The sequence below is a fragment of the Brevundimonas sp. M1A4_2e genome, assembly GCF_053345555.1.
On the sequence record NZ_JBKFAI010000002.1, the window covers coordinates 217,379 to 329,871 of the forward strand.

A 112,493-nucleotide genomic window follows, 5' to 3' on the forward strand; every position below is an offset into this window, starting at 1 on the left:
CGGGCGAATGGCGGCGTCGTCCAGTCGCGCCGCTCGACCTGACGCCGGGCGTCGCCGCCGTCTGGGACGGGCGCTTTGAGATCACGACCGACCGGCCCGGTCTGCGCGCGGAGGCGGCGGCGGGGCGGTTGGCGCAACTGCCGGATCAGGAGCGGGCGGCCTTGTCTGGTCTGCCGCCCGCCGCCCGGGCGGCCGCACCGGTGCTGATCGACGGCGCGGGGCGGGCGCGGCTGGCCTGGCGCGCGGCGCAGGTCAGGGCGCTGGGCCTGCGCCGATTGGCCTTGGCTCTGCCTCCCGCCGAGGGCGAAACGACGCAGGAAGCCGGACTCTTTCAAACCCTTCATGGCGAAACGCCGCCGTCTGACCTATTTTCAGGCGAAGACTGCTGATCGACGAGCCCAGCGCGGCCCTGTCGAGGAACCGAGGACCGAATGAACCTGCGCAATTTCGCCATCTGGGCCGTGATCCTGTTGGGACTGGTGAGCGTCTACGCCGCGATCAGCCAGAACGGCGGCCCGGCCATGCCCGGCGCCAAGGAAGGCGCCGCCGGACGCCCTGAGACCCTGACCTATTCGGAGCTGATGACCGCCGTAGAGGCGCAGCAGATCAAGTCCGTGGTCGTGCGCGGCGACGCCATGACCGGCGAGAAGAAGGACGGCGTCAAGTTTAACGCCGTGACGCCGGTGCCGAACGTCGACCTGCTGAACCAGATCCGCACCAGCGGCGGCGACGTCGAGGTCAAGAGCACCCGCCAGCCGTGGTGGTCGGGCCTGCTGGGCCTGCTGCTGCCGGTGGCGCTGATTGTCGCCTTCTGGCTGTTCATTATGAACCGCATGCAGGGCGGGGCGAAGGGCGCGATGGGCTTCGGCAAGTCCAAGGCCAAGCTGCTGACCGAGCACAAGGGCCGCAAGACCTTCGACGACGTCGCGGGCGTGGACGAGGCCAAGGACGAACTGCAGGAGGTCGTCGATTTCCTGAAGGACCCGGCCAAGTTCCAGCGTCTGGGCGGCAAGATCCCCAAGGGCGCCCTGCTGGTGGGCCCTCCGGGCACCGGCAAGACCCTGCTGGCGCGCGCGGTGGCGGGCGAGGCGGGCGTGCCCTTCTTCTCGATTTCGGGTTCGGACTTCGTCGAAATGTTCGTCGGCGTCGGCGCCAGCCGCGTGCGCGACATGTTCGAGCAGGCCAAGAAGAACGCGCCGTGCATCATCTTCATCGATGAAATCGACGCCGTGGGTCGCCACCGGGGCGCGGGCCTGGGCGGCGGCAACGACGAGCGCGAGCAGACGCTGAACCAGCTGCTGGTCGAGATGGACGGCTTCGAAGCGTCTGAGAACATCATTCTGATCGCCGCGACCAACCGTCCCGACGTGCTGGACCCGGCCCTGCTGCGTCCGGGCCGCTTCGACCGTCAGGTCGTGGTGCCCAATCCCGACGTCTCGGGCCGCGAGCGCATCCTGCGCGTCCACATGAAGGACGTGCCCCTGGCCGCCGACGTCAACGTCAAGACGCTGGCGCGCGGCACGCCAGGCTTCTCGGGCGCCGACCTGGCCAATCTGGTCAACGAAGCGGCCCTGATGGCGGCCCGCAAGGACCGTCGCATGGTCACGCACCGCGACTTCGAGGACGCCAAGGACAAGGTCATGATGGGCTCCGAGCGGAAGTCCATGGCCATGAACGAGGAAGAGCGCCGCCTGACCGCCTATCACGAGGCCGGCCACGCCATCGTCGCCATCAACGTCAAGATGGCCGACCCGGTGCACAAGGCGACCATCGTCCCGCGCGGCCGGGCGCTCGGCATGGTGATGCAGTTGCCGGAAGGCGACCGCTACTCCATGAAGTTCCAGCAGATGATCGACCGCATCGCCATCATGGCCGGCGGCCGCGTCGCCGAAGAGTTGATCTTCGGGCCGGAGAGCATCACCTCGGGCGCCAGCTCGGACATCGAGCAGGCCACCAAGCTGGCGCGCGCCATGGTCACGCGCTGGGGCTTCTCGGAGCGTCTGGGCACGGTGGCCTATGGTGAGAACCAGGAGGAGGTTTTCCTGGGCCACTCGGTCTCGCGCAGCCAGAACGTCTCTGAAGAGACGGCCCGCATCATCGACGAAGAGGTCCGCCGCATCGTCACCGAAGGCTGGGAAGAGGCGCGCCGCATCCTGACCGACAAGGCGAGCGACCACGAGAAGCTGTCGCAGGCCCTGTTGGAGTACGAGACTCTGTCGGGCGACGAGATCCGGGACCTGCTGGAAAAGGGCCAGCCGCCCAAGCGGGAGGAAAACGACACGGTCGCCGGCCCGTCGCTGTCCGTCCCAGCCACGCCGGAGGACGAGCCTGCGGCGCCGGCTGAACCGGCTCCCGCGGTCTGAACGGCGATATAGCAGCCACGAAAAAGGGGCGCGTCCGATGGGCGCGCCCCTTCTTTAATTCAGGCCTCGACTTAGTTCGCTGGCTCGGGGTCTTCCAGCTTGACCAGGGTCAGCTTGCGCGCAGCGCCGGACGGATCAGGCCACGTGATGGACTGGCCTTCCTTCAGGCCGATCAGGCCCGCGCCGACGTAGGACAGGATGGAGACGCGCCCGGCGTCGATGTCGGCTTCCTTGGGCAGGACCAACTGGACACGCCGCACTTCGGGGCTGTGGTCGTCCGAATAGTGCAGCCAGCGGTTCAGGGTCACGACGTTCTTGGGCATGGCCTTGGGTTCGCACACCTTGGCGCGGTCCAACTCCTGTTGCAGCAAGCCGGCGGGGCCTGAGCCGGGCAGGTCGCCGACCAGGCGGTCCAGGGCGTCGAAGTCGTCGCTGCGAAGCGTGATGGCGGGCAGGGCGCCCTTGCGAGGGGTGGTCATGGAACGTCTCGTTCTCGAAAAAAGCGATAGGGCCGACGCGCTCAGGCGGCTGAGGGGCCGTCGTCGTCGGGTTGATGGTCGTCAGGATCCGGCGCGAGCGGCGGCCCGCTGTCGGGCGCGCTAGGGCGCCGGAAAGGAATAATCTCGGCCCCGCCGGCGTCGGGCTGAGGTGCAGCCGGCAGGCTGTGGTTATGAATTTCGGTGGTCATGGCGCAAAGTCTCTTGGTCCGGTCGCCGACCGGCCTGTTTCTGCGATGATAAAAAAAGGGAACCGAAAGCGTGCAACGGGGTCCCGTAGCGGGCGCCCGGCGCGGGCGCGCGCGTGGCAGACCGCTACGGGTTAAGAGCCTTCGACGCGGCGTCCCGCGTGGGTGAGGCGTCGAGCCTGGCTGACGAAGCGTTTCATTGCCGTTAGAGGCTGAACCCCAGCGCAGCGAAAGTCAAACCGGCGCTCGCGGAGTCATCGTCGCATGAGCCTTCAATCCCCCGTGAAGCGACCCCTGGTCATGGGCATCGTCAACGTCACGCCCGACAGTTTTTCCGACGGGGGGCGGCTGACGACGCCGGAGGCCGCGCTTGAGCACGCCCTGCGATTGATCGCGCAGGGCGCTGACGTGCTCGACATCGGCGGCGAAAGCACCCGGCCGGGCTCAGATCCGGTCGGCGAGGACGAAGAGGCGGCCCGCACCCTGCCCTTGATCGCCGCCCTGCGCGCGCGCTGGGCCGGGCCGATCAGCATCGACACCATGAAGCCGGCCGTGGCCCGCGCCGCCGTCGCCGCTGGGGCGACGATGTGGAACGACGTCTCGGCGCTCGGCTATGCGCCCGACAGTCTGTCCGTCGCCGCCGAACTGGGCTGCGAGGTGGTGCTGATGCATATGAAGGGCGCGCCCAAGACCATGCAGGACGACCCTCGCTATGACGATGTGGTCGCCGAGGTCACGGCCCATCTGGCCGCTCGCGCCGCAGCGGCGGTGGCGGCGGGCGTGGCGCGCGACAGGATCTGGCTGGACCCCGGCCTCGGCTTCGCCAAGACGACGGCGCATAATCTGACGCTGACGGCGCGATTGGAGGCTTTGGTCGCGCTGGGCTTTCCGATCCTTTACGCGGCCAGCCGCAAACGGATGATCCAGGGAGTGGACGCGACGGCGCTGGATGCGGCGGATCGGCTGGGCGGTTCGCTGGCGCTGGCGCTGGAGGCGGCGCGGCGCGGCGCACGGATGGTGCGCGTCCACGACGTGCGCGAGACGGTTCAGGCCTTGCAGCTTCAGGCGGCGGTCGAGGGCGCGGCTGGAAACTAGGGCTTAGAGTTTAGGCTTCCAGCTCGGCAGGACCTGATCAGGGAACCGGTCCAGGATGAAGGTCGGCTCGATGGCGCGCTCCAGCCAGATCTTGGCGCCCGCCAGCGCCAGGGTGAAGCCTTCCATCGCTTCGAGCGCGGCCTTTACGCCTGCGTCGGAGGCGGGAAAGCCGCGGTTTGAAACCTCGACCCAGGTCGCCGGGCCGCGCTCTTCGAACGTCCATTCCACTTCGGTCGGATCGTCGTCCAGATTCCAGTCGATCAGGATGCGGCGATTGGGCTCGAGCGCCTTCACCACAACGCGCGTGGCGACGCCGTACATGCCCCAGGTCCAGGTCAAGTGGGCGCCGGGCGACATCCGTCGATCTGCGTGGGTGAACCAGAACCACGAAGTCACGCCCGGCTCGGTAAAGGCCTGGTAGACTTCGTCGGCGGGCCGACGGATCAACATCCCAGTCTTCACCACAGGAGCTTCCATAAAGCCCTCTCTATCATAATTCCGGCATGGCAACGCTTATACGGCTGCAGTTGTTGCGGAAATTTTACCAGATTTTGCCAAAAACCCCACAGAACGTTGCAATAACTTTGTGCGCCCACTTGCTTTCTGGGTAGCATCGTTCATTTTCACGTTGTTTTAGCACAACCTTTCCATCCTGGCCGCCTGAGCTGAAAGTGCGGCGCCTTTCGATGCGTGATCCCTTGTCTGACGCTTCGCCATCAGCCATGCAGCCGTCATGTCCTGGTTGCTGTCCCTGAATCCCTGGTTGGTCCTCGTCGTGGCGGGGCTTTTCGAGGTGGGGTGGGCGTCCGGCGTCAAATACGTCGGCCTTCAGCGACCGTTGGTTTCGCTGGGCGTGGCGCTCGCCCTGGCGGCGAGCATGATCGGCCTGTGGGCGGCGACCCAGAAGCTGCCGGTAGGCACGGCCTATGCGGTCTGGACCGGCATCGGCGCGGTCGGGGCGGCGGCGGTGGGGATCGCCGTCTATGGCGAGCCGGCGACGGCGGTGCGGGCCGTCTGCATCCTGCTGATCGTGGCGGGCATTGTCGGGTTGAAGCTGTTTTCGGGGGCCCACTGATGACCTCTCTCGTCGAAGCGGCGACGAAGCCGCTGGGCCGGGTGCTGATCCTGGCGGGATCGGACTCCGGCGGCGGCGCGGGCATACAGGCGGATATCAAAGCCGTAACCATGCTGGGCGGGTTCGCCGCCACGGCGATCACCGCCATCACCGTTCAGAACACCCTGGGCGTTCACGGCGTGCATCCTGTGCCGCTGGACGTGATCGAGGCGCAGGCCCGGGCGGTCCTGGACGATATCGGCGCGGACGCCCTGAAGACCGGCATGCTGGGCTCGGTTGAGGTGGTCGAAACGGTCGCCGGTCTGATCGACTATGCGGGCGGCGTGCCAGCCGTGGTCGATCCGGTGATGATCGCCAAGGGCGGCTCGCCTCTGCTGGCCGAGGCGGCGGTCGAGGCGGTGCGGCGCCTGATGGTGCCGCGCGCGGCCCTGCTGACCCCCAATGCACCCGAGGCCGAGGCTCTGACCGGGATCGCGGTCCTCGATCTGGACGGTCAGCGCCGCGCGGGCGAAGCCTTGCTGGCGATGGGCGCTCGCGCGGTGTTGATGAAGGGCGGCCATGTGTCCGGCGAGACGGTGACCGACCTGCTGCTGACCGCCGACGGCGAGACGGTGCTGGAAAGCGAGCGGGTGCAGACCCGCCATACCCACGGCACCGGCTGCACCCTGGCCAGCGCCTGCGCAGCGGGCATCGCCAAGGGCCTGCCCCTGACGACGGCGGTGGCTGAAGCCTGGGCCTATGTCGCCGAAGCCATCCGCCGCGCGCCGGGGCTGGGTCAGGGTCACGGGCCGCTGGATCACGGATGGCCCCTGCGATGAGCGTGGAAGGGGTGACGACGGCTGCGGAGCTTGAGACCCGCCTGACCGAGATCGTCCGCGCCAATGCGGACCTGATGCATGTGCTGGGCGTGATGCGCGATCTGGACCTGCCGAACTGGCGGCTGTTTTCGGGGGCGGTCTACCAGTCGGTGTGGAACGAGCGGACCGGCCGGGCGCCGGGCTATGGCGTCAAGGATTACGACATCGGCTATTTCGACCGCGACACCTCCTGGGACGCCGAGGACGTGATCATCAAGCGGGTCGCAGCGGCGTTCGCGCCGGAGTTTCGCGACATCGTCGAGGTCCGCAACCAGGCGCGAGTCCATCTGTGGTTCGAAGGCAAGTTCGGCGAAACCTATGAGCCGCTGACCTGCACCGACGACGCCCCGGCCCGCTTTGTCGCCCCGGCCTTCGCCCTGGGGGTGCGGCTGGAGAAGGACGATGCGATCAGCGTCGTCGCCCCCTTCGGCCTGCAGGACGTGTTCGATATGGCGATCCGGCCCAATCCCACGCGAGGCCTGGCCAAGGGCTGGGACCGGGTGATCGCCAATGCGCGCGGGCGCTGGCCCGAAATCACGGTGATCGAACCGGCATAGAATAAGGGCGCGACCCTTTCGGATCGCGCCCTCGGCAGAGCCCCTGACAGGGAGGGATGAGGCCCTGATGCTGAACCGTCTCAGTAGCGACGGTTGTTGTGGTCGCGGCGCTCCAGCCGGATCTTGGCCGACAGGCGGTCATAACGACGATCCAGGTCCTGGCGCTCCCAGCGGGTCAGGCCGCCACGGGTATAGTTGCGCTCAAGACGGACCAGGCCGTCCAACTCATCCTTGAGGCGCGAGGCTTCGCGTGAGCTCAGCTGGCGGGTGCGGACGCCCTGGTCGATGCGGCGGTCCAGGTTGTATTTGCGCTGGCTGACCGACTGCCAGCCGCCATAGTTCTGCTCATAGGCGGGACCGCGCGAGGGGCCGTGACGATCATAGGATTGCGCCGCGGCGGGCAGGGCGGTCGCGGCGACCGTGGCGGCCAGGACGGGGATCAGCAGGGTCTTCATGATCGAACTCCTTCGGGTCTTCGCAACCGATGGGGCTGCGTTGACCTCACAAGACCACCCTGAGCCTGATCCCCGCCTGAACGGCGCGTTTCAGTCGGCGTTCATCAGCATGAGAACTTTGTCACCTTCTCGGGCGGGAGCGCTTCTGATCAGGCGCGAGGGCGACAGCGACGGAGAATCCTCGGGCGCGCGTTCCTTGTTCAGAGGAACAGCGATAGACTGCACGTTCAGCCGCCGTTCAGAGGCCCCTGTCTAGAAGACGAGCATGATGCGTATTCGAGCCCTCCTTCTGGCCGGTCTGATCGCCATCGTCCCCCTGACGGACGCGGCGGCCCAGTCGCGCGGCCGTGATCGGGACCGCGACGAAAGCCGTTCTCAGGATCGTCGCGAGGCGCCCCGCAACTATCCGGGTCAGGGGCTGCGTGATGAGCCCCGGTCGAGCCCGCGCGCCAACCCGGGCGACGTCGCCCGTCGCGTCCAGTCGGGCCGCCCCGGCCGCATGTTGGGCGTGCAGGAGCGCGGCGGCGACTATGTGGTGCGCTGGGAGTATCCCGGCGGCCGCGTGTCGGACATACAGGTTGACGGCCGATCCGGCCGGGTTCGCGGAGACGACTGAATGCGGGTGCTGCTTGTCGAGGACGACGTCGATCTGTCGCGCCAGTTGAAGACCGCCCTGACCGACGCCGGCTACGCCGTCGACCACGCGCCGGACGGCGAGGAAGCCTGGTTCCTGGGCGACACCGAACCCTATGACGTGGTGGTGCTGGACCTAGGCCTGCCCAAGATCGACGGCGTGTCCGTGCTGGAGCGCTGGCGCCGCGAAGGCAAGGCGAAGCCGGTGCTGATCCTGACCGCGCGCGGCGCCTGGTCGGACAAGGTGGCGGGCTTCGACGCCGGGGCGGACGACTATCTGACCAAGCCGTTCCACACCGAGGAGCTTCTGGCCCGCCTGCGCGCCTTGCTGCGCCGCTCGGCCGGTCATGCGGCGGCGACCCTGACCTGCGGCGGGCTGAGGCTGGACCCGCGCGCAGCGCGCGCCACGGTCAACGGGGAACCGCTGCGGTTGACCTCGCTGGAATACCGCCTGCTGCACTATCTGATGATGCATCAGGGCCGGGTCATCAGCCGCACCGAACTGGTCGAACACCTGTACGATCAGGACTTCGACCGCGACTCCAACACCATTGAGGTCTTCGTCGGCCGCCTGAGAAAGAAGATCGGCGCGGACCGCATCGAGACCGTGCGCGGGCTGGGCTATCGCCTGTCGCCGCTGGCGGGCGAGAGCGACGCGGCCTGATCGCTCGCTGATGACCGAGCCGATCACCGAGGCCGAGATCGAGTCTGGGGCCGATGGCGCCGAGCGTTCGTCGGCCCGGCGCGAATGGGGTCGGTGGTTCGGGCGGCCCGGCCGTTCGCTGACGCGGCGTCTGATCTGGCTGGCCGCCGCATGGATCCTGGTCGGCTTGGCGGCGGCGGCGGTGGTGCTGACGGCCGTGTTCCAGGAATCGGCCCTGCGCCGCCTCGGCAACACCCTGAGCGACACCATCGACGAGACCGTCGTCGCCTCCGTCATCACGCCCGAGCGCGAGGTGTTCGTGGGCGAAATACGGGACGCCCGCACCCAGCGCCTGCTGTCGGGAAAATACTGGATGGTCGCCGAGCCGGGGCCTCAAGGCGCGCTGCATGTGCTGGCGCGCTCGGCGTCCCTGGCCAACGCCGACCTGGAGTACGCCCCCGACCTGTCTGGCCGCCTGCGCAACGCTTTCGGTCAGACTATCAGCTACAACGCTGAAGACGGCCCCAAGGGCGAGCCGCTGCGCATCGCCGCCAGCATGAAACAACTGCCCGGCCGCCAGCAGCCGGTCGTCTTCTTCGCCGGGATCGACCGTTCGGATGTCGACGCCGACACGCGCCAGTTCGCCACCGTGACCTGGATCGCCATGCTGCTCTTGGGCGCCGGGCTGGTCGCGGCGGTGTTCATTCAGGTGCGGGTGGGCCTGCGCCCCCTGTTCGATCTGGGCGACGAGATTTCCAATGTGCGCCAGGGCCGCTCGCACCGGGTCGAGGGCGGTTATCCGCTGGAAATCCAGCCCCTGGCCGAACAGGTCAACCGCCTGCTGGCGCACAACCAGGAGACGGTTGAACGCCAGCGCACCCACGTCGGCAACCTGGCCCATGCGTTGAAGACCCCGCTGGCCGTCATGCTGGCCGAGGCCGGGACCCAGGAGGGCGTGCTGCCCGACATGGTGCGCAAGCAGACCAAGGTGATGCAGGATCAGGTCGATCACCACCTGCGCCGCGCCCGCGCCGCCGCCCGCGCCGCCCACGGCCTGGGCGAACGCACCGACGTCAGCGAGGTGCTGGACGAGATGGCGGTCATGCTGGAGCGGGTGTTCGAACAGAAGGGCGTCGAGATCGACTGGCGCGCTCCCGACGACCTGGCCTTCCTGGGCGAGCGTCAGGACCTGCAGGAAATCTTCGGCAACCTGCTGGAGAACGCCGCCAAATGGTGCCGCCGCCGGGTGCGGGTCTCGGCCGGTCCGTCCATGCCAGGCCAACTGATCGCCGTGGTCGAGGACGACGGCCCCGGCCTGCCCGCCGACCAGCGCGACACCGCCCTGAAACGCGGCACCCGCATGGACGAGGACACCCCCGGCACGGGGCTGGGCCTGTCGATCGTCGACGAACTGACCCGCGCCTACGGCGGCCGCGTCACCTTGGGCGACAGCAGCCTGGGCGGGCTGAAGGTGGTGCTGGAGCTGCCGGCCGCCGAGGGGTGAGGGACAAGCGGCTGTTGCGCAGGTCTGCGTCGGGGGTTTCCAGACAGGCCGCTTGGGTATTCTAAAGTCCAGAATGATCGTCGGGCGGCCGTGCTTGCCGCCCGACTCACTCTTATCCGATTAGGCGAAGACGAGCATTTTCAAAAGCATGGCCATCATCATCACAAGCACGGCGTGACAACTCCTGAAAGCCGATGCTGGCGTAGAAATTCATGGCCTGCTGATTGTCGGTGTAAACCTCAAGCTCGAGCTCACCAGCAAGGTTCAGAGCGTGGGTTATGAGCTGACGGCCTATACCGCGCCCTTGCTGGGCGGGAGAAACGAAGATTCCCCCGATAAAAGTATCCATCAGGCTTATAAAGCCGCTAGGCTCATCATCAACGCACGCTACCCAAGTCTCGGCATTAGGCAGATACTCGTTTTCGATCAGAGTTTGTTGATCACGCAAGCGCTGTTCGCCGATAAAAGGATGAGCCAATAGGGAAGCATCAAGCCAAATGCGCGACAGCTTTTTAAGATAGTCTTCTGGCACATATGGCCGGATCACGACGTCATCGTTCTTCATGAGAACTCCGAAGGATAGATATGCAAAGAGGCACGGCGACCGTCCTATGGCGCCGACGCGAGACCGCTATTTGCGGTCAGGATTGTAAGCCCCTGCGCATAAGTCTCCTTCTGATATCTGTTGGGTTCTAAGGTTGCTGCGCGCACTTGGTCAATGGCCGCAATGGGTCGATTACAGTTCCCGACTTAGGCGCCGAGGGCCGATTTCGGCTCTCAGATCGGACGCGTTCGACATTCCTCCTCAAAAGCCCTTGTTAACCCGCGTCGGGCCACCCTCGGGGTCTTGGCCGGTATCTGAGTGGGGCCGGAGGATGCGTGGATGGCGGACCTGTCGGTCGCCCAGCGGGCCGCTCTGGCTCATTTGATCGAACGGTGTCCGGACCGGGCCCTGCCGCAGTTGCTGGGGCTGGCGGGCACGATGGCGGGGGATCGGGCGGCCGCCCTGCGCGATCTGGTCGAGGTCGAGCAGTTGGATCGCCGCCGCCGCCAGGTCGCCTTCGGTCCGCTGGCGCCGCTGTTCCGGGCGCGCGCCGACGCGCTGGAGGGGCTGAGTTTTCCTGCCGGCCTGCCCGCACGGCTGTGGCGCGTGGCGACGCGAGGCGAGCCCGAGCTGTTGCCGCAACTGGACCGTGACGACGACCTGTCGCGCATGGTCGCCGACCGCCTGTGCCACAGCGCCGCCGTGGTGCTGCGCGATGCGCCCGAGGCCGTGTGGCCCGGCGCCGCGCCCGACCGCATCGAGGCGTTGGCCGCGTGTCTGGACCTGGCGCCGGTGGCGCGGCGGGCGTTGCCGCATCTGTCGGCCTGGACCGGGCGGCCCAGCGGCGCCGAACTGGCGGAGCTGAAGCTGGCCCTGCGGCAGGCCTCGTCGGCCGGGCCGGGCGGGGTCGAGCGGCTGCTGGAGATCCTTTTCGCCCATATGGCCGAAGCGCGGATGATGCTGCGGGTGTTGGCCCTGATCGGAGCCTCGGGGCGCGAGGCGACGCCGGGCCGCGACGAGGCTGATCTGCTGATCGACCGCATCATATCGGCGCTGGCCCATCGCGCGGCCGACATCGCCGCCCAGAGCCTTGAGGACGACGCCCAGGGCAGGCGGCTGACGGCGGCCCTGACCTGGTGCGCCGAAATCCTGACGGAAATCGACGCCGTCCTGCCGCTGCGGCCTGACAGCGCCTGGGCCAAGGCCGTGCGTCAGGCGCGCCTGAGGATTGCGCTTCGTCTGTCTGAGCATTTCGATGCGGCCGAGAAGGCGCTGGATGCGGTCCTGCCGGTCCAGCGGACGCCTCTGGTTGGACGGATGACGCGGCCGACGCCTCTGTTGAGCCAGCTGCCGGATGCGGCGGCGGCGGCGCGGGCGCGGGTCCTGCTGACGGCGACGGGTCAGGTGCGGCCCATGGCGGCCGTCTTCGGCTGCGAGGCCGAGCGCCGTCAGACCGCCGAGGCCCTGACGGGACGGCTGGCGACCTGGGCCGATGAGGCGATCGAGCAACTGAACGACGGCCAGACGCACGACGAAGGCGTGGCCCGCAAACGGATCGGCCTGACCGCCGAACTGCTGGGCCTGCTGGGCGCTAAAGACGCGTCGCGCACCGTGCGGAGGCGGCTGGCTATCGCCAGATCAAACACGGGTGCGTCGTCGCGCGCCTCGCCTCCGGCCGCCTGATCCGCTACAGCGGCGGCCATGACGATCTTCTGGATCATGACGGCGCTTGTGACCGCCTTGGCGGGGCTGGCCGTGCTGTCCGCCGCCCGGCGCGGGGCGCAGGCTGAGAGCGTGGCCGACCGCAATGCGGGCGCGCTGGAGCTGGCCGAGCTGGACCGGCTGAAGGCGCGCGGCCTGCTGGACGAGGCGGGCTGGACCGCTGCGCGGGCCGAGGCGGGGCGCCGCCTGCTGGCCGCCCGCCGCGCGGATCGCCGCCCGGTCGCCGGGCCGCGCGATCGATATTGGGTGCTGGGCGGGATCGGAGCGACGGCGGCGGCGACGCTGTGGCTCTACGCCGTCTTCGGCGCGCCGGGCATGAAGGATCAGGCCTACGAAACGCGCGTGCGCGAGTGGGCCTCGGCGCCTGAGGCGCTGGAGCCCGCTCAGGTCGCGGCCGTGCTCGGGCAGGTCGTCAAGGACCGGCCCGACGACCGTCTGGCCCTGACCATGCTGGGCGCCGCCCGGTTCGAGGCGGGCGACCCCATCGGCGCGGCCTCGGCCTTCCGCCGCGCGCTGGCCATCCAACCCGACGACGCCCAGAGCTGGGCGCGGCTGGGGGAAAGTCTGGTGCGGGCCAACGGGGGAACGGTCGACGGCGACGCCGAGGCGGCCTTCCGTCAGGCGGTCAAGCTGGACCCGGATCAGTTGGGCGCGCGCTTCTATCTGGGCGACGCGGCCCTGGCGCGCGGCGACCGGGCCGAGGCCGAGGCCATGTGGAGCCCGCTGATCGCCGTGCTGGCTCCGTCCGACCCGCGCCGGAGCGAGCTGCAGACCCGTCTGGCCGAGGCCGCGCGATGACGCTTTGGCCCATCCTGAACCTAGGCCCTATATGCGACGGCGTTTTCGCCGTCCCCGGATCGTTGACATGAGCTGGTTGCCCAAATCCCCCAAGGCGCGCCGTCGCCTGTGGGTCGTCATCGCCGCGGCGCCCGTGCTGGCGCTGGCCGTCGGCCTGTCGCTGTGGGCGATGAAGGACAATGTGACCTTCTTCTACTCTCCTTCGGAAGTGACGCCGCAGAAGGTGCCCGCCGGGCAGATGATCCGTCTGGGCGGTCTGGTCGAGGCGGGCAGCGTGATCAAGGCCGCAGACGGCTCGGTCGTCTTCGTCGTCACCGACAACGGGGCGACGGCGCAGGTGATCTATCACGGCGACCTGCCCGACCTGTTCCGCGAGGGGCAGGGAATCGTAGCGCAAGGCGCCTTCCGCCCCGACCGCGTGTTCGAGGCCAGCCAGGTGCTGGCCAAACACGACGAGACCTATATGCCGCGCGAAGTCGCCGACCGGCTGAAGGAAAAGGGCGAGTGGCGGCCCGACGACGCGGCGGCGCCCGCCGTCGGCGCGCAGCAGGGGACTTAAGCCTTGATCGTCGAACTGGGCGCCTTCGCCCTGATCCTGGCGCTCGCGCTGTCGGTCCTCAGCCTGGCGCTGACCACGGCGGGGCGGCTGCGGCTCAGCCCCGTGCTGGCGGGCGCCGGCGGCGGCGCCATGCTGGCCTCGGCCGGGGCGATCCTTCTGGCCTTCGGCGCCCTGATCTACGCCTTTGTCGTCTCGGACTTCTCGGTGTCGAACGTGGCCATGAACAGCCACACCGACAAGCCGGTCTTCTACAAGGTCGCCGCCGCATGGGGCAGCCATGAGGGCTCCCTGCTGCTGTGGTGTCTGGTGATGACGGTCTTCGGCGGGGCGCTAGCGCTGGCGCGCGGCCTGCCGTTCGGGCTGAAGACCTCGGCCGTGGCCGTGCAGGCGGGCCTGTCGAGCCTGTTTCTGGCCTTCGCCGCCTTCACCTCCAACCCCTTCTTCCGGCTGGACCCTGCCCCGGTGCAGGGCGCGTCGCTGAACCCGCTGCTGCAGGATCCGGCGCTGGCGGTGCACCCGCCGCTGCTTTACGGCGGCTATGTCGGCTTTTCCGTCTGTTTTTCGCTGGCGGTCGCCGCCCTGATCGAGAAGCGCGTCGATCCGGCCTGGGGCCGCTGGGTGCGTCCCTGGGCGCTGGCGTCCTGGGCCTTGCTGACGGTCGGCATCGCGCTCGGCTCCTTCTGGGCCTATTACGAGCTGGGCTGGGGCGGCTGGTGGTTCTGGGACCCGGTCGAGAACGCCAGCTTCATGCCGTGGCTGGCGGGGGCGGCCCTGCTGCACTCGGCCATCGTCACCGAGCGGCGCGGGGCGCTGGCGGGGTGGACGGTGTTCCTGGCGATCCTGGCCTTCACCTTCTCCATGCTGGGCGCGTTTCTGGTGCGCTCGGGCGTGCTGACCTCCGTCCACGCCTTCGCCGTCGATCCTCAGCGGGGGATGATGCTGCTGGCCATTCTGGGCGTGGCGGCGGGCGCGGCCTTCATCCTGTTCGCCCTTCGCGCCCCGGCGATCCGGTCGGGCGCGGCCTTTGCGCCGATCAGCCGCGAAGGCGCGCTGGTGCTGAACAACCTGTTCCTGACGGCGGCGGCGGCGACGGTGCTGCTGGGCACCCTTTATCCCCTGATCCTGGAGGCCGCGACCGGCGCGACCATCTCTGTCGGCCCGCCCTATTTCAACGCTGTCTTCAACCCGCTGATGATCGTCGCCTGCCTGATCCTGCCCGCCGGGCCGTTGCTGGCGTGGAAGCGGGGCGACCTGAAGGGCGCCCTGCAGCGCCTGTGGTGGGCCGCTGGCTTGGCCTTGGCCGCCGCCGTCGCCGCCTTCTTCCTGTTCGAGCCCAAGAAGGCGCTGGCCGCCGCAGGGCTGGGCGTCGGAGCGTGGCTGATCCTCGGCGCGCTGGCCGAACTGGGCGTGCGGACCAAGGCCCTGCGCGCACCCTTGGCCGAGACCCTGCGCCGGGCCAAGGGCCTGCCGCTGGGCGCCTGGGGCATGGCGTTGGCCCACGCCGGTCTGGGCGTTTTCATCCTGGGCGCCGTCGTCGAGACCAGCTTCAAGGCCGAGGCCGCCGCCGCCCTGCCGCTGGGCGGGGAAGTCGCCGCCGGGCCGTGGAAGGCGCGGCTGGACGCGGTGCAGGTCATCGAGGGGCCGAACTATCTGGCTGAGCAAGGCCGCCTGACCATCATGTCCGTCGACGGCCGCGCGCCCGAGCGCGTCATCACCGCCGAGCGTCGCTTCTTCCCGGCGGGCGGCCAGACGACGACCGAGGTCGGCCTCGACTTCCGCGGTCTGGACGACGTCTACGCGGTCATGGGCGACCGGGCGGCAACCGACGACGGCGAGCGCGCCTGGATCGTGCGCATCTATTACAACCCGTGGGCGCGGCTGATCTTCCTGGGGCCGGCGCTGATGGCGCTGGGCGGTCTGATCTCGCTGCTGGACCGTCGCCTGCGCGTCGGGGCGGGTTCGCGCGCGAAGAAGGCCGCCAAGCCGGTCGAGCCCGTCGAGGCTCAGGCATGAGGCGCGCCGCCGCCCTGTTCGCCGCCGTCCTGCTGGCCAGTGCAACTGGGCCGGCTCTGGCCGAACCGCCGCCCGCGCCTGACCGGCCGCTGACGGACCCGGCGCAGGAGGCCCGCGCCCGGGCCCTGTTCGGCGATATCCGCTGCGTCGTCTGTCAGCATGAATCGATCGCAGACAGCCCCGCAGGCATCGCCGCCGACCTGCGCGGACTGGTGCGCGAACAGATCGCGGCGGGAAAGACCGACGCCCAGATCAAGGACGACCTGATCCGGCGCTATGGCGATTACGTGCTGTTCCAGCCGCCGGTGCGCATCGGCACCTGGCTGTTGTGGTTCGGCCCGTTCGCCCTGGCGGCGGGGGCGGGGGTCGTGCTGGTCCTGCGCGCACGCCGTCGCGGGCCGGGCGACGCCGCCCCTCTCACGGCGGAAGAAGAACGCGCCCTGGCCGAGTTTACGGCTGACGACGAAAACGCCTGAAGCTTTCCATTCGGCAAGCCTTTCGCCGCCTTCCTGACGCAGACGCGCCATACGCCGAACGATGATCGGGAACAATCATCGCGACGGCGCGCATTGGCTTGAGCCAAAACGCCCTATATCCATGTGCGAACGGAGCTTTCCGTATCCGCCAGTAAAGACTGCAAGGACGACGATGCTGAAACGCAAGGAGTTCATTCTGGGGGCCGCTGTCGGCCTGACCTTCGCCGCCGCCGCGACGGCGGGCGGGGTCATCACCTGGCCGGGCGCCGAAGCCGCGCCTGCCGCCAAGGTCGGGCAGCTGGTTCCCTCCGCGGGGGCCGGAGCCTTGGCGTTCGCCCCCCCGCAGGGCGCGCCGCTCAGCTTCGCCGACATCTTCCAGCAGGTCGCCCCCGCCGTGGTGCAGATCGACGTCAAGACCCGCGTCCAGCGCCCGCGCGGCGTGTTCCAGATCCCCGGCTTCGGCGCCGTGCCGATCCCCGGCGCGCCGGGCGGCTCGGGTGAAGGCGAGGAAGACAACACTCAGCTAGCCGCCGGCGCGGGTTCGGGCTTCTTCATCTCGGCCGACGGCTTCATCGTCACCAACAATCACGTGGTGGAGAACGCCGAGGAGATCTCGGTCAAGCTCAGCGACGGCCGCGAACTCAAGGCCAAGCTGATCGGCCGCGACGAAGGCACCGATCTGGCCGTCATCAAGGTCGAAGGTTCGGCCTTCCCCTTCGTCAGCTTTGAAGAAGCCGCCGAGCCGCGCGTCGGCGACTGGGTCATCGCCGTGGGCAACCCCTTCGGCCTGGGCGGCACGGCGACGGCCGGCATCGTCTCGGCCAAGTCGCGCGACATCGATCCGATCGGCTACAACGAATATCTGCAGATCGACGCGGCCATCAACCGCGGCAACTCCGGCGGTCCGACCTTCGACATCTACGGTCGGGTGATCGGCGTGAACACGGCGATCTTCTCGCCGTCGGGCGGCTCGGTCGGCATCGGCTTCGCCATTCCCGCGACCACGGCCAAGGCCGTCACCGACAAGCTGATGCGCGGCGAGACGGTCCAGCGCGGCTATCTGGGCGTGCAGATCCAGACCCTGTCCAAGGAGGCGGCCGCCGCCCTGGGCCTGAACGAAGACGTCAAGGGCGCCTATGTCGCCGAGGTCACGGCCGGCGCGCCGGGCGAGCGCGGCGGGATGCAGATCGGCGACGTGGTCGTCAGCGTCAACGGCGAGGCGGTCGATAGCTCGACCGAGCTGACCCGTCGCGTCGCCCGCGCCAAGCCTGGCGATACGCTGCGGCTTGAAGTCCTGCGGGACGGCAAACGCCAGACTCTCAACATCCGCGCAGGCACCCGTCCCTCGGAAGCCGAGCTGAACGGCGATCAGGGTTCAAGCGCCCAGCAACCCGGCGAAGACGGCGCGGCTGTCGGCCAGTCGATCGAAGGCATGACCGTAGCGCCGATCACCTCGGCGCTGCGTCAGCGCTACTCCATCCCCGACGACATGCAGGGCGTGGTGGTCACCGCCGTCGCTCCGCGTTCGGAAGCGGGCAAGATGCGGATGCCGGTCGGCACGGTCATCCAGCGCGCCAACAACCGCGTGGTCCGTTCCGAGGCGGACTTCAAGGCGGCTGTGGACGAGGCGCGCTCGGCGGGACGGCCGGGAGTCTTCCTGCTCATCCGGGTGCAGGGAACCAACTCCTCGGTGGTACTGCCCTTCGCCAAGTCTGAATAAGGCGTAACTCACGGGATCGGCGGCGATGCGCTAACATCGCCGCCGAATCTTTTTTGGGAGGCTGCATGCGTATTCTGGTGGTTGAGGACGATGCTGAAGCCGCGACCGCCATGGTGCGCGGCCTGAGCGAGGCCGGGCACGAGGTCACCCACGCTGTGGACGGCGCCTTCGGCCTGCTGGAATCGCAGAAGGGCGGCTACGACGTCTACGTCGTGGACCGCATGATGCCGCGCCTGGACGGCGTCGGCATGGTCGAAACCATCCGCAAGGGCGGCGACCAGACGCCCGTGCTGTTCCTGTCCGCCCTGGGCGAGGTCGAGGACCGCGTGACGGGCCTGAAGGCGGGCGGCGACGACTATCTGGTCAAACCCTACGCCCTGGCCGAACTGGTCGCCCGGGTCGAGGCCCTGTCGCGCCGCCGCGAGACCGGCGGGGTCCAGACCGTGCTCAAGGTCGGCGACCTGGAGATGAACCTGATCGCCCGCACCGTCCACCGCGACGGCCAGGAGATCGACCTGCAGCCGCGCGAGTTCCAGCTGCTGGAGTTCCTGATGCGCCACGCGGGCCAGTCGGTGACGCGCACCATGCTGCTGGAGAAGGTCTGGGAATACCACTTCGACCCTCAGACCAACGTCATCGACGTGCACATCAGCCGCCTGCGCTCCAAGATCGACAAGGGTTTCGACAGGGCCATGCTGCAGACCGTGCGCGGCGCGGGGTACCGGCTGGAGGCGTAAGGCGCGCAATCTTTCTCCCTCCCCTTTATGGGGAGGGTGGCCGGCGCAGCCGGTCGGGTGGGGAGGGCTTGCAAATCATGGCGATCATCGCTCGAGCCCGCGCCATGCGAAAGGCGCTGACGCCGCCCGAGGCGCGTCTGTGGGTGCAGTTGAAGTTGTTGCGCGCCCAAGGGTTTCATTTTCGGCGGCAGGCGCCGTTTCGCGGTTATTATCTCGACTTCTTCTGTTTCGACCGGCGCTTGGTCATAGAGGTGGACGGCGTCACCCATACGGTCGAGGCGCGGGCGAACAGGGACAAGATGAGGGACGCCGTGCTGGCTGGCGAAGGGTTCACGACGCTGAGGTTCGACAACGCCGCCGTTCGCGATGATCTGGACGGCGTGATGGGGGGCATAATGGGCGCGCTTGAGGCCCTCCCCACCCGGTCGCTGCGCGACCACCCTCCCCATGAAGGGGAGGGAGATAGGTCAAAGTGAAACTCCCCTCCCTCTTCCGCCGCACGCCCTTTCGGCTGACGCTGCTGTTTCTGGCGCTGTTCGTGGCGACGGCGAGCGCGGTGCTGGCCTATGTCTATTTCGCCTCGGCGTCAGAGGCGCGGATGCGGGCGGAGGCCAGCGTCCAGGGCGAGATCGACAGTCTGACCGCCATCTATCGCACGCGCGGCCGAGACGCCCTCAATCAGGCGCTGGTCGAACGGGCGATCCGCAACGGGCCGTATCTCTATGTCTTCAAGGACGCCGAGGGCCGCATCATCACCGCCAACATCACCGACGTGCCCGACGGGGTGAAGCCGGGGCAGTGGGACAGTTTCCGCCTGACCGACACGGATGAAGACGGTCGCGTCCGGCGCCGCCAATCGATCGGCATCGACACCCCGCTGTCGGGCGGCGAACACCTGTTCGTGGGCGAGGACATCGGCGACATCGAGGCCTATCTGGCGCGGCTGACCCAAGCCCTGTGGGGAGCGATGGTCATGGTGCTGGTGCTGGGCGTGGGCGGCGGGCTGTGGATCAGCCGCAGGGTCGAGCGGGTCATGGCCGGGCTGAACCGCGTGGTCACGGCGGTGCAGGAGGGCGACCTGAAGGCGCGCGTGCCCATCCGGCATTCCGGCGACGAACTGGACGAACTGGCCGAGGGGCTGAACGGGATGCTGGACCGGCTGGAAGGCTCGATGGCCTCGATCCGCCATGCCGGCGACGCCATCGCCCACGACCTGCGCACGCCGTTGAACCGGATGAAGGCCAAGATGGAGGTGGCCCTGATCGACGCCGAGGCGGGGCGGACCTCGGGCGTCGACGCTCTGAGCGTGGCGCTGGATGAGGCCGACGCCCTGCTCAAGACCTTCAACACCGTCCTGGCCATCGCCCGCCTTCAATCGGGCGGTTCGCCGGAGCCGAGGGTGTTCGACGCCGCGGACCTGGCCGCCGACATGGCCGAGCTTTACGAACCGGCGGGCGAGGACAAGGGGCTGGAGTTCGCCGCCGAGATCGAGAAGGGGCTGTTCATCGAGGGCAACCAGCCCTTCCTGGCCCAGGCCCTGGCCAATCTGATCGACAACGCCATCAAATATACGCCCGAGGGCGGGGCGGTGATGTTCCGCGCGCGGCGGCGCTCGTCCGGCGATGTGGAGTTTTCCGTCACCGACAATGGACCCGGAGTGCCGGACGAGGATCGCGAACGGGTGCTGCAGCGCTTCGTGCGGCTGGATAACAGCCGCACCGAGCCGGGCTCGGGCCTGGGCCTGTCGCTGGTCACGGCGGTGGCCGAGGCGCACGGCGGCCGCATCCAGCTGGACGAAGGGCCGGGCGTCTATGACGGGCGCGGGCCAGGCCTGCGCGTGGCCCTGATCCTGCCCCCCGCGACGCGCCCGCCCGAGGCCGAGGCGTGAGCCAAGGTCTGGCGACGCGGTTGCAGCCCTGCGGCCCCGTCCGCGACGTCGAGGCGGCGGCGCGCCTGCATGAACGACTGGCTGAAGCGGCGGAGGCCGAGGGCTGGGGCGCGACGCTGGATGCGGCGTGGGGGGCCTTGCTGCCGGTCTTCGCCGCCTCGCCCTATCTAGCCGGGCTGGCGCGGCGCTGGCCGGATCGGTTGCGGCGGACGCTGGACAGCGACCCCGAGGCGCGGCTGGCGGAGATTCTGGCCGCGACCGACGCCCTGAGCGGCGCGCCGGACGAGGCCAAGGCGCCGCTGCGTCATCTGAAGGCGGAACTGCATCTGCTGACGGCCCTGTGCGACCTGGGCGGCGTCTGGGATCTGGATCAGGTGACGGGCGCCCTGTCGCGGTTCGCCGATGCGGCGGCGCGCGCGGCGCTCAGAATACTGGCCGACGACTGGCGCAGGCGCGGGCGGCTGATCTCGGCGCCCGACGATCCGCGCGGGCCGGTTCCCGGCCTGTTCGTCCTGGCGATGGGCAAGGGCGGGGCGTTCGAGCTGAACTATTCCTCCGACATCGACCTGTCGCTCTTCTACGAGCCGGAGGTATTGGAGGCCGCCCTGTCCGAGGGCGTCGAAATGCAGGGCTTCGTCAACCGTCTGGCGCAGGGGCTGACCGCCCTTCTGAGTGAGCGGACGGCGGACGGTTACGTCTTCAGGGTCGATTTGCGGCTGCGGCCCGACCCGTCGTCGACCCCGCCGGCGGTCGCGGCGCCGATGGCCCTGGCCTACTATGAATCCGTCGGCCAGAACTGGGAGCGTGCGGCCTTCATCAAGGCCCGCGTCTGCGCCGGCGACGCGGCCGAGGGCGCCGGTTTCCTGAAGGCGCTGGTCCCCTACATCTGGCGCCGCAGTCTGGACTATCAGGCGGTGCTCGACATCCAGTCGATCAAGAAGCAGATCCACGTCCACAAGACCGGCGAGGGGCTGGAGGCGGCGGGCGCCAACCTGAAGCTGGGTCGCGGCGGCATCCGAGAGATCGAGTTCTACGTCCAGACTCAGCAGCTGATCCTGGGAGGCCGCAACCGGGCCTTGCGCTCGCCGCGCACGCTGGAGGCGCTGGACGCCCTGACCAAGGCGGGGCACGTCAGCCCTGAGGCGCGCGATGAACTGCGCGCCGCCTATGTGACCTTGCGCGCGCTGGAGCATCGGGCCCAGATGCTGGCGGACGAACAGACGCATATCCTGCCCGTCGATCCCGACCGCCGCGCCGATGTGGCGGCTCTGACCGGACAGGGCGATCTGGCGGCCTTCGACGCCGGGATCGAGCGCCTGCTGATGCGCGTCAACGCCCGCTATGGCGAACTGTTCGAAGGCGGTGAAGACCTGTCCTCGCCCTATGGCAGCCTCGTCTTCACCGGGGTGGAGAACGACCCCGGCACGCTGGAGACGTTGGCCCGCATGGGCTTTTCCGAGCCCGCCAGCGTGTCCGACACGATCCGCAGCTGGCACCACGGCCGCATTCAGGCGACCCGGACGGCGCGCGGACGCGAGCTGTTCACCCGGCTGGCGCCGCAACTGCTGACGGCGGTGGCCAAGACGGGGGCGCCGGACGCGGCCTTCCGCCGGTTCGCCGTCTTCTTCGCAGGGCTGAGTGCGGGTGTGCAGGTGCAGGCCCTGTTCCTGAACCAGCCCAAGCTGTTCGAACTGGTGGTCGAGGTGATGGCCTTTGCGCCACGGCTGGCCCGGATGCTGGGGCGGCGTCCGCAGGCGCTGGACGGCGTGCTGGACGCGCGCTTCCTGACGGATCTGGACACCGACTCGGGCGTCGTCGCCCAGCTTCTGGCCGAGGCCGCCGCCGCAAGCGATTTCGAGGAGGCGATGAACGTCGTGCGTCGCCAGCATCGCGAGCAGGTCTTCCGCATCGGCATGCACACCATCACCGGCCGCGCGGGGCCCGAGGAGGCCGGCCGCGCCAACACCGATCTGGCCGACGCCTGTATGCGGGCGCTGGCCCCGGCGGCCCTGAAGGAGGCCGAACGCCTCGGCGGGGCGCTGGCGGGCGCAGCAGCCGTCGTCGCCCTGGGCAAGGCGGGCTCGCGCGAGATGTCGGCGGGCTCGGACCTGGACCTGATGACCGTCTATGCGGCGCCGCCTGAGGCCGCATCCGCCGGGCGCGGCTGGAGCGCCGAGACCTTTTACGGCCGCTTCACCCAGCGGTTCATCGCCGCCCTGTCCGCCCACACCGCCGAGGGCGGCCTGTATGAGGTCGACATGCGCCTGCGCCCTACGGGCTCTAAGGGGCCGGTGTCGGTGCGGCTGGAGACCCTGCGCGCCTATTACGCCGAAGAGGCCGACACCTGGGAGTTCATGGCCCTGACCCGCGCGCGCGTGGTCTGGGCCAGCGATGAGGCATTCGGCGCCGAGGTCACGGCGGCGCTGGAGGAGGCCTTGCGGCGGCCCAGGGACGCGGTGCAAACCGCGCGCGAAGTGCGGGCCATGCGCGATCTGATGGAGCGCGAACGGGCGGCTAAGGGGTTCTGGGATCTGAAGCTGTCGGCGGGGGCTCAGGTGGACGCCGAGTTCGTCGGCCAGTACCGCCAGCTGATGGCGGGGGCGGCGGGCCGGCCCCTGACCGTCTCGACGCTGGAGGCGCTGAAGGACGACCCTGTGCTGGCCGACAGCTGGCGCATGCATCAGCAGCTGTCGCAACTGACCGCCTGCGCCTTTGAGGATAAGAACGACCCCGATGAGGAGCCGCCAAGCTTTCAGCAGCGTCTGGCCGCAGCGGTCGGGGCTCCGGATTTCGACACGCTGAAGGCGCAGCTGATCGATCTGCGGCTACGCGCGCGGCGGGCCTTTGATTCGGTTCTGCCGCCGATCAGCGACGGAAACTGATCCGGTCGCCGTTCTATCTCTCGACAGGGATGCTTTCGGGGCGGCTTCGCCCCAGGAGACCATCGAGATGAAGACCATATTCGCCGCCGCCGCCGTATCCGCCCTCATGCTGACGCTGGGCGGCGCCGCTGCGGCGCAGACCACGCCGGAAACGGGACGCCAGGCGCGCATGGCCCAGTCTGCCGGTCAGCCGATCAGCCAGGCTGACTTCGTTCAGAGACGCGTCGAGCGGTTGCGCGCCGCCGACGCCAACGGAGACGGTCAGGTGACGGCCGAAGAAATGCGCGGCCATGCTCAGGCCCGCCGCGCCGAACGTCGCGCCGCCCAGTTCGATCGCCTGGACGCCGATAAGGACGGCTCCATCAGCCGCGCCGAGTTCGAGGCGCCGCGCCAGCAGGCGCGCGGAGAAGGCCGGATGGCCGCCGGCCGCTGGGGCCATGCACGAGGCGGCATGAAGCAGGGGCGCATGGGGGGCCACGCCGCGCGCGGCGGCGCGGACCGCTTTCCCATCGTCATCGCCGAAGCGGAGCGCAAGGCGACGGAAAGCTTCGCCCGCATGGATGCGAACCGCGACGGGATGCTGAGCGTCGACGAACGCCGCGCCGCCATGCAGGCGGGCCGCGCCGAGATGCGTCAGAAGCGCGAGATGCGCCGGATGGAGCGTCCGTCGGCCGAGCGCCCGCAGGGGACGGCGTCGCCTTCGGCGCCCGTTTCGGAGTAAGGTGATGTCGGGGACGGCGGCTGGACCGCTCGCCCTTGTTGCAGCCAAGCAAAGAGGCGTGATTGGCGAAGGTCGCCGACCCCGACGAGGACCTGGTGAAGCGCGTGGGCGCGGGCGATCCTGCCGCCGTTCAGGCCATGGTCGCGCGCAAGCTGCCGCGCATGTTGTCGCTCGCTCAGCGGATGCTGGGCGACGCGGCGGAGGCTGAGGACGTGGCCCAGGAGGCGATGCTTAGAGCCTGGAAACAGGCGCCGCGCTGGACGCCCGGTCAGGCGCGCTTCGACACCTGGCTGCATCGCGTGGCCCTCAACCTCTGTTACGACCGGCTGCGCCGCCGCCGCGAGATCGCGACGGACGTCATGCCTGACCATGTCGACGACGGCCCGGCGCCGGACCGGGGCCTGCTGGCCGCCGAGACGGGCGCCCAGGTCGAGGCGGCCCTGTCGCGCCTGCCGCCGCGCCAGCGCGAGGCCATCGTCCTGTGCCACTATCAGGAGCTGGGCAATATCGAGGCCGCTGCCCTGATGGAGATCAGCGTGGAGGCGCTGGAAAGCCTGTTGTCACGCGGGCGGCGGGCGTTGCGGACGGCGCTGGCGGACATCGCGCCGCAGGGCGTCGTGAAGGCGGCGGGGAGATAAGGGCTGAAGATGACGACGATGGACCTGGAACGTTTTGAGCATCTGGCCGACGCCTATGGCGCGGACCTGCGCCGCTGGCCCGAAGCGGAGCGCGAGGCCGCGCGCCGGTTGTTGGCCGCCGATCCGCGCGCAGGGCGGGTTCTGGGCGAGGCGGACTTGCTGGACGCCTTTCTGGATGCCGCGCCGCGTCCGGCGCCGTCGCACGCCCTGCGCGAACGGGTCATCGCCGATGCGGCGGGCGCCCATCTTGGGCGGCGCCGAGGGTTGCTGGGGCCGTTCGCGTGGATGTCGGGCGCAGGCTGGGCCGCCGCCGCCTGTGCGGGCGTGGCCTTCGGCATGGTGCTGACCAGTCAGATGACGGCGGAAATCCGGGCCGACACCGTCTTGTATCAGGCCAGTCTGACGGCGCCGGACGACGCTGAGATCCTGGCCGCTGGCCTGGGGGGATAGGTATGAACAAGGGTCTGAAGATCGCCCTGGCGGCCTCGGTCGCGCTCAACATCTTCGCCGTTGTCGGCGGGGGCACCGCCTGGGTGCTGTCGCGCAAGGCGCAGGAGCAGGCGGCGGAAGGGCGCCGGCCGGGCCGCAGCGAGCCCGTCTGGGCCGTGGTCGAGGCCTTGCCGCCCGCCGTGCGCGATCAGGTCAAGGGCGAGCTGCGCGCCAGCGCCCTTGAGGCGCGGCCAGACTTCGAAGACGCCCGCGCCGCGCGGCGCGAGGCCATCGCCATGACGGCGTCAGACGGCTTTGACGCAGTGGCGGTCGCCGCCCTGCTGGAACGCTCGCGCGCCTCGGAGATGCGCGGGCGGGCGCGGCTGGAAGCCGGGGCCGTCGAGACTCTGGGGCGGCTGTCGGCGGCCGACAGAAAGGCCCTGGCGCCGATCCTGTCGCGTCATAAGTCGAAAGCGCGCGACAAGGGCGCGGCGTCCGACACGCAGCATCCGGCGCACAAGGCGGGCGATCCGGCGGGTGATCAGGCCGCGCGCTGAACCCGCTGAACCGGGCCGTCCACAGGCTTCATGGCGCCTTGCGGGGCTTTGACGGGCAGGTCGAACCAGACGGTGGTGCCGCGTCCCGGCTCGCTGTCGATCGTCATCCGGCCGCGATGCAGCTCGATCAGCGACTTGGTCAGGGCCAGGCCGAGACCCGTGCCCTGCGTCGATTTGGAATGCTGGCCTTCGACCTGTTCGAACGGCTGGGCCAGGCGCGCCAGGTCGTCCGCCGAGATGCCGATGCCGGTGTCGGCCACGGCGATGCGCACCGTCTCATCGTCTCTGGGAACCACGCTGACCCGCACCGCCCCGCCCTCGGGCGTGAACTTCACGGCGTTTGAGATCAGGTTCAGCAGGACCTGTTTCAGGCCGCGCTGATCGGCCTCGACGCGCAGGCCCTCCGGACAGGACAGGGCCAGCCGCAACTGGGACTCCAGGGCCTTGCCGCGCATCAGCCGCACCGCCTCGCCGCACAGCACGTCCAGCGCCACCGCCTCATAGTGCAGGGTCAGCTTGCCCGCCTCGATCTTGGCCATGTCGAGGATGTCGTTGATCAGGCTGAGCAGGTGCTGGCCCGAGGCGTGGATGTCGGCGGCGTAACCCTTGTAGCGGGGGTCGCCCAGCGGCCCGAACATCTCGCCCGCCATGATCTCCGAGAAGCCGTTGATGGCGTTCAGCGGCGTGCGCAGTTCATGGCTCATATTGGCCAGGAACTCGGACTTGGCGCGGTTGGCGTCTTCGGCGCGGGTCATGGCGACCTCATATTTGCGCGCGAGCAGGGACAGCTTGTCCTGGCTGGCCTCCAGCTCTTCGACCATGGCGCGCAGTTCATCGGCGGCGCGGCGGCGCTCGGCCTCCTGGCGGCGGACGACGGTGATGTCGGCGCAGATCACCACCGTGCCGCCGTCGCCAGTGAAGCGCTCAGCCATCTGCAGCCAGCGGCCATCCTTCAGCTCGACCTCGCGCACCCCGGCGCGCCCTTCGACGGAGGGACGCTCGGACTTGATGGCGTCGGCGGCGATGCGGTTCAGCTCGTCCTTCAGCGCGCCGCGACGAACGACGCCGGGCGGAAAGGCGAAAGCGTCCTGAAAGCCCTGATTCCACAGGATCAGACGGCCGCGTCGGTCGAACAGGACGAAGGCGTCCGACACGCTCTCGATCGCGTCGCGCAGCCGACCCTCGGCGGCCTGGGCCTGGGCCTTGGTGCGGCGCGCGTCGGTCACGTCCAGCGCCACGCCCATCAGGCTGACGAAGGCGCCGTCGCGGCGCGGCTGGCGCGACTGGCCGCGCGCGTCGATCCAGCGGACGCCGCCCGATTTCAGCGGAATGGGGAAGGCGGCCTCGAACGCGCCGCTGACGGCGGCTTCGTCCAGGGCCTGATGCAGCACGTCGCGATAGGAGGGGTGGACGCGCTCGATCAGAGCCTGGGTCGTCAGCCGCGTGCCCTCCTCGACCTCCAGAAGGGCGGCCATATAGTCGGACAGGACCATTTCGCCGCGACTGATGTCCCACTCCCATATGCCGCAACGAGCGGCCTCGACCGCCACGCGGAAGCGCCGCTCGGTCTCGGCCCAGCGACGGCCTGCCCGCATCTGGCGGCTGTTCTGAACGGCGATGACGGCCAGCATCAGCACCACGAGCAGCAAGGGCCCGGCCAGCATCCAGGCGTCTTCCAGCCAGGCGGCCAGGCCGTGGGCCCGGGGCAGGGCGGCCACCACGGCCAGTCCGGTGTCGCCAATGGGCGCGACGGCGGCCGAGCGCGCCTGTCCGTCCGGTCCCTTGACCGCGCGGCCCGGCTCGGCCGGGGCCTGGCCCGCCGGCATGACCGACAGGGTCACGTCCTTCAGGCTGGGCTTGAGTTCGGGCAGGGGCGTGCGGGCCAGCAGGATCGCGCCGCCGCCCGCCGTGACGCTCTGGGTCATGCCGTCCTCGCCCAGTTGGACGGCGGAGATAGCGGCGGCGGGGGCGGACAGGCGCGCGCCGCTGGCGGCCAGAATCCGGCCCTGCGGGTCTACGATCATGAAGGCGGCTTCGGGCGCCAGGCCGCGCGCATGATCAAGGGCGGCGGCGGGCTGAGCGGGCGTCTGGTTCAGGGCCCGCGCGCCCGCGCGTAGGGCCAGGGCGGCGCGGTTGGCCTGGGCCTCGACCTGCGAGGCGGCCAGGCGGGCTTCCAGGCTGAGGGCTTCGATGCGGGCGGCCTCGGCCTCGCGGCGGGGCCGGTCGGCTTCGCGCAGGACCAGCAGGGCGTAAGCCACAAGCGCAATGGCGACGGCGAGCGCAAGGATGCGCGCCCAGGGAGCGGATCGCGCGCCCTGTCGGTCCGTGGCCCTGCGGCCCGGCCCATAGCTGCGCCGCTCTATGCCCTGCAAAAGGCGACCTCCTGTGCCGATTCAGCGAAGAATCTAGGCTGTGTCGCCGACTCCTGTCGAGGGTCGGCGGCCGGGAGGGGGCCTCAAGGCTGCGCTTGGCCGCTAAGCCTCGGTTTCGAAAGGCGGGGCGGCCTCGCCGGGCCCGGGTTTCGAGGCTTCGGGCGGAGGGGCGAGCACGTCGGTGATCCGACGCAGCACCGTCTGGGCCCGGCGCGCCAGGCGCACGGTCTCGGGCGGGGCGTCTTCCGGGGCCTCGGCCACCGACGCCAGCAGTTCGCGCGCCAGATCCATCAGGTCAGGCGCGGCGGCGATCAGGCGGGACTGGAACTCGATGCGCTGAGGATCGCGGTCGTATTCGGCGCCGGGCACGCGCCAGCCGCCCCAGTCGGCCTTGTCGGTGACCACGACCGGATAGCTGCCGGGGAAGGGATGGTGGGCGCAATCGGCGGCGTCCTGCCACTTGTTGCGCGCGCGCAGGATGCGCCAGTCGCCTATGGCTGTGGCCGCGCGGTCCTCAGCGGGCAGTTGCAGCTCGGCGCCGGCGAATTCACGCCCCAGACCCACGTCGTAGGTGATGCGGACGGGCTCGTCGAAGCCCTTGGCCCAGACCGGATTGACCTTCTCGACCTGGGCCCAGACGCCGACGCTTTCGACCCAGACCTTCTGGCCCTTCTGGAACTGGGCGCGCGCCATGCCGGTCTCTCCTGAAAATCAAAGAGGCAGCATGGCGCGTCAGCTGTTATCGCGGGGTTCCGCGACATGGTTAGCGGGCCTTAAAGCCGTCAGCCGGGGCGGGAAATCTCTTCCAGCGCCTCTCCGGCGTAGCGTTCCTTGACCCGTGTGGACAGGTCGCCTAGCGACACCACCCCGACCAGGCGGCCGTCCTTGTCCACCACCGGCAAACGGCGGATCTGACGCGAGGACATCAGGTCCAGGGCGACCTTCAAATCATCGTCGGCCCGCACAACAAGGGCGTCGCGCGACAGCACGTCCAGCACCCGCGCGTCCGGCCCGGCCCCAGAGGCTACGCCGCGCACGACGATATCGCGGTCGGTCAGGGCGCCGATCAGCCGGTCGCCGTCGGCCACCGGGATAAAGCCGAAGTCGCCCGCCGCCATGCGTCCGGCGACGGCCTGCAGGGTGTCTTCGGGGCGGGCGACCTGCACGTCCTTGCTCATCACGTCGCGAATCTTCATGGCGTTCTCCCGGTGAAAGGGGCTCCTGGCGGCCCTGCGGGGAAACCCGCGCGCGAGGCGTGCAGTTCCACCGCAGGCGTGTTGGCGACGTTCGCCAGGACGCCCGCTATCGTAATCGATCGCGGCGCGCCCAATATGTTAGCGGAGGCGCAGCCTGGCGGCCGAGCTTGTGTGTGATAGGCAGGGGGCCGACGCGCCCTGCGTCAGGCGAACCGGTGAAATAAAAGGCGGACTGATCGGGCATGGCGAACATCGACCTGGCTAAGCGGGCTTATGACCACGGCTGGCGCCTGGACCCCATCGTGCGCAGCCTGCTGGACACCGACTTCTACAAGCTGCTGATGCTGCAGCTGATCTGGCGGCGGTTCCGCGACGTGCCGGTGACGTTCTCGGTCATCAACCGCACGACTTCGGTGCGCCTGGCCGAAGAGGTGGACGAGGCCGAACTGCGCGCCCAGCTGGACCACGCCCGCTCTTTGCGCTTCACCAACCGCGAGCTGATCTGGCTGGGCGGCAACACCTTTTATGGGGTGAAGTCGATCTTCAGCCCGGACTTTCTGGCGTGGCTGGCCGAATATCGTCTGCCGGAATACGACCTCTCGCGCAGCGCCGACGGCCAATACCGACTCGAGTTTTCGGGGAGCTGGGCCGATGTCACCCTGTGGGAAATCCCCGCCCTGTCGATCCTGAACGAGCTGCGCAGCCGCCGGGCCTTGCGCCGAATGGGCCGGTTCGAACTGGACATCCTCTATTCGCGCGCCAAGACCAAGCTGTGGAGCAAGATCGAACGCCTGCGACAGCTGGAGCCGCTGTCCCTGTCCGACTTCGGAACGCGCCGCCGCCACGGCTTCCTGTGGCAGGGCTGGTGCGTCGAAGCGCTGAAGGAGGGGCTGGGAAGCGCCTTCATCGGCACCTCCAACGTCCTGCTGGCCATGAACAACGACCTTGAGGCCATCGGCACCAACGGCCACGAACTGCCGATGGTGCTGGCGGCGATGGCGGGCGAGGACGAGGCGGCTCTGCGCGCCGCGCCCTATCGGGTGCTGGAGGAATGGCGCGCCGCCTATGACGGCAATCTGCTGATCGCGCTGCCGGACGCTTTCGGCACGCAGGCGTTTCTGGACGACGCGCCCGACTGGCTGGCCGACTGGAAGGGCTTCCGCCCCGATTCCGCTCCGCCGATCGAGGGCGGCGAGATCATCATGAAGTGGTGGGCGTCCAAGGGCCGCGACCCGCGCGAACGACTGCTGGTCCTGGCCGATGGGCTGGACGTGGACGGCATCGAGGCGGCCCACGCCCACTTCAAGGGCCGGGTGCGCACCAGCTTCGGCTGGGGCACCAATCTGACCAACGACTTCCGCGACTGCGCGCCGGTCGAGGCGCCTGAACTTCTGCCCCTGTCGCTGGTGTGCAAGGTGACGCAGGCGGCGGGCCGCCCGGCCGTCAAGCTGTCGGACAATGTTGAAAAGGCCACCGGCGACCGCGCCGAGATCGAACGTTATCTGCGCGTCTTCGGCGAGGCGGGACGGGGGCGGCAGGCCGTGCGCGTCTGAACGGAACCGCCAAGCTTGGCTGGGCATTGACTCGCCAGCGGCCGTGGACGCGGCCCTTACCCAGCAGGACGCCTGTCATGACCACCTATAACGTCGGCTACATCATCGGCAGCTTGGCCAAGGGCTCGATCAACCGCAAACTGGCCAAGGCGCTGGTTCGATTGGCGCCGGACAAGCTGAACATGAGCGAGATCAGCTTCGCCGACCTGCCGCTCTATTCCTCTGACTACGACGCCGACTATCCGGCCGTCGCCAACGACTTCAAGGCGGCGATCAAGGGCTCCGACGCCATCCTGATCGTCACGCCGGAATACAACCGCTCCATCCCCGGCGGGCTGAAGAACGCGCTGGACTGGGCCAGCCGGCCCTATGGGACCAATGTCTTCAAGAACAAGCCGACGGCGGTCATCGGCGCCTCGCCCGGCGCCATCGGCACGGCGGTCGGTCAACAGGCCCTGCGCCCGATCCTGGGCTTCCTCCAGGCCCCGCAGATGAACGCGGTCGAGGCCTACATCCAGTTCAAGCCAGACCTGATCGACGATGACGGAAACGTCAGCGTCCCTGGCACCGAACAGTTCCTGCGCGACTATATGGAAGCGTTCCACCAGCATATGGCGCGGGTGCTGACCGTCCTGCCGAGAGACGCCTGAGGGGGCGTCAGGCGTCCAGCGACCACACCCGCGTGCGCTTGACCTCCTGGTCCTCCAGCTCGCGCGTCGTGGGCACGCGGAATTCCGCCAACAGGCTGAGGCCTTCCTTAGGGAAATAGGTGCGGCCGGGGTCGCCGACCAACACGCTTGCCCCGGCCGAGCGCGCTTGCTTCAGCCATGCCAGCATCGCCTGCGCCATCGGCCCCTCATAGAAGACGTCCCCGGCGCAGATCAGGTCGAACGACGCAGGCGGCGCCTCCAGCAGATTGTCGGCGGTGAAGGCGATCTGGACCCCGTTGGCCTGCGCGTTCGCGGCCACGGCGGCGGCGCAGAAGGGGTCGATGTCGGCGGCCAGGACCGAGGTGGCGCCGGCCTGCATCGCCGCGATGCCGACGAGGCCCGATCCAGCGGCCAGGTCCAGCACCCGCCGCCCCGCTACAGCCTCCGGATGGTCCAGCAGCCAGCGCGCCAGCGCCTGTCCGCCCGCCCAGGCGAAGGCCCAGAACGGGGGCGGCAGGCCCATCTCGCCCAGCTCTTCTTCCGTCAGGCGCCAGATGGGCGTGACCTCGTCTGCCAGCCACAGGGAAATCTCGGGCGTATGCGAAACGGGCTGAAGACGGGTGTTGTCGCGAATGAAACGGGCAGGGTCGGCGATGCGCCTAGTCGAGCTCACGGGCGCCCTCGACGACAGCCTGATAGACCAGCGACCTGTCCGGCCCGCGCGTCATATGCAGCAGCACCCAGGTCGATCCCTTGCGCGCCACGATCACTCTGACCTGATCGTTGAACACGCCGTCGGCGAAGCCGGCCGGGGCCACGGTGTCGCTCAGAAGGATCAAGGCGCTCATGCCGGAACCGCAGCGGGCGATGCCGGTGCAGGCGAAGACGGTCTCATAACCGCCCTCGCGCAGGGCGTCTTCATAATGCCGCGCCATGTCGATCGGCGCGACGGCAGGGCGCACCACATAGTCCAGGTGGCTGATCTGGCCCTGCATGCGAAGGGCGTCTTCAGAAGCGGCGCCTTCGGCCACGGCGGCGGTCGGCAAGGTGATCTCGGCCACCGACAACTGCCGCCAGGCGCGAATGCGCGCCCCGTCCAGGCGCGGCAGGTCCTTGTAGTCGCGGGCGCCGCGTACGTCTTCCGCATGGAATGGCGCGGGGGCGGAGGCGACCGCTGAAAGCGGCGCGGCTGTCGACAGGAAAGCGGCGACGAGGGCGAGGAGACTACGCATGAGGGCAAGCTAGGGGGCGCCGAAGCCTCTGGCAATAAAGTCAGCACAGGCTGATAAAAAGTCAGGTTGACATGACATGAGGGTGGTGTCAGGTTTCCATGACATAAAGTCAGGAGCACCTGCTATGCCGGCCCTTTCCAAGCAACACGCTCCGGCGGGACGTCGCTACGTCCTGCGCACGTTCGGCTTTATGGCGGCCTATGTGGCGATCTGCGTGGCGATGATGACCACGGACCTGTTCGATGGCGTCATCGGCCAGCCGGTCGGGTGGGCGCTGGCGGCCGTGGTCGCCGCGCCGGTGGTCGGCCAGATCTGGGCGACCCTGGCCCTGATGCGCGAGAGCGACGAGTTCGTGCGCATGGTCACGGCCAAGCAGTTCATCATCGCCTCCGGCCTGGCGATGGCGGTCGCAACCTTCTGGGGCTTCGGCGAGAGTTTCGCCGGGGCGCCGCATCTGCCGGCCTGGCTGATCTATCCGCTGTTCTGGGCTGCGTTCGGCCTGGTCTCGCCCTTCATCCGGTCATCGAACTGATGAAGAACAAGCTGAAACTGCTGCGCGCCGAGAGGAACTGGACCCAGGAGCAGTTGGGTCAGGCGCTGGGCGTGTCGCGCCAGGCGGTCAATGCGCTGGAGACTGAAAAGCACGACCCCTCTCTGGACCTGGCCTATCGCATCGCCGCCCTGTTCGAACAGCCGGTCGAGGACATCTTCGAGAACCCGCACGCCTGACGCGTCAAGTCAGGATAACCTTACTTCATAATCTCCCGCGTCACCGTCATCCGGGGGAGACGTGGACGCACGGCGACGGCGCCGGGCGTGACGCTGAAGCGCGTCGACGACGCCCGGCGCTTCACCATGACCGACCAACCGGAACGATTGGGCGCCCTGATCAGGCGGCCGGCGCTTTCAGGCGCAAGTCCTCGGTCACGTCGCCTGCCTTGGTCGGGGCGCCTGCGAACTCGCCAGCATACTCTGGCGACAGGGCGCTCTGGAAGGCCGACAGCGGCAGGGTCAGGTAGTAGGCGCCCTCGACATAGGGACCGACCGCATAGGCGTCCAGCAGGAAGGTCAGGCCCCCCGCCTTGCCCGGCGTGGAGCCCGGAGCCAGCGTCACGGCCACGTCCTTCAGCTTGGGACAGGTCCACGTTCCGCTGGTGGTCGAGACGGGCGTGGCGCCGGGGCGTTTGGTCTTGGCGGTGTTCACCGCCTGGCACAGGGCGCGCTCCAGATTGGTCTTGTCGGCCTTGTCGGCGAACAGGTCGGCGGCGGCGATGCGGCGGCCTTCGCTCTTGTCCCACAGCAGGCCGGTGGCGACCGTGTTCGGGTGGGCGCCGCCCGAATAGTCGAAGTCGGTCCGCATCAGGCTGAACAGGCGGCCGGTCTCGATCGGGGCGCCGTAGACGATGGTCTTCTCATAGGGGGGCATGCCTTCGGGCGAGCCGGCCTCGGTGCGGTCGGCCTGAGCGCCCTCGGCGTATTCCTTCAGCTTGGCCACCTCGTCGCGGTACAGCGGGGTGTACAGCGCCGGATAGGACAGCACGGCCTCCGGCAGGCTCAGGCTGACCTTGGCGTAGGGCGTGGCGCTGTCGTACTTCAGCGGCCCTTCGACGGCGTGGGCGGAGGCGGCCGGCGCGGCCGGGGCCTCCTTCTTCTCATTGCGCTGGCACGCTGCGAGCGAGGCCGCGACGGCGGCGGTGACGAGAAGGACGCGAAGGGGGCGCGAAGGGATCATGCCGGGCTCCTTTGGAACGGTTCGATCAGAAAGCTAGGCCGTTGAACGCTATGGCGGCCAGAAGGATCAACCCCGCATCGCGATTTGATTTGAAAAGACGCAGGGACAGCTTCGGATCGTCCGGCCGCAACCGCCGCACCTGCCAGACGAAATGCAGGGCGTAGAGCGCCAGACCGACATAGAAGACCGGCCCCAGGCCCGCGACGTAGCCCGCCGCCCCTGCCAGGGCCACCGCCAGGATGTAAAAGACGGCCACGCCTTCCTTCACTTTGCCGCCCAGCGCCCGCGCCGAGGACTTCACCCCGGCCATGACGTCGTCCTCGATGTCCTGCAGCGCGTAGATGGTGTCGTAACCAAGGGTCCAGAACAGCCCGCCCGCATAGAGCAGCCCCGCCGACAGGGCCAGGTTCCCCATGCGGTTCAGACCCTCGGCCATCCAGTAGCTGTCGCCGCTGAGCTTGACCTGCAGCACATAGAGCCAGCCCAGCGCAAACAGCCCCCCCGTCGCCGCCGCGAAGCCCAGCAGCGCGCCCCAGTTGAAGGTCAGGCCCAGCCACGCCTGCGGCCACCAGGTGATGCGCTTCATGAAGGGATAGGCCGCCACCAGCCCCAGCGACAGGGCGCCCAGCAGCACCGACGTCAGGTTCATCGTCAGCAGGATGCACAGGCTGATGAGGCTGAGGCCGCCGACGAAGGCCCAGGCCTGCTTGACGCTGATCTGGCCTGCCGGAATAGGCCGCAAAGCGGTGCGCGCGACCTGGGCGTCGAAGTCGCGGTCGACGATGTCGTTCACCGCACAGCCCGCCCCGCGCATCAGGGCGGCGCCGATGGCGAAGCCGACGACCAGCCACAGCTCATAGCCGCCGAACGGCCGGTCGTACTGGTTCAGCGCCAGCATGATCCCCTGCCATCCAGGCAGCAGCAGCAGCCACGTCCCGATCGGCCGGTCGAAGCGGCCCAGCTTCAGCCAGGGCTTCAGACGCTCGGGCGCATGCCGATCGACCCAGTTCTGGCCAGCGGCGTCGGGAAGCGGGGCTGTGTTCATACCTCTGGTCTTAGCCCCCAAGGCGGCGCGGGGTGAAGAGGCTGCATCAGATCGCCGTTGCATAAGGTCTTTCACCGGCCAGACAGGCGAGGGGATCGGAGAGGCCGGGCTTGCGCGCCCGAGCCGTCCAGATCAGGGTCGTGATCGGGAACAGCAGCCGGGCGGACAGGACGGATGACGACGCGCACAAGAGCTCCTTTACCGTGGCTGCTGCTTTTGACCTGGATGGTGCTGCTGGGGGCGGCCGTCGGGGGCTTTCTGACGGGGGAGTTCAGCGTCACCTTCGTCGGCGTCGGGACCTTTCTGCTGACCCTGGTTCCCTTCTGGCTGGCGCCGCGCGTGGGGCTGAATCTGCCGATCGGCTTCGTCACCGCCATCGCCGTCTTCCTGTGCGCCACCCTGTTCCTGGGCGAACTGGGCGATTTCTACGAGCGCTACTGGTGGTGGGACGTGGTGCTGCACGGCGGTTCGGCCGTGGCCTTCGGCCTGGTCGGCGCCCTGCTGATGCTGATGCTGGTGCAGGGAAGCCAGCTGAAGGCGGCGCCCCTGACGGTGGCCTTCTTCGCCTTCTGCTTCGCCGTGACCATCGGCGCCCTGTGGGAGATCTGGGAGTTCATGCTGGACCAGGTGTTCGGCCTCAACACCCAGAAGTCCGGCCTGGTCGACACCATGTGGGACCTGATCGTCGACGCCGTCGGCGCCCTGATCGGGGCGGGCGCCGGCTGGGCCTATCTGAAAGGGCGCGAAGGCGGGCCGCTGGTGCGGGCCATGCGCGCCTTCGTCGACAGGAACCGACGTCTGTTCGGCGGCTGACGACGCCTATTGCGCCAGTCGCCCCTGCGCCGCATCGGCGGAAAAGACGACCGCAGGGTCCGGTTCGCGGCATTCCAGACCGGGCCGGTCCAGACGGCGCAGGACGTGGCGCATGATGTTCAGCCGCGCTGTCTTCTTCTTGTCGGTCGCCACCACGGTCCAGGGGGCATAGTCGAAATGGGTGCGATTCAGCATTTCATCGCGGGCGGCGGAATAGGCGCTCCAGCGGGCCTGAGCCTCGGCGTCCAGGGCTGAGACCTTGAAACGCTTCAGCGGGTGGTCGACGCGCTCCTCCAGACGCCGGGCTTGTTCGTCGCGGCTGATGTCCAGCCACAGCTTGATCAGCAGGGTCCCCGACTGGTTCAGCATCCGCTCGAAATGCGGAGCGTCGTGCAAAAAGCGTTCATGTTGCGCGGGCGTGCAGAAACCCATGACCGGCTCCACCCCGGCCCGGTTGTACCAGGAGCGGTTGAAGATCACGATTTCCCCCGCCGCCGGCAGATGGGCGGCGTAGCGCTGGAAATACCATTGGGTCGTCTCGCGCTCGGTCGGCTTGGGCAGGGCGACCACCCGCGTCTGGCGCGGCGCCATGTACTCGGTCATCCGCTTGATCGCCCCGTCCTTGCCGGCGGCGTCGCGCCCTTCGAAGACGATGACGACCTTCAGCCCCTGTTCGATGGCCCAGGCCTGAGTCTCGACCATCTGGATCTGCAGGGCTTCGAGGATGTCGGCATAGTCGTCCTTGGCCATCGGCGTGTCCCTGTGTGGTGATGTATCGACCTTGCGGCCATTTCGCCGGACGCGCCAGAGGCGGCCCGCTTGAAGGATCAACGCGCGGTTCGATGCATTGGCCCCCTATGGCGACGCGTGCGACCCCTGTTGCGGATCTGTGGAGCGGACTATGGGCGGCGATTCTGGCCGCCTGCGGCTTGTTCGCGCTCGTGGACGCCTTCGCGCCGGCTCAGGACCTCCCCTGGAAGCCTCTGGACCTGCGTCAGCCGATCGGCGCGGCGACCGCCGCCAAGCTCGCGGCGTTGGAGGTGTCCGACGCGGACACGGCGCAACGCGCCGATCAACTGACGGCTCAATGCCTGACCCTGCTGCGGCAAGCCGGCGTGACCGCGTCGCGGGTCCCGGATCAGGATGACGGCGGCTTCTGCGTGGTGCGCGGCGCGGTCAGGATTTCCGGCGGCGAGCAGACGCCGCTCAATCCGGCGGGGGTGGTCATGCGCTGCCCCATGGCCGCGCGTCTGTTTCTGTGGGATCGCGAGACAGTGCAGCCGGCGTCGCGCGACATCCTTGGGTCGCAGGCGACGCGGATCGACAACCTGGGGACCTTCGCCTGCCGCCGAGTTTATGGCTCGCGCGATGCGGCCGCGCGGCCCAGCCAGCATGCGCGCGCCAACGCCCTGGACGTCAGCGGGGTAAGGCTTTCGGATGGCCGCCGGGTGTCGGTGGCGGAGGATTGGGACGGTTTGGGGCCGACAGGACGCGAAGGCGCAATCTTTCTTCGGCGTCTGCGCGACGGCGGGTGCAAGTTGTTCAAAAATGTCCTGACGCCGGACTATAATGCTGCGCATCGGGACCACTTTCATCTAGACGCCGCCGCCACAGGCGTGTGCGCAAGGACCCGAGATTAACTGTAAAGGCCGTCGTTCCAGATTCGCTTTACAGTTGACCGCTGTGGATAGTCGGGTGACAACATCGGCGCAGTCCGGATTTCACGTGGGGTCCAAACCCGCGTCTTGCTCCTTCGCCTGAACGAGCTTGTCCAGATGGGCTGACGGGCGATCCTGCAAGGACGTCCGCCTGGAAAAGCGCGTTTACGGAGACGCAATATGGCGACCGGCACGGTCAAGTGGTTCAACCCCACCAAGGGCTTCGGCTTCATTCAACCCGACACCGGCGGCTCGGACGTTTTCGTCCACATCACCGCCGTTCAGAAGGCTGGTCTGGTGGGCCTCGATGAAAACGCCAAGGTCGAATACGAGCTGGAAACCCAGCGCGGCAAGACCTCGGCTGTGGACCTCAAGGTTCTCTAAGGCCAAGAATCCTAAAGGATTCTACGAAGAGACGCGGAGGGCGACCTCCGCGTCTTTTTTGTTGGGCGCTTGCCGTGAACTCATGGCGTCAGCTCCGCCCGCAGGCGATCCGGCGTCAGGCCGCTCGCCCGCAACTCGGCCAGGGTGACGGAGCGGTCGCGCTTGGCGTAGCGGCGGCCGTCCGGTCCGGCCAGGAGGCGGTGGTGGCGATAAACGGGCGCGGGCCAGCCCATCAGGGCCTGGATCAACCGCTGGATATGGGTCGCTTCGAACAGGTCCTGGCCGCGAATGACATGGCTGACCTTCTGCAGGGCGTCGTCGTGCGTCACCGCCAGGTGATAGGCCGTTCCCGCGTCCTTGCGGGCCAGCACGACGTCGCCCGCCGTCTCCGGCCGCGCCTTGATGCGCCCGCTTTCGCCGTCGGGGCCTGAGCCTTCCTCGATGAAGTTCAAGCCGTCCCAGGCGGCGCCGCCCAGCGCCTCCCTGGCGCGATCCAGCGACAGCCGCCAGGCGAAGGGGCGCCCTTCAGCCAGCAGGCGCGCCTCCTCGTCGGCCGGGTGCGGGCCGGGCCGGGCGGCCTCGGCGGGGCCGTGAGGCGCATCGCCGATGGCGTCCAATATCTCCTTGCGGGTGCGGAAACAGCGGTAGAGCAGGCCTCGCCGCTCCAGCGCCTCGACCACGGCGGCGTAGTCGGCCAGGTGATCGGACTGGCGCCGCACCGGCGTCTCCCAATCCAGCCCCAGCCAGGCCAGATCCTCGAAGATCCCGGCTTCGAACTCGGGCCGACATCGCGTCGGGTCGATGTCCTCGATCCGCAGCAGGAAGCGCCCGCCCGCATCCTTCGCCGCCCGCCAGGCCGTCAGGGCCGAGAAGGCATGGCCCTTGTGCAGACGGCCGGTAGGTGAAGGCGCGAAACGGGTGACGAACATGGCGTCGGCGAAACGGGTCAGACCCGCTTCAACGCTCCTGCTTTCTCCGCCTGATCCACGGCGGCGCGGATGTCGACCTCGGACACGAAGTCGAACTGGGCGATCAGGTCTTCAAGGCTGAAGACGTGCTGCGACAGCGCCCAGTGCATGGCGTGGGCCACAGGCCCGGCGTAGGCGGGGGCCGTCATGGCGGTGCGGCTGTAGCGGGTCAGCGCTTCGCGATGGGGCAGGGTGAAGCGATGGGCGCACGGCGTCAGCCGTTCCTGCGCCATGGCGATCTCATCGCGGAAGGCGGATGAGGCGGCCAGTTGCGCCAGCCGCTGCCCCAGGCCCGCCAGGTGCTGTTGCAGGGCGCGGCCGCCGTCCTGACCGGATGGCGGCAGATAGGCCCGGAAGGCGGGGTCCTGCATGGCGGCCTGTTCCAGCAGGTTGAAAAGGATGCGGCCATGCAAGGCGGCGATGGAGAAGGTGATGTGCAGCGACGCCGCGTCCTGGGCCAGGGCGTCGTGGTAGCAGCCGCGCGGCAGGTAAAGCACGTCGCCCGGCCGCATCATCACCTCGGCCAGCAGGCGGCCCTTGGTCTGGTCGAACCAGCGGCGCATGTCGCCGACGTCGGACGGCATCTCGACCGGGGCGTCGGCGCGGTTCTCATAGATGCGCCACAGTTTCTCGCCCTCGGTCTGAACGGCGAAGACATCCGTCAGGTCGAAATGGGCGCCGAAAGCCTGCACCCCCTTGAACGAGCAATAGATATTGGCGCCCGCACTGGCGGCGAAGGTGCGGCCGAGGATCGAGGACAGTTCGGCGATCGGCTGGGTCAGATCCTGCACGTCGCCGGCGATCAGGCTGGCCCCCTCGGCGACGAACAGCGCCACCTTGGCCGGATCGGGGCGGAAGGCCGGCCCGGATTGGGTCTGGACGGTGCGGCAATAGCGTTCGGGCGGCACGGGCTGGGTGTTCTGCACCAGTTTCAGGCTCTGGGCCGTCCAGATCGAGGGCTGGTTCAGCAGGCCGTTGAACGTCGACCAGTCCAGCAGGGCCCGCTTGGCGGCGCCTGCTTCCGCGGGGATATGCAGCGGTTTTCGGCCGTGGAATTCGGCGAAGAAACGATCAGGCGTGATCGGGTGGAGAAGATCGTCCAAGGTACGCATGGCGCGATGCTAAAGCGGCGCCGTTTTTCTGTCGATACGATCCCATGGCCCTTGCTCCGTCTCCCGCCTCCGTCGCCGCCGCCCGCGAGGCTCTGGCCGCCGCCGATCCGGCCCTGGCGCGCGCCCACGCCTCGACGCCCGTGTTTGAATGGCGGTTGAGGCCCGGCGGCTATGAGGGCCTGTTCCGCATGATTGTCGAGCAGCAGGTTTCGGTGGCGGCCGCCGCCTCGATCTGGAGACGGGTGGTCGAGGGGCTGGACGGGCAGGTGACGCCCGAGGCGGTTCTGGCGCGCGATGTCGAGACGCTGCGGAGCTTCGGCTTGTCCGGCCAGAAGGCGAAGTACGGCCATGAGATCGCCCGCGCCCAGACCGAGGGTCATATCGACTTCGACCATCTGGAGCGGTTGGACGACGCCGAGGCCATCGCCGCCCTTGTGGCCATCAAGGGGGTGGGGCGGTGGACGGCCGAGACCTTCCTGATGTTCTGCGAGGGGCGACAGGACGTCTTCCCCGGCGGCGACGTGGCCCTGCAGGAGGCCATGCGCTGGGCGGACCGCGCCGAGGACCGTCCAAATGAGAAACAGGCCTACGCCCGGGCCGAGATCTGGCGGCCGCATCGCGCGGTGGCGGCGCATTTGCTCTGGGGGTGGTATGGTGGCGTTCGGCGCGGCGAAATCGCGCTGGACGAGGGCGCCTGATCCTCGTCTTCATGAAGGCTGGGGGCGACCCCGAAGACGGCGCCCGGCGGCGCCCTGGGGATGATGACGATGTTGGAGCCGATCGCGGGCGCAGACCTGGTTCGTCCGGCTGCGGTGCTGCCGCTGCTGGATTTCGCGGGCGTGGCCGTGTTCGCCGCCACCGGCGCCCTGGCGGCGTCCCGGGCCAAGCACGATGTTCTGACCTTTGCCTTTTTCGCCGCTGTCACCGGCATGGGCGGGGGCACCCTGCGCGACCTGTTGATCGGGGCGCCGGTCTTCTGGGTGCAGGACTGGGTCTATGTGGCGGTTTGTGTGGCGGTGGCCGTCGGCTTCTGGCTGCTGGGCGCGCGCTCGTGGCGGTTCCGGGCCTTGCTGTGGCTGGATGCGGTCGGGCTGGCGGCCTATGGCGTCATGGGGGCGGCCAAGGCGGCGTCCTATGGCGTGACGCCGTTGATCTGCATCGTCATGGGCGTGCTGACAGCCTGTTTCGGCGGCATTGTGCGCGACGTGCTGGCGCACCAGCCCTCCATCCTGCTGCGGCGCGAGCTGAACATCACCGCCGCCCTGGTCTCGGCGGCCCTGTTCGTCGGGCTGAAGGCCGTGAGCCTTCCCACATGGCCCGCTGTGGCGGTGGCTGTCGTGGCCGGGTTCGGCGTGCGGGCCGGCGCTCTGAAATGGGGCTGGAGCCTGCCCGCCTTCCCAACCGCCGCTTCGCGATATTGAACCCAACTGACGAGAACGCAGATGAACGACCTTCCTGCCGCCTATGCAGCCGCGCCCCGTTGGCCATTTGGCGACAGCCCTGAACTGGCTGATGAATTGCTGGCCCTGGTGCTGGCCGGCGGCAAGCGCGCGACCTGTTCGTCGCTGGCGTCGTGCGAGGCCGACATCATGCCGACCGTGGGCGAGGTCAGCGTCATTCTGGACGGCGCCGGCGTTCCTCGCTGCGCGATCCGTACGACCGAGGTCGAGATCATGCCCTTCGAGCAGGTTAGCGAGGACTTCGCCCGGGCCGAGGGGGAGGGCGACCTGAGCTACGAATGGTGGCGCCACGCCCATGAGGCCTATTTCCGCCGCGAAGGCACCTGGGCGCCGGGCATGAAGGTGGTCTGCGAACGCTTTGAACTGGTCGAGGAGTTCTGACCGCCGCGTCACGAAAACGCGCCGTATCTGTCATGGCGATGCGGGAGAATCAGGCGTAGGGTTTCGCCATCAGACCAAGGAAGGAGACGTGTCTTCAGTCCTGTCGCGTCGATAACCCCCCGTATCTGCGGGAGGGCCTGATGCAGGTCCTGACCCGTCCGCCGTCCGGCTTTCCAGCCCTGGTGCTGAACGCCGATTTCAGGCCCTTGTCCTACTTCCCTTTGTCGCTTTGGCCCTGGGAAGAGGTGGTCAAGGCCGTGTGGCAGGACCGCGTCGACGTGGTCGCCACCTATGACAAGGTCGTGCGAAGCCCCTCGCTGGAGATGCAGCTGCCCAGCGTGGTCTGCCTGAAGTCCTATGTGGACCAGGACCGCAAGCCGGCCTTCACCCGTTTCAACGTCTTCCTGCGCGACGGTTTCGCCTGTCAGTACTGCGGCGAGCCGGGCACGTCCCAGGACCTGACCTTCGATCACGTCATCCCGCGCTCGCGCGGCGGGCGCACGACGTGGCAGAACATCGTCGCCGCTTGCGGACCCTGCAACCTGAAGAAGGGCGGCCGCACGCCCGGCCAGGCGCAGATGCCCCTGCGCCGCACCGCCCACCAACCCAGCGCCTGGCAGCTGCAACAGGCGGGACGTCGTTTCCCGCCGCACTTCCTGCACCAGAGCTGGCTCGACTATCTCTACTGGGACATCGAGCTGGAACCCTAGGCCGGGCGGCATGAAAAAAGGCCCGCCGAGGCGAGCCTTGAAGTTTTCAGCTCCAGAAGCGACGGAAAGCGAATGCTTCCCGTCGCCCTGTTTGACCTTCGTTCTGATTAGAACTTCAGACGCAGGCCGAAGGTGTAGTAGCGGCCAATCGCATCATAGGTCTGCGGGAAGGTGTTCCCGTTGTTGGACGCCGTGGTGCCGATGTTCGAGCCGACCTCGGGGGGCGCCTCGTTCAGCAGGTTGTTGACCGTCGCCGTGAAGCGCACGGTTTCGGTGAGGTCCCAACGCGCGGTCAGATCGAAGTAGTTGTAGGCGTCGATCTTGGCGTAGGGGGCGTACCAGTTGCCGGTGCCCGGCTCGACCACGGCGCCGTCCAGGTGACGCCACTGCAGCGAGGCGGCGTAGTCGCCCAGCGACCAGGTCGCACGGCTGGTCCAACGCTGCTTCAGGCGCGGCTCGCCGCACGAGGTCGAGTAGAAGCCGACGCAGTCGCGCAGGATCGACGACGGGGTGGCCTGGCTCTCGTTCTTGGTGACGATGTTGCCGTTGACGCTCAGGTCGATCCGGCCGACGTCGCCGAAGCCGTAGTCCGACAGTTCGACGCGATAGTTGGCCGCCAGGTCGAAGCCCGACACCCGCTCATTGCCCAGGTTGGACAGCAGCAGGGCCACGCCCGGGGATTCAACGCCGTTCAGCGTGCCGTTGGCCGTGTTGCGGCCGATCAGCTGACAGAACTCGTTGAACGTCAGGCTCGGGTTCAAAGCCGTGCTGTAGCAGCCCTGGATGACGTCATTGACGCTGTTGCTGCTGACGGTCTTGTCGATCTTGATGTCGTAGTAGTCCAGGCTCAGACGCAGGCTCGGCACGAAGGCCGGTTGCCAGACGGCGCCGATGGTCCAGGTGTCGGCTTCTTCCGGACCTAGGTTCGGGTTGCCGCCGGTGAGCACGTTGACCTGGCCCGAGTTCGGCGGCGCGACGAAGCCGACGGCTGCGGTCGGAACGCCCGTCAGACGGCACAGGTTGCTGAGCGTGCCGGCCGAGGTGGCTTGGCCCGCGTTGATGCTGGCGCCTTGGCAGGGGTCGACGGCCAGGTTGCTCAGGCCGGTGACCTGCGGGTTGAACAGCTCGCCGATGTTCGGGGCGCGGGTGGCGCGCTGGAACATGGCGCGGACGCGGACGTCCTCGATCGGCGACCAGTCGCCGCCGATCTTGTAGCTGCCGTAGTCGGTCTTGGCGCCCGAGGCTTCGAACTCGGTGTAGCGGTAGCCCGCTTCCAGGTTCAGGCTCTGGACGAAGGGCAGGTTCTCGACCAGCGGGATCGACAGTTCGGCGAAGGCTTCGCGCATTTCGAACTGGCCTTCACGATCCGGAACCGGCGCGCCGGTGCCCAGGACTTCGCCGTTGATCTGGGACGGAGCATCGGCGCGCGTGGCGGCGCCGGAACGACGCCATTCCAGGCCGAAGGCCGTCGCGATCGGGCGGGCGGCCCACGGGCTGCTCAGCTGCTCAGGCAGGACGCCCGAGATCGAGCCCGAGATCACATCCTGGTCGATCGAGGTCTTATTGATCGAGGCCAGGTTGATGTAGTCGATCATCGCTTGGGTGATCGAGCCTTCGGCGCCGAAGACGTTGATCGGCACGCAGCCGGCCACCGGGGTGGTGGTGCCTGGAGCGATACACTGGGTGGCCGAGGTCGTGTTCAGCGCATTGCGCAGCTTGGAGAGCGAGCCCCAGTCACGACGCGTCACCAGCTGCTCGGTCTCGCCGTGCGAGGCGTAGACGTCGTAGTTCCAGCTGGCGCCGATGTCGCCGCGGATGCCGGCCAGCAGTTGAACCGTCTTGTTCTCATAGTCCACCGGGCGGCTGCCCATCTCGGTGAAGCGGCGGTTGATGGTCAGCGGAACGATGGTGGAACCGGCGGCGCCGGGGACGCAGCTGGCGGCCGGGATGCCGCGCGCCGCGCAGAGCTGCTGGCGCATCGGTTCAGGGATGAGCGGGTTGCCGATCGGCACGCTGTAGGTGTTGCCGAACGTCCCGGTCGGAGCGTTGTCCAGCGAGACGTTGCTCTGGACGTAGGTCAGGTGGCTGTAGACCTCGGCCGCCGGGCTGATCTTGTAGGATCCCAGGGCGTTGATCTGATAACGGCTCAGCGGCGTCTGATACAGGTTGAACGGGTTGTAGTTATAACCTGCCGAGTTGTAGCCGGGTGAGCCCGCGCCGATCAGGGCGCCAGTGGCCGGATTGATTTCGGCGCCGGACGGCAGCGGGGTCCCGCCAGCGACGGGCGTCACGCCAAAGCGGCCGGGGACCGAGGTGCCCGAACCGAGCGGAGCGCCAGTGTTCGACGAGCGCGCGACCAGACCCCACGGACGCTGATCCTGATACAGCGGGTCGGTCTTGGTGTAGCCGAAGCTGACGACGGCGTTGCCGCGGTCGTCGGCGAAGTTGCCGCCGATGGTCAGGTCGACCTTACGACGGATGGCGTCGTTTTCTTCGGACATGCCGTAGGATGAAGCAAACTCCACCCCTTCGAAGTTGTCCTTGAGGATGAAGTTGACGACGCCGGCGACGGCGTCAGCGCCGTACACGGCCGAGGCGCCGCCCGAGACGACGTCGATGCGCTCGACCAGCGCCACCGGGATGGTGTTGGTGTCGACGACGCCGGCCAGGTTGAACGGCACCACGCGGCGGCCGTTGATCAGCACCAGCGTACGGTTGGTGCCCAGGCCGCGCAGGTTGATGGTCGCGCCGCCGCCCGAGCCGTTGTTGGTGGCCGAACCGACAGCCGGAACGGCGGCCGGCAGGTCCTTGACCAGTTCTTCGACCGCGACCGGTTGCTCCAGGGCGATCTCTTCGGCCCCTACCGATGAGATCGGGCTGGCCGCCTCATAGCCCGGCTGGCGGATGCGCGAGCCGGTCACGACGATCGCGCTGACCTCGGACACTTCCTCGCTGACCGATTGCGCCATGACAGGCGTGGCCGCCATGAAGCCCAGCGCAGCTCCCCCGATTATTGTCGTTGCGAGCAACTGCTCGCGCATAAATCTCTTTTTCAAAAGAGGCCCCCATTGAAGAACGCGCGCCCATTATTGCTGAAGGTTCTTCCCCAGCCTGGGCCGCTACCGTACGTCACAATCGTCGACGTGAGCTTAGCTATAGCCATATGACAGCGCCCGGAAAAAGCCATGTTTAGGTCCAGAAGTCGAGTCTTGCCTTTTTTGCGCTTTATTTTCGTCGCTTTGACACATTTGCCACATTCTGGCGGCCCGCGCGGGTGGCGGCCCGTGCGGCGGCGCAAGAAGGACGGATCGCTCTAGCCCCGGTAAACTGCCTGGAGGCGACAGGCTTGCGTCGAGCCTGTCGTGGGATTGGGGACGATGGGAACTCACATCCGCCGTCTTTCGACAAAGCGGGCGCAGCTAGCCTGGCGCGCCTAGAGGTCTTGCTCAAGGCATAGGGCAACGGGCGCCCTGGCCGGTGCGAGTGTCGCGCAGGCGCTAGTTCGTCTTCGCCTGCGAGGCTTTCCACGCCTCCAGATATTCTAACCGTCTCAGTAATTTCGAGCCGGGGTCCAGCAGGATGTGCGCGCTTTCGGGGGCGGTGAAGGTCGCGCGGCCGTCGGTCATGGGCAAGGTGAGCGGCTCGCCGTCCACCTCGACCTCGACCGGCAGGGGGAAGGGGCGGCCGTTTCCGGTCTTCCACTCCAGAGTGACCTGCTCGTGCTGCCGCGACATGACAAGGTCGGGCAGGGCGGCCTGGTAGAGGTAGGCGTCGAAGAACCAGCCCAGGTCGCGGCCGGTCACCTCATTGACGATGGCCATGTACTCGCGGGTCGTGGCGTAGCGCGGCTGGAAGTTCCCCGGCTTGGGATCGGCGCGGCCATAGACCAGGCGGCGCAGGCTCTCATAGAAGGCGTCGTCGCCGATGTAGAGGCGCAGGGTGTGGGCGATCAGCGCGCCCTTATAGTAGAGATCCAGCGCCGGGCCGGTCTTGTCGTCATAGACGCTCGCCGCGTCCTGCGACTGGCCGGACACGACCGGGAAGCGGTTCGCCAGGGTCAGTCGCATGGTCTGAAGTTCGGCCTGCATGGTCCGCTCGCCGTTGAGCCAGCGGGCGTAGAGGGGCTGCATATAGGTGCCGAACCCTTCGTGCAGCCACATGTCGTCCCAGTCGGCGTTGGTCAGCTGATTGCCGAACCATTCGTGCGACAGCTCGTGCTGCAGCAGCCAGTCGTAGCCCTTGCCGTCCAGCTTATAGCCGTTGCCATAGGCGTTGATGGTCTGGTGCTCCATGCCCAGGTGTGGGGTCTCGACCACCCCCATCTTCTCGTCGCCGAAGGGGAAGGGGCCGATCGTGGCCTCATAGAAGTCGAGCATCTGCGGGAACTCGTCGAACAGGCGCTGCGCCTTGGCCGGATCGGCCGAGGCCAGGCGCCAGAAGCGCAGCGGAATCACATTGCCGAACCGGCTGCGATAGTGGGCGGCCATCTCCACATAGGGGCCGACGTTCAGGCTGATGGCGTAGGTGTCGGGCTGGCGCGTCGTCCAGTTCCAGGTCGTCGTGCCGTCGCCATTGTCGCTCTTGCCCAGAAAGCGCCCGTTGGCGGGGGCGCTGAGGGTCGAGGGGATGGTGATGTGCAGATCCACCTGCTCCGGCTCGCCCTGCGGATGATCGATGCAGGGCCAGAACAGATCGCAGCCCTCGCCCTGAACCGCGCTGGCGATCCACGGCTGGCCGTCGGGCGTGGTCGTCCAGACGAAGCCGCCGTCCCAGGGTGCGCGCTTGGCCTGATGCGGGCGGCCGGCATAGGCGATGCGGACGTTGGCCGTCTCCCCGATCTTAAGAGGGCGGGGCAGGGGGATGGTCAGCCGTCCCTCGGGGTTGGACCAGTCGGCGACCGCCTGACCGTCCACGGTGACGGCGGCGATGGCGAAGACGGCGTCCAACTCGACCACGACCGCGGCCGTCGGCGCTGTGGCGGTGAAGTCCAGAACGGCGACGCCTTCCAGCGACTGCGTCTCGGGCAGCAGTTTGAACGACAGGTCCGCCTTGTCGAAACGCAGGGCCAGTTGTTCAGGCGTACGCGGCGTGCCGCTGGACAGGGTGAAGGCGGAGGTTTCGCGCGCGGCCTCCTGGGCGAAGGCTGGGGACGACAATAGGGCCGTGGTCAGGCAGAGGGCGGCGAGAGGACGCAAGGCTGTGGCTCCGGCTGGACGAGCCGTGAGGGTAGCGGGAGCGCGCTCAAAAGAAAAAGGCCGGTGTTTCCACCGGCCTCTTCAAAATCCGTCAGCTGACGCCAATCAGGCGGCGGCTTGCTCGGCCAGCTTGGCGCGGACCTGACGCTTGATGCGCAGGGCGGCGATCGACAGCTGCTCGTCGCGCGCCTTGACGATGAAGGCGTCCAGGCCGCCCTTGAAGTCCAGGGTGCGAAGCGCGGCGTTCGAGATACGCAGCGAGAAGGTTTGGCCCAGAGCGTCCGACTGAACCTTGACCGTCTTCAACGACGGCAGGAAACGACGCTTGGTCTTGATGTTGGAGTGGCTCACGTGATTGCCGACCATGGGGCCGATACCGGTGAGTTCGCAGCGACGCGACATCTGAAGATCCTCAAGGTCACATCCGCAATACCGGCGCGGACGCATGAAACAGGGGCGCGGCAAGCCAAGGAGGCCTACGCGAGAGGGGGCCGTATAGAGGAATGAATCGTCGGGCGTCAAGGCCGGAGTCGTGGCGCAGTACGCGTCGAGTCATTGTGAAGGCGAGGGATCACCTTCGTTCAGCAGCCGTTCAAGCCCTGACTATATAGAGAACCCCATGATGAGTCCCATGAACGGCAAATCCATGAAGACCCTGCCCAACCTGGCCAAGCTGATGGCCGTCGCCGCCCCCATGGTCGCGGGCGCTGTTATGCTGGCCGCGCCCGCGTCGGCGCCCCAGGCCCAGTCGGCCGCCCAATCCGAGGTCCTGCCCGGCTATTGGGAATACACTACGAGCGTGATGGGCGCTCGCGACACCGAGCAGAAATGCGTTCGTCCCAGCGAGATCAACCGCTTCTTCGGCGGCCTGTCGACGCGTAAATGGCGCTGCACCTACCCCACGCGCGAGGTCGGCGACGGCAAGGCCCGCTTTGAAGGCAGCTGTCAGGATCGCAAGGGCCGGCGCATCAACGTGCGTCTGAACGGGACCTATGAGGAGCAGGCCTTCCGCTTCAACGGCGGCGCCCAGCTGGCGCGCGGGACGCCCTACATCCCCGCCAGCATCACGGCGCGGCGGCTGGCCGCCCAATGCCCGGCCGGTGCGGAGTATTTCTAAACTCAGCGGTTCGGCCCAAAACAAAAGGCCCGGCGTCGCCGCCGGGCCTTTTTCATTATCGGCAGGCGCCTTAGATCAGGCGGCTTCAGCCTCTTCGGCCGCAGGAGCCACCGGCTTCTTGGCGCTGAGCGACTTGCCCAGCAGAGCCATGGCGGCGTCCTTGTCGATCTTGTTCGCAGCGGCGACTTCACGGGCCATGCGATCCAGAGCCGATTCATAGAGCTGACGCTCCGAATAGGACTGTTCCGGCTGGGTGTCGGCGCGGTGCAGATCGCGGACCACCTCGGCGATCGAGATCAGGTCGCCCGAGTTGATCTTGGCTTCATATTCCTGGGCGCGACGCGACCACATGGTGCGCTTGACGCGGGCGCGGCCCTTCAACGTGGTCAGGGCCTTGGACACGGTGTCGTCGGCGGCCAGGGTGCGCAGACCGGCGGTCTTGGCCTTTTTGGTCGGGACGCGCAGGGTCATTTTTTCGTGCTCGAAGGTCACGACGTAGACCTCGAGCGCCATGCCGGCGACTTCCTGAGTCTCGATCGCGGCGACCTTGCCGACGCCGTGCGCGGGATAGACCACCGCATCGCCAACCTTGAATTCCAGACCGGTCTTGCTCGTCATGTCATTCCTTTCCCGAACCGAAGGGCGAGATCTCCGCCGTGTCTTTCAAAGCAAAATCCGCCCGTCCGCCGGGCAAGGAGCCAGGCGGTTGAGCGGAGGTGGTATTGTCAGACGCGAAAAAGGATCACCGAACCTCTGGCCGACCCCGTCCTCGCGGCGAGGTTCTGTCGTAAATGCGGGCGGCGCGCAGACTTGCGGTACCGCCCGTTTCGAATAGGGAGGAACCTATCATAAAATTAGGAAATCTCAAAACATCCACAGGGCCGTCGGCGACGACTGGCACATTGTGACTGCAATGTGGCGACTTCTTAGGAGCCTTTGCCCGGCTTGGGGCTGAAATACTTCTCGAACTTGCCGGTTTCGCGTTCGTACTGCTCGCGGTCCGCCGGGGGGACGCCCTTGACCGTGATGTTGGGCCAGACCTTGGCGTATTCGGCGTTGACCTGCAGCCACTTGCCGTCCGGTTCGTCCTCGGTGTCGGGGACGATGGCGTCGACGGGGCACTCGGGCTCGCACACGCCGCAGTCGATGCACTCGTCAGGGGCGATGACCAGGAAGTTCTCGCCCTCGTAGAAGCAGTCCACCGGACACACCTCGACGCAGTCCATGAACTTACATTTCACGCAGGCGTCGGTGACGATGTAGGTCATGGCGTTTCGGGCGGGCCTGTGGCAGCGAGGAGGTCGAGGGCGGGCACATGGCCCCGACGGAACCAACTGTCAACCGACGGCGCTGTTGCAACGCTGTTCAGGCCCGACGGCGCCGGGCCGCGCTTCCTTTCGCCAACGCCGAATCATCGTCTTCCTGGAGGCAGCCCTATGACTTTCAATCAAGGTTTCATCCCTCGCTCGGCTCTCGGCCGCATCGGCGCCGCCGGCGTGGCGCTTAGCCTGCTGACAGGCGGCGCGGTCGTCGCCCAGGCCGCCATGACCAAGGTCCCGGCCGAAGTGCAGCCTGGCGACTACAAGCTGGATTCCGCGCACGGCAAGATCACCTGGTCGGTCGATCATCTGGGCTTCTCGACCTATGTCGGTCAGTTCGTGAACGTGCAGGCCGAGCTGAAGCTGGATCCCGCCAATCCGTCCGCCAGCACCCTGACCGCCACCATTCCGCTGACCGACGTGGCGTCCAACTCCGACGGCCTGAACAAACACCTGCAGACGGCGGATTTCTTCGACACCGCCAACCATCCGGTCGCCACCTTCCGATCGACGCGGATCATGATCGACGCAGATGAGCCCGGCGAGGCGATGGTTCACGGCGATCTGACGTTGCGCGGCGTGACCCGTCCGGTCGTGATGGAGGTCGAGTTCAATCAGGCCGGTCCGACGCGCGGCGGCTACAAGGCCGGGTTCGACGGCGAGGCGACGATCAAGCGGTCCGACTTCGGCATCAACTTCGGCCTGCCCGCGCTGGGCGATGAGGTGAAGCTGCACATCGAAGGCGAGTTCGTGAAGCCGCAGGGCTGAGTTCTCCTACCCATGGAATGGGGAGGGGGACCGCGTAGCGGTGGAAGGGCTTCTGCGCTTGAGGAGGCGGCCCCTCCGTCTCGTCGGCTGCGCCGCCGATCCACCTCCCCATTGCATGGGGAGGAGAGGGGTTAGTCCAGCGCCTCATACAGAGCACGCGCTTCCTCTGGCGGGCCGCGCCTTTCGCCCGTCTGCACCACGCGCACGGCGACCAGCCGCCCGCCCTGGGCGAACAGCACCTCGTCGCCGGGGTGAACGCTGCGGCTCGGCTTGTCGAGGCGCGTCTGGACGCCGTTGTGCGTGAGGCGGATCGCGCCCTTCTCGACCATAGAGGCGGCCAGGCTGCGGGTCTTGGCGAAGCGCGCCCGCCACAGCCAGAGGTCGATGCGACAGCTCTCCACGCTCATTCGGCGGTCTTGCCGGCCGCCGCTCTGCGGGGGCGTCGCCGGGGTCTGCGCGCCGTCTTGGGCGTGGCTGAGGGGGCCGGGCGCGCCGGCTGGGTCAGCTGGGCGAGGGCGGCGAAGGGCGAATCCTTGGGCGGCGGCATGGGCGTGCCGGGGCGCGGCGCCCGTTCGGCGCGCGGCGTGCGCAGGGCGGCCTGGATCGCCTTGGCCTGATCCGCCGTCCAGCCGAGCGCATTCAACGCTTCTGCTGACAGCGGCTCCTTGCCAGCCGCCCGCGCGGCGTCAGCGAAAGCTTCCAGCGCCTCGACCGGCGCTGTCCAGCGGTCGACCGCGCGTCGGCCGAAGGCGGACAGAGCGCGCGCTGAGGGCGCCGGCTCCGGCAGGGGCAGCAGGCCCTCGCCGGCCAGACCGTTGGCCGCCTCGCGCGGCAGAAAGGCCTGGGCCAGCGCCGCGCCGCGCGGCTTCGTCACGCCCGGCAGCCAGACCGAATGGGCGCCGACGCGGATGGCGAAGGTCTTCAGCGTGCGCCGCTCGTGCTGGCTCAGCGCCGCCAGGTCGCGCTCGACCTCGCGCCGCGGGATCAGGCCCCCCGCCTCCATCAGGCGGAAGGCCAGGCCGCGCGGCAGGCCGGTCAGGGCGCCGCTCTCGATCGCATGGCGCAGCCGTTTCAGCGGCTTCAGCGCGCGTCCGGCCTCGCCCGCCAGCCAGGCCTCCATGCGCCGCTCGGCCCGCTCGCGCGCAGGCGCCGGCCCCAGTTCGCCCAGCAGCCGCACGCGCGGCGAGAAGGGGTCTTCATTGACGATGCGGCCGGTCAGGGCCCCGGTCCACAGAACTCCGCCGTCGGGTGTGACGCCGAAGGCCGCGTCCTCGTCTGCCGCCAGTCGTCCCAGCCGCCGCGCGACCTCGGGCCCCACGGCCCGCGTCGCCGCCTGCCGCAGCGCCCGGTCGGCCAGGGCCGATCCGCCCGCGTCGACGGTGAAGCGCACCCCGTCCAGATGCCCGACCACCTCGCCCTCGACCGTCACCTCGCCGTCGTCAGCCACGCCCGCCAGCACGTCCGAGCGCACATGCAGCGCCCGCATCAGGGCCGCCGTGCGCCGGTCGACGAAGCGCGCCGTCAGCCGCTCGTGCAGCACGTCGCTAAGCCGCTCCTCCAGCGCCTTGGTCTTGTCGCGCCACTCCTGCGCGCCCGCCATCCAGTCGGGCCGGTTGGCGATGTAGCTCAGCGTCCGCACCCCCGACAGCCGGGCCGAAAGCTGGTCGATCTGGCCGTCGTCGCGGTCCAGGTCGTTGAAACGCGGCGCCACCCAGTCCTCGGTCAGCCGACCGCGTCGGCTGGTCAGGGCGGTAAAGATCTCCTTCGACAGGCGGGCGTGCTCGTCCAGCGTCGTCTTCTGGAAGTCCGGCAGCTGGCATGCCTCCCACAAACGCATCAGGGCGCCGCGCGAGCGGGCGATCTTCCTGACGTCCTCATCGACCGCAAAGCGCCGCAGCAGGGTTTCGTCCAGCGCCTGGGCCGTCAGCCGCAGTCCATGACGGTCTGGCGTGACCGTCAGCGAGCGCAACAGGTCGGGCAGGGTGTCGAAATCCAGCCGCCCGCTGCGCCACTCGGCCGCCTCGACCGGATCGAAGCGATGCTCGACCACCTGTTCGACCAGGTCCTCGTCCAGCTCTTCCGCCTCGCCCGTGACGCCGAAGGTCCCGTCGCGCAGGTGCCGCCCGGCCCGCCCCGCGATCTGGCCGATCTCGGCGGCGTGCAGCCAGCGCGTGCGCCGCCCGTCGAACTTCCGCAGGCCCGCAAAGGCCACATGGTCCACGTCCATGTTCAGCCCCATGCCGATGGCGTCGGTGGCGACCAGGAAGTCCACCTCGCCAGACTGGAACAGCTCGACCTGGGCGTTGCGGGTGCGGGGGGACAGCGAGCCCATGACTACGGCCGCCCCGCCCCTCTGACGGCGCAGCAACTCGGCGATGGCGTAGACCTGCTCGGTCGAAAAGGCGACGACGGCGCTGCGGCGAGGCAGGCGGGTCAGCTTCTTCGACCCGGCGTAAGACAGCGTCGACAGACGGTCGCGGGTCACGATCTCCGCATCCGGAACCAGCGACCGCATCAGCGGCGCCATCGTCCCGGCGCCCAGGAACATGGTCTCGAACCGCCCGCGCGCGTGCAGCAGCCTTTGCGTAAAGACGTGGCCGCGCTCGGGGTCGGCGACCAGCTGGATCTCGTCCACCGCCAGGAAGTCGACCGACCGCTCCAGCGGCATGGCCTCGACCGTGCAGACGAAGAAGGCGGGTCGGGGCGGGACGATCTTCTCCTCGCCCGTGATCAGGGCGACGCAGGCCGCCCCGCGCCGCTTGACGATCCGCTCATAGATCTCGCGCGCCAGCAGCCGCAGCGGCAGGCCGATCATGCCCGAGCCATGGCCCAGCATCCGCTCCACCGCCAGGTGGGTCTTGCCAGTGTTGGTGGGGCCCAGGATCGCCGTGACGCGCGATGGAGCCATGCCTGCGGACCGATCGCTCATGACCCGCCCAAGGTGGCGAACCCCGCCCGCTTGCACAAGCGGGGCCGACAGGAAGAAAGCGGGGGCGAGGAATCGTAAGCGGAACCTTACCGCGCCCTGGAACACGGGCGAAACGAATCATGATCGAATCGGCGACGTCCACCGATTCAGGCTTTGTTCCCTACTAGGGATAGTAGCTTAACGCGCCTTAACCACAACGGCCAACCGTGGCGCGATCGTCGCCGAGCGATCCGTTTTCGCAGGGGCTTCCCTGACGCCTCAACCTCCTTTAGGCAGACGCGCGTGGCCCCGTAGCTCAGCTGCATAGAGCAAGGCTTTCCTAAAGCCGAGGTCGGAGGTTGGAGTCCTCCCGGGGTCGCCACCCCTCTGTCGGGACCACTTAGAACTGGCTCAAAACCAGTTAGAACTGGCTCAAAACCAGTTAGAAGTGGCTCAACATGAGAGCCGATCGCAATTTCGCGCCAAGCCTCGAAGCGGCCGGTTCTGACTCTTTGCAGCGGTTGGCGATGTCCATTTTCGTACAAGGTGCAGTCCGGCCGCATACCTCTTGAGGTAGAGCTGCAATTGCTCCACCACCTTAGCAGTTCGCTGTCATCTCGGAACCGCACCGCGTGCCCCAATTCGTCCGCCATGGCCCCGTCGTTCCGGACAGCCTCGTCCAGGACCTAGAGGACGATCGCGTCGTGATCTTTTGCGGCGCCGGCATCTCCATGGGCGCCGGGCTACCGGACTACCGGGGACTGGTCGAATACTGCTTCGCGGAGCTGGGCCAGGTCCCGCCAGGCCCGCGTCACAAGGACTGGGATTGGCCCGACCGCCTCCTCGGCTTTCTGGAGAGCCGGGTGAGCCCGGCGCGCGTAAGGGAGAGAGTCGTCGAACGGCTCTCCCAGCCGGCTCGCGACCTTGACATGCATCGGGCCATTCTCGCCCTCGCCCGCCTGCGCCGCTCCGACGGCATGCGGTTGATCACCACCAACTTCGACCATTTGTTCGAACACGCGGCGACGGGGCTGCGACTGGGGGAGGACTACCACGCAGGGCCGATCCTCCCCATTCCGCGCAACGATCGCACGGCCAGCTGGCGCAGCCTGGTCTATCTACATGGTCGCCTGGGGGCCGCCCCGAACACAGATCTCGTCCTCACAAGCGCAGACTTCGGTCGGGCTTATCTGACGGAGGCCTGGGCCGCGCGCTTCGTGGCACGGCTATTCGCCGACTTCACCGTTCTCTTCATCGGGTACAGTCTGAACGATCCGGTCCTTCGCTACATGACCGACGCCTTCGCGGCCGAGGATGAGGTGGCCCGCGTCGTTAGCGCAAGAGGCCCGGCCTATATCTTCACGCCTTATAAGGGGCGAACACCTCCCTCTCGGCAGCCCTTCACCGACCGCAAGCTCGAGCCGATCTTCTACAACCAGGCCCGCCATCACCGGCTGCTCAAGGACACGCTGGTCGCCTGGGCCGAGGCGCGGGCCGACTATCTGGCCAATACCACGGCTCTGATCCGCCGCATCGCGCCCTTCAGGCCGGACCGCATCGCGCCCACCGACACGGACAATCTGCTCTGGGCGGTCGCTGGACGCGCCGGGGACGACGGGCACGGTGCGCGCACCTTCGCCGCGGTCGGCGAGCCCGATCCTGGCGGGGTCACGCCGGATGTCCCGCCACCGATTGAATGGTTCGACGCCTTCGAAGCTCGCGATCGCGACAGCCTGGAGGCCCACGAGGGGCGACTCGAGGCGGCGCGAGAGGCGGACCGGGCGGCGCCCGCGTCGCCGATCCTGCATATCGACCCCTTGTTCCCCGTGGTCGAGGATCATCGCAACACCGTCCTGCCTTCCGTAAGCCGCAATCTGATCCCGTGGCTCGTCAGGCTCCTGCGCAGCGAGGGGTTCGTCGACCGGGTCATCGCCAAGCTCCGCGCGAACCGACGGCTGCATCCTCAGCTTCGTCAGGCCATTAGACGCCGCCTCGCGGCCGATCCTGCGCTCCCGGACGGCCTCCAGCGTTTCTGGCGCATCGTCTCGTCCGAGGGGGAGTGGACCTTCGCCCACGCGATGGAACATCCGGGCGGGGTCGCCACCGCCGCGATCGCGACCGGAGCGGAGCCAGCCTGGCTCCGACTCGAGATCCAGTCGGCCTTGCGCCCGGTGCTGGACTTGGACGTCTCTTTGATGCGTCGCGTCCGTACAGCTGACGACGATCCCGAAACCTTCGGCGACCGGTTCCGTGGCGTCGCGGAAGGCGAGGTCAAGCTGGCCGATGAAGACCATGTGGCGGGTCTAATCGAGATCGTGGATCGCCGGCCTGAAGCGGAGCGGTTCTGGGCGGGTCTGATGCCCGACCTCACCCACGCCCTGACCGCTGTTCTGGATGTCTATGCGGCCGCCGACCAGGCGACGCTCGCCACGGACCCCAGCCTCTATCAGCGCCCGTCCGTCGTCCCTCACGATCAGAACCGGAACCACGATCGATGGACCTCGCTGTTCGATCTGCTCTGGCGCGGATGGGTCTATCTGGACGAGCACGAGCCGGACCTCGGGAGACATTATGTGGCTCGGTGGCGAACCATCCCCTACCTCGCGTTCCGGCGCCTGAGGGTCGCGGCGATGGCGCACAGCGATCACTTCTCGGACGCCGAGCGCCTGGAGCTGTTGGCCCATGACTGACATCCCGCTGCTGTGGAGTTCAGGCGCCCGCAAGGAGGTGATGGACCTGCTTCGTCGAATGTGGAGCCAGGGCGACGACGCCGCGCGAGAGGCGGTGTCGAGGCTTCTGGTCGCGGGTCCGCCCGAGGCGTTGCTGGCGCGGCTGGATGAGGATCGGCGCACGGCCTCGCGCGATCGCCGCATTTACGATCGGCTGTCGATCTTGCAGCGTCTCGGCGAGCCGCCGCTGACCCCCGCGCTCGAGGCCGAGGCAAGGCGTCTGCACGCCCTCTACCCCGAATGGGAAGTCGCCGAAGGCGAACGCGCCGACTTCTCCACCTGGATGGAGTTCCGCGTCGGTCCGGACACCCGCTTCACAGTGGACGATCTCGCCCGGCTGGAGCCCGCAGCCTTGGCGATCCAACTCAGAGAGGCGGGAGACGACCGCGAAGGCCGGTTGGAGATCTGGCGGGACCTGGCCGCGCAGGACCCGGCCAAGGCCCTCGACGTCCTCCAGCTCACGCCGACCGACGCCGACCAGGCCGACATCTGGGTTCACGGCCTTTGGGGCGTGCGCGACCAGGCGCGAGCGCCGGACACACGAGATCGCCTGCTGCTCCTGCTACTCGGCCTGCCGGACGAGCTTCTGAACCAGGCCGATGTGGCGCGGGCCGCCGCCGATGTTCTGGCGGTCGCGGCCAAGTCGCGGCCCGCTCCGGGCGCGGACGATCCCTTCTGGGCCGTCTTCGATCGCGTTCTTGCCGCCGCCTCCCGGGATCCGGACAATGCCGAAACGCCAGAAGGCGGCGGATGGGTCGGTCTGGCGATCAACCGCTCCATGGGCTCCCTGGCCTCGGCCTTCTTCGACGCATTGTTCGGCCGAGCCCTCAAGGTGGGGCAGGGGATTCCGCAGGACGCCCGGCCGCGCCTGATGCGACTGCTGACCACGGCCGAGCCGGAGCATCGGCCGGCGCGGGTGATCGCCGCCTCGCGCCTGTCCTATCTCTATGCGGTCGACCCAGATTGGACCCGCGCGCATCTCCTCCCGCTGTTCGACTGGCGCGATGAGATGGAGGCGACCGCCGCCTGGCAGGGGTTCGGCTGGCAGCCGCGTATCGATGAGCGCCTCTGGCAAGCGCTCAAACCCTATTTCCTGCCCTCCTTCACGCGCGAGCGCTTGCTGGGTCTGGGGACGGCGGGGACGCAACTCGCGGCGATGCTGATGCTGGTCGGCGTGGAGTTCGGCCTCGACGAACTGCCGCGAGACGCTGCTCGTGATGCTATCCGCGCGATGCCGGAGCGTCTGAGGTATGAAGCGGCCGCCTGGATCGCCCATTATCTACGCGACCTCGCGGGCGGCGCGGCAGACGAACCCTCTGCGGACGACGCCTGGGTCGAACGGGTCGGTCCCTGGCTCGCCCGGGTCTGGCCGCCAGAGCCTGATCCTGACGGCAGAGGCGTCGCCGCCCAGTTCGCGCGGGCGATCGTCGCCCTAGACGAGGCGTTTCCTCAGGCCCTGCAGGCGCTTTCGACTCATCTCATCCGGGGCAGCGCTGACATGGTCCTGCATGAACTCGCCGCCTCCGCCCACCCCGACCGGCACCCTCGGGAAACGCTGACGCTCCTCGACAGGATCATGGACATCAATCAGATCTGGATGGTCGATGAGCTCAGGAACATCCTGGACCGTTTGGGAGCCGCGGCACCGGATATCACCGGGGCGAATGAATACCGCCGGCTCGACGAGCGCTTGAGAGCCGCAGCCCGCTGAGGCCGGGCGATCCTGATCGTCTGGCGCGGGGCAGCCTCACACAATCGGCAAGGACAGGGCAGAGGTGCGGGGCTGGCCGGCGCCGTCTCAGCCGGGGGCGAGGCGACGACGGAAGACGATCTTGCGGTCGTCCTGTTCCACGAGGTCATAGGGTGCCCAGGTCATCGCGGCTACGAGCGCTTCGCGACCAGTGATTAGGTGGCGGATCATCGGGAAGAAGGCGAACTGCCCGAGATACTGTTGATTGTAGCCTTGGGCTTCGAGGGCGGAGATTTCACGGTTGCCGAAATGGCCGTCGAAATCACCGAGGGCGAGCACGGCCAAGGTGTGGGGATCCAGCGGCAGGACGAAAGTGAAAGGCGTTATCCCGGGCAGGTTCAGCGCCAGCGCGGGGTGCTCCGGCGCGGTCACCGCTAGAACCGGCGTCGTGGCCGTCCGCAATGGGATCGGAGACCGGAAGATCGAGATGCCGCAGCTTTCGAACTCGCGAACCGTCCATTCCAGCGTGGACGCCATCGCGTTCATATAGGCGTCAGGGCTGCGCCGGATCGCGGCGTACATGCGCCGCTCCTCATCGGTGAACGGGATTTCGCTGTCCGGCGAAGCGGCCATGTGTGACAGGCGACGCACGGTGTCGCGTGCGTGCGGCGTGCGGGACTGAAGGTGGCGGATCAGGGCGTAGAGGACCGGTCGATCGGTCCGGTCCAGAGCCTCGGTCCTGCCGCTGGAGATCTTGCGCCAAGTTTCGCTTGAAGACAGCGGTGTCTCCAGACGCCAGTTGATCCGGGCTTCCACGGAAACGGGGACCCCGTTCCGCTCATGAACATAGAGGTCCTGTTCATAACCCAAGCCCCGGATCGACCGTACGGACCAGACGGCGAGATGGCCGTTCTTGGCCACGGTCGCGATCTTCCGCCGCTCCGCGTCGCTCGCGAAATTCCTCAGATAGAACTGCGGGACGTAATGATGATCGCGCGGCTCCTGTTTCTTCACTTTTCCCTCGCCGACCGCGTTTAACCGCATCCGTGTCGTCCGAATGGCGCCGGATCGATCACCAAGTCTTACCGCCAAGGCCCGTCAGTAGTCTCGAGGCCCGTAGCCGGCTTCCGCCCAAAGGGCGGCTTCACGTTCCGCCGCGAGCGTTTCGAGGGGGACCTCCAACTCGCGGAAATCCAAATCGTACATCGGCAATTGCCAGCGATGCAGCAGCAGTTGGGCCTGATCGTCCGTCGCCGTGTCGGGCACGAGGCCGGCCGCGAGCATGCGTTCGAGGACGGCCCGGGTCAGCCGGGTCGCCTCCTCGGCCCCCTCGCCGTCGACGAAGTCCAGCGCGCTCCATTCCTCGCTCACGATCTCAAGGCTCGCACGTGCGAACAGGCCCAGATCCCTCAGCGCGCGGGCCAACAGCAGAGCGGGAGGCTCGAACCGCGACCAAGCCGAGGTGAGGGCGGCGGGCCTATTCCAGCTGAGCGCCCCCTGCTCGTCGCTTTCGATGTCCGCATATAGTGCGGACTCGCGAAAATAGGTGCTCCAGTTCGGTACGATATATTCGCCGACATAGCCTTCCAGACTGTGCGACTTGCGGGCGCTGTCCACATAGGTGCGCAACTCCTTGACCGTGGAAGGCCGCCAGGCCTGGGCGTCGGCGTAGATCAGCCGCCCGAGGTGGCCATAGAAGGTGCGCACGATCGATCCGCACCGCTTTCCCGTCAATCGCCGGGGACATCGCGCCAGATCCAAGAGGATGAGAACCTTTGCCGCCTCCTCGAGGGCGAAGCCGTCAAGGACCGAGGCCTCCCGACGGCGCCCCTGTTCATCCAGCATGATCGCGGCGGCGCGGAAGCCTTCGGCGCTGTCAAGAATGATCGGGAGGCCTTCGGCGACTATATCTAGGCGCGCCGAATGGGTGACATTGCATAGCCCCCACGCGCGCCGGTTGCCGAATGCGCCTTGAGCCATGATCCTGATCCCTTCCCCCCGCAACCGCTGCGGCATAAGCTTAGGGGTGGATGATGAGCGCGAGCAAACGACTTCTGTTCGGGAACAATTCGATCGACGCACCGGTCAGGTCCCGCATACGCGCCGAAGCCGGCGTCTTCCTCGCGCCCTTCGTCCACCGCTTGCCGCTGAGGCGTCGCAATCCGGTCGGGCTCCCCTATTGGGATCCGTTCTGGTCGCTCGCCATCGAGGAGGCCGTCCAGTCGATCGGGGCGGAATGCGGCGCGGTGAACGGGGGCTTCTGTTCAAGACCGCGGAGCTGCGCGCCCAGGTTCTGACGATGGCTGAAGAGGCTACCCGCGCCTGTGCGCCCGGTTTAGGCCGCGATAATCTCACGCCGCCGCACGATCTCGCGCCTCAGAGCTTGGCGACGCGCGCTCCGACAACCTCCCCGTCCACTTGGATAGGCAAATGGCGACCGGTCGCGGGGAGGAGCAGTCCTGGACATGAAATCGGCGACGCATCTGGGTATGGTCGATGCATGACCGACGTTGGCCGAATCGAAGCTGTTCTCGAAACCGTCGATGAGACCCGCGCTCAGAGCGGGTGGCTGCGCGCGATTTGGCCCCTTCGGCGCGAGGCCGGCGAGGAGCCCGGCTAGATTGGCGCGGTCCGGACAAGCCAGAGCCCCGCGTAGGCCGGCCTCGAACCGATCCACCAGCGGCTGGGGTTACAGCTATGAAGACCTGGTGGCTGCCGCATTCTTGGCCGGGACCTTGGTCGGCGAAAGGCCGCTGGGCTTGAAGGTGGCAACGCGGTCGATCCACTTCCAGACCCGCGCGAGCGGCTGGTTCGTCGACGATCTCCTGATCACGACGGTCGAGGGCGAGCACGCCGCCCTGTCGTGCAAGAGCGGCGTCAACGTCGGTCGCGACCGGCTCCCCGCCGAGTTCGTCACCGATGTGCGCGCCCAATGGGCCGAGCCCGGCCCGTTCGATCGTGCGAGGGATCTCCTCGTCCACGTCTCGCAGCGCGCCCACGCCGACTTCATCGCCGCCTGGAGCGACCTCCGGGCCTGGCGAAGCGCGGACGATCCGGACTTCACCCTCGCCCGCATCCGGGCCGAAGCCCGTCCGTATAGCCTCCTGAAAAGCTTGTCGGAGGAAGGCGCGACAGCCCCGGGGATCCTGTCTGATGGGTCACTTCTCGAGAGGCTCGAGCGGATCGATGTCACCCAGCTCGATCTCCTGCAGGCCAACTCCCGCGATCGCGCGGCGGCGGTGCTCAAATGCCAGCAGGCCCTTGTCGATGGCCGTCCGGCGGAGGCCGAACGCCTCTGGACCGCGCTGGTCGATCGGGCGCGGGCCGCACGCCTGGGGACCGGTATCCTGCGGGTCGATGAGGTCTGGCGCGGGCTGGCCGTCGACTTCGTGCTTCGGGACCATCCGGACCGGGTCGCGGACTGGTCGAGGCTGGAGGCGCTGAGCCGCGATCAGCGGGACGCCTGCGAAACGACCCTGCCCCTCGGCCTGACCCTGCCGAGAGACGCGCTCGCCTTGAAGGTCGCAGAGGCGCTGACCGGCGACCGGGATCTGCATGTCTACGGCGACTCCGGGGCCGGCAAGTCCGCCCTGGTCAAGTCGACGCTCGATCAACGGCTCCCAGACCGGCGTCAGATTTGGCTGGGATCCGAAACCCTCGCCGACCTGCTGACCGAGGCCGGCCGGGCGGCGCGCGGACTGCGCACGCCTCTCGCGGATCTCCTGAAGACGAGCGCCTCGCCCGCGAATGTCCTCGTGCTCGATGCGGTGGAGAAGCTGGACGGCGGCCGCCTCCCGGCCCTCCAGCGCGTGCTGGACGACCTGACGGCCGACGCCGCCTGGCGCGTCATCCTCATCACCCAGGCGGACGGCGACGCCCTGACGCGACGCTCCGTCATGGGCCGGCGTGACCCAGTCGTCGTGGAGGTCGAACCCCTCAAGGTGCAGGACGTGCAGAGCCTCCTGACGACCCGGCGCGAGTTCGGATGGCTGTCGTCCGACCCGTCCCTTCTCGTCGCCCTGACCAATCCGCGCGTACTCGGCTGGGTGATCGAGGCCGGCGCGACCGCTCCTCCCGGCGCTTTCGTCTCCCACACCGCCGTCGCGGATCATCTCTGGCGGCGGTGGACGGCGGGCCGGGTCGCCATCCAAGGCTTGGTCATCCGCCTCGCCGAGCGCGAAGCCGAGTTCGAGCGCAGTTTCGCACTGAGCGCCATGGCGGCCCACGACCAGCAGGCGCTCGAGCAGACGCCCGCCCTCCTGCCGCTGCTGCGCGGACCGGACAACCGCTATCGCTTCGGCCACGACCTCGTCGCTGACTGGGCCCGCTTTCAGAAGCTGAAGGAAGAGGCCGAGCAGCTCGACCACTGGGCGACGCTCGCCGCCCATCCGATGTGGGTCAATGCGCTTCGGCTCATGGCCCAGGATCTGCTGCGGCGTCCGCGGGACGACCGGAGCGCTTGGGATGTGATGCTCGAGGCTGCCGAAGCAGCGGGTCAGACGGCCGCCGTCGACGTGCTTCTGGACGCTCTGGCGCTGGATCCTCACGCCGATCGCTTCCTTGAGGAGCGAGCCGAGACGCTGCTGGCGGATGACGGCAAGCGCTTGAACCGCCTGTTGCGGCGGTTCCATCACGTGGCCACGACCGCGGCGGCGCCGGCGTCCGCGGCCATCGAGCCGGCGGTCCGACTCTATATGGAGGCCCGCTACCGCCGGCCGATAATCGGACGCTGGGATCCGGTCGCGCGCTTCCTTGAGGCCCATTCCGAGGCCATCGCCAGCTTGATGTCGCCCGCGGCGACCACGGTCTGCCAGACTTGGCTGACCGCCACGCCCCTGACCTACGGGGAGGGGCAAGCCTTTCCCTATCGCCAATCCCTCGCTCGTCTCGCCCTAGCCTCGGCGCGCGAGGTCCAGATCGCCAAGACGGCCAATGTCATCTTCGCCGAAGGGGGTGCGCGCGAGCTATTCCAGGCGGCCCTCAAGGGGGCGGAAGACATCCCCGATGAAGTGGCCGCCTGGGTGCTGGAAATGGCGGAGCGGCGACCGGCGTCCGACGCCGTCGTCCGAGGCGTCGCGGTGCGACGGCGTCGTCGCTGGCAGGAGACCAAGGCCCGCATGCGGGCCGACCCCGTCTTCAAGCAGGAGAGGCTCGACCGACGAGGTCATCGGGCCGAACGGTTTCCGTTCTTGCTGGAACGCGACCTTCCGCCCTGGCCGCTGGGCGCCTCAGGCCGGATCGATCATGATTTCAGACGGGTCTGCGTCCGGGATGGCGGACTGACCGGCCTCATGAGGAGCCGCCCCGAAGCGGCGGCGGAGGCGCTTCTGGCGCTGCTCATCGAAGACCAGCCGCGCGAACGGTCGGACCGGTCGGGCCTGACCGAGCGCTGGGGCCTCGAATACGAAGCCGATGACGGACCGCTTCCGCCCCCGCTCCGCAGCCCATTCTTCGCCTTCCTGATGATCGCGCCGGAGGTGGCCCTGGAGGCCGCGATTCGGCTGATCGACTTCTGCATGGAGCGATGGACGGAAGAGCAGCGCCGCTTCGAGGAGGGCGTCCCGGAGCCCGTCACGATCGACTTCGACGGGGAGGCGCGGGCCTACCCCGGCGATTTCGAGGTCCTGCAATGGAGCGGGGGAGAGGGCGCGGGGCAGCTCAGCAATCTTTTCGCCGCGCTCGAGAAATGGCTGTGCGTCCGCCTGGAGCAGAATGAGGACATCAGCCCCGTGCTGGACTCCCTTCTGAAAGACGGCCGGTCGGTGGCCTTTCTCGCCCTGGCGCTCAACGTCGGCAAATTCAGACCGAATCTCTTCCGGGGCGCCCTGCGCCCGCTCTTAGGCGACCCCCGAATCTATATGTGGGATCGCCACCGGGGGGCGCAGAATCCGTTTTCCCTGGATGGTTTGCGACTGATGATGTTCGGCGCGGAGGCGCACGACGCCTGCCGCGACTGGGCGACGGCGGCCTATCGGCTCGAGCCCCTGACGACGGTGGCCGTCGGCGAAGCCCGGGTCGACCCTATCTTCGCCGCCTGGCTAGCGGCCCGCGCCTCGAGCTGGGAGCGTCCGGACGACGCCAAAGCCGGCCTCGAACTGGACTGGCTGAAGGCCGCGGTGGATCCCGCCCACTATGCAGTCTCCGCGGAAGGGGGGCTGGAGTTTCTCCTGCCCAAGACGATCAGCGACCGCATCGACGCGCATAACACCCAGGTATCGGAGGATCAGAACCGACGGTTCCTCGTGGGGCATCTCGCCGATGCGCTCAAGAACGGCGGGCCGATCCGTGGTGAGGACGCCGTTTGGGCGGCCGGCCTGATGCGGGACGCGCCGGATGACGACGCCGAGCAGCGGGCGATCAATCTGGCGTGCGCCGGGGTCCTTCTCGCCCTCGCGCCGGACTGGACCGGGGCCCGGCCCGAGCTTCGGGGGCGATGCATCGGCCTCATCCGGCGGCGGGCCCTCGATATCCCCGTCGCCTGGGAAACCATGCACGCCTCCGGGCTAACCTATGCGCCGGAGCTCGAGATCGCGGCCTGGACGGTCGCCCGGCTATGGTCGGCGAACCCGGATAAGGACGATTGGGAGGAGAGCCTTCTCGCGCTCGCCCTCGGCGGAGGCGCCGCCGCGGGCGTGGTGGTGGGGGTCGCCTGCCGTCACCGCCAGCAGCTGGGGGAACGTTGGTCGCGGTTGCTGCAGATACTGTCCTGGCGGGTCGCCCTCTCCGGGCTCGCCCCCATGTTCGGCGGCGATGCGCCCCTGACGACGCTATGGGAGCGCCGCATGCGCTGGCTCCGCGCCCGGTCGCTCGACGCGCCCCCGGCCGAGGTCCACTTCTCGGACCTCCAAACTCGCGTGGCCCGCCTAGACCAGGATCGTCGTCGCCGTCGATCGCGGCCCAATCGGTGGCGGGACGGCGAGCCGCCGAGGCGGCCGCTTTTCAACGACCACCTCCTCGAGATGTATTTCGGCTGGGTCGCCGAGGTCGGCGAGAGCGAAGAGGAGATCGCCCTGCTGCAGCGCTGCTGGGGCTACGCCCTGGAGCGGCAGAAGACCAAGGGTGACGACCGCAGCTACGCCTATCCGCTCAATTTCGAGCGACGGGTGATCGAGCGGCTGGCGATCCTGTCGGTGACCCGCACAGACGGACTAAGGTTCGCGGCCTTCGTTCTCGAGGCCGGCCCGCCGGCTCGACACGCCATCGGCCTGTTCATGAGCCATCTGTTCTTCAAGATTGAGGAGCTGGATCCAACGCGCTTCGTGGCGGTGTGGCGTCACGCGATCGACTACGGCCTGACCGCACCCCCGTGGTCGGAGGAGGGCCGCTGGTACGACCGGGAGGCTCTGTTGCGGCAGGTGCTCGGGTTCGAACTGCCCACGATGCTGGCCAAGCTTCCCGATCTGGACCGGCACATGACCGGCATGGCCGACCTGTATCGCCGCTGGGCCGACGGTCACCTTGCCGGTCGCGGTGAGAACCTCGCCGGTCTGGCCCGCTTTCTCGCCAGCCGACCGGGCGCCGTTCTTCGCGCGGACGGGGTGCTCTGGATCACGGCGGCGATCCCGACGGAGCACGGCCTGGGGTACTGGAGCCGGCACGACAATGTCGGCGAGGCCCTGGCCGAGATGATCGACGTCGTCATCGTCAGCCTGGGCGATCGAATCCGGACCGACCGGGTCTTCCGCGAGGCGGTCGTCGCTATCGTGGGCGAGCTGATCAAGCGACAGATCGAGGTCGGCCTCGTCCTGCGCGAGCGCCTCAAGGCCCTCGATGAGGGGGGCGCATGATCGAACAGTCGCCTCGGCCTTCAGATTGCAGACTCATGGAACGATCCTCTCCTCTTCCGATCGACGCTGGGGATGTCCGCTTTCCGCAGGTGGCCTAGTGTCCGCTCATGATGCTGTGGACGGCTCTCCAACCCACCGGCGGCGTTAGGCCTCCGGCAGAGCTGGAGGAGAGCCATGGGACAGGTAGCCACGATTGGTTTGGACATCGCGAAGTCGGTGTTTCAGGTGCACGGCGTCGATGCTGAGGGCGGCGTCATCATTCGACAGAAGCTGACGCGAGCGCGGCTGCTGAAGTTCTTCGAAAAGCTGTCCCCCTGTCTGATCGGGATCGAAGCCTGCGGAACGGCGCATCACTGGGCCCGCGAACTGATTGGCCTGGGCCACGACGTGCGGCTGATGCCGCCGAGCTATGTGAAGCCCTATGTGAAGCGCCAGAAGAACGACATGGCCGACGCAGAGGCGATCTGCGAGGCGGTCACCCGGCCGACCATGCGCTTCGTGCCGGTGAAGTCGCCAGAGCAGCAGAGCGTAATGGTGCTGCATCGGACCCGGTCGATTCTGATCCGGCAGCGTATCCAGATCTCCAACGCGATTCGCAGCCATATGGCGGAGTTCGGCCTGGCGGCCGCGGTCGGCAGGCAGGGATTGCACTCGCTGATCGAGGTGGTCCACGACCCCGCTGACAAGCGTGTTCCAGTCGAGGCGAAGGGGTGTCTCGCCATGCTCGCCGCGCAGCTGCGGCTGGTGAACGAGCAGGTCCTAGAGACCGATCGACTGATCCGGACCAACGCCCGATCGACCGAGGTCGGGCGCCGGCTGATGGAGATCCCCGGCGTAGGCCCGCTGCTGGCCAGCGCTCTGGTCGGCACGATCGCCGATCCAAGGGCCTTCAAAACCGGTCGCAATCTCGCGGCCTGGATCGGCCTCGTTCCGAAGCAGAACTCTAGCGGCGGCAAGGAGCGGCTCGGCGGGATCACGAAGCAGGGAGATCGATACCTGCGACAGATGCTGGTCGTCGGCGCCTTGGCGGTCGTGCGCTACGCGGTGCGAAACGGCACACGTCGGCCGTGGTTGGTGCAACTGCTCGCGCGACGAACGCCGAAGGTTGCAGCCGTCGCTCTCGCCAACAAGACCGCGCGAATGGTCTGGGCGATCATGACTTCGGGCGAGCGCTACAGGGAGCCGCTGGCGGCATAGAGACAGGTCGAGGCTTAGCGCGGAGACCGACGAACTTGGGAAGGGCGGACAGGATGTAATGCGACAGCCGGTCGAAACCGGAAGGCGGGAAAACCCACTTGCGCCAGAGCGCCTCGAGCGCGTGCTTTTGGTCGGGACCCGGCTTCGCGGAAGGCATTATGGCCAGCGGTCACGCGTACCGCACCAACAGGTCGAACACATGGCCGCACCGACCAGGCTCAGCAGAACGTCAGATCAACCCTTGCCAACGGGGAGCCGTCCACACATGGCGCTTTGCGAGGGCTGAACCTGACTCAACGCGGAAGCACGGTTGGTCCGCTTCAGGGAAGAGGCGTGTAAGCGGAAAGGCATTATGGCTGCGACTGCGCCGTCGATCCCTCGTCTGGGAGACGATGCACCCAAGTCTACATGGAATCATCGAAATCTGGCGACCATGCCGGAGAGGAAGAAAGGAGATCAGGAGAGCGCGTCTCCTCTCTGTCATTAAGCTGCATTGTAATTGGTCTAGTCCAGATTTCTCATTGAGGCGTGGGGATGTGGACATGCAAGCGCTGGCGCAGAAATTAAAAAACGCGGGACCAATTGGTTTTTCCCTGTTTGCCGGTCTAGCCGGCTTCTGCGCCTATTTCTCCATGTACGCCTTCCGCAAGCCGTTCTCGGCGGCGACTTTCGAAGGGGTTGAAGGCTGGGCCTTCGTACTGGATTACAAGGTCGCCCTCGTGATCGCTCAGGTCATCGGCTACGCCCTGTCGAAATGGATCGGCGTCAAGGTGATCGCCGAGGCGGACGGTCAAGGACGCGGCCGGGCCATCCTGATGTTGATTGGCGCCTCATGGCTGGCGCTGGTCGCTTTCGCCCTGATCCCGGCGCCGTGGAATGTGGCGGCTCTGTTCTTCAACGGCCTGCCGCTGGGTCTGATTTGGGGGCTGGTGTTCGCCTATATGGAAGGGCGGCGCGTGTCCGACGTTCTGGGCGCTGTGTTGTGCGCCAGCTTCATCTTGTCGTCAGGCGTGGTGAAGGCGGTCGGCAAGCTGCTGCTTCAGGCGGGGGTCAGCGACCTGTGGATGCCGGCCGCGGCGGGTGCGGTCTTCATGCCCCTGTTGTTGCTCTCGGTCTGGGGGCTGACGCAACTGCCGGGCCCCAGCGCAGACGACGAGCGCGAACGTGTGCGCCGCGCGCCGATGAACAAGGATGAGCGGCGACGTTTCCTGGCCGATTACGGCCTGGGAATGGCCGCATTGATCGCGGCCTATGTGTTGTTCACCGCCTTTCGGGATTTCCGCGACAACTTTTCAGCCGAGGTCTGGAAAGCTGTCGGGTACGGCGATGCGGCGGGCGTCTTCGCCGCCAGCGAATTGCCTGTGGCGGTCATCGTCCTGATTGTTCTGGGCAGTCTGATCCTGATCCGCGACAACCGGCGCGCGCTGATGGTCATGCATGGGGTGGTGATCGCGGGCGCGGCGTTGATCGGTCTGTCGACCCTGGCCTTTCAGGCGGAGCTGGTGTCGGCGCTGACGTGGATGATCCTGAGCGGAGCGGGCCTCTACATGGCCTACACCCCGTTCAACGCCATGCTGTTTGACCGGATGCTGGCGGCCACGCGCAGGATCGGGACGGCGGGCTTCCTGATCTATGTGGCCGACGCCTCCGGCTATGTCGGCAGCGTGCTGCTGCTGCTCTATCGCAGCTTCGCGGCGCCGCAGCTGGATTGGCTGCAGTTCTTCATCGGCGCGGCCTACGCCTCAGCGACGGCCAGCTTGGTGCTGACTCTGGCGTCGGCGCTCTATTTCGGGCGCAAGCTGGGGCGGAAGCATCAGTCGCCGACGATACAGGCCGCGCCGGACGCCGCCGCATCTTGAACGCTGGACGTTAGGGCGTGACATCCAGATCGACCTTCACGCGCAGCGCGTCGTGACGCCAGTATTCGTGGTCGTATTCGACGATGCGCCCGGCCGCGTCGAAGCTGGCGCGGATCACCAGAAGGCCCGGCGTGCCTGACTTCACGCCCAGAGCCTCAGCCTCTTCTTGGATCAGCGCGCAGGGCTGCATCTCGACCCGGTTGCGCGTCACCGCCAGCCGATAACGGCTCTTGAGAATCTGCGTCAGTGAGCCGTCCAGATCATGCGCCAGCAAATCCGGCGCCCGCTCCGCCTCGACATAGATGCGTTCGACCAGCACCGGTCGCCCGTCGATCAGGCGGCGTCGCCGGATCAGGTGCACCGACGCGCCCAGCGGCAGGCCCATGGCCTTGGCGACCCCGTCCTGGGCTTCGACAGAGGCGGTCGACAAAGTCTCAGTCGCGGGCTGGCGGCCCTGTTCAGACACATAGGTCATGAAGCCGGCCCAGCGGGTTGGATCATAGGTCACAGGTTCGGGCGAGACGTACCAGCCGCTGCGATCGCGGCGGAAGATCATCCCCTCGGACTCCAGCTGGAACAGGGCTTCGCGGATCGTGCCGCGCGCTACGCCTAGACCATCCTGAAGCTGGCGTTCCGACGGCAGCTTGGCGCCTGGCTTCAGCGCGCCGCTGTGGATCTGGCGGGCGATATGATCGCGGGCCACCAGATAGCGGCCCCGATCGCCGGCAGGCGTTTCGGTCGGTGAATTCCACCAGGCAGACGCAGGGGCGGCGGACATGAAAGCTCGTCGGCTGAGAAGTCGTTGACGCCTTATCGCGTCTTCGCGTCCCGGCGTCGATCCTCTGCGCCGCCCGTAATGAAAACGGCGGCGACCCTTTCGGATCGCCGCCGCCAGGACATCGGACCGCTGATGGCCTCAGTAGCTGTAGCTCATGCGGAACAGGAAGGTCCGGCCCGGCTCCATATAGTCCTTCATGTAGCTGGGGCTTTCACCCTTGGTCGTATAGTAGCGGTGGCCGTCCAGAATGTTCTGCACGTCGAAATCGACCGCCAGTTGTTCGTTGACGTGGTAGCGCGAGTGGAAGTCCAGCGTTTTGGTCGGCTGCACCCATTTGTCGACGGCGTTGTCGCGCAGATCCTCAATGTACTCGCCCTGATAGTTGTAGGACAGGCGCGCTTCGAAGCCGTACTTCTGATAGGTCAGCGAGGCGTTGTACATCAGGTCCGGCGCACCGACGAAGGAGATCGGACGCCCCTTGCGATAGTCCAGGCCCGTCTCGCCCTCGCTGGTCTGCAAGGTCAGATTGCCCTCGAAGCCGAAGCCGTCCAGCGGCGCGGCTAGGCCGTCGAAGCTCTTGATGAAGTTGAGTTCGACCCCGGCGATTTCGGCGGTGTCGCCGTTCTTGGGCTGGGTGATTTCGATGAAGCCCTCGGTCGTGGTGGCGTCGACCTGACTGCCGTTGGTGAAGATGAAGTTGTCGATCTTCTTGTAGAAGACGCCTGCCGACAGGACGCTGCTGCGGTCAGGATAAAACTCGGCCGACAGGTCCAGATTCAGCGCTTCCGCCGGTTTCAGGTCCGGGTTGCCGCGGCTGATGGCCAGAATCTCGTTTGTCACCGGATCGCGCGTCACCGATTGCCCGCCCGAGATGTAGCCGTACTCGGGCCGCGAGAAGCTGGTCCAAAGGGCGGCGCGATAGACCCACTGCTCGTTTGGACGCCAGGTCGCCGTCACGCTGGGCAGGAAGACGCCGTAGTCTGCGTCGCTGGCATCGAACCCGCTGGCGTCGCCGTCGTCCGACCAGAAGGTGTTCTTGACGTCGGTCTGTTCATAGCGGCCGCCCGCGATGACCTGCAGGTCGCCCCAGCGCAGCTGCGCCAGAGCATAGGCGGCGTAGATGGTCTCCTGCCCCTGTTTGTCGTCCTGGCTCAGGCGTTCATAGGACATGGAGGACGGGGTGGCGGCCTCGGCCGCGCGGATGGCGGCGATCACCCGTTCGCGGTTGAAGATGGCGCCGTAGTAGTATCGGCCGCCCAGGATGCGATCGACCTCGCGTTCAATCAGGCCGGAGGCAGCCATGGACAGACCGTCCAACGCCGTGCCGGAGAAGTCGCCGTCCCAGATCGGGCTGCTGTCGTACTCACGTTCTGATTTCAGGTATTTGGCGCCGAAGCGGATCTGTTCCAGCGGGCCGCGATCGACCTGGTAGCGAGCGTCGATCTTGAAGGCGAGGCGGTCGTCCTTCTGACGCGAACGGCTGTGGCCTGCGCCGTCCAGCGGCAGCAGCGACGGGTCGCGTTCGACATGGGCGGCGAAGGCGGGCAGTTGCGGCATGGGGAAGCGTCCATCGTAGGACGACCACAGCAGGCCAGTTTCGTTCAACGGCGCAACGCAAGCGTCGCAGTTGTAGCCGATGGAGTAGTTGTCGGGGTTTTCGCGCTCGCCGAAGCTGTAGCTCAGGTCGTAACTCAGCTCGAGCGCGTTCAGCCGGCTGACGCCGCCCAGATTAACGGTGGCCAGGGTCTGGTTCTCGTCGGAAATGTCCATGTTGCGCGAGAACTGGAACGCTTGCGGATCCCACACGCCCGAGCGGCCGTGCAGGGACCAGTAGGATTTCCGGGTCCGGTCCGCATCGGTGATGCGGCCGTCGCCGTCGGCGTCGATGATTTGGCCCGTCGTATAGCCGTAAACGGCGCCCAGGCTTGCGTCCTGGCCGATGATCATTTTTTCCGGCGCTGACAGGCTGCGGTCTTCGTCGTTCACCTGTACCAGACGCATGGTCGGGCGACTGCGATAGTCGGTCCAGTCATTGGTTGAGGCGCGCTCGAAACGGTTGTACTGGCCACGCAGGTATAGGTCGTGATCGGCGCCGCGATAGTCGAAGGAAACGTTGCCGCCATAACGCTCCTGTTCGTTGCGGCGGTAGTCCAGGTCGATGCCCGGCAGGTACATGGAGCGTTCGTCGATCGCTTCTTCAGCGTTCTTGCGCCAGATGTAGGGCTCCCATTCGCCGTCGTTCTCGGTCTCTTCAGTAACGCCGTTCGAACGGCCGTAGTTGACTGAGGCGAAGACGCCGAAACGCTCGTCCTTCAGGCGACGGCCGAAGTCGGCCTGCAGCAAATAATTGTCCGAGGCTTCGCCCTGATCCTTGGCGCGGTCGTTGAAGCCGTAGCTGGCGAACAGGCGCGCCACCGGGGCGTTGGAGTCAAAGGCGTTGGGCGTGCGGAAGTCGATCGATCCGCCGATGGCGTCGCCGTCCATGTCGGGCGTTAGCGTCTTGGAGACGGAAATCGCCTGCAGACCGTTGGGCGGCAGGACGGTCATCGACATCTTGCGGCTGTCGGTATCGGTCAAAGCCACGCGCACGCCGTTGATCGAATAGGCGTTGAAGGTGCCGGCGAAGCCCCGGACGGTGACGTATTCGCCTTCGCCCGTCGTCTGGTTGACGATGACGTTGACGCCCGGCAGGCGCGCCAGGGCGTCGGCGACGTTGGCGTCGGGCAGCTTGCCCATATCATCAGCCGACAGGACGTTGACCACGCCATCGGCGCGACGCTGGGCCGAGATGGCGTTGGCGGTGCCCAGGCGTTGGCCAGTCACCACCACCTCGCCGACGACGGTCGGCTGGGCTTGGTCTTCTTCAGAGGCAGCGGCGATCGCCGTGCCTGCAACGGCCCAGGTCAATGCTAGGGCGCTGGCGCCTGCGATGCGGTTCGCCGTGCGCGATGCGACGGCGGCGGAATGAAACGACATTGGTGATCCCCACCCAGAGTCCAGGAGTTTTGGCTGGGAGAGGGCGCTTCTCGGGCCGTCCCCCGTCCGCATCGGCGGACGAGGGCGGGGTAGCCGCAAGCCAAACTGGTGTAAACCAGTTGCTTTGATCTACACAAAACATTCATAGTTAGAATGTTTGCATATATAAGTATTGTTGTCCGACTTCGGATGTATGCGTGTTACTATTTCAATGTCGCCCGGATGATGTCGATATAATGCGAGACATCAGGCGTAATAACGCCGGGCTGCTTGCCTAGGTCGTCATAGCGGCGCAGGCGAAGGGCCTCCTTGAAAAAAGGGTGCGCCTCAAAGGCCGCGCATTCCGCCTTGTTGAACGGTCCGCCCTGAAGGCTCAGGCTCAGCGCTGATGCGCCGCTCAGGGCTTCAAGGTAGCCTGGTTCAATGGCGCAAAGATAGCGTTTGGCGGCGACGTGCAAGGCGATCGGGGCTGTCACTTCTTCAGGAAACCATTGAGATAGAAAGGCTTCACCCAGCTTCTCATGAGCTGCGTCGTAGCCGTGATCCTCAGCCGCATCGCCCGCGCCTTCAAGGAATTGTCCCACGTCATGCAGCAGGGCCGCCGCGATCATGGCCGGGGTGTCTTCGGCGTCTTCCGCCAGCTTGGCGCATTGCAGCATATGCTCGCGCTGATTGACGTGCTCGCCGTAGCGGCTCTCGCCATGGCGGTCGAAGAGGTCGGTAATCTGCTTCACAGGCGTAGCCCTCGCCGTCGACCAGAGGTCGCAAACGGCTGATCAGTTGTTGTGGAGTGTTTCTGCGCCCGCCCAGTCATTAAACAGTCATGGCGAACTCTTATTGGTCTAGACCACAAAATCGTCTTCAGCAAGACCACGGACAGACTGTCATGAACCGCACGCTCATCGCCGCCCTGCTAGCTTCGGCTTGCCTGATCCCGACTGGCGTTCAGGCGATGCAGGGCCAGGCCTGGGATTTCACGCCGCGCTATGAATTGCCGCGCGGTGCAGGACCGCAGCGTACGGACACGCCGTCGCCGGTGGCGAAGCTGACCCCGTCCGCGAGTTCCATGCGGTTCAACGACATGGCGCCGACGGAGCGCCGGAACCTGGAAACGGCTTTTGATTCCAGACGCGATTTCACCGTCGAGATGTGGATTCTGGACCATGTGAATCACCCGGTCGCCGCTGTACTGACGCCGGACGGCGGGAACGGCGCGACGCCCTGGCTGCTGTCCTACCGCGACGGCCAGGCCTCGTTCGGCCCGGCGGGCGCGGCCATGGTCGACGCTCCCGACTACAAAGACGTCTGGCGACACGTCGTGGGGGTGCGTCAGGGCGACGCTTGGCGCCTTTACGTCAACGGCGTCCTCGCTGGATCGACCTCAGCGCGCATGACCGGCGTCTCGGAGAGCTCACTGGCGCTGACGGCTTACCTAGAGGCCGAGCCCTATATGTCCCTGCCGGACCTTGTGCGCGGCGCAGCGGTGCATGGCCGCGCTCTCAGCGCGGCAGAGGTCGAAGCCGCCTTCGCCGCCCGCGCCGCGCTGGTCGACCAGGGCCGCCTGAACGCCGAGACCTTCCACTTCACCCAGCCGCCTTATCTGAACGCCCCGACGACAGAGGACGTCCAGCTGTCGTGGGAGACGGATCGTCCAGCCCGCTTTACCGTCGCCTGGGGCGAAACGGAGGCTCAGATGCGTCGCATCGAGGTTCTCGCCGCCGAAGAGGACCGTCTGGGTGGCGTGACGCTGGACGGTTTGAAGGCCGACACGCCCTATTTCTACCGCGTCACGGCCTCGACTGAGGACGGGCGGGCGCTGGATTCGGGCCTGTTGTCGTTCCGCTCGGCGCCACTGCCCGGCGCGCCCTTCGTCATCGCCGTCTCGGCCGACACCGAGGCGCGCCCCCATATCAACAACCGCATGAGCCAGCTTATCTGGGAAGAGCGGCCGAATCTGCTGTTGCTGGCCGGCGATCTGACCGACGGCGGCGATATTGATCGCCGCTATCAGTGGACGCACGAGTACTTCCTGGGCATGGGCAGTCTGTTCGGGCGCGTGCCGGTCATCACCGCCCCCGGCAACGGCGAGGGCGAGCAGCACTGGTTCCGCCGCTACCATCGTCAGCCAGGCGACGAGGCCTATTTCAGCCACCGCTACGGGGATGTCGAGTTCTTCATCCTCGACAGCAATCTGGAGGGTAGCGAGGAGCGGAAGCCCGGCTTCCGCGCGCGACAGGCCGCCTGGCTGGAGCAGGCTCTGGCTCGCTCCACCGCCCGCTGGAAGATCGCCATGCACCACCATGACGTCTTCACCAGCGATGAAGACGATCACGGCGACAGCTGGGCCGCCCGCACAACCTACGGCAGCGAGACGATGCAGCGCGAATTCACCTCGATTTTCGAACGCCATGGCGTAGATCTGGTCATCTACGGCCACCTACACGCCTATGAGCGCACCTGGCCGATGACGCAGGGCGCGGTCGATCTCGAAAACGGCGTCACCTATGTTCAGGTCGGCGGCATGGGCGGCAATCTGGAAGACTTCGCGCCGAACAAGCCGACCTTCAGCGCCAAGACGGCCCGGACACACCACTACGTCATGTTGCGAGGGGCCGGAGACCGGATCGAGGTCGAGATGATCGATATCGAAGGCCGTTCCCGCGATCGCTTCGCGCTGACGAAAAGATGAAGCGACCGACCTTCCTGCTGCGAATAACGGTCAGGCTGGCGCACTGCGAACGGCTGCGTGGTAAGCCACGCCCATGTCCGCTTCACGCGCTGGCGTTAATGACCGCTCATGGCGCATTGCTGACCGTTCCTAGGTGGTCGTCATGGGGGGCCGAGATCAGCGCCTTCGGGCTACGCAGGAATGTCCATTGTGCTGCTGATGCTATGGTGAGCGTTGCGAGCTCCCGCAGCCAAATACAAAAACCCCCGACGCTCATGCTCCGGCGGTTTTTGCTGACCCATGCTCTCTCTAGACCTGACAGATTCGATCACAAGGCAGCGCCGCGGGGCTATTCCGCAGGCCGTCCCTGAAAAAGTTCGAACTGCGGTGAAGCCTGTCAGGGTGCAGCCGACCCCGACCCGGCCTTATCTCGTCGTGGCCCGGTTGCTTAAGCAGGCCGCAGTCCGTCCTGTTGCTCACCCCACGCGGCCAGGCGTAACTAATCTAAGGACGGGTCGCCGCTGAATGGAAACTCAGAGGCAAGTCGCTAGCCGATCAAATTCGGCGCGGAGCGTGATTCCCTCTTCGTCAGCCAACGCGGCGTAGCGGAGGGCTGCTATGTCGTTCGCGGCGGGAGTGCTTGAGCGAATGAAGCCTAGGATTTTTGCGTAGCTGGACAGGCCGCGGTCGAAGGTCTCGCCATAGCCCTTGATCAGATTCTGGCATCGCGCGATTTCGAGGGCGACATCCGGTTGCGACGGCGCCCGAGCCTCGATTTCCGCGAGCCATTCCTCTACGCGCTGCTGCTCCTCCTGGTAGCGCAGGGAACTGCGACGCAACGGACGCATGGCGGCCAGCAGGCTTAGCATCAGGAACCAGCGCAGCCGCGTCGTCTCCACATGGCGGCCCTTGGTGAAGAAGCGTCCCAGCAGCTTTTCGGCGGCGGTGCTGTGCAGGAGGCGCCGCCCGATCGGGGCGGGCAGGGTTTCACAGATCTCGCGCAGACGGGGGTGCATGAACTCGGTGACGCTGAGGAGTTGGTCGTTCTTGACGCGTACTTCGCCGCGCACGCGAGCCGCGCGGGAGGCGCGCGTTTTCAGGTCCGCCACCCGGATGGTGTCGTCATAGGCCATCCACAGCGCCAGGGCGGCGGCCGTCTCTGTGGTCAGGGCGTGCGGCGGCTGGTCCAGCGCCGCGATTCGCTCCAGCCGTTCGAGATAGAGGGCGGCGTAGGCCTGGTCCTGATAGTCCATCAGGCGCTGAACCCCCAGCAGGGCGTTCCTGTGCGCGACGGCGGGTAGTCGGGCGCGAATCCGCGCCGCCAGGGCCTGGCCGAAGGGCGTGGTCGGTTCAGGCGTCGGAACCGCAGGCTCGTCGGGCGCCGCGACCGGCTGACGGGCGGCGTCGAACCCCTCGGCGAAGCCCTTCAGGTTGCTGTCGACCGCGACGCCGCTGGCGCGGATGGCCTCCTCGAAGGCTTCGCGCGGGAAGGGCAGGGCGCCGCTGCCCGCCAAGGCGCCGAACATGATCGAGCTGATGACGCTGCCGGAGCGAGCGGAGGCGGCGTCCATGTCGAAGCCGACGAAGCGGCGCGCCCGCTTGGCGGCGGCTTCGAGAATCTTGCTGCTGTCGGCGCGTCCGTCGCCCATCGCCGACTTCTCGGAGATGGCGTAGATGCGATGGGTCGAGCCGATCAGCGTCGTGCGTTCGGCGCTGACGAAGCCGCGCACCATCGCGCGCCCGACCTCCATCAGCTCGGAGGCGATGACCACGTCGACGTCGCCGGGAGTCGGCATTTGCGCCAGCACAGGCGCGCGCCCTTCGGCGGGCATGGGCGCCAGTTCGACATAGTAGACGGTCGAGCCCGTGCGCTGGGCCACGCCGGGGACCGAGGTGCCCTGGGCCAGTCGCCCCTGGCTGCGCGCGACGCTTTGAATCCAGTCGGCCAGCACGCCGCCGCCCTGTCCTCCGAGCGCCAGAATGGCGATGCAGAGACGATCTCTTTGCTGTGTCATGGTTCTCAGAAAGCTCGTGCCGCCAGGCGGCGCTCGGCGCCGCGCTGGAGAGTCGTGATGATGCGTTGGCGCAGTTCGTTGACGAAGCGCTCCCAGCGTCCCGGGTTGGTCACCACCCGCGCCCTGTAGAAGCTGGGGCACAGAATGGCGGCGTGGCTGACCTCGCCGCACAGGCCGCAGCCGACGCAGGAGTTGTCGACATGGGCCACCGGATCGCGCCGTAGCGGATCGGGATTGGGTTTGATCGACAGGGAGGGGCAGCCGGACAGCCGGATGCAGCTGTGGTCACCGGTGCAGGTGTCGGGATCCACGCCGAAGCGGTCCTGAGAGACGCGCCGTCCCGCCTGTGCTGCCTTGCGCAGCAGGGGCTTCTCGCGCCGCTGCTTGTTCAGCATGCATTCGGATTGGGCGATGATGACCTTGGGGCCCTTTTCCGGGCTGGTCAGCGCCTCCTTCAGCGCGCCCTTCATGCGTTTCAGGTCATAGGTGCGGTCGATGGAGCGCACCCATTCCACGCCGACGCCGCGCGCCGCCTTCTCGATCGGGTTGCGGGTGCTGCGCGCCTTGTTGTCGGCGCGCGAGGACAGCACGTCCTGGCCGCCGGTCGCGGCCGAATAGCCGTTGTCGACGACCAGGGTGACGGTGTCGTTCTTGTTGAATACGGCGTTGCCGACGCCTGAGGTCAGGCCGTTATGCCAGAAGCCTCCATCGCCCATGATGGCGATCGCGCGCTTGTCCTTCGGCTTGAAGGCCGAAGCCCCGGCGGCGCCCAGGCCGTAGCCCATCGTCGTATTGCCGATGTTGAACGGCGGCAGGATGGAGAACAGGTGGCAGCCGATGTCCGCCGACACGTGCGACGGGCCCAGCTCGCGCTCGACCATCTTCATGGCGGTGAAGATCGGGCGCTCCGGACAGCCCGTGCAGAAGCCGGCGGGCCGGGCGGGAACCTCGGCGGCCAGACTTGCGGCGGCCGCAGGCGCCGGGGCGGCGGAAACCGTTGCGGGCGCTGGAGCGTGTTTCGGGCTCCATTCCTCAAGGAAGCTCTTCAGCCCCTTCTGGATGACGTGGGCGGCGTATTCGCCCGCGCGCGGCAGAGGGCCCTTGCCGACGATGCGGGTCTCAAGACCTGCGCGCCGGATCAGGGTGTTCAGCTCATGCTCGATGAACTCGGGCTGGCCTTCCTCGATGATCAGCACCGCCTTCTTGCCGCGACAGAAATCCGTCACCTCTTCGGGGATCAGCGGATAGGTGACGTTGAGGCAGTAGATCGGCAGGGCGCTGTCGCCGAAGGCGTCGGCCAGGCCCAGCAGCTCCATCGCCCGGTTCAGGTTGTTGTAGAGGCCGCCCTGGACGATCAGGCCGACGTCGCCCTCGTTCGGGCCGAAGGTCTCGTTGAGTTTGTTGTCGCGCACGAAGGCGATGCCGGCGGGCCAGCGCTTTTCGACCTTCTCGACCTCATGCAGGAAGTTGGCGGGCGGCAGGACGATCCGCTCCACATCGCGCACGGGCGCGGCCGCCGCCTGGGCCACGGTCAGGGGCGGGCGGCGGTTGTCGCGGGCGACGAAGCTTCCGGTCATGTGGCAGGAGCGCACGCGCAGCTCCAGCATGACGGGCGTGTGCGAGGCCTCGGAAAGCTCGAAGCCCTTTTCGACCATGTCGACGATGCTGGTCAGATTGGGGCGCGGGTCGAGCAGCCACATCTGCGACTTCATGGCGAAGGCGTGGGTGCGCTCCTGCATGATGGAGGAGCCTTCGCCATAGTCCTCGCCGACGATGATCATGGCGCCGCCCGTCACCCCGCCCGACGCGACGTTGGACAGGGCGTCGGAGGCGACGTTCGTGCCCACGACGGACTTCCAGGCCACGGCGCCGCGCAGCGGATAGTTGACGGAGGCGGCCAGCATGGCCGCCGCCGTGGCTTCCGAGGCGCTGGCCTCGAAATGAACGTCCAGGCTTTCAAGCAGGTCGTTGGCATCGGCGAAGACGTCCATCAGGTGACTGATGGGCGAGCCCTGATAACCGCCGACATAGGCGACCCCGGATTGCAGCAGCGCCTTGGTCACGGCGAGGATGCCCTCGCCGTGAAAGACGTCGCCTTCACCCGCGGTCAGCTTGCGGACTTCCGACTTGAAGGAACGCTCGGCCATCTTGGATCAGCCCGCGACCAGAGCCAGAACGCGCAGAGGGCTGCCCGATCCATCACGGATCTTCAGCGGCGGCGCGATCACCACGGCGCCCGTAGGCGGCAGGGCGTCCAGGTTCTGCAGGCATTGCAGCCCATAGCGGCCGGCCCCGTGGAACAGGGCGTGGGCGGGGTAGGGCGGCTCCAGCAGGTGGGCCTGACCGGCGTCCGTGCCGATGGTTTCGACGCCGAAGCCCAGAGCGTCGCGCTCTTCGACCAGCAGGCGGACGGCGGCGACCGACGGTCCGGGGGTGTGGGCGCCGTCTTCGCGGCGGTTCACATAGGCCTCCGGATCACGCTTGGACCAGTCCGTGCGGAACAGGACCCAGCTGCGCGGCGGGATGCGGCCGTGAACGGCTTCCCACGCCTCGATGTGAGCGGGCTCCAGCAGGAAGTCGGGATCGGCGGCGGCCTCGGCGGAACAGTCGATGACAACGGCGGGGGCGATCAGGTCGGACGGCGGCACCACGTCCACGGTGCCGGCCGGCTGGTCCTTGCCGGTGACCCAGTGGGCGGGCGCGTCGAAATGGGTGCCCGTGTGCTCGCCGACGGTGAAATTGCTCCAGTACCAGGCGACGCCGCGCTCGTCGTAGCGGGATATTTCCTGGCGGCTGAACGGCGCGCATTGGCCGAACGGCGGCGGCAGCACCAGCGTCGGCGTGTCTTCCGACAGGGTTTGCGTCAGGTCGACGACCTTGACATCACCGCTGGCGATGCCTGCCGCGATTTGCGACAGAGCTTGTGCAGATACGGACATTCGTCCCTCCCCTTTTCTTTTTCCTCAGGATCAAGCCTTGCCGAAGAAACTTGCATCTGCAACTAATTTCTTGAGCGCCGACGCTGATCCGGCGGGGGCCCTGTGCGGGCAGGGACGGCGCCGTGGTTGAGCAAACGCGCCGGACAGGCGACCCCGGTTCGGAAGAGTTCCGTCTGGAGCGCTACCCTTTTTACCAGGTGAACAGGGTGCTTAGCCGCTACAACCTGATCATCGAGCGCGAACTGCGAAAGATCGACGTCGACATCCCGACATGGCGGGTGCTGATGATTCTGGGCGAGCAGGCGCCGCGTTCGATCGGTCAGATTTCGCGGGCGGGCGTGGTCAATCTGTCGACCATGATGCGGATCGTGGAGCGGATGACCAACGCCGGGCTGGTTTCGCGCAATACCAGCGCGGCGGACGCACGGGTGATCGACGTCAGTCTGACGCAGGCGGGCCGCGAGCGGTTGGCGCAGGCCCGGGTCCTGATGGCGCCCGTCTATCGTCAGGCGCTGGCCGGATTCTCCGAGCGGGATACTGAGCGGCTGCTGACGCTGCTTGGACGACTGAACGCCAACCTGGAAGTCATGACGGACTAAGACGCTTCCGCGCTATCCGGCGCCGTGTCGGCGGCGGAGATGAACCGCTTGCCTGCCGTCTTAATTTATTTTAGACCTAAAGCAACTGGAGGCGTCTCATGCGTGTTGCTTGTCTTGGCGGCGGTCCCGCCGGCATCTATTTCGCCATCTCGATGAAGCTTCGGAACCCGGAGCACGACATCCATGTCTTTGAGCGCAACCGGAGCGGAGACACCTTCGGCTGGGGCGTCGTCTTTTCCGACCAGACGCTGACCAATCTGACAGCGAACGACCCGGTCAGCGCGGGTCGGATCCGGGATAGCTTTGCGCACTGGGACGACATCGCCGTGGCGCTGGATGGCCGCACGGAGGTGTCTTCCGGCCACGGTTTCATCGGCATAGGGCGCAAGCGGCTGTTGCAGATTCTGCAGGCTCGGGCGGCCGAGCTCGGCGTCGTCATGCATTTCGAGACCGAATTCGGCGATGACCTGGCGTCTTACGCCGACTTCGATCTGATCGTCGCCGCCGACGGGGTGAACAGCCGCATCCGCACCCGCTACGCCGACCGTTTCGATGTCGACATCCAGACGCGCCGGAACAAGTTCACCTGGCTGGGCACGCAGAAGCTGTTCGACGCCTTCGCCTTCATCTTCGAGAAGACCCCGGCGGGCTGGATCTGGGCTCACGCCTATCGGTTCGACGAAACCCATTCGACCTTCATCGTCGAATGCTCGCCTGAGACCTGGGCGGGACTGGGCTTTGAGGACATGAGCCAGGAAGAGACGCTGGCGGCGTGCGAACGGATTTTCGCGCGCCATCTGGACGGCCATCCGCTGCTGAGCAATTCGGCGCACCTGCGCGGCTCGGCGTCTTGGATCAACTTCCGCCGGGTGCTGTGCGGCCAGTGGTCCTTCGACAATGTGGTGCTGCTCGGCGACGCCGCGCACACGGCGCACTTCTCGATCGGATCGGGCACCAAGCTGGCCCTGGAGGATGCGATCAAGCTGGCCGAGGTGCTGGACCGGCCGGGCCTCGACAACCGACAGGCGTTGACGCAGGCGCTGAAGGATTATCGCGACGAGCGCCAGGTCGAGGTGCTGAAGATCCAGAACAGCGCGCGCAACTCCACCGAATGGTTCGAGAACATCGACCGCTATGCGGATTTCGACGCCGAGCAGTTCGCCTACGCCCTGCTGACCCGCAGCCAGAGGGTCAGCCACGAGAACCTGCGTGTGCGCGACGGCCCCTGGCTGGGCCGGATCGAGGACTGGTTCGCCGGTAAGGCGGGGGCAGGGGCGGGGACGCCGCCGATGTTCGCCCCCCTGCGCCTGCGCGAGGCGCAACTGTCCAACCGGATCGTCGTGGCTCCGATGCTGACCTATCAGGCGGACGCAAAGGGGCGGGCGATGGACTTCCACCTGGCGCATTATGGCGCGCGAGGGCTGGGCGGCGCGGGTCTGCTCATGACCGAAATGCTGGCCGTGTCCCCAGAGGGGCGGGTCACGCCGAGCTGCGCCGGTCTCTATGACGACGATCAGATCGCGGGCTGGGCGCGGATCAACGCCCTGATCCATGCGGGGGGAGAAACCCTCGTCGGCGCCCAGATTGGCCATGCGGGTCCGCGCGGAGCGTGCGCCGCGCCGCAGGGCGGCCGCCCGGCGACGACGCCTCTGGATCAGCCCTGGCCGCTTGTGGCGGCTTCGGATCGGCCCTGGGCCGAGGGCGGCCTCGCGCCTGCCGCACTGGACGAAGCCGGGATGGGCGCGGTTCGCGACGCCTTCGTCGCCTCGACGCGGCGGGCCGAGGCGGCGGGTTTCGACGTGCTCGAGATTCAGGCCGGGCACGGAACCCTGCTGTCCAGCTTCATTACCCCCCTGATGAACCATCGCCAGGACGCCTCCGGCGGCGATCTGGACGGGCGCCTGCGCTTCCCGCTGTCGGTGGTGGAAGCGGTGCGCGCCGTCTGGCCTGAGGCCAAGCCGTTGCTGGTGCGGATATCGGCCGAGGACTGGATGGGGGAGGCCGGTCTGGCGCCGGATGAGGCGGTCGAGATCGCCCGGCGAATGGCTGCGGCCGGGGCGGACCTGATCGACGTCTCGTCCGGCGAGACGCATCCAGACGCACGTCCTGTCACCGGGCGGATGTACCAGACGCCCCTGTCCGACCGCATCCGCAATGAGGCAGGCGTTCGCACCCTAGCGGTCGGCGCCATCACCGAGGCGGATCAGGCCAACGCCATCCTGGCGGCCGGGCGGGCGGACCTTGTCGCCCTGGGGCGCCCGCACCTTCTGGACCCGGCCTGGACTCTCAAGGCGGCGGCCGCCGCGGGCCGCCGCGAGCATCCGACGCCCAGCGTCTATCGCGCCGGTTTCGACCAGCTTGCGCGACAGGCCCGAAGCGCCGCAGATGGCGTGAGAGCCTGACCGGGGCGGCCGGGCGGTTCGCAGAGGAGTGGCGCGCCATGCGCGAGAAGCATGACGGCGGCGCGGGGCCGATCGACGTCCGGGCGTGGCTGCGGATGCTGAGCTGCACCATGACGATCGAAAAGAGTCTGCGGCGCGGCTTCGCAGAGCAATACGACACCACCTTGCCGCGTTTCGACGTGATGGCGGCGCTGGACCGTCATCCGCAGGGGCGGACGATGGGACAGCTGTCGCGCGCGCTTCTGGTGTCCAACGGCAACGTCACAGCCATCGTGCGTCAGCTTCAGGATGCAGGTCAGGTCGTGGTCAGTCCCGACCCCGAAGATCGCCGCTCTTCCATCGTGCGGTTGAGCGCGGCCGGGCAGGCCCGTTTCAACGTGCTGGCCAAGGCGCACCATGCGTGGATCCATCAGGCGCTGTCCGACGTGGCGCCCGATGATCTGGAACAGCTTCACGCCCTGTTGGCCAAGGTCAAGGCGTCGATCGGAGAGAACCTTCACACATGAGCTTCACGACGCGGAGCAAGGTGCGTTTCGCACACGTCGATGCGGCGGGCATCGTCTTCTACCCCCGCTATTTCGAGATGCTGAACGGGGCGGTCGAGGACTGGTTCGCCGAAGGCCTGGGCGTTGATTTCGCCGAACTGCACCTGACGCGCGGCCTGGGCGTGCCCACGGTCAGCCTGGACAGCCGGTTTGCGGCGCCCAGCCGCCTCGGCGACGAACTGGACATCACCATCGAGGTGAAATCGGTCGGCCGATCCAGCTGCGCCGTGGCCTATACGGTGGCCTGCGGCGACGAGGTGCGGATGACGGCGCAGGGCGTGCTGGTCTGCATGATCCTGGCTGAAGGGCGCTCGGCGCCCTGGCCGGATGACGTTCGCGACGGTCTGGCGAAGACCTGAGCCTCGCCCTGTTCCTGAAATGAAAAGCCCGCCCCGGCGCTGCGCCGGGGCGGGCTTTTGTCGTCAGGCGGCGACGACGGGGTGGCGCAGCTTGCCGATGCCGACGACCTCGGCCTCGACCGTATCGCCGGGCCACATCCATTCCTGCGGATCCATGCCGGCGCCGACGCCTGCAGGCGTGCCGGTGGCGATGATGTCGCCGGGCTCCAGGGTGATGCCCTTGCTGATGTCGGCGATCAGTTCATCGACCTTGAACAGCATATAGGCGGTGTTGCTGCTCTGCTTCTGGACGCCGTTCAGCGACAGGGTCAGGTCCAGCGTCTGCGGGTCGGGAATCTCGTCCGCCGTGACGATGCAGGGCCCCATCGGGGCGAAGCTGTCCTGGCCCTTGGAGTAGATCCACTGGCCGGCGCGGCGGCAGTCGCGGGCGCTGACGTCGATCAGCACCGTATAGCCGAACACGTGCTTGAGCGCGTCCTCGCGGCTGACGCCCTTGGCGGTCGAGCCGATCACCGCCGCCAGTTCGACTTCCCAGTCCAGCTGCTGGGTGATGGCGGCGTTGTGGACGATGGGGTCGCCCGGTCCGACCACGGTCGTCGGCGGCTTGGAGAAGATCACCGGCTCGCGCGGCAGGTCGGCCGACGTGTCCAGCGTCTTGGCCGATTCCGCGACGTGTTCCGTATAGTTCAGGCCGATGCCGAAGATGTTCTTGCGCGGGCGCGGAATGGGGGCCAGCAGTTTGGCGTTCGACAGAGGCGTGGCGACGCCGACCGGATACAGGCCCTTGGCCTCAGCCATCAGGGCCGACGCCGCCGACACCGCCTGAGGGCCCAGGTCGATGAAGGCCAGCATGGTCGACGGCAGGGCGACGCCGCGCGCCTGGCCCAGTTTTTCAAGGTCGACGACCAGGTCGCCGTCGATGGCGCCCAGCCGGGCCTCGGCCTCGACGCTGGCGCGATAGGTAACAAGACGCATGGGTTTTAAGTCCTATTCGGAGAGGATGGGTTGGTGGCCGTCGTTCTCGGCCAGGGCTTCTTCGCGATAGAGGCCCAGGGCGCGCATGACCGGCAGGTCGTGGAAGGCGAACAGGCAGGCGTCCTCGGTGTCCGAGGCGTTGGCGTGCTCGTGATACATCCAGGCCGGGACGACGAAGATGTCCCGCTCGCGCCAGTCGAACCGGCGGCCGTTGATGATGGAATAGCCCTGCCCCTTGGCGCACTGATAGACGAAGCTGCCGGTCTGGCGGTGGGCCTTCGTCCGTTCGCCGGGGCGCAACATCTGCATCGAGGCGCCGATGGTCTGCATGACCGGCCCGCCCGTGTTCGGGTTGACGTAGTCCATATGGACGCCGTCGTAGGGGCTGCCGTCGGTGACGGCGGCGAAGCGTTGCAGGGCTTCATAGGTCGGCCCCCACTCATACTTCAGCAGCGGCGAATAGGGCTTGTTCCAGGGCGTCGACGCCGGGCGCAGGGCCGCGCCCGCCCACGTCGCCGTGCTGTCGTCGACAGGGAAGGAGACCGCCTGGTTCAGGTCCGGGTGGACCTCGTAGAAGTTGGCCTCCAGCGCATTCATCATCGGAATGTCGAGGCCGTCCTGCCAGATGCAGATCTCGCCGTCCTCGGCCACGCCGTGCTCGTGCCAGGTCCCGTTGGGCGTCAGAACGAAGTCGTTCGGCCCCAGCGTCATCTTGTGCCCGTCGACGTTGGTGAAGGCGCCGCGCCCTTCCATGATGAAGCGCAGGGCCGAGGCGCTGTGGCGGTGACTGGAGGCGCATTCGCCGGGCTTCATCACCTGCAGGCCGGAATAGAGCCAGCCCACGGCCGCGACCACGTCGGCCCGCCCCTTGTTCTCCAGATAGACGACGCGACGCCCCGCCTGTTCCGGCGTGACCAGATCCAGGGCCTTCAGCACGTGGTCGCGCAGGTCGGCGTAGCGCCACAGCATGGGGACGGAGGTGGAGACCGGCTCCCAGGGCTCGATCTTGTTGGCCACCGTCCACAGGGCGCCGGTTCCCAGCTGCGAGAGGCGGCCATAGTAGTCCACCAGTTCGGGGGTGTCGGCGACGTTGGCGCGGCCGATGACATCCTCGCGGTATTGGTCGAAACGGTTCGTCATGACCCCACTCCTCCACTAATATTATAGACCTAAAATATCTTCCAATTGCTGTCAAACGCAACTAATCTGCGCTGAGGTTTCAGGGATGAAGAGGGGGCCGTGATGTCTCAGTCCTACAAGGCGGCCGTGGTGCAGGCGGCGTCGATTCCGGGCGATCCTGGGGCGTCGGCGACCAAGGCGGCGGACCTGATCCGTCAGGCGGCCGGCGAGGGGGCGCGGCTGATCGTCTTTCCCGAGGCCTTCCTGGGCGGCTATCCGAAAGGCGCCTCGTTCGGCACGCCCGTCGGGATGCGCAAGCCGTCGGGGCGCGAGGATTTTCGCCGCTACTACGAAGGCGCCATTGATCTCGACGGACCCGAGGTAGCGGCCCTGACCCAGGCGACGGCCCAAACCGGCGCCTTTGTGGTGATGGGAGTCATCGAGCGCGGCGGGGCGACGCTTTACTGCACAGTCCTGTTCTTCGACGGCGAGCGCGGCCTGATCGCCAAACACCGCAAGCTGATGCCGACGGGCGCCGAGCGGCTGATCTGGGGCTTCGGCGACGGCTCGACCATGCCGGTGATCGACACCTCGCTGGGCCGGATCGGGGCCGTCATCTGCTGGGAGAACTACATGCCCATGCTGCGCATGGCGATGTACGATCAGGGCATCGGCCTCTATTGCGCGCCGACGGCGGACGACCGCGACGGCTGGGCTGCCTCCATGCGCCATATCGCGCTGGAAGGCCGCTGCTTCGTGCTGTCCGCCTGCCAGCATATCCGGCGCGAGGCCTATCCGGCGGACTATGACTGCGCCCTCGGCGACGCGCCCGACACGGTGCTAATGCGCGGCGGCAGCATGATCGTCGCCCCTCTGGGCGAGGTGCTGGCTGGGCCCGACTATTCCGGCGAGACGATCCTCTACGCCGATATCGACCTGTCCGAGATCGCGCGCGCCAAATACGACTTTGACGTCGCGGGCCACTATGCGCGCCCCGACGTTTTCCAGTTGAGCGTCAACACGGCGCCGCAGCGTCCGGTGCGCCGCATCGGGTCGGAGGACGACCTTGCTGTTTGACCTGTCGCAGCTGGAAGCGGGCGATCGCTACAAGCTGATGGCGTCGTCCATTACGCCCAGGCCGATCGCCTGGGTGACGACCCTGTCGCCGGACGGCGTGCGCAACGCGGCCCCCTACAGCTTCTTCAACATGATGGCGGCCGATCCGCCGCTGATCGCCCTTGGTCTGATGCGCAAGCCGAATGGTGATCGCAAGGACACCTGCGCCAACATCGTCGCGACGGGCGAATTCGTCGTCAATCTGGTGTCCGAGGATGATCTGGACGCCATGAACTGGACCTGCGCCGAGGCCCCGGCAGGCTATGACGAACTGGCCGCCACCGGGGTGGCGACGGCGCCGTGCGCCATGGTCAGGCCGCCGCGCATCGCCTCGGCGCCCGTCAGCTTCGAATGTCGGGTCGTCGAGACGCTGGACTTTGCGCCCGCGGCCACGGTGGTGATCGGACAGGTCTTGGCGCTGCACATGGACGACCGCTTCGTCGATCCCGAGCGTCTGCATGTCGATACGCCCGCCATGCAGCTGATGGCGCGCATGCATGGCGCCGGTTGGTACACCCGTTCGACTGACCGGATTCAGCGCGACCGTCCCAGTTTCGAGGATCTGCGCCGTAAGGCGACGGTTTGCGACGTAACCGCCTGATCTTTGATCTTCGTTGCCATGAGCGCAACAGACTGTATCAGCGAACTGCATTGTCACGCTTATCGCATTTCCTGACAGTGCGAGGCTCCGGCGCGCCCGGACTAGAGGGGATTTCACATGTACTCGCTTCGTCTTCCACGTTTCGCGTCTCTGATGGCGGCGGCATCGGCTGCGGCCCTGGCCGTTTTCGGCGCGCAGGCCGCCTCGGCTCAGGCGCAGCCGGACGGAGAGGTCACGGCTCTGGTGGGCGGCTCGGTGGTGTCGGTCGAGGACGGGCGGATCATTCCCGACGCGGTGGTCGTGGTCGAGGGCCAGCGCATCGTCCGGGTAGGTCCGCGCAGCGAGGTCCAGCCGCCGGTCGGCGCCCGCATCATCTCGACGGAGGGCCGTTGGCTGGCTCCGGGGCTGATGAATATGCACGTCCACTTCGGCCTGAAGCTGCCGGGGGCCGCGGGGGCCGAACTCCAGAATGAAACGGACGCCCAGCAGGTGCTGCGCATGGCGCACAACGCCGAGCGTTCGCTGCGCGCGGGCGTGACCAGCGTGCGCCTGGTGTCCGAACTGCACGGCAACGACTTCGCCCTGAAGCGCGCCATCCAGCGCGGCGAAGCGGTCGGGCCGCGCATCGAGACGGCAGGCGAACTGATCGTACCGACCGGCGGTCACGGCTTCCGCGAAGTCGACGGCCCCTACGCCTTCGCCCGCGCCGCGCGCGAACAGATCAAACAGGGCGCCTCCTGGATCAAGATCGCCATTTCGGGCGGCATTTCCGACACCCACGGCGACATCGCCGCCGCGCCGATGACCGACGAAGAGCTCTCTGTCCTGATCGACGTGGCCCATCGCAACGGCGTGCGCGTCACCGCTCACAACGGCTCGCCCCAGGCGGCGATGCAGGCGCTAGAATACGGCATCGACGCCTTCGAGCACGGCTATCACCTGACCGAGCCGGTGCTGCGCCGCATGGCCAAGGACGAGGCCTGGCTGATCCCGACCATCGTCGTCAGCCAGCCCGGCGCGCGCGCCTTTTATCAGCGGATCGGTTCGCCGGACTGGTACCTGGCGCGGGTCGACAGCGTGGGCAAGGATCACTGGGCCGTGCTGCAGCAAGCGATCCGACTGGGCGTGCCGATCGCGCTGGGCACCGATCAGTTTCCGTTCGAGGACAACGAAGGCACGACCGCCACGGTGCGCGAAGCCGAACTCTATGTCGATGCGGGCATGACGCCGCTTCAGGCGCTTCAGGCCGCCACCATCCAGCCCGCGCGCATGATGCGTCGCGACGCCGATATCGGCAGCATCACGGTCGGCAAATACGCTGACATCGTCATTCTGGACGGCGACCCCACCAAGGACATCGGCGCGCTGCGCTCGCTCAGCTTCGTCATGAAGGGCGGAGCGGTCGTGCGCGATGACCACGGCCTGTCCGGCCAGGCGCGCTGAGCCTGCCGCGGAAATCTTGACCATGTCTCAGTACGCTTCGTTCCGCGCGATGCACCGGCGGTATGTTCACCGCTGGCTGCTCGTCATCCCCTTCATCTGGCAGATCGGCCTGACGCCGCTGGTCAATACGGCGTCGGTGCGGGTCTTCTCTCTGCCCCTGCCGATGGCGTGGCAGATGGCGGGCATCCTGGTCGCCACCGCCGTGATCGGCTTCGTCTTCTGGCGCGACGAGCGGATCGAGAAGGAGCTGGGTCTGACCGATGATCGGGACGCGGAGGGTCTGTCGTGACCCTGGTTCTGACCTTCGGCATCGTGCTGGCGACCATGATCGGCGCCATGCTCTACGGACATCAGAAGTCCAAGGCCAAGACGGTGAGCGAATGGGCGGTCGGCGGCCGTAGCTTCGGCACCCTGATCTTCTGGTTCCTGAACGCGGGCGAGATCTACACGACCTTCGCCGTGCTGGGCATTTCGGGCTACGCCTGGGCCTATGGCGCGCCCGCCTATCTGGCCTTTACCTCCGTGTCTCTGGCGGCGACGCTGGGCTATTGGCTGATGCCGCGCATCTGGCAGGCGGGGCGTCAGGGCGGTTTCATCACTCAGGCGGACTTTTTCGCCGCCCGCTATAAGGCGACCTGGCTGGGGTGTCTGGTCGGTCTGGCGGGGATCGCCGCCATCGTCGTCTATGTGCAGATTCAGATCACGGCCCTGAGTCTGATCCTGCGCCTGACGCTGGGGACCGAGGTGTCGGTGACGGCGGCGGCGATCATCGCCGCAGGCATCATGCTTGCCTTCGTCTATGTGGCGGGGCTGCGCTCGGCCGCCTTTGCGGCCGGGGTCAAGGACGTGCTGATGATCGTTCTGGTCGTCGGCCTGAGCGCCACCGTCGCGGGCAAGGTCGGGGCCTCGTCCATTCTGGACGTGTTTGCGCGGGTTCAGGACCAGCATCCCGGCATCGGCGTCTTTCCGGGCATTGTCCCCGAAGCGGGCCTGACGGTGACCTGGATGATGACGGCGGCCCTGAACGTCGCCCTGGGCACCTGGATCTTCCCGCACATGTTCCAGCTCTGCTACGCGGCCGGCAGCCGTAAGGCCATCCGCCGCAACGCCGTGCTGCAGCCGATCTATTCCCTGTCCTTCTTCTTCATCATCCTGTTGGGCTTCGGCGCTCTACTGGCCGGGGTTTCTCCGCCGAGCGGAGACGTCAACGCCGCCCTGCTGCAGTTCGTGTCCGACGCCTATCCGGCGTGGATGATCGGCCTGCTGGCCGGGACGGCCTGCCTGCTGGCGCTGGTGCCGGGCTCAGTGCTGCTGCTGACGGCGGGCTCGATCTTCAGCCGCAACGTGGTCATGCCGCTCAAGCCGGACCTGAGCGACAGGGCCAGTCTGCTGGTTTCGCGGCTGTCGATGGTCGGTTTGGCGGCGGTGGCCGTGTGGCTGACGATCGGCGCGACCTCGTCCCTGGTCGAGATCGGCCTGGCCGCCTATGCCGCCATCGGCATGTTGGCGCCTGGGGTCTTCCTGGCCTTCCTGTGGCCGCGCGCCAATGCGATCGGCGTGGCGGCGGGCATCGGCGCGGGCTATGCGGCCCTGCTGCTGCCGTCCGCCCAGTCCCTGTGGGTGGCGCTGCTGCCCGGGTGGGACAAGGGGCTGGTGGCCATGGGCGTCAACGCCATTGTCGCGATCATCGTCGTGCTGCTGACGACGCGTGGCCGCCCTGAGGAAGGCGGGCGTTAAGCCCGCCTCCAGTTCGCGTCAGTCGCGCCCTGTCTCGGTCTCGTTCCAGCCCTTGATGCGGGTTTCGAACGCGGCCAGCAGGCGGGCGGGCGCGCCGTCCAGCTGACGCCCCAGTCGGTGGATCAGGCTGATGGTCGTGTCTTCGAGGTTGGCCTCGTTGAGCGGGCGGACCACCAGGGTTCCTTCTTCCAGTTCGCTCGTCACCGCGATGCGCGGCAGCACGGTAACCATCCGGCCCGCCCGCGCCGCCTCGCGCATCACATACAGGGAGGTTGTGGTCAGGGCGGGCTCCAGCCACACCTGCTCACGCCGCTCGGCCTCGCGCAGGATCTGGCGGATTCTCAGGCCGATGTCCGGCAGGCACAGGTCGAAAGCGCTCAGCTGGGGCAGGGACACGCTTTTCAGCCGCGCGGCCGGGTGATCGGGGGCGCACACCACCATCAAGGGCTGGGCCGCCACGGCGCGCACGCGGATCTTGGGCTCGGCGCAGTCGTTGAAGATCAGGCCGAAGTGGGCGTTGTCATCCAGGACGGCCCGGACGATTTCCGTCGTCGACTGCACCGACACGGACGCGGCGATCCCGGGGTGCTGGCCCTGGAATTCCTCAAGGACCTTGGAGAAGAAGCCGCCCAGAAAGCCCTCGCCGACAGCGATGCTGACCTTGCCCGCCTTCATCTGACGATGCTCGTGAAGCCTGTTCATGAAGGCTTCTTCGTTGGCGACGCAGCCTTGATAGTATTCGTAGGCCAACTGGCCCGCCTCGGTCATGCGGATCGAGCGCCGTCCACGTTCGATCAGGGCCACGCCCATGTCGCGTTCCAGTTGTGCGATCTGACGACTGATGGAGGAGACGGCGACGCCGATCTTGTCGCTGGCCAGCCGCATCGAGCCCAGCCGCGCGGCCTCATGAAAGTAATAAAGCGCGTTTCCCTGCATGGAGTCCTCCTAGGACGCGGAGGCTAGCGCGTGTTGCGTGAAACGCAATGATATTGATCATTTGTCCCGTATTGTGAGACCAAACGAAATGCTCGAGACAGGGCTATTCTGTCGCACAGTATTGATCTAGAGGTGTTTGTGACTGGCAAGAGAATGCGCGTCGGCTGGCGCGGCTACATCCCCGCGATCACGACGCCCTTCGACGTCGATGGACAGCTTGACCTGCCAGGCCTCGGGACGTTGCTGGAATGGCTGCACGCTGAGGGCATGCACGGTCTGGTGGTGGCCGGAACCACGGGTGAGTGGACCAGTCTGGCCCCTCAGGAGCGCAAGGCCCTGATCACCGCCGTCGGCGAACAGATGAAGGGCAAGATCTCGCTCATCGCCGGTTGCACCGCCTTTACCGCGCAGGAGGTCGTCGATTTCGCCGAGACCGCCCACGCCTGCGGTTACGAAGGCGTGCTGGTGACGCCTCCGCCCTATATTCGCCCGTCAGCCGATGAGATCGTCAGCTTCTATCAGACGGTGTCGGACGGGTCGGCCCTGCCGATCTGCGTCTACAACTGGCCTCCGGGCACGGGCGTTGACATGGACTTCGACCTGTTGCGCCGTCTGGCCGACATCGAGAACGTCGTCGCCATCAAGCAGTCGACGGGCGACCTGCGCCGCTTCGTCCAGACCTATTTCGGACTGTGCGAGCAGATCCGCGTTTTCGGCCACAGCATGGACGACGGCGGCCTGGCCTTGTTAAGGGGCGGGGGCGGCGACGGCACCATGGGGGCCGGCGGCGTATTGGGGCGGACCCAGCCGGATTTCTACAATCACGTCTGGGCCGGGGATTTCGAGGCGGCGCGCGCCTGCGGCCGTCAGGACCGGGTCATCATGGACGCTTGGTATACCTCTGAGCTTGTCGGCCGCTTCGGGTCGGGGCCCGCCATTCTGAAGGCGGCGCTGAACATCCAGGGCCTGCCGGGCGGCTATGTGCGCCGTCCGTTGCTGGACGTGCGCGAAGCCGATTTGGAGCGCATTCGCGAGACTCTGGCGTCGCTCGGGCGCGCCTGATCGATGGAGCGTCTGGACGTCGTGGTGATCGGCGGCGGCCTGGTCGGCGCCGCTACGGCGTTCAGGCTCGCCCAGGCCGGGGCCTCGGTGGCCGTCGCGGAGGCGGGCTATCCTAATGTCGGCGCGTCCGGCGCCAATGCGGGGTCTCTGCATTTTCAGCTGGAGCGCCGCTTTCTGGAGAACGGCGAGGCGCTGGCTGATCAGGCCGCGCAGGTCTTGAGCCTCAACCGCCTCGCGATCGAGGAGTGGCAGGGGCTGGACGCCGAAATGGGTCCGGATCTTCATATCCACATGCGCGGGGGCCTGATGGTCGCCGAGACGGCGGACCAGGTCCGCACGCTGGAGCGCAAGGTCGCCCGCGAGGTCGAGGGCGGTCTGGACACCCGGCTGATCGACGGCCCCGAAGCGCGAAGCATTGCGCCGGGCCTGTCCGAAGCCGTGACGGCGGCGGCCTATCTCGCCTCGGAAGGCCATGCAGACCCGAAGGCCCTGACGCCGGCCTTCATGACGCGCGCCCAGACGGCGGGCGTCCAACTGCTGCAGGGCGCGCGCCTGACGGCTGTCGGTTCAGATGCGCAGGGCTATCGGCTGACCGTGCGCCGCGGCGAGGCGGACATCGAACTTGCGACCCGCAAGGTGCTGATCGCGGCGGGCGCCTGGACCGGTCGGATCGGCGAACTGTTCAACCTGCATCTTCCCATCTATCCGGTCGCGCTGCTGATGAATGTGACGGAGCGCGCGCCGCCCATGCTGGAGCAGTTGATCCAGCACGTCGGTCAAAGGCTGTCGATGAAGCAGGCGCACGCCGGAAACATGCTGATCGGCGGGGGGTGGCCGTCTCGTATGCGGCTGGACGCCACGGGTCGGTTCGACCTGGATCGGCCGGCGGAACTGCTGACGCCCTCGCTTGCGGGCAATCTGGGGGTCGCGTCGCGGATCTTTCCGCCGGTCGCCGAGCTCAATCTGATCCGCAGCTGGACCGGGATCACCGCCATCACTGCGGATCAGAGCCCGTTGGTCGGCGAAGTGCCTCAGGCGCCGGGCGTCTATGTGGCGGCGGGCGGTTCGGCCTTCACCCTGGGGCCGGTGTTCGCCCGTCTTCTCGCCAGACTGATCCTGGATGAGCGCGAGGATCGCCTGTCGATCTTCTCTCCGGCGCGCTTCGGCCACCTCAACAGCTTCATGGGAGGTCGGCTTGCGTAAGACCGAAGGCGTGTCGCGCGGGGCGCCCTTCGCCTTCAGCGTCGACGGCGACATGATCCGGGCCTATCCGGGAGAGACCATTGCGGCGGCCATGCTGGCCGCTGATGCGGTGGGGTTTCGACGCGATCGATCGGCGCGCGCGCGCGGCCTGTTCTGCAACATGGGCGTCTGCGGCGAATGCCTGGTCCATGTGCGGGACGGCGACGTTTCGCGACGCCTTCGCGCCTGCCTGGTTCCGGCTGAACCCGGAATGACGGTCGAGACGGGGATCGGCGAATGAGTTCGTCCCTCGGTAGCGCGACCCCAGATTACGACCTGGCCGTAATCGGCGCAGGACCGGCGGGGCAGGCGGCGTGCCTGAGCCTCAACGGGGCCTTGCGGATCGCCGTCATCGACGAACAGGCGCGGCCGGGCGGCCAGATTCTGCGTCAGCCGCCGCGCGCGTTTTCGGTCGCCGACTGGATGAGGGGCGGGGCCTATCGCGGACTGAAGGCGCGGCTGGCCGCCTTTGAGGCCTTATCGAACGTCGACTTCATGGGCGGGCGCTCGGTGCTTGGCCTGCGCGAGGCGGGCGGCGCGTGGACGCTGACCCTGTCCGGCGCCTCGGGCGTCGAAGAGGTTTCGGCGCGCCGGGTGCTGATCGCCGGCGGCTGCTACGATCTTGCCGCGCCCATCCCCGGCTGGACCCTGCCGGGCGTCATGAGCGCGGGCGGTACGCAGGCCTTCATCAAGAGTCAGCAACTGGTCCCCGGCAAACGTCTGGCCTTCGCGGGCAGCCACCCGCTGCAACTGCTTGTGGCGGAGCAGGCTCTGGAGGCGGGCGGCGAGGTGGCCGTGGTCGCCTTCATCCAACCCTTCTCGACGCTCGTGCGGCGCGCCCTCGCCCGACCCTGGACGGCCCTGACGCATTGGCCCGTTCTGCTCTCGGCGCTCGGCAGCGCCTGGCGCCTTCTCAGGGCGGGCGTCCCCCTGCGTTTCGGCCGAGCGGCGCTGAGCGTGGAGGGGCAGGGCAGGGTCGCCGCCCTGCGTCTGAGCGAGACGGAGCGGTTCGACTGCGATGCGGCCGCCCTCTGTTTCGGCTTCATGCCCCAGGCGGACCTTCCGCGCGCGGCGGGCCTGCAGGTGACGCCCGCCAGACCCGGGGGCTGGAAGATGAGCCACGACGAATGGATGCGGGCCTCGCGCCGGGGCGCCTATGTCGCGGGCGAGACCACAGGCGTGAAGGGCGCCGAAGCGGCGTCGGCCGAAGGCGCTCTGGCCGGTCTGGCGGTCGCCCTGGACGAGGGCCTTATCGATCAGGATGAAGCGCGTCGTCGCGCCCGGCCCTGGCGCAAGGCGCGCGAGGCGGCGATGCGGTTTTCGGCCCTGCTCGAGGCCGTCGCCGACCCGGGGCCGTTCAGCGCCCGCCTGCCTGATGCGGACACGATCATCTGCCGCTGCGAGGATGTGGTTCTGGGCGATCTGCAGGCCGCGCTGGCGCGCTGCGACGAGGTCGGTTCCGTCAAGCTGGCGACCCGATGCGGCATGGGCGCGTGCCAGGGCCGAAACTGCGAGCATAGCCTTTTGAGCCTGGCCGGAGAGCCGCATTCCGAACGCTCAGCGTTCACGGCGCGCTTTCCTGCAAGGCCTGTCAGAGTCGGCGATCTCGCCGCTCGTTGATTGCGTTCAACGCAACGATTTTTCCAAAAGCAGTCATTGTTTGCGGCGGCAGAACGCCACAAAACTGTCTTCATCAAAAGTCGGAACACGTTGCAATGGAGGGGAGCGTGGCCGGAAATACTCGCGATGAGGGGAGGCCCTTGTTCACGGTGGACCATGTGTCCAGGACCGTGCCTGACCTCGATCAGGCGCTGGCGTTCTACTGCGGCGTTCTGGGGGCGGACGAGCTTTACCGCATGGGTCCGATGGACGCGGCCGAGATGCCGACGGGCCCGGATGGGCGCGACTGGATGGAGGCCCACGTGGGCGTCCGGGGCGCGCGTCTGACCCTGGCGATGATCGCCTTTACGGGCGGCGCCCGCGTCCAGCTGGTGCAATACGACAGCCCGGATGGGCGACGGATGGAGCCGCCGCTCAACTGCGACATCGGCGGGCATCACATCGCATTCCGGGTCGATGACGTTCCCGCCGCCGCCGCTTGGCTGGAGGAGCGGGGCTGCAAGCCGCTGGACCCCATCGAGATCGACGCCGGGCCGCTGGCGGGCAAGACCAACCTCTACATCCAGGATCCTTTCGGGCTGCAGCTCGAACTCGTCGACTAGCCGGGAGGGCGACATGGCGACCACGAAAATCAATCCATCAGAGCTCTACGACAGCACGCCTTTCGGCTTCTCTCATGCGGCCGTTCAGGACGGGGGCAGGGTGTTGCATCTCGCCGGCCAGGTCGCCTGGGACGCCGATTGCAATGTCGTGGGCGTCGGCGACTTCGCCGCCCAGGTCGACAAGGCGCTCGCCAACATCGCGGCGGTGCTCGCACATTCCGGTCTGTGTCCGTCGGATGTCGTGCGGCTGCGGACCTACATCGTCGATAACGACATGGAGCGCCTCGGCGCCGTGGTCGGCGCCCTGAAGCGCTTTTACGGCGACGAGACGCCGGCGCCCAACACGGTGGTCGGGGTGCAGTCCCTGGCCCTGCCGGACTTCCTCGTCGAGATCGAGGCCATCGCCCAGTTCCGCGATTAAGGCCGCGTCCGCGCGCGCCTGATCGCTCATTCCTTCACGCTAAATTCCCTTGGAGTTCCTTCGTTGACTTCTCCCAACACGCGTCAGTGTTTGCTGACATCCACTGTTATCGGCGGTGTCGCCGCCCTGACGGCCTTCGCCGCCCAGCCTGCCGCCGCCATGGTTCAGGACGAACCCACCTCGGTCAGCGAGATCGTCGTCACGGGTTCGCGGATTGTCCGCAAGGACTATAATTCGACCAGCCCCATCGTAACTGTCGGCCAGGAAGACCTGCAGGCGACGGGATCGGTGACGGTCGAAAGCCTGATGAACGACATGCCGCAGTTCATGCCCGGCAACAGCCACGGCTCGGTCAACCCGGGCAATGGCGGTCAGGCGAACCTGAACCTGCGCGGTCTGGGCAGCAACCGGACCCTCGTTCTGATGAACGGTCGCCGTATCGTGCCGTCGAACGCGGACGGCACGGTCGACGTCAACCTGATCCCGGCGGCCCTGATCAAGAACGTCGAAGTCATCTCGGGCGGCGCCTCGGCCACCTATGGCTCGGACGCCCTGGCCGGCGTGGCCAACTTCACCCTGAACGACAGCTTCTCCGGCGTTCAGATCGACGCCCAGTACGGTCAGACGGAACGCGGCGACGGCACGACCGAGAGCTTCACCATCACGATGGGCGGCAACCTGGACGACGGTCGCGGCAATGCGGTGCTGTCGATCGGCCGTTCGACCCGTTCGGCGATCATGAGCAATGCGCGCGGCTTCTCGCGTGTTTCGGGCCGCAACAGCGTCTCGCCGCTGGGCGTCACGACCTTCGACTCGACCAACCTGCCGAGCCAGGCCTTCATCAACAGCTATCTGAACTGCGCCAGCTGCGTCACTCCGACCGGCGAGTTCGGCTACAACACCGACGGTTCGCTGTTCAGCCACGTCGGCGCCTACAACTTCAAGAGCCCCGGCGGCGCCGAATGGGACGCCTATCACCAGCCGGGCGTGGCCTGGGCCTACAATACCGGCGCGACCGGCATGCTCAGCATTCCGCTGGAGCGCTGGAACGCCTTCTCGGCGGTCCGCTATGATCTGACGGACTCGGTCGAGCTGTACGGCAACGTCCTGTACACCCAGTACAGCTCGGACGTGATCCTGGCGCCGACGCCGATGCCGGGGCCGTCGCCGACGTACGGTTTCCGCGTGCCGACGACCAACCCGTTCATCTCGCCCGACCTGCGCGCCTTCCTGGACGCGCGTCCGAATCCGACGGCCTCCTTCGGTCTGAACAAGCGCTTCAACGCCATCGGCGGCCGCCTGGCCGAGGACAGCACCACGGTCTATCAGGTGACGACCGGCGTGCGCGGCGCTCTGCCGTTCGGCGACTGGCGCTATGATGTCAGCGCCCAGTACGGCCGCGTCGACAACCAGACGCAGCAGTCGGGCAACGTCTCGCGTTCCGCCGTTCAGCGTCTGCTGGATGATCCGGCCGGCGGCGCCAATCTGTGCGAAGGCGGCTTCAACCCCTTCGGCCTGACGCAACTGTCGCAGAGCTGCATCAACTACATCAACCGCAACAGCAAGAACGCGACCCTCAGCGAGCAGAGCGTCGTCGAGGCGACCATGCAGGGCGGTCTGTTCCAACTGCCGGCCGGCGAAGTCCGCGTCGCCCTGGGCGCTCAGTATCGCGAAGACACCTTCGCCTTCCGTCCGGACGCCGGCCTGTCGCAGAGCAATCCGATCGTCGACCACCTGGGCGCGGACGGCCTGCCTGACGGCGGCAAGATCGGCGGCGTGGAAGTCGCCGGCTTCAACCCGGTTCAGCCCCTGACCGGCTCGACCAACTCGACCGAAGTCTTCATCGAAGCCCTGATCCCGGTCCTGGCCGATCAGCCGTTCGTCCAGTCGCTGGATCTGAACCTGGGCTACCGCTACGCCGATTACAGCACTGTCGGCGGGGTTTCGGCCTATAAGGCGGACATCGACTGGGCCGTTGTCGATGGTCTACGTGTTCGCGGCGGCGTCCAGCGCGCCGTGCGTGCGCCCTCCATCGGCGAACTGTTCGGCAACCGCGACATCAGCTCGCCGCAGATCGGCAGCCCGGTGAACGCCGCAGGCCAGGCCGTTTATGGCGGCGACCCGTGCGACATCCGCGGCGCCTACCGCAAGGGACCCGATGGGGCCAAGGTCCGCGACCTCTGCATCGCCCAGGGCCTGTCGGCGGCCGCTGTCGACAGCTATGTCTTCAACAGCACTCAGATTCAGGGCTTCGTCGGCGGCAACCGCAACCTGAAGGAAGAGACGGCGGACACCTGGACGCTGGGCTTCGTCTATCGTCCGCAACTGGAAAACCCGCTGTTCTCGCGCCTGTCGACCTCGCTCGACTACTACAGCATTGAGATCACCGACGTGGTCGGCACCATCACGGCGGCGAACCAGCTTCAGGGCTGCTTCAACGCCACGGGCGTGACCAACACCAGCTATGACGCCAACAACGGCTACTGCCAGCTGTTCCGCCGCGACGCCATGACGGGCAATGTGGTGGACAGCCTGGGCTTGCAGCAGAACCTGGCCACGCTGAAGACCTCTGGCGTCGACCTTCAGGTCGACTGGGGCTTCGACCTGATGGACGCCGGCATGCCCGACTGGGGCGTCCTGAACCTGAACTTCGTGGTCGGCTGGATGGATAGCTGGCAGCGTCAGGATGCTGCGGGCGGTCCGTTCAACGAGCGCGCAGGCACCATCGACTCCACCAACGGCTTCACCTTCCCGGAATGGAAGTTCCTGACCTCGGTCAACTATTCCAAGGGGCCTTATGGCGTGGGCGCTCGCTGGCGGCGGGTCGGCGAGGTGGATATCTACCGCACCGATAACAAGCTGGACGCGATCAACTACTTCGATCTGCTGGGCACCTGGGAAGTGAGCGACCGCGTCGTCCTGCGCGCGGGCGTGAACAACCTGACCGACCAGGACCCGCGCACCTGGTCGCCGGGCATCCAGGCCAACACCGATCCCTCGACCTACGACATCCTGGGACGGCGCTACTTCGTGGGTCTGACGGCTAAGTTCTGACCCCGATCAGGCGCGGCGGCGACGGTTCGGCCATCCTCCTGAGGCCGTCGTCGTCGCGCTTTGAATTCTGAGCGGGACGTATGAGTTGAGGGAACCGAGTATGAGAAGACGTGAACTGCTTCTGGGCGTGGCCGGTGCGGCGGCGCTCAGCATCGCCGCCGCATCGCCCGCTGCGGCGGCATGGCGCCAGACGGATGCGCGTGAGCGGTTCGCGGCCCTGGTCAAGGAGAGCCAAAAGGCGGACGACGCCCTGAATCCGCTGCGCCTGGCGCGACGGGGGCAGCGCCCGACCGGCGACGTCTTCATCGACCCTCAGGGCGAGGCCTACGCCCGGCAGTTCGGCGCCCAGAAGCGGGCGGAGCTGAACGCCCTGTCGGCCATCGACCGTGCGTCCCTGCCTGAGGGCGATCAGATCGCCTATGACGTCTTCCGCTATCAAGCGGAAAAGGCGGTCGAAGAGATCGACAGCGGCCTGCATGCGATCCGCAACAAGGCGCCGCTGAACGCCTCGTTCGGCCTGCATGTCGAATTCCCCGACTATATGACCAGCGCCCAGTTCAAGTCGGTTCAGGACTATGAGCTGGGTCTGGCCCAGCTTGAAGGCTTCACCGCCTTCATGAACGACACGGTGAAGCGTCTGGAGCAGGGGATGGCCGAAGGCTATCACCAGCCGAAGATCGTGGTGACCAACGTCCTGGCGCAGGTCGAGGCCTTCCTGGCCCTGCCGGTCGAGGACAATCCCCTCTATGCCCCGGCGACGCGCTTTCCCGACGCGATCGGGGCGGCCGACCGCACGCGACTGGAGACGGCCTATCGCAAGGCGGTCCAGGACGGCGCCTATCCGGCCTATGACCAATGGCGCGTCTTCCTGCGCGAGCGGTATCTGCCGACCGCGACCGACGGCGCGGGCCTGTGGGCAATGAAGGACGGCGCGCGCGTCTATGCGGCGGATCTGGTGCGCCACACCACGACCACCATGAGCGCGGAAGAAATTCACCGTCTCGGCGTGTCGGAAGTGGCGCGTATCCGCGCCGAGATGGAGGAGTCGCGCAAGGCGGCGGGCTTCACCGGCGATCTGCCCGCCTTCTTCGAACACATCCGCACCGAGCCGAGCTTCTACTACACCGAGCCGAAGGACTTGATCGACCACTTCGAGCGGATCGAGGCCAAGGTCTGGCAACGGATGCCTGAACTGTTCTCGCGCCGCCCGCGCGCTGAGTTCGAGGTCCGTCCGCTGCCCGCGCTGGGGGACCAACGCGGCACGGGCTATTATCGCTCGGGCCCGCCGGACGCCTCCGAGCCTGGCGTGCTGTATTTCAACATGGCGATGCTGAACACGCGGCCGATCCCGACGCTGGAGACCCTGGCGCTGCACGAAGGCGTGCCGGGGCACCACTATCAGTCGTCGCTGGTGCAGGAAGACGAAAGCCTGCCGGATCTGCTGCGTTTCCGCCTGGCGCCCGCGACCGCCTATACCGAAGGCTGGGGCCTCTATGCGGAGTCTCTGGGCAAGGACCTGGGCCTGTTCACCGACCCTTATCAGTGGTTCGGCCATCTCGACATGGAGATGCTGCGCGCCGTGCGTCTGGTGGTCGACACCGGCCTTCACGCCCTGCGTTGGGACCGCCAGCAGGCCATCGACTACATGCTGGCCAACACCTCGATGGCGCAGCGCGACGTGGTGGTCGAAATCGACCGCTACATCACCAACGCCGGTCAGGCCTGCGCCTATAAGGTGGGCGAGCTGAAGCTTCAGGAACTGCGCGGCCGGGCGACCCGAAAGCTGGGCGACCGGTTCGACATCCGCCATTTCCACGATCAGGTGCTGGACACCGGCGCCCTGCCGCTGGACGTGCTGGAAGCCAAGATCGACCGCTGGCTGGCCGCCGCCGCCTAAGCGGGCGGGACTGAAGGGGAGCAGGGCATGAACAGACGGCAGATGCTGACGGCGGCGGCTGGGACGGCCGCCCTGGCGGCGGCGCCCGCGGCCGCGGCTTTCGACAGCGCCGACGGTCGGCTGGCGGCGTTGTTGGAACGGCACGCCCGCTCCCTTCAGGCGTTCGACGGAGGCAGCGAGGCGGATCCGCTGGGCGACCGCTCCGTCGCCGGACGCGCCCGTTTCAGGGCTGAGAACACGCAAAGGGTCGCCGAGCTTCAGGGCGTCGATCGCGCGGCCCTGTCGCCCGCAGCCCGCATCGACCGGGATACGGCGGCCTTCGTCTACGGCGTTCTGGACGATCATCTGGCGCGGCCGGGGACGGTGGACCTGGATCTGCGGCCCAGCCCCTATGTCGTCAGTCAGATGAACGGCGCCTACTACTGGTCGCCGCCGCGTATCGGCGCGCGGGCGATCAAGGGTCGAGAGGTCTATCTGGACGGCGTCGCCGCCCTGGCGCGCGGCATCGAACAGGAGAGCGAACGCATCGTCCACGACGCCGCGCAGGGCGTCATTCCGCCGGACTTCATTCTGGCGATGACAGCGGCGCAGGTCAGGGCTCTGCGCGACAGCGCGCCGCAGGCCAACCCCGTCCTGGCCCCGGCGTACCGCGCCGACGAAGCCCTGGGCGAGGAAGGGGCGGTGCTGTTCCGCCAGATCGTCGCCCCCGCGCTGGACCGTCAGGCGCTGGCCCTGGACGCCCTTGTCGGGCGCGCGTCGGACAAGGCGGGGGTCTGGGCGCAGCCGGACGGCGAGGCGCTCTACGCCTCGTCGCTGTACGCCAACATTACGATCCAGCGGGCGCCGGGCGAGTTGCATCGTCAGGGCCTGGAGTGGGTGGCGGCTCTGTCGGCCGAGATCGACGCCGATCTGAAACGACTGGGGATGACAAAGGGCTCGGTCGGCGAACGCATCGCCGCCCTGAACGTCGATCCGCGTTTCCTTCAGCCGAACACCGACGCCGGGCGGGCCGAGGTGCATCGTCAGGCCGAAGCCTATCTGGCGGCGTCGCGGGCGCGGGCGTCGCGGGCCTTTACTCATCTGGTCGATACGCCGGTCGAGGTTCGCCGCATGTCGACGGCCACCGAGGACAGCTCTCCGGTCGCTTTCTACAACGGGCCGTCGGGCGGGGCGCCGGGCGGGGTGCTGCTGAACCTGAAGACGCCCAGCGATCTGCCGTCCTGGCGCCTGCCGACCCTGATCCACCATGAGGGCGTGCCGGGCCACCACTCTCAGGCTGCGGTGCTGGACAAGGTCGGCGGCCTGTCGGCCTTCCGGCGCGCGGCGCGCTTCTCCGCGTGGACCGAAGGCTGGGCCCTCTACGCCGAAGCCATGTCGGACGAGATCGGCGCCTATGAGGCCGACCCCTACGGCCGGATCGGCTATCTGCAGGCGCAGCTCTGGCGCGCCGGTCGCGTGGTGGTCGACACCGGCCTGCACCACGAGCGCTGGGATCGCGAGCAGGCCGTCGCCTATATGGTCGACACCGTCGGCGAACTGCGCGGACCGACCGAGCGCGAAGTGAACCGCTACTGCGTCTACCCCGGGCAGGCCTGCTGCTTCATGGTCGGCAAGCAACAGATCGTCGCCTCTCGCGAGGCGGCGAAACAGGTCATGGGCGGTCGTTTCCGCCTGGGCGACTATAACGATCTTGTACTGCGTTCCGGCCCCTTGCCGATGGAAGTCCTGGACGCCCTTGTTCAGCAATGGAGCGCCGCCTGATGCGTCGTCGTGATCTCCTGGTCGGCGCTGCGGCGCTCGGCATGGCTTCTCCTCTGGCGGCCTGCGCTACGGGCGCCGCTTCGACCGTTTCGCCCGGCGCGGCGATGGGCGCGGCGATGGGCGGGGGGGCCGACGACGCCCGTCTGGCCGCCATGCTCGAACGCCACGCCCAGGCCCTGCGCGCCGAGGAGGGAGGCGGCGACCGTCTGGCCGATTATTCGCTGGCGGCCCGCGCTCGCCACGGACAGGCGACGGCCCAGCGACTGGCGGAACTGGGCGCGGTGAACCGCGCGGCGCTCTCGGCCGCTGCAGCTCTGGACTATGACACGGCCCGCTTCGTCTATGAGGCGATGGCTGACCAGTACGGCCGTTACGGCTTCTCGGACATCAATCTGCGGCCCAGCCCCTATGTGGTCAGCCAGATGAACGGCGCCTACTACTGGCTGCCGGACGGCATCGGCGGTCGCTCGCCGATGAAGAACACGGCCGACGCCGACCCCTATCTCGACAAGCTGAACCAGTTCGCCGTCGCCCTGGATCAGGAGACCGAACAGATCGGCCACGACGCGGGACTCGGCGTCATCCCGCCCGACTTCATTCTCGCCAAGACCCTGGCCCAGATCGCAGCTTTGCGGGATGCCTCGCCGACGGGCAATGCGCTGACGGCGCCCGCGCTGGAGCGTGCGCACGAAGCTGGAATCGCCAGTTTGGACACGCGCGCGGCGGCGATCTTCGTCGAGCGGATCCGGCCCGCGCTACAGCGCCAGAGCGAAGCCCTGGCCGCCTTGCAGCCCCGCGCCGACGCCCGCGCCGGCGTCTGGGCCAAGCCGGACGGCGAGGCCTATTACGCCTCTGCGCTTCATTCCAACACCACCGCCAGCTACGCGCCGGGCGAACTGCATCAGCTGGGCCTGTCATGGGTCGCCGAACTCTCGGCCGAAATCGATCGGCTGCTGAGAGCCGAGGGTCTGACGCAAGGGGAAGTCGGCGCGCGCATGGCCGCTCTGGATCGTGATCCGCGCTTCCTCAAGCCGGATACGGAAGCCGGGCGTCAGGAAATCATCGATTACGCCAACCAGCGGCTGAACCGCGTCAAGGGCCTGCTGTCGCGCGGGTTCACCGTGACCCCGGATCGGCCCGTCGAGGTGCGCCGCGTCTCGCCCGCCATCCAGAACGGCGCGCCCGGCGGGTTCTACAGCGCCAGCAGCGATCCCGCCCAGCCGTCGATCATCTACATCAACCTGCGCTCGGTCGAGGAAAACGCCCTGTGGCGCATTCCGACCCTGCTGCACCACGAAGGCGTGCCGGGGCACCATTTCCAGGACAGCGTCCTTCGGGAGGCGGGCGAGCTGTCGCTGTTCCGGCGGACGGTCCGTTTCTCGGCCTGGACGGAAGGCTGGGCGCTTTACGCCGAGCAGTTGGCCGACGAAATCGGCGCCTATGAGGGCGACCCGGTCGGCCGGATCGGCTATCTGCAAGGGCAGCTTTTCCGGGCCTGCCGCGTGGTCGTCGACACCGGCATCCACCATGCGCGCTGGACGCGGGAGCAGGCGATCGACTGGATGGTGACCCACGCGGGCGAGCATCGCGACGCCGCTGAGCGCGAGATCGACCGCTACTGCGTCTATCCGGGCCAGGCCTGCAGCTTCATGGTCGGCAAACAGCAGATCGCCGCCTCGCGTGAGGAGGCAAGGCGCCGCCTTGGGGCGCGCTTCGACCTGCGCCGGTACAATGATTTCGTCCTGGCCTCCGGGCCCCTGCCCATGGATGTTCTGGCCGCAGCGGTGCGCTTGACCTAGCCTCTCCTGGTTCGGTTCAGGCGTGTTGGTCTTTGCACATCGATGCTGTTCTCGTTGCCGGCAGCTTGACCGGGGGGGGCGCTGGCGACGGAGCGTGCGCGCTCGGTAGAGGCTGGCGCACTCGCCGCGTGACGTGAATTCTCAACATTGCCCGAACGGTAGCGCGCGGCGCGCCGGGCCCCTTCCTAATGACGCCGTCACGTTCGCCTATGCAGGCATCGCTCATGGGCCTGTCAGGCAACGGTTTCGCCTTGGGCGGGTTAGTTTTTCATGCGCGGCGAACTGAAGACCTATCAGGCCAAGCGGCGGTTCGAGCAGACGCCCGAACCGAAGGGCGCTCAACGCGCAGGCGAAAAGGACGCGCGGCGTTTCGTGATCCAGCGCCATGCGGCCACGAGGCTCCACTACGACTTCCGCATCGAGGCGGATGGGGTGCTGAAGTCCTGGGCGGTGACCAAGGCCCCGTCGCGTGATCCGGCGATCAAACGCCTGGCGGTCGAGGTCGAGGACCATCCGCTAGATTACGGCGACTTCGAGGGGACGATTCCGGCGGGCAATTACGGGGCCGGGACGGTGCAACTGTGGGACGTCGGCAGTTGGGAGCCGCAGGAGGCGCACCTGGAGGCGGCCTGGGCGCGCGGCCAGATCAAGATGATCTTGCACGGCGAGCGGCTGAAGGGGAAATGGGCGTTGATCCGGCTGAAGAGCGATCGGGGCAAGCCGTCCAAGCGCAACAACTGGCTGCTCCTGAAGGAGAAGGATGAACATGCCGTCGCCGGCGAAGGCGACGCCCTGGCGCAGATCGACGCGTCGGTGACGACCGGGCGCTCGCTGGCCCAGATCGCCGAGGGCGACGCGCAATGGACGTCGTCCAAGCCGACCCGCCGCAAGGCGCCGCCCAAGCCTGCGCCGTCCAAGGCGACGTCCAAGGCGAAGCGGCCCCCCGCCTTCGTCCCGATCCAGCTTTGCAAGACTGTCGATCATCCGCCCTCTGCGGCGGGCTGGGCGCATGAGATCAAGTTCGACGGCTATCGGCTGCAGATCGGTATCGGCGGCGGTCAGGCGGTGCTGAGAACCCGCAAGGGTCTGGACTGGAGCGACCGGTTTCCCGAGTTGGCGACGGATGCGGCGGGCTGGCCCGATGCGGTGATCGACGGCGAGCTGTGCGCGCTCGACGATGATCACATGCCGGACTTCAGCGCGCTTCAGGCGGCGATATCCGAGGGAGAGACGGACCGGCTCGTCTACTTCGCCTTCGACCTGTTGTTCGAGGGGGCGGAGGATCTGCGCAAGCTGCCCCTGTCGCACCGCAAGGCGCGGCTGCAGGCCTACATCGACCGGCTGGGCGCGAAGAAGGCCGCGCGTCTTCGCTATGTCGAGCATTTCGCCTCGACGGGGCAGGCGGTGCTGGAAAGCGCCTGCCGGATGCATCTGGAAGGCGTGATCTCCAAGAAGCTGGATGCGCCCTATCACGCGGGCCGGTCGTCAAGCTGGGTGAAGTCCAAATGCCGGGGCCGCGATGAGGTCGTCATCGGCGGCTGGTCGTCCGAAGGCGGCAGCCGGTTCCGCTCGCTGCTGGTCGGGGTGCGCGAGAAGGGCGGCATGAAATACCTCGGCCGGGTCGGCACGGGTTTCGGCGAGACGGCGACGCGGCTGCTCATGCCCGCACTGAAGGCCGAGGCGGCGGACAAGAGCCCCTTCGTCGGTCCCGGCGCGCCCAAGGGGGGAAAGGACATCCACTGGGTGAAGCCAAGGCTGGTCGCCGAGATCGAACACGGCGGCTACACTGAATCCGGCGCCTTACGGCACGCGGCGTTCAAGGGGCTGCGCGACGACAAGACGGCCGAGGACGTCACGGACGCGCCGCAAGCGCCGGCCGCGCCGCAGGTCCCGCGAAAGAACGGCAAGGTCTCGGTGGCGGGCGTGGCCATCTCCAGCCCCGACAAGGTGCTGTGGCCGGGCTCGGACGGTCGACCGCCCATCACCAAGGCCGACCTGGCGCGCTATTACGAGGCGGCGGCCGAGCGGCTTCTGGCTCATGTGGCGGACCGGCCCGTCTCGATCATCCGCGCCCCCGACGGCATAGAGGGCGAGACCTTCTTCCAGCGTCACGCCATGGCCGGGTCCAACCCCCGGCTGAAGCTGATCGACGTCAAGGCGCGCACCCCCTATGTCGCTGTGGTTGATGTCGGCGGTCTGGCGGCGGTGGCCCAGTCCGGTGGACTGGAACTGCACCCTTGGGGCTGCAAACCCGGCGATCCGGAAACGCCCGATCAGATCACTTTCGATCTGGACCCCGACGAGGGACTGGACTTCGACGACGTGATCGCCGCCGCTCTGGTGGTCAGAGCCAAGCTGGAGGCGCTGGGGCTCAACCCCTTCGTCAAGACGACGGGCGGCAAGGGGCTGCACCTCGTCGTGCCGATCCGCGCCGACGGACGCTCGCGCGTCACCTGGGATCAGAACAAGGGCTTCGCCAAGGCCGTTTCCGAGGCGATCAAGGCCGAGGCGCCGGACCGTTTCACCACGACCCTGGCCAAGAAGGCGCGGGGCGGAAAGATCTTCATCGACTATCTGCGCAACGGCCGGATGGCGACCGCCGTGGCGCCCTGGTCGCCCCGCGCCCGGCCAGGCGCGGGGATCGCTTTTCCGCTGTCGTGGGATCAGGTGACGCCGGGGCTGAACCCGGCCGACTACAATCTGTGGGTCTGGCCCGAACTGCTGCAACGACCCGACGCCTGGTCGGGCTTCCGCGACAGCGCCGTCAGCCTGAGACCCGCCCTGCGCAAGATGGGCGTGGACTGACCGTCAGGCGGTCTTCTTGCGCGGCGCCGACTTGGAGGTCGATTTGGAGGCGGGCTTCTTGGCCGCCGGCTTGCGAGCGCCGCCGGCCGAGCCTTTCAGGCTGTTCTTCAGCGCCGCCATCAGGTCGATGACGTTGGTGTCGTCCGGCTCGGCCACGTCGACCAGACCCTTGCCGCCCTTGGTCTTGGCCTTGATCATCTCGCGCAGGGCGTCGTCGTAGCGATCCTTGAAGGCGGTCGGGTCGAAGTCGGCTTCCTTCTGGGCGATGATGCGGGCGGCGATCTCGACCATGTCCGCGTCGGCCTTCACCTTGGGAATGTCGTCGAAATAGTCGTCGGCGTCACGCACCTCGTCATGGGCGCGCAGGGTGTAGGCCACCAGGCCCTTGCCGCGCACCTCCAGCGCCAGCTGGCGCTCCTTGCCGCGCAGCACCAACTGGCCCAGCGCCACCTTGCCCTGCTTCTGCATGGCGTCGCGGATCACGGCGAAGGCTTCGACGCCCGCGCCCTTTTCCGGGACGACGAAGAAGGGGTCGTCCCAGTAGAGGCGGTCGATGTCGGACTCGTCGACGAACTTGTCGATGGAAATGGTCTTGGTGCTGTCGAGCCGCACCTTGTCGAAGTCAGCGTCGTCGAACAGGACGTATTCGTCCTTGGACACCTCATAGCCGCGGACCAGATGGCTGCGTTCCACCGGCCCCGCGTCGGGATCGGTCGGCACCATGCGGATGCGGTTGTGGGTGTCGGGGTTGATCAGGTGGAAGCGCACGTCGGAGGCGCTGCTAGTCGCGGTGTAGAGCGCCACCGGGCAGGTGACGAGCGACAGCTTCAGATGTCCTTGCCAGGTCGGGCGAGCAGCCATGTGATCCTCCATCGGCAAAAGGAATGCGCGGCGAGACGTTCCGTTCGCTTCCAGTCAAGCATCAACGCTGCGTCGCGGTAGGGGCGAGCAGCGCGAACCGCTTCCATGCGACCCTCCGCCAGCCCGCAGTCGCCTCGAGTGAGGCGAGGGCGCGATCCGCGCGGGAGCCGAAACCGGACGGCGGCGTTGCATGGTCATGACGACGATCCAGGACGCCGCCAGGGCCGAAGACAGCGCCTACCTCCGCGATCTGGGCCGAGCCTTCGGCGGCGCCCTGCTGTTCAGCCTGCCGCTGCTTATGACGATGGAGATGTGGGCGCTCGGTTTCTCTGCGGAACCGGAGCGGCGTCTCGTCTTTCTGCTGGCGGCCCTGCCAGTGCTGTTCGGGCTGGCGCACTATGCCGGGTTTTCGGCGCGCCGCGGTCTGGTCAACACTGCGCTGGACACCCTGGTGGCACTGGCGGTGGGCTTCGTCACCGCCGCTGCGCTTCTGATGATCTTCAATGTGCTGGATTTCAGTTCACCGGCGTCCGCCGTAGGGCAGATGTCCCTGCAGGCGGCGCCCGCCGCCTTGGGCGCTCTGGCGGCGCGACGCCAGCTGTCGGGCGATCCGGACGAGGGCGATGAGGATGAGGCATCCTATCCGGGCGAACTGTTCCTGATGCTGGTCGGCGCCCTCTACTTCGCCCTGAACCTGGCCCCGACCGAGGAGATGCGGCTGATCGCCTATATGGCGTCGCCGCTGGGCGCCCTGGGCGTGCTCGTTCTCTCGGTGGTCCTGCTGCACCTGATCGTCTTCGAAGCGGGTTTCGCCGGACAGGAACAGGCGGAGACGCCGATCCGGGCGTTCTTCGACTTCACCCTTCCCGGCTACGCCCTGTGCCTGCTGGCCAGCCTCGCCATGCTGTGGGTGTTCGGAGGAGCGGACGGCCATGGCCTTCAGGCCCTTATGGCCAATGTCATCATCCTCGCTTTTCCGGCGGCGATCGGCGCTGCGGCAGCGCGGCTTCTGGTGTAGCCGTGACCGACAAGAAGAAGCAGAAGACAGGAAGAAGGGGCGTGTCGCGGCTGCAGCGCGCCTGCGCCTTGGCTGGATTTCTGATCACGCTCGCCGCAGCGGCTGTATTGGCGCGAGCGGCCTTCACCGTTCCGGCGCCGGCGACGCTGACGATCAGAAGCGAGGCGGTGCGACCTTCGTCCGGCGGGTGGGTGGTCGACGTCGTTGTCGCCAATCACGGCGACCTGGCCGCAGCCGCCGTGGACATCGAGGGCCGGGTCGGCGACGAACGGTCCGGCGCCTCGCTCGACTATGTGCCGGGGCGGGGAGAGAAGAAGGCGAGCCTGGTCTTCTCGCAGACGGACAAGCCCGATCCGGCCCTACGCGTGCTGGGCTGGTCAGAGCCCTGACGCGCCGGCCGGCGTTGTTTGCCGCGCCCGGTCGCCGCCCTCGTCAGTGCGTCGCGCCGCAACGACATGACCCGGCGGTCAGCTTGGGCACATCGAAAATCGAAGCTTTGCCGCGGGTAAACCGCACGCCGCCCATCGCCTGCAGGCTGCGCGCCGCCGCATTGATGCTGGTGCGCTGGACGCCAAGCATGGCCGCCAGCTGGGCCTGATTCAGGCGAAGCGGTGCGCCGTTTCCGCCGAGATGCAGGCGAAGCAGCCATTTCGCCAAGCGTTCCGAGACCCGGTGGGAGGCGTTGCAGGCGGCTTCCTGTTCCAGGAAGGTCAGGCGCTGGACTGCCTGCAGCGCCACGAAACGCGCCAGCCAGTCATAACCCAGCGCCTCGCGGGCGGCTGTGGCGGGAACGCGGAACACCCGCACGTCCAGCACCGGTCGCACCTGGGCTGCGCTGCCGCTGAAGCCGAGGGCGTGCTCCCAGCCGTAGACGGCGCCGGATACGACCTGCGCGACGCAAACCTCGCTATCGGCCGGGAAGGCGCCCAGTACGCCCGAGAGCACAAACCAGAGATGGTCTCTGTCCAGGGGCTGAGGCGCATCGCTCCGGAGCTCGATTTCCGTCCCTTCCGCGAGCAGGCGCCGCCGCGTGTCCGGCGGCAAGGCGCGATACACCGGATGATCGCCGATATGCGCGCGCGCACGCCCGTTCAGCGGGATGGATGGGGACGGCGTGGCGGCCGAATCTGCAGGCATGGGCCCTCCTTGGAGGGAGAGCCCTGCCATGAGTGGCGAAGGGACCGCGCTTACATGGGTTAGTCGCCGAAGCTCCGCGTGTCCGCGAGAGCGTCGGCCAGTTTCAGCGGTGCTCCAGGCCTGCCAGGTCCGCTTGAGGCGCGATAATAGGAATCCGCGCACAACGTCCGCAGCTGGCGCCAGGTGGCCTTGCCTTCCAGCTGGAACAACTCAGCTTGGGTATAGCGGTCGGTGATCATAGCCTTGCGGATCTCGCTCGGGATGCGGAAGCGACCGCTGCGCGCCAGCTCAAAAGCCCGCTCGATGACTGGTGTCCTATTCACAATGCAAACTCCCCTGTGGCGCGAACTCAATGCGGCCGGCCGCAGGCGGTTCGATCTGCCGCCTTTGCGGCTTTATGGAACCGGAGGCGACCTAGCTTGGCGGCAACATTCGCCGCGCCGCAGCGTTCCACATCGGCCAAGCGTAAGCGGAGCCATACCATGCCTGACCATAGCCGCCTGTTGGAGAAGAAGCTGGAGCGTCGCGACGACCTCGCCGAGGACGAGCGAGAGGCCTTGCGAAGCGTATTGACCCATGTCGTGGCGAAGCCGGCGGGCTGCGACATCGTCTCACAGGAC

General features: G+C 67.5%; 100 protein-coding genes and 1 tRNA gene (2 of these 101 running past the window's edge). 66 read left to right on the forward strand and 35 right to left on the reverse strand.

The window, feature by feature from the left end:
* A protein-coding gene (gene tilS, locus ACLBV5_RS05655; RefSeq protein WP_447605069.1) for a tRNA lysidine(34) synthetase TilS crosses the window boundary here: on the forward strand, positions 1–389 show its 3' end. The gene continues 1,003 nt to the left of window position 1, outside the view; 389 of the gene's 1,392 nt are visible here — the last part of the coding sequence; the start codon falls outside the window, past its left edge; it ends in the stop codon at positions 387–389.
* 42 nt (positions 390–431) lie between these two features.
* Positions 432–2,363: an ATP-dependent zinc metalloprotease FtsH gene (gene ftsH / locus ACLBV5_RS05660; RefSeq protein ID WP_447605070.1), complete on the forward strand. Its 1,932-nt coding sequence runs from the start codon at positions 432–434 to the stop codon at positions 2,361–2,363.
* 71 nt (positions 2,364–2,434) lie between these two features.
* On the opposite strand, the gene rnk is transcribed toward ftsH, so the two are convergent.
* The gene (rnk, locus tag ACLBV5_RS05665; RefSeq protein ID WP_025978540.1) at positions 2,435–2,842 is read right to left on the reverse strand and encodes a nucleoside diphosphate kinase regulator; all 408 of its coding nucleotides are present in this window, start codon (positions 2,840–2,842) and stop codon (positions 2,435–2,437) included.
* A gap of 470 nt (positions 2,843–3,312) precedes the next feature.
* Between rnk and folP the strand changes: the two genes are divergently transcribed.
* Entirely contained in the window at positions 3,313–4,143 is an 831-nt protein-coding gene (gene folP / locus ACLBV5_RS05670) for a dihydropteroate synthase (RefSeq protein ID WP_447605071.1), read from the forward strand.
* Positions 4,144–4,146: 3 nt separating this feature from the next.
* Here folP and ACLBV5_RS05675 read toward each other — a convergent pair whose 3' ends face one another.
* Entirely contained in the window at positions 4,147–4,593 is a 447-nt protein-coding gene (locus ACLBV5_RS05675) for an SRPBCC domain-containing protein (RefSeq protein ID WP_313633906.1), read from the reverse strand.
* A gap of 283 nt (positions 4,594–4,876) precedes the next feature.
* Here ACLBV5_RS05675 and ACLBV5_RS05680 point away from each other — a divergent pair, with 283 nt between their 5' ends.
* From ACLBV5_RS05680 to ACLBV5_RS05690, 3 genes are read left to right on the forward strand one after another with little or no spacing between them, the layout of a single operon-like run.
* Positions 4,877–5,218, forward strand: a complete 342-nt coding sequence (locus ACLBV5_RS05680) for a DMT family transporter (protein WP_025978537.1) — start codon at positions 4,877–4,879, stop codon at positions 5,216–5,218.
* Positions 5,218–6,036: a bifunctional hydroxymethylpyrimidine kinase/phosphomethylpyrimidine kinase gene (gene thiD, locus ACLBV5_RS05685; RefSeq protein WP_447605072.1), complete on the forward strand. Its 819-nt coding sequence runs from the start codon at positions 5,218–5,220 to the stop codon at positions 6,034–6,036. Before ACLBV5_RS05680 ends, thiD begins: the two co-directional genes overlap by 1 nt.
* Positions 6,021–6,632: a nucleotidyltransferase family protein gene (locus tag ACLBV5_RS05690; RefSeq protein ID WP_447605073.1), complete on the forward strand. Its 612-nt coding sequence runs from the start codon at positions 6,021–6,023 to the stop codon at positions 6,630–6,632. The genes thiD and ACLBV5_RS05690 overlap by 16 nt, the downstream gene beginning before the upstream one ends.
* An 80-nt stretch (positions 6,633–6,712) precedes the next feature.
* On the opposite strand, the gene ACLBV5_RS05695 is transcribed toward ACLBV5_RS05690, so the two are convergent.
* Complete coding sequence (locus tag ACLBV5_RS05695; RefSeq protein ID WP_134582369.1) at positions 6,713–7,087, reverse strand: hypothetical protein; 375 nt, start codon at positions 7,085–7,087, stop codon at positions 6,713–6,715.
* Between the two features lie 265 nt (positions 7,088–7,352).
* On the opposite strand from ACLBV5_RS05695, the gene ACLBV5_RS05700 reads away from it, so the two are divergent.
* From ACLBV5_RS05700 to ACLBV5_RS05710, 3 genes are read left to right on the forward strand one after another with little or no spacing between them, the layout of a single operon-like run.
* Positions 7,353–7,703, forward strand: a complete 351-nt coding sequence (locus ACLBV5_RS05700; protein WP_025978533.1) for a hypothetical protein — start codon at positions 7,353–7,355, stop codon at positions 7,701–7,703.
* Positions 7,704–8,384: a response regulator transcription factor gene (locus tag ACLBV5_RS05705; protein WP_447605074.1), complete on the forward strand. Its 681-nt coding sequence runs from the start codon at positions 7,704–7,706 to the stop codon at positions 8,382–8,384.
* Positions 8,385–8,394: 10 nt separating this feature from the next.
* Positions 8,395–9,867: a sensor histidine kinase gene (locus ACLBV5_RS05710; protein WP_312448742.1), complete on the forward strand. Its 1,473-nt coding sequence runs from the start codon at positions 8,395–8,397 to the stop codon at positions 9,865–9,867.
* 112 nt (positions 9,868–9,979) lie between these two features.
* On the opposite strand, the gene ACLBV5_RS05715 is transcribed toward ACLBV5_RS05710, so the two are convergent.
* Positions 9,980–10,432, reverse strand: coding sequence for a GNAT family N-acetyltransferase (locus ACLBV5_RS05715; protein WP_447605075.1), 453 nt, complete (start codon positions 10,430–10,432; stop codon positions 9,980–9,982).
* 318 nt (positions 10,433–10,750) lie between these two features.
* Between ACLBV5_RS05715 and ACLBV5_RS05720 the strand changes: the two genes are divergently transcribed.
* From ACLBV5_RS05720 to ACLBV5_RS05785, 14 genes are all read left to right on the forward strand, one after another.
* Positions 10,751–12,094 carry a hypothetical protein gene (locus ACLBV5_RS05720; protein ID WP_447605076.1) on the forward strand — a complete coding sequence of 448 codons (1,344 nt, stop codon included), beginning with the start codon at positions 10,751–10,753 and terminating at the stop codon, positions 12,092–12,094.
* Between the two features lie 18 nt (positions 12,095–12,112).
* A complete protein-coding gene (gene ccmI, locus ACLBV5_RS05725) occupies positions 12,113–12,931 on the forward strand; it encodes a c-type cytochrome biogenesis protein CcmI (RefSeq protein WP_447605077.1) in 819 nt (272 codons plus the stop codon).
* Between the two features lie 67 nt (positions 12,932–12,998).
* Positions 12,999–13,490: a cytochrome c maturation protein CcmE gene (ccmE, locus tag ACLBV5_RS05730; RefSeq protein WP_447605078.1), complete on the forward strand. Its 492-nt coding sequence runs from the start codon at positions 12,999–13,001 to the stop codon at positions 13,488–13,490.
* A 3-nt stretch (positions 13,491–13,493) separates the two neighbouring features.
* Positions 13,494–15,503, forward strand: coding sequence for a heme lyase CcmF/NrfE family subunit (locus ACLBV5_RS05735; RefSeq protein WP_447605079.1), 2,010 nt, complete (start codon positions 13,494–13,496; stop codon positions 15,501–15,503).
* On the forward strand, positions 15,500–15,979 hold the full coding sequence (locus ACLBV5_RS05740) for a cytochrome c-type biogenesis protein (protein ID WP_312448695.1): 480 nt from the start codon (positions 15,500–15,502) through the stop codon (positions 15,977–15,979). Before ACLBV5_RS05735 ends, ACLBV5_RS05740 begins: the two co-directional genes overlap by 4 nt.
* A 172-nt stretch (positions 15,980–16,151) precedes the next feature.
* Entirely contained in the window at positions 16,152–17,699 is a 1,548-nt protein-coding gene (locus ACLBV5_RS05745) for a Do family serine endopeptidase (protein ID WP_447605080.1), read from the forward strand.
* Between the two features lie 65 nt (positions 17,700–17,764).
* The gene (locus ACLBV5_RS05750) at positions 17,765–18,436 is read left to right on the forward strand and encodes a response regulator transcription factor (RefSeq protein WP_025978525.1); all 672 of its coding nucleotides are present in this window, start codon (positions 17,765–17,767) and stop codon (positions 18,434–18,436) included.
* Between the two features lie 77 nt (positions 18,437–18,513).
* Positions 18,514–18,912 carry an endonuclease domain-containing protein gene (locus ACLBV5_RS05755; protein WP_447605081.1) on the forward strand — a complete coding sequence of 133 codons (399 nt, stop codon included), beginning with the start codon at positions 18,514–18,516 and terminating at the stop codon, positions 18,910–18,912.
* Positions 18,909–20,324, forward strand: coding sequence for an ATP-binding protein (locus ACLBV5_RS05760; protein WP_447605082.1), 1,416 nt, complete (start codon positions 18,909–18,911; stop codon positions 20,322–20,324). Before ACLBV5_RS05755 ends, ACLBV5_RS05760 begins: the two co-directional genes overlap by 4 nt.
* The gene (locus ACLBV5_RS05765) at positions 20,321–23,206 is read left to right on the forward strand and encodes a bifunctional [glutamine synthetase] adenylyltransferase/[glutamine synthetase]-adenylyl-L-tyrosine phosphorylase (RefSeq protein WP_447605083.1); all 2,886 of its coding nucleotides are present in this window, start codon (positions 20,321–20,323) and stop codon (positions 23,204–23,206) included. Before ACLBV5_RS05760 ends, ACLBV5_RS05765 begins: the two co-directional genes overlap by 4 nt.
* 67 nt (positions 23,207–23,273) lie before the next feature.
* Entirely contained in the window at positions 23,274–23,927 is a 654-nt protein-coding gene (locus ACLBV5_RS05770) for an EF-hand domain-containing protein (protein WP_447605084.1), read from the forward strand.
* A 62-nt stretch (positions 23,928–23,989) separates the two neighbouring features.
* Positions 23,990–24,565, forward strand: a complete 576-nt coding sequence (locus tag ACLBV5_RS05775; protein WP_447605085.1) for an RNA polymerase sigma factor — start codon at positions 23,990–23,992, stop codon at positions 24,563–24,565.
* Between the two features lie 9 nt (positions 24,566–24,574).
* Positions 24,575–25,015 (forward strand): hypothetical protein, encoded by a 441-nt coding sequence (locus ACLBV5_RS05780; protein ID WP_447605086.1) that lies wholly within the window; start codon positions 24,575–24,577, stop codon positions 25,013–25,015.
* 2 nt (positions 25,016–25,017) lie between these two features.
* Positions 25,018–25,551 (forward strand): periplasmic heavy metal sensor, encoded by a 534-nt coding sequence (locus ACLBV5_RS05785; RefSeq protein WP_278070438.1) that lies wholly within the window; start codon positions 25,018–25,020, stop codon positions 25,549–25,551.
* On the opposite strand, the gene ACLBV5_RS05790 is transcribed toward ACLBV5_RS05785, so the two are convergent.
* From ACLBV5_RS05790 to ACLBV5_RS05800, 3 genes are all read right to left on the reverse strand, one after another.
* Positions 25,536–27,923: an ATP-binding protein gene (locus tag ACLBV5_RS05790; protein WP_392354952.1), complete on the reverse strand. Its 2,388-nt coding sequence runs from the start codon at positions 27,921–27,923 to the stop codon at positions 25,536–25,538. The two genes, ACLBV5_RS05785 and ACLBV5_RS05790, sit on opposite strands and share 16 nt — an antisense overlap.
* Positions 27,924–28,025: 102 nt before the next feature.
* On the reverse strand, positions 28,026–28,616 hold the full coding sequence (locus tag ACLBV5_RS05795; RefSeq protein WP_278070440.1) for a hypothetical protein: 591 nt from the start codon (positions 28,614–28,616) through the stop codon (positions 28,026–28,028).
* An 89-nt stretch (positions 28,617–28,705) separates the two neighbouring features.
* Positions 28,706–29,119, reverse strand: coding sequence for a CBS domain-containing protein (locus ACLBV5_RS05800; RefSeq protein WP_134582385.1), 414 nt, complete (start codon positions 29,117–29,119; stop codon positions 28,706–28,708).
* A gap of 242 nt (positions 29,120–29,361) precedes the next feature.
* On the opposite strand from ACLBV5_RS05800, the gene ACLBV5_RS05805 reads away from it, so the two are divergent.
* Both ACLBV5_RS05805 and ACLBV5_RS05810 read left to right on the forward strand, forming a co-directional pair.
* A complete protein-coding gene (locus ACLBV5_RS05805; RefSeq protein ID WP_253119812.1) occupies positions 29,362–30,672 on the forward strand; it encodes a nicotinate phosphoribosyltransferase in 1,311 nt (436 codons plus the stop codon).
* 77 nt (positions 30,673–30,749) lie between these two features.
* On the forward strand, positions 30,750–31,322 hold the full coding sequence (locus ACLBV5_RS05810; RefSeq protein WP_134582387.1) for an NADPH-dependent FMN reductase: 573 nt from the start codon (positions 30,750–30,752) through the stop codon (positions 31,320–31,322).
* Positions 31,323–31,329: 7 nt separating this feature from the next.
* On the opposite strand, the gene ACLBV5_RS05815 is transcribed toward ACLBV5_RS05810, so the two are convergent.
* Both ACLBV5_RS05815 and ACLBV5_RS05820 read right to left on the reverse strand, forming a co-directional pair.
* Complete coding sequence (locus ACLBV5_RS05815) at positions 31,330–31,995, reverse strand: class I SAM-dependent methyltransferase (protein WP_447605087.1); 666 nt, start codon at positions 31,993–31,995, stop codon at positions 31,330–31,332.
* Complete coding sequence (locus ACLBV5_RS05820; RefSeq protein ID WP_303705802.1) at positions 31,982–32,554, reverse strand: hypothetical protein; 573 nt, start codon at positions 32,552–32,554, stop codon at positions 31,982–31,984. Before ACLBV5_RS05820 ends, ACLBV5_RS05815 begins: the two co-directional genes overlap by 14 nt.
* Before the next feature lie 124 nt (positions 32,555–32,678).
* On the opposite strand from ACLBV5_RS05820, the gene ACLBV5_RS05825 reads away from it, so the two are divergent.
* Together ACLBV5_RS05825 and ACLBV5_RS05830 are read left to right on the forward strand one after the other, a co-directional pair.
* Complete coding sequence (locus ACLBV5_RS05825) at positions 32,679–33,086, forward strand: hypothetical protein (protein ID WP_447605088.1); 408 nt, start codon at positions 32,679–32,681, stop codon at positions 33,084–33,086.
* Positions 33,086–33,283: a helix-turn-helix transcriptional regulator gene (locus ACLBV5_RS05830; protein ID WP_025978509.1), complete on the forward strand. Its 198-nt coding sequence runs from the start codon at positions 33,086–33,088 to the stop codon at positions 33,281–33,283. The genes ACLBV5_RS05825 and ACLBV5_RS05830 overlap by 1 nt, the downstream gene beginning before the upstream one ends.
* Before the next feature lie 160 nt (positions 33,284–33,443).
* Here ACLBV5_RS05830 and ACLBV5_RS05835 read toward each other — a convergent pair whose 3' ends face one another.
* Together ACLBV5_RS05835 and ACLBV5_RS05840 are read right to left on the reverse strand one after the other, a co-directional pair.
* Entirely contained in the window at positions 33,444–34,286 is an 843-nt protein-coding gene (locus ACLBV5_RS05835) for a DUF3298 and DUF4163 domain-containing protein (RefSeq protein WP_134582391.1), read from the reverse strand.
* A 25-nt stretch (positions 34,287–34,311) separates the two neighbouring features.
* Positions 34,312–35,331 (reverse strand): UbiA family prenyltransferase, encoded by a 1,020-nt coding sequence (locus tag ACLBV5_RS05840; protein WP_447605089.1) that lies wholly within the window; start codon positions 35,329–35,331, stop codon positions 34,312–34,314.
* A 174-nt stretch (positions 35,332–35,505) separates the two neighbouring features.
* On the opposite strand from ACLBV5_RS05840, the gene ACLBV5_RS05845 reads away from it, so the two are divergent.
* On the forward strand, positions 35,506–36,144 hold the full coding sequence (locus ACLBV5_RS05845) for a hypothetical protein (RefSeq protein ID WP_447605090.1): 639 nt from the start codon (positions 35,506–35,508) through the stop codon (positions 36,142–36,144).
* A 6-nt stretch (positions 36,145–36,150) separates the two neighbouring features.
* Here ACLBV5_RS05845 and ppk2 read toward each other — a convergent pair whose 3' ends face one another.
* Entirely contained in the window at positions 36,151–36,894 is a 744-nt protein-coding gene (gene ppk2 / locus ACLBV5_RS05850) for a polyphosphate kinase 2 (protein ID WP_447605091.1), read from the reverse strand.
* A 92-nt stretch (positions 36,895–36,986) separates the two neighbouring features.
* Here ppk2 and ACLBV5_RS05855 point away from each other — a divergent pair, with 92 nt between their 5' ends.
* Positions 36,987–37,784 carry an extensin family protein gene (locus tag ACLBV5_RS05855; RefSeq protein WP_303705805.1) on the forward strand — a complete coding sequence of 266 codons (798 nt, stop codon included), beginning with the start codon at positions 36,987–36,989 and terminating at the stop codon, positions 37,782–37,784.
* A 198-nt stretch (positions 37,785–37,982) separates the two neighbouring features.
* Entirely contained in the window at positions 37,983–38,186 is a 204-nt protein-coding gene (locus tag ACLBV5_RS05860; RefSeq protein ID WP_003170380.1) for a cold-shock protein, read from the forward strand.
* Positions 38,187–38,266: 80 nt separating this feature from the next.
* Here ACLBV5_RS05860 and gluQRS read toward each other — a convergent pair whose 3' ends face one another.
* Both gluQRS and ACLBV5_RS05870 read right to left on the reverse strand, forming a co-directional pair.
* Positions 38,267–39,115: a tRNA glutamyl-Q(34) synthetase GluQRS gene (gene gluQRS / locus ACLBV5_RS05865; protein ID WP_447605092.1), complete on the reverse strand. Its 849-nt coding sequence runs from the start codon at positions 39,113–39,115 to the stop codon at positions 38,267–38,269.
* A 17-nt stretch (positions 39,116–39,132) separates the two neighbouring features.
* Positions 39,133–40,266 (reverse strand): JmjC domain-containing protein, encoded by a 1,134-nt coding sequence (locus tag ACLBV5_RS05870; RefSeq protein ID WP_447605093.1) that lies wholly within the window; start codon positions 40,264–40,266, stop codon positions 39,133–39,135.
* A gap of 44 nt (positions 40,267–40,310) precedes the next feature.
* On the opposite strand from ACLBV5_RS05870, the gene ACLBV5_RS05875 reads away from it, so the two are divergent.
* The 4 genes from ACLBV5_RS05875 (at position 40,311) to ACLBV5_RS05890 (ending at position 42,817) form a co-directional block, all read left to right on the forward strand.
* Positions 40,311–40,964, forward strand: a complete 654-nt coding sequence (locus ACLBV5_RS05875; RefSeq protein WP_025978501.1) for a DNA-3-methyladenine glycosylase family protein — start codon at positions 40,311–40,313, stop codon at positions 40,962–40,964.
* A gap of 60 nt (positions 40,965–41,024) precedes the next feature.
* Positions 41,025–41,687, forward strand: a complete 663-nt coding sequence (locus ACLBV5_RS05880) for a trimeric intracellular cation channel family protein (RefSeq protein WP_025978500.1) — start codon at positions 41,025–41,027, stop codon at positions 41,685–41,687.
* Positions 41,688–41,708: 21 nt separating this feature from the next.
* Entirely contained in the window at positions 41,709–42,107 is a 399-nt protein-coding gene (locus ACLBV5_RS05885) for an ASCH domain-containing protein (RefSeq protein ID WP_303683744.1), read from the forward strand.
* 137 nt (positions 42,108–42,244) lie between these two features.
* Positions 42,245–42,817: an HNH endonuclease gene (locus ACLBV5_RS05890; protein WP_201105680.1), complete on the forward strand. Its 573-nt coding sequence runs from the start codon at positions 42,245–42,247 to the stop codon at positions 42,815–42,817.
* A 107-nt stretch (positions 42,818–42,924) separates the two neighbouring features.
* On the opposite strand, the gene ACLBV5_RS05895 is transcribed toward ACLBV5_RS05890, so the two are convergent.
* The 3 genes from ACLBV5_RS05895 to rpmB all read right to left on the reverse strand — a co-directional run bounded on the left by ACLBV5_RS05895 (position 42,925) and on the right by rpmB (position 48,414).
* Complete coding sequence (locus tag ACLBV5_RS05895; RefSeq protein ID WP_313631843.1) at positions 42,925–45,804, reverse strand: TonB-dependent receptor domain-containing protein; 2,880 nt, start codon at positions 45,802–45,804, stop codon at positions 42,925–42,927.
* Between the two features lie 510 nt (positions 45,805–46,314).
* On the reverse strand, positions 46,315–48,012 hold the full coding sequence (locus tag ACLBV5_RS05900) for a M1 family metallopeptidase (RefSeq protein WP_447605094.1): 1,698 nt from the start codon (positions 48,010–48,012) through the stop codon (positions 46,315–46,317).
* Positions 48,013–48,117: 105 nt separating this feature from the next.
* The gene (gene rpmB / locus ACLBV5_RS05905; protein WP_003170390.1) at positions 48,118–48,414 is read right to left on the reverse strand and encodes a 50S ribosomal protein L28; all 297 of its coding nucleotides are present in this window, start codon (positions 48,412–48,414) and stop codon (positions 48,118–48,120) included.
* Positions 48,415–48,643: 229 nt separating this feature from the next.
* On the opposite strand from rpmB, the gene ACLBV5_RS05910 reads away from it, so the two are divergent.
* Entirely contained in the window at positions 48,644–49,129 is a 486-nt protein-coding gene (locus ACLBV5_RS05910) for a DUF3617 domain-containing protein (protein WP_235599143.1), read from the forward strand.
* Between the two features lie 75 nt (positions 49,130–49,204).
* Here ACLBV5_RS05910 and ACLBV5_RS05915 read toward each other — a convergent pair whose 3' ends face one another.
* Both ACLBV5_RS05915 and fdxA read right to left on the reverse strand, forming a co-directional pair.
* Positions 49,205–49,747 (reverse strand): CarD family transcriptional regulator, encoded by a 543-nt coding sequence (locus ACLBV5_RS05915; RefSeq protein ID WP_025978494.1) that lies wholly within the window; start codon positions 49,745–49,747, stop codon positions 49,205–49,207.
* 308 nt (positions 49,748–50,055) lie between these two features.
* A complete protein-coding gene (gene fdxA / locus ACLBV5_RS05920) occupies positions 50,056–50,397 on the reverse strand; it encodes a ferredoxin FdxA (protein ID WP_003166185.1) in 342 nt (113 codons plus the stop codon).
* Positions 50,398–50,565: 168 nt separating this feature from the next.
* Between fdxA and ACLBV5_RS05925 the strand changes: the two genes are divergently transcribed.
* Positions 50,566–51,216 (forward strand): YceI family protein, encoded by a 651-nt coding sequence (locus ACLBV5_RS05925; protein ID WP_447605095.1) that lies wholly within the window; start codon positions 50,566–50,568, stop codon positions 51,214–51,216.
* 131 nt (positions 51,217–51,347) lie between these two features.
* On the opposite strand, the gene ACLBV5_RS05930 is transcribed toward ACLBV5_RS05925, so the two are convergent.
* Positions 51,348–51,623: an RNA-binding S4 domain-containing protein gene (locus ACLBV5_RS05930; protein ID WP_025978492.1), complete on the reverse strand. Its 276-nt coding sequence runs from the start codon at positions 51,621–51,623 to the stop codon at positions 51,348–51,350.
* Positions 51,620–54,145 carry a helicase-related protein gene (locus tag ACLBV5_RS05935; RefSeq protein WP_447605096.1) on the reverse strand — a complete coding sequence of 842 codons (2,526 nt, stop codon included), beginning with the start codon at positions 54,143–54,145 and terminating at the stop codon, positions 51,620–51,622. The genes ACLBV5_RS05930 and ACLBV5_RS05935 overlap by 4 nt, the downstream gene beginning before the upstream one ends.
* Before the next feature lie 284 nt (positions 54,146–54,429).
* On the opposite strand from ACLBV5_RS05935, the gene ACLBV5_RS05940 reads away from it, so the two are divergent.
* The 3 genes from ACLBV5_RS05940 (at position 54,430) to ACLBV5_RS05950 (ending at position 58,564) form a co-directional block, all read left to right on the forward strand.
* Positions 54,430–54,506 (forward strand) — tRNA-Arg (locus tag ACLBV5_RS05940).
* A gap of 250 nt (positions 54,507–54,756) precedes the next feature.
* Positions 54,757–56,814: an SIR2 family protein gene (locus ACLBV5_RS05945; RefSeq protein ID WP_447605097.1), complete on the forward strand. Its 2,058-nt coding sequence runs from the start codon at positions 54,757–54,759 to the stop codon at positions 56,812–56,814.
* Between the two features lie 40 nt (positions 56,815–56,854).
* Positions 56,855–58,564, forward strand: coding sequence for a hypothetical protein (locus ACLBV5_RS05950; RefSeq protein WP_447605098.1), 1,710 nt, complete (start codon positions 56,855–56,857; stop codon positions 58,562–58,564).
* A gap of 87 nt (positions 58,565–58,651) precedes the next feature.
* On the opposite strand, the gene ACLBV5_RS05955 is transcribed toward ACLBV5_RS05950, so the two are convergent.
* Both ACLBV5_RS05955 and ACLBV5_RS05960 read right to left on the reverse strand, forming a co-directional pair.
* Positions 58,652–59,587 carry a DUF4238 domain-containing protein gene (locus ACLBV5_RS05955; RefSeq protein ID WP_447605099.1) on the reverse strand — a complete coding sequence of 312 codons (936 nt, stop codon included), beginning with the start codon at positions 59,585–59,587 and terminating at the stop codon, positions 58,652–58,654.
* A 54-nt stretch (positions 59,588–59,641) separates the two neighbouring features.
* On the reverse strand, positions 59,642–60,523 hold the full coding sequence (locus ACLBV5_RS05960) for a hypothetical protein (RefSeq protein ID WP_447605100.1): 882 nt from the start codon (positions 60,521–60,523) through the stop codon (positions 59,642–59,644).
* Positions 60,524–61,251: 728 nt separating this feature from the next.
* On the opposite strand from ACLBV5_RS05960, the gene ACLBV5_RS05965 reads away from it, so the two are divergent.
* From ACLBV5_RS05965 to ACLBV5_RS05975, 3 genes are all read left to right on the forward strand, one after another.
* Complete coding sequence (locus ACLBV5_RS05965) at positions 61,252–66,330, forward strand: hypothetical protein (RefSeq protein WP_447605101.1); 5,079 nt, start codon at positions 61,252–61,254, stop codon at positions 66,328–66,330.
* Between the two features lie 174 nt (positions 66,331–66,504).
* Entirely contained in the window at positions 66,505–67,527 is a 1,023-nt protein-coding gene (locus ACLBV5_RS05970; protein ID WP_278069491.1) for an IS110 family transposase, read from the forward strand.
* A gap of 542 nt (positions 67,528–68,069) precedes the next feature.
* Positions 68,070–69,386 carry a DUF5690 family protein gene (locus ACLBV5_RS05975; RefSeq protein WP_447605220.1) on the forward strand — a complete coding sequence of 439 codons (1,317 nt, stop codon included), beginning with the start codon at positions 68,070–68,072 and terminating at the stop codon, positions 69,384–69,386.
* 10 nt (positions 69,387–69,396) lie between these two features.
* On the opposite strand, the gene ACLBV5_RS05980 is transcribed toward ACLBV5_RS05975, so the two are convergent.
* The 3 genes from ACLBV5_RS05980 to ACLBV5_RS05990 form a co-directional block, all read right to left on the reverse strand.
* Positions 69,397–70,164 carry a UTRA domain-containing protein gene (locus ACLBV5_RS05980; protein WP_447605102.1) on the reverse strand — a complete coding sequence of 256 codons (768 nt, stop codon included), beginning with the start codon at positions 70,162–70,164 and terminating at the stop codon, positions 69,397–69,399.
* A 138-nt stretch (positions 70,165–70,302) separates the two neighbouring features.
* A complete protein-coding gene (locus ACLBV5_RS05985; RefSeq protein ID WP_447605103.1) occupies positions 70,303–73,140 on the reverse strand; it encodes a TonB-dependent receptor in 2,838 nt (945 codons plus the stop codon).
* Positions 73,141–73,343: 203 nt separating this feature from the next.
* A complete protein-coding gene (locus ACLBV5_RS05990) occupies positions 73,344–73,874 on the reverse strand; it encodes a phosphonate degradation HD-domain oxygenase (RefSeq protein WP_447605104.1) in 531 nt (176 codons plus the stop codon).
* Positions 73,875–74,026: 152 nt separating this feature from the next.
* Between ACLBV5_RS05990 and ACLBV5_RS05995 the strand changes: the two genes are divergently transcribed.
* On the forward strand, positions 74,027–75,829 hold the full coding sequence (locus ACLBV5_RS05995; RefSeq protein WP_447605105.1) for a metallophosphoesterase: 1,803 nt from the start codon (positions 74,027–74,029) through the stop codon (positions 75,827–75,829).
* A gap of 512 nt (positions 75,830–76,341) precedes the next feature.
* Here the strand turns inward: ACLBV5_RS05995 and ACLBV5_RS06000 are convergent.
* From ACLBV5_RS06000 to ACLBV5_RS06010, 3 genes are read right to left on the reverse strand one after another with little or no spacing between them, the layout of a single operon-like run.
* Positions 76,342–77,823 carry an indolepyruvate oxidoreductase subunit beta family protein gene (locus ACLBV5_RS06000; RefSeq protein ID WP_447605106.1) on the reverse strand — a complete coding sequence of 494 codons (1,482 nt, stop codon included), beginning with the start codon at positions 77,821–77,823 and terminating at the stop codon, positions 76,342–76,344.
* Positions 77,824–77,828: 5 nt separating this feature from the next.
* Entirely contained in the window at positions 77,829–79,970 is a 2,142-nt protein-coding gene (locus ACLBV5_RS06005) for a thiamine pyrophosphate-dependent enzyme (protein WP_447605107.1), read from the reverse strand.
* Between the two features lie 6 nt (positions 79,971–79,976).
* Entirely contained in the window at positions 79,977–80,762 is a 786-nt protein-coding gene (locus ACLBV5_RS06010; protein WP_134581404.1) for a cyclase family protein, read from the reverse strand.
* A gap of 122 nt (positions 80,763–80,884) precedes the next feature.
* Between ACLBV5_RS06010 and ACLBV5_RS06015 the strand changes: the two genes are divergently transcribed.
* The 4 genes from ACLBV5_RS06015 to ACLBV5_RS06030 all read left to right on the forward strand — a co-directional run bounded on the left by ACLBV5_RS06015 (position 80,885) and on the right by ACLBV5_RS06030 (position 84,667).
* On the forward strand, positions 80,885–81,361 hold the full coding sequence (locus tag ACLBV5_RS06015) for a MarR family winged helix-turn-helix transcriptional regulator (protein WP_447605108.1): 477 nt from the start codon (positions 80,885–80,887) through the stop codon (positions 81,359–81,361).
* 98 nt (positions 81,362–81,459) lie between these two features.
* Positions 81,460–83,763 (forward strand): bifunctional salicylyl-CoA 5-hydroxylase/oxidoreductase, encoded by a 2,304-nt coding sequence (locus ACLBV5_RS06020; RefSeq protein WP_447605109.1) that lies wholly within the window; start codon positions 81,460–81,462, stop codon positions 83,761–83,763.
* A 38-nt stretch (positions 83,764–83,801) separates the two neighbouring features.
* Positions 83,802–84,269 carry a MarR family winged helix-turn-helix transcriptional regulator gene (locus ACLBV5_RS06025; protein ID WP_025977708.1) on the forward strand — a complete coding sequence of 156 codons (468 nt, stop codon included), beginning with the start codon at positions 83,802–83,804 and terminating at the stop codon, positions 84,267–84,269.
* A complete protein-coding gene (locus ACLBV5_RS06030) occupies positions 84,266–84,667 on the forward strand; it encodes an acyl-CoA thioesterase (RefSeq protein ID WP_025977707.1) in 402 nt (133 codons plus the stop codon). Before ACLBV5_RS06025 ends, ACLBV5_RS06030 begins: the two co-directional genes overlap by 4 nt.
* Before the next feature lie 63 nt (positions 84,668–84,730).
* Here ACLBV5_RS06030 and ACLBV5_RS06035 read toward each other — a convergent pair whose 3' ends face one another.
* Both ACLBV5_RS06035 and ACLBV5_RS06040 read right to left on the reverse strand, forming a co-directional pair.
* Positions 84,731–85,642 carry a fumarylacetoacetate hydrolase family protein gene (locus ACLBV5_RS06035; protein ID WP_025977706.1) on the reverse strand — a complete coding sequence of 304 codons (912 nt, stop codon included), beginning with the start codon at positions 85,640–85,642 and terminating at the stop codon, positions 84,731–84,733.
* A 12-nt stretch (positions 85,643–85,654) separates the two neighbouring features.
* Positions 85,655–86,782, reverse strand: a complete 1,128-nt coding sequence (locus tag ACLBV5_RS06040) for a cupin domain-containing protein (RefSeq protein ID WP_447605110.1) — start codon at positions 86,780–86,782, stop codon at positions 85,655–85,657.
* Between the two features lie 102 nt (positions 86,783–86,884).
* Between ACLBV5_RS06040 and ACLBV5_RS06045 the strand changes: the two genes are divergently transcribed.
* The 5 genes from ACLBV5_RS06045 to ACLBV5_RS06065 all read left to right on the forward strand — a co-directional run bounded on the left by ACLBV5_RS06045 (position 86,885) and on the right by ACLBV5_RS06065 (position 91,658).
* Positions 86,885–87,838, forward strand: a complete 954-nt coding sequence (locus ACLBV5_RS06045; RefSeq protein ID WP_392355123.1) for a carbon-nitrogen hydrolase family protein — start codon at positions 86,885–86,887, stop codon at positions 87,836–87,838.
* The gene (locus ACLBV5_RS06050; RefSeq protein WP_208542128.1) at positions 87,828–88,478 is read left to right on the forward strand and encodes a flavin reductase family protein; all 651 of its coding nucleotides are present in this window, start codon (positions 87,828–87,830) and stop codon (positions 88,476–88,478) included. Before ACLBV5_RS06045 ends, ACLBV5_RS06050 begins: the two co-directional genes overlap by 11 nt.
* A gap of 153 nt (positions 88,479–88,631) precedes the next feature.
* The gene (locus ACLBV5_RS06055) at positions 88,632–89,921 is read left to right on the forward strand and encodes an amidohydrolase family protein (RefSeq protein WP_278069433.1); all 1,290 of its coding nucleotides are present in this window, start codon (positions 88,632–88,634) and stop codon (positions 89,919–89,921) included.
* A gap of 22 nt (positions 89,922–89,943) precedes the next feature.
* On the forward strand, positions 89,944–90,210 hold the full coding sequence (locus tag ACLBV5_RS06060; protein ID WP_201105631.1) for a DUF3311 domain-containing protein: 267 nt from the start codon (positions 89,944–89,946) through the stop codon (positions 90,208–90,210).
* Positions 90,207–91,658 carry a sodium:solute symporter family protein gene (locus tag ACLBV5_RS06065; protein ID WP_447605111.1) on the forward strand — a complete coding sequence of 484 codons (1,452 nt, stop codon included), beginning with the start codon at positions 90,207–90,209 and terminating at the stop codon, positions 91,656–91,658. The genes ACLBV5_RS06060 and ACLBV5_RS06065 overlap by 4 nt, the downstream gene beginning before the upstream one ends.
* An 18-nt stretch (positions 91,659–91,676) precedes the next feature.
* Here ACLBV5_RS06065 and ACLBV5_RS06070 read toward each other — a convergent pair whose 3' ends face one another.
* A complete protein-coding gene (locus tag ACLBV5_RS06070; protein ID WP_025977699.1) occupies positions 91,677–92,594 on the reverse strand; it encodes a LysR family transcriptional regulator in 918 nt (305 codons plus the stop codon).
* 138 nt (positions 92,595–92,732) lie between these two features.
* Here ACLBV5_RS06070 and ACLBV5_RS06075 point away from each other — a divergent pair, with 138 nt between their 5' ends.
* The 11 genes from ACLBV5_RS06075 to ligD all read left to right on the forward strand — a co-directional run bounded on the left by ACLBV5_RS06075 (position 92,733) and on the right by ligD (position 108,857).
* The gene (locus tag ACLBV5_RS06075; RefSeq protein ID WP_253122687.1) at positions 92,733–93,656 is read left to right on the forward strand and encodes a dihydrodipicolinate synthase family protein; all 924 of its coding nucleotides are present in this window, start codon (positions 92,733–92,735) and stop codon (positions 93,654–93,656) included.
* 3 nt (positions 93,657–93,659) lie between these two features.
* Complete coding sequence (locus ACLBV5_RS06080; RefSeq protein WP_447605112.1) at positions 93,660–94,859, forward strand: NAD(P)/FAD-dependent oxidoreductase; 1,200 nt, start codon at positions 93,660–93,662, stop codon at positions 94,857–94,859.
* Entirely contained in the window at positions 94,852–95,139 is a 288-nt protein-coding gene (locus ACLBV5_RS06085) for a 2Fe-2S iron-sulfur cluster-binding protein (RefSeq protein ID WP_447605113.1), read from the forward strand. The genes ACLBV5_RS06080 and ACLBV5_RS06085 overlap by 8 nt, the downstream gene beginning before the upstream one ends.
* Positions 95,136–96,518: an FAD-dependent oxidoreductase gene (locus ACLBV5_RS06090; RefSeq protein WP_447605114.1), complete on the forward strand. Its 1,383-nt coding sequence runs from the start codon at positions 95,136–95,138 to the stop codon at positions 96,516–96,518. Before ACLBV5_RS06085 ends, ACLBV5_RS06090 begins: the two co-directional genes overlap by 4 nt.
* Before the next feature lie 107 nt (positions 96,519–96,625).
* Positions 96,626–97,120 carry a VOC family protein gene (locus ACLBV5_RS06095; RefSeq protein WP_447605115.1) on the forward strand — a complete coding sequence of 165 codons (495 nt, stop codon included), beginning with the start codon at positions 96,626–96,628 and terminating at the stop codon, positions 97,118–97,120.
* Between the two features lie 13 nt (positions 97,121–97,133).
* Complete coding sequence (locus ACLBV5_RS06100) at positions 97,134–97,541, forward strand: RidA family protein (RefSeq protein WP_447605116.1); 408 nt, start codon at positions 97,134–97,136, stop codon at positions 97,539–97,541.
* Positions 97,542–97,631: 90 nt separating this feature from the next.
* The gene (locus ACLBV5_RS06105) at positions 97,632–100,595 is read left to right on the forward strand and encodes a TonB-dependent receptor domain-containing protein (protein WP_447605117.1); all 2,964 of its coding nucleotides are present in this window, start codon (positions 97,632–97,634) and stop codon (positions 100,593–100,595) included.
* Between the two features lie 100 nt (positions 100,596–100,695).
* Positions 100,696–102,492, forward strand: coding sequence for a DUF885 domain-containing protein (locus tag ACLBV5_RS06110; RefSeq protein ID WP_447605118.1), 1,797 nt, complete (start codon positions 100,696–100,698; stop codon positions 102,490–102,492).
* A gap of 27 nt (positions 102,493–102,519) precedes the next feature.
* Positions 102,520–104,253, forward strand: a complete 1,734-nt coding sequence (locus ACLBV5_RS06115; protein WP_447605119.1) for a DUF885 domain-containing protein — start codon at positions 102,520–102,522, stop codon at positions 104,251–104,253.
* Positions 104,253–106,052, forward strand: coding sequence for a DUF885 domain-containing protein (locus ACLBV5_RS06120; protein ID WP_447605120.1), 1,800 nt, complete (start codon positions 104,253–104,255; stop codon positions 106,050–106,052). Before ACLBV5_RS06115 ends, ACLBV5_RS06120 begins: the two co-directional genes overlap by 1 nt.
* A gap of 270 nt (positions 106,053–106,322) precedes the next feature.
* Entirely contained in the window at positions 106,323–108,857 is a 2,535-nt protein-coding gene (gene ligD / locus ACLBV5_RS06125) for a DNA ligase D (protein ID WP_447605121.1), read from the forward strand.
* A gap of 3 nt (positions 108,858–108,860) precedes the next feature.
* Here the strand turns inward: ligD and ku are convergent, their stop codons facing one another.
* Entirely contained in the window at positions 108,861–109,718 is an 858-nt protein-coding gene (gene ku / locus ACLBV5_RS06130; RefSeq protein ID WP_278069422.1) for a non-homologous end joining protein Ku, read from the reverse strand.
* A gap of 190 nt (positions 109,719–109,908) precedes the next feature.
* Here ku and ACLBV5_RS06135 point away from each other — a divergent pair, with 190 nt between their 5' ends.
* Both ACLBV5_RS06135 and ACLBV5_RS06140 read left to right on the forward strand, forming a co-directional pair.
* Positions 109,909–110,736 carry a TIGR02587 family membrane protein gene (locus ACLBV5_RS06135; protein ID WP_447605122.1) on the forward strand — a complete coding sequence of 276 codons (828 nt, stop codon included), beginning with the start codon at positions 109,909–109,911 and terminating at the stop codon, positions 110,734–110,736.
* Positions 110,737–110,738: 2 nt separating this feature from the next.
* Entirely contained in the window at positions 110,739–111,125 is a 387-nt protein-coding gene (locus ACLBV5_RS06140; protein WP_029972583.1) for a hypothetical protein, read from the forward strand.
* A gap of 43 nt (positions 111,126–111,168) precedes the next feature.
* Here ACLBV5_RS06140 and ACLBV5_RS06145 read toward each other — a convergent pair whose 3' ends face one another.
* Both ACLBV5_RS06145 and ACLBV5_RS06150 read right to left on the reverse strand, forming a co-directional pair.
* Positions 111,169–111,873, reverse strand: a complete 705-nt coding sequence (locus ACLBV5_RS06145) for a Crp/Fnr family transcriptional regulator (protein WP_447605123.1) — start codon at positions 111,871–111,873, stop codon at positions 111,169–111,171.
* A 59-nt stretch (positions 111,874–111,932) separates the two neighbouring features.
* Entirely contained in the window at positions 111,933–112,196 is a 264-nt protein-coding gene (locus ACLBV5_RS06150; protein ID WP_145915883.1) for a hypothetical protein, read from the reverse strand.
* Positions 112,197–112,355: 159 nt separating this feature from the next.
* Here ACLBV5_RS06150 and ACLBV5_RS06155 point away from each other — a divergent pair, with 159 nt between their 5' ends.
* Positions 112,356–112,493: the beginning of a Crp/Fnr family transcriptional regulator gene (locus ACLBV5_RS06155; protein ID WP_134581390.1), read on the forward strand. 591 nt of this gene lie beyond the right edge of the window; 138 of the gene's 729 nt are visible here — the first part of the coding sequence; the start codon lies at positions 112,356–112,358; the stop codon falls past the right edge of the window.

Bases quoted from the DNA above. Each gene is read 5' to 3' on its own strand.
- ftsH (WP_447605070.1), top strand. From the start codon at position 432: ATGAACCTGCGCAATTTCGCCATCTGGGCCGTGATCCTGTTGGGACTG.
- rnk (WP_025978540.1), bottom strand. From the start codon at position 2,842: ATGACCACCCCTCGCAAGGGCGCCCTGCCCGCCATCACGCTTCGCAGC.
- folP (WP_447605071.1), top strand. From the start codon at position 3,313: ATGAGCCTTCAATCCCCCGTGAAGCGACCCCTGGTCATGGGCATCGTC.
- ACLBV5_RS05675 (WP_313633906.1), bottom strand. From the start codon at position 4,593: ATGTTGATCCGTCGGCCCGCCGACGAAGTCTACCAGGCCTTTACCGAG.
- ACLBV5_RS05680 (WP_025978537.1), top strand. From the start codon at position 4,877: ATGTCCTGGTTGCTGTCCCTGAATCCCTGGTTGGTCCTCGTCGTGGCG.
- thiD (WP_447605072.1), top strand. From the start codon at position 5,218: ATGACCTCTCTCGTCGAAGCGGCGACGAAGCCGCTGGGCCGGGTGCTG.
- ACLBV5_RS05690 (WP_447605073.1), top strand. From the start codon at position 6,021: ATGGCCCCTGCGATGAGCGTGGAAGGGGTGACGACGGCTGCGGAGCTT.
- ACLBV5_RS05695 (WP_134582369.1), bottom strand. From the start codon at position 7,087: ATGAAGACCCTGCTGATCCCCGTCCTGGCCGCCACGGTCGCCGCGACC.
- ACLBV5_RS05700 (WP_025978533.1), top strand. From the start codon at position 7,353: ATGATGCGTATTCGAGCCCTCCTTCTGGCCGGTCTGATCGCCATCGTC.
- ACLBV5_RS05705 (WP_447605074.1), top strand. From the start codon at position 7,704: ATGCGGGTGCTGCTTGTCGAGGACGACGTCGATCTGTCGCGCCAGTTG.
- ACLBV5_RS05710 (WP_312448742.1), top strand. From the start codon at position 8,395: ATGACCGAGCCGATCACCGAGGCCGAGATCGAGTCTGGGGCCGATGGC.
- ACLBV5_RS05715 (WP_447605075.1), bottom strand. From the start codon at position 10,432: ATGAAGAACGATGACGTCGTGATCCGGCCATATGTGCCAGAAGACTAT.
- ACLBV5_RS05720 (WP_447605076.1), top strand. From the start codon at position 10,751: ATGGCGGACCTGTCGGTCGCCCAGCGGGCCGCTCTGGCTCATTTGATC.
- ccmI (WP_447605077.1), top strand. From the start codon at position 12,113: ATGACGATCTTCTGGATCATGACGGCGCTTGTGACCGCCTTGGCGGGG.
- ccmE (WP_447605078.1), top strand. From the start codon at position 12,999: ATGAGCTGGTTGCCCAAATCCCCCAAGGCGCGCCGTCGCCTGTGGGTC.
- ACLBV5_RS05740 (WP_312448695.1), top strand. From the start codon at position 15,500: ATGAGGCGCGCCGCCGCCCTGTTCGCCGCCGTCCTGCTGGCCAGTGCA.
- ACLBV5_RS05745 (WP_447605080.1), top strand. From the start codon at position 16,152: ATGCTGAAACGCAAGGAGTTCATTCTGGGGGCCGCTGTCGGCCTGACC.
- ACLBV5_RS05750 (WP_025978525.1), top strand. From the start codon at position 17,765: ATGCGTATTCTGGTGGTTGAGGACGATGCTGAAGCCGCGACCGCCATG.
- ACLBV5_RS05755 (WP_447605081.1), top strand. From the start codon at position 18,514: ATGGCGATCATCGCTCGAGCCCGCGCCATGCGAAAGGCGCTGACGCCG.
- ACLBV5_RS05770 (WP_447605084.1), top strand. From the start codon at position 23,274: ATGAAGACCATATTCGCCGCCGCCGCCGTATCCGCCCTCATGCTGACG.
- ACLBV5_RS05780 (WP_447605086.1), top strand. From the start codon at position 24,575: ATGACGACGATGGACCTGGAACGTTTTGAGCATCTGGCCGACGCCTAT.
- ACLBV5_RS05785 (WP_278070438.1), top strand. From the start codon at position 25,018: ATGAACAAGGGTCTGAAGATCGCCCTGGCGGCCTCGGTCGCGCTCAAC.
- ACLBV5_RS05795 (WP_278070440.1), bottom strand. From the start codon at position 28,616: ATGGCGCGCGCCCAGTTCCAGAAGGGCCAGAAGGTCTGGGTCGAAAGC.
- ACLBV5_RS05800 (WP_134582385.1), bottom strand. From the start codon at position 29,119: ATGAAGATTCGCGACGTGATGAGCAAGGACGTGCAGGTCGCCCGCCCC.
- ACLBV5_RS05805 (WP_253119812.1), top strand. From the start codon at position 29,362: ATGGCGAACATCGACCTGGCTAAGCGGGCTTATGACCACGGCTGGCGC.
- ACLBV5_RS05810 (WP_134582387.1), top strand. From the start codon at position 30,750: ATGACCACCTATAACGTCGGCTACATCATCGGCAGCTTGGCCAAGGGC.
- ACLBV5_RS05820 (WP_303705802.1), bottom strand. From the start codon at position 32,554: ATGCGTAGTCTCCTCGCCCTCGTCGCCGCTTTCCTGTCGACAGCCGCG.
- ACLBV5_RS05825 (WP_447605088.1), top strand. From the start codon at position 32,679: ATGCCGGCCCTTTCCAAGCAACACGCTCCGGCGGGACGTCGCTACGTC.
- ACLBV5_RS05830 (WP_025978509.1), top strand. From the start codon at position 33,086: ATGAAGAACAAGCTGAAACTGCTGCGCGCCGAGAGGAACTGGACCCAG.
- ACLBV5_RS05835 (WP_134582391.1), bottom strand. From the start codon at position 34,286: ATGATCCCTTCGCGCCCCCTTCGCGTCCTTCTCGTCACCGCCGCCGTC.
- ACLBV5_RS05840 (WP_447605089.1), bottom strand. From the start codon at position 35,331: ATGAACACAGCCCCGCTTCCCGACGCCGCTGGCCAGAACTGGGTCGAT.
- ACLBV5_RS05845 (WP_447605090.1), top strand. From the start codon at position 35,506: ATGACGACGCGCACAAGAGCTCCTTTACCGTGGCTGCTGCTTTTGACC.
- ppk2 (WP_447605091.1), bottom strand. From the start codon at position 36,894: ATGGCCAAGGACGACTATGCCGACATCCTCGAAGCCCTGCAGATCCAG.
- ACLBV5_RS05855 (WP_303705805.1), top strand. From the start codon at position 36,987: ATGCATTGGCCCCCTATGGCGACGCGTGCGACCCCTGTTGCGGATCTG.
- ACLBV5_RS05860 (WP_003170380.1), top strand. From the start codon at position 37,983: ATGGCGACCGGCACGGTCAAGTGGTTCAACCCCACCAAGGGCTTCGGC.
- gluQRS (WP_447605092.1), bottom strand. From the start codon at position 39,115: ATGTTCGTCACCCGTTTCGCGCCTTCACCTACCGGCCGTCTGCACAAG.
- ACLBV5_RS05870 (WP_447605093.1), bottom strand. From the start codon at position 40,266: ATGCGTACCTTGGACGATCTTCTCCACCCGATCACGCCTGATCGTTTC.
- ACLBV5_RS05875 (WP_025978501.1), top strand. From the start codon at position 40,311: ATGGCCCTTGCTCCGTCTCCCGCCTCCGTCGCCGCCGCCCGCGAGGCT.
- ACLBV5_RS05880 (WP_025978500.1), top strand. From the start codon at position 41,025: ATGATGACGATGTTGGAGCCGATCGCGGGCGCAGACCTGGTTCGTCCG.
- ACLBV5_RS05885 (WP_303683744.1), top strand. From the start codon at position 41,709: ATGAACGACCTTCCTGCCGCCTATGCAGCCGCGCCCCGTTGGCCATTT.
- ACLBV5_RS05895 (WP_313631843.1), bottom strand. From the start codon at position 45,804: ATGGCGGCCACGCCTGTCATGGCGCAATCGGTCAGCGAGGAAGTGTCC.
- rpmB (WP_003170390.1), bottom strand. From the start codon at position 48,414: ATGTCGCGTCGCTGCGAACTCACCGGTATCGGCCCCATGGTCGGCAAT.
- ACLBV5_RS05910 (WP_235599143.1), top strand. From the start codon at position 48,644: ATGAACGGCAAATCCATGAAGACCCTGCCCAACCTGGCCAAGCTGATG.
- ACLBV5_RS05915 (WP_025978494.1), bottom strand. From the start codon at position 49,747: ATGACGAGCAAGACCGGTCTGGAATTCAAGGTTGGCGATGCGGTGGTC.
- fdxA (WP_003166185.1), bottom strand. From the start codon at position 50,397: ATGACCTACATCGTCACCGACGCCTGCGTGAAATGTAAGTTCATGGAC.
- ACLBV5_RS05925 (WP_447605095.1), top strand. From the start codon at position 50,566: ATGACTTTCAATCAAGGTTTCATCCCTCGCTCGGCTCTCGGCCGCATC.
- ACLBV5_RS05930 (WP_025978492.1), bottom strand. From the start codon at position 51,623: ATGAGCGTGGAGAGCTGTCGCATCGACCTCTGGCTGTGGCGGGCGCGC.
- ACLBV5_RS05935 (WP_447605096.1), bottom strand. From the start codon at position 54,145: ATGAGCGATCGGTCCGCAGGCATGGCTCCATCGCGCGTCACGGCGATC.
- ACLBV5_RS05950 (WP_447605098.1), top strand. From the start codon at position 56,855: ATGGACCTGCTTCGTCGAATGTGGAGCCAGGGCGACGACGCCGCGCGA.
- ACLBV5_RS05955 (WP_447605099.1), bottom strand. From the start codon at position 59,587: ATGCGGTTAAACGCGGTCGGCGAGGGAAAAGTGAAGAAACAGGAGCCG.
- ACLBV5_RS05960 (WP_447605100.1), bottom strand. From the start codon at position 60,523: ATGGCTCAAGGCGCATTCGGCAACCGGCGCGCGTGGGGGCTATGCAAT.
- ACLBV5_RS05970 (WP_278069491.1), top strand. From the start codon at position 66,505: ATGGGACAGGTAGCCACGATTGGTTTGGACATCGCGAAGTCGGTGTTT.
- ACLBV5_RS05975 (WP_447605220.1), top strand. From the start codon at position 68,070: ATGCAAGCGCTGGCGCAGAAATTAAAAAACGCGGGACCAATTGGTTTT.
- ACLBV5_RS05980 (WP_447605102.1), bottom strand. From the start codon at position 70,164: ATGTCCGCCGCCCCTGCGTCTGCCTGGTGGAATTCACCGACCGAAACG.
- ACLBV5_RS05985 (WP_447605103.1), bottom strand. From the start codon at position 73,140: ATGTCGTTTCATTCCGCCGCCGTCGCATCGCGCACGGCGAACCGCATC.
- ACLBV5_RS05995 (WP_447605105.1), top strand. From the start codon at position 74,027: ATGAACCGCACGCTCATCGCCGCCCTGCTAGCTTCGGCTTGCCTGATC.
- ACLBV5_RS06000 (WP_447605106.1), bottom strand. From the start codon at position 77,823: ATGACACAGCAAAGAGATCGTCTCTGCATCGCCATTCTGGCGCTCGGA.
- ACLBV5_RS06005 (WP_447605107.1), bottom strand. From the start codon at position 79,970: ATGGCCGAGCGTTCCTTCAAGTCGGAAGTCCGCAAGCTGACCGCGGGT.
- ACLBV5_RS06010 (WP_134581404.1), bottom strand. From the start codon at position 80,762: ATGTCCGTATCTGCACAAGCTCTGTCGCAAATCGCGGCAGGCATCGCC.
- ACLBV5_RS06020 (WP_447605109.1), top strand. From the start codon at position 81,460: ATGCGTGTTGCTTGTCTTGGCGGCGGTCCCGCCGGCATCTATTTCGCC.
- ACLBV5_RS06025 (WP_025977708.1), top strand. From the start codon at position 83,802: ATGCGCGAGAAGCATGACGGCGGCGCGGGGCCGATCGACGTCCGGGCG.
- ACLBV5_RS06030 (WP_025977707.1), top strand. From the start codon at position 84,266: ATGAGCTTCACGACGCGGAGCAAGGTGCGTTTCGCACACGTCGATGCG.
- ACLBV5_RS06035 (WP_025977706.1), bottom strand. From the start codon at position 85,642: ATGCGTCTTGTTACCTATCGCGCCAGCGTCGAGGCCGAGGCCCGGCTG.
- ACLBV5_RS06040 (WP_447605110.1), bottom strand. From the start codon at position 86,782: ATGACGAACCGTTTCGACCAATACCGCGAGGATGTCATCGGCCGCGCC.
- ACLBV5_RS06045 (WP_392355123.1), top strand. From the start codon at position 86,885: ATGTCTCAGTCCTACAAGGCGGCCGTGGTGCAGGCGGCGTCGATTCCG.
- ACLBV5_RS06055 (WP_278069433.1), top strand. From the start codon at position 88,632: ATGGCGGCGGCATCGGCTGCGGCCCTGGCCGTTTTCGGCGCGCAGGCC.
- ACLBV5_RS06060 (WP_201105631.1), top strand. From the start codon at position 89,944: ATGTCTCAGTACGCTTCGTTCCGCGCGATGCACCGGCGGTATGTTCAC.
- ACLBV5_RS06070 (WP_025977699.1), bottom strand. From the start codon at position 92,594: ATGCAGGGAAACGCGCTTTATTACTTTCATGAGGCCGCGCGGCTGGGC.
- ACLBV5_RS06080 (WP_447605112.1), top strand. From the start codon at position 93,660: ATGGAGCGTCTGGACGTCGTGGTGATCGGCGGCGGCCTGGTCGGCGCC.
- ACLBV5_RS06090 (WP_447605114.1), top strand. From the start codon at position 95,136: ATGAGTTCGTCCCTCGGTAGCGCGACCCCAGATTACGACCTGGCCGTA.
- ACLBV5_RS06100 (WP_447605116.1), top strand. From the start codon at position 97,134: ATGGCGACCACGAAAATCAATCCATCAGAGCTCTACGACAGCACGCCT.
- ACLBV5_RS06110 (WP_447605118.1), top strand. From the start codon at position 100,696: ATGAGAAGACGTGAACTGCTTCTGGGCGTGGCCGGTGCGGCGGCGCTC.
- ACLBV5_RS06115 (WP_447605119.1), top strand. From the start codon at position 102,520: ATGAACAGACGGCAGATGCTGACGGCGGCGGCTGGGACGGCCGCCCTG.
- ACLBV5_RS06120 (WP_447605120.1), top strand. From the start codon at position 104,253: ATGCGTCGTCGTGATCTCCTGGTCGGCGCTGCGGCGCTCGGCATGGCT.
- ligD (WP_447605121.1), top strand. From the start codon at position 106,323: ATGCGCGGCGAACTGAAGACCTATCAGGCCAAGCGGCGGTTCGAGCAG.
- ku (WP_278069422.1), bottom strand. From the start codon at position 109,718: ATGGCTGCTCGCCCGACCTGGCAAGGACATCTGAAGCTGTCGCTCGTC.
- ACLBV5_RS06135 (WP_447605122.1), top strand. From the start codon at position 109,909: ATGGTCATGACGACGATCCAGGACGCCGCCAGGGCCGAAGACAGCGCC.
- ACLBV5_RS06145 (WP_447605123.1), bottom strand. From the start codon at position 111,873: ATGCCTGCAGATTCGGCCGCCACGCCGTCCCCATCCATCCCGCTGAAC.